Origin of the sequence: Synechococcus sp. CBW1004, from assembly GCF_015840715.1 — a bacterium.
In the GTDB taxonomy this organism is placed as follows: Bacteria; Cyanobacteriota; Cyanobacteriia; order PCC-6307; family Cyanobiaceae; genus Cyanobium.
Window position 1 is genome coordinate 3,037,485 of the sequence record NZ_CP060397.1, and the last position, 111,218, is coordinate 3,148,702.

Sequence of the window (111,218 nt, forward strand, 5' to 3'; positions counted from 1 at the left end):
TGGGCAGGTTGAGGCAGGGCTAATGGACCCATTGCCAATGCAATAAGTGAAGCGGTATGGCTGCAGGATGTTTCAACTGCTGCAACTGAATCGGCTGACGTTTGGAGTTGCCTTGCTGCTGCTCAGCATTGATCAGCTCTGCCTCCATTTTCCGAAGGCAGTTGATCACATCGGAATGGTTGCTTGTTGTTGATTTGGCTTTGACCAGGCAGCCATGGCTTCCCGGATCTTATTTGGATTCCACAGGATCTTGCTTGTCTTGCCAGGAGTTGTGCGCAGCCAGTGAGTGCCAGGCTCTAGTAATTGATGGTCCTTGAGTCGGTGAAGTGTTGCCTGGCCGATCTGCAGGGATTCGCTGGCTGCGCCAATGCTTACCCAGGATTCCTCGCGGAATTGACTGCTCATCTCCACGGATAGCAAAGCAATCTTTGGAATGATTATCAGTCTACTGACCGTGAAGGGCACCTTGCTGGTAGGGCGATCCCTACGGGAGGGGCCCCTGATAAAGCGCAATTGGATCCTCCCCTCCCAGCCAACTGCGGTAGGCCTTGTGGTGGGCCGCCACGGTGTGTCCCATGAACAGCGAGGCATGAGCATCGGTCACCCGGTAGCGCGGTGAATGCAGCCGCCGGGCGTAGGCATGCCGGAACCCGTAGGACGTTTGCCCCTCGCCGCCGATCAGACCATGGCGGCGCAGGTGCTGGTTCACCCGGGCGCCGGCCTGGGACTTGCTGCTTAAGGATGGCAGCGGCTTGGCCCAGAGCTGGGGCAGTCGGAACTCCTCCACCCACTCCGGGTGAAACGGCGGCACCTGCCGCGGCGGAGTGGTGCCATGGCGGTTGGTCTTCCCGGCCGGGATCCAGATGCAGTCCGGGCGATCCTTTGAGGGCTCAGCCACCCAGGCCTCCCAGGGCCGCAGGCCATAGACGGCCAGCAGCACTACGACCCGCTGCCAGGGGCCACTCAGGCCGCCGCTGGTGATCTTCTTGATCTCATCGTCTGAGAAGAACGCCTGGGGCCTGTGCTCCACGGCCATGCCGGCGTTCTGCAGGGGATCCAACAGGGGGCCGTTCCAGGGCTGCCCGCACAGCTCGCAAAGCTGCCGCAGGAAAGCCACAGCGCGTCTCCTGCTGGGGCTCCTAGGACTCGTCTGCTCGATGGCCTGGAGTAGTGAGCTGTCGCTCAGCGGCTGCTCGGGGTCCAGTTGGCGCAGGCGGCTGAAGTAGTGCCGCTCGATCGTGGCGTCCGACACCCCCTGGGCGCGCTTGAACCGTTGCCAGATCGCCGCCACCTCATTCACGTCCAACCGGCGCTTTTCACTCTTGCCCTTGCGGCCCGGCCTTTTACCCGTTCTTACCCCTTCCCCGAAGCAGGCCTCGTGCCAGGCGTCCGAGTCGAACCCGTCCTTGTGCTCGTGGCGGAAGCGCAACAGGGCCAGCGCCCGTTCCTGGACGTCCACCGGATCGGCCTCGAAATCCAGGTACAGCGGCACCCGCCGGCCAGTGAGCTGGACGTACAGCCGCCGCCCCACCGACCGCAGCCGGAACCCCCGCCCGAAGGTTCCCGAGCAGCGGGCAGCCAGTGCGCTGACGGTCAGATCAATGACCTTCTGACCCTCCGCCAAGGGTAAATTTACCCTTTTTTGACCCCGAATGCCGCGAGATGCCTCCACTTGCCTCCATATGACCGGAGGCAAAAGGTAGTTCCTGACAGGATTTCGAGGAAGCCCTTGACGAGACTTGAACTCGTGACCTCTCCCTTACCAAGGGAGTGCTCTACCGCTGAGCTACAAGGGCATGTGGAAGGTGGGCCGGGTTGGATTTGAACCAACGTAGGCAGAGCCAGCGGATTTACAGTCCGCCCCCATTAACCACTCGGGCACCGACCCGAACCACACCCCAAGAACTTACCAGCCGACCGGTCCGCCCCTTCCCCCTGCGGCTCGCTCCGTAGCATGGCCTTTGACAAGGTGTCCGATGTTCCAGGACGGCTTCCACCATGCGCGTTCTGCTGCTCAACGGGCCCAACCTCAACCTCCTGGGCCTCCGGGAGCCCGGCCTCTATGGCGCCGCGACCCTTGAGGCCATCGAGACCGCCCTGCGTTCGGAAGCGAAGATCCTGGGCGTGGAACTGGACTGCTTCCAGAGCAACCACGAAGGTGCCCTGGTGGACCGCATCCATGCGGCCCGGGGGCAGATGGACGGCATCCTGATCAATGCCGGCGCCTACACGCACACCTCGATCGCCCTGCGCGACGCCCTTCTGGCAGTCGCGATCCCCTTCGTCGAGCTGCATCTGAGCAACGTGCACGCCCGTGAGCCGTTCCGGCATCACTCCTGTCTGGCGGACAAGGCGGTGGGCGTGCTCTGCGGCTTCGGGGCCGCCAGCTACAGCCTGGCCCTGCAGGGGCTGCTGGGGCATCTGCGGGCCGGCGCCTCGCCTCAGCCATGAGCGCTGCTCCCCTGCCACATGCTTCTCTGGCCGCCGTGAACCCCTCCGGTGGGCGCGTCGCGGACCCCCTACCGGTGGCACCCGCCAATCCCACCGCCCGGGTGAAGTGGCTGGCCGCTCCCAGCAGTGCCCGCTGGCTGGAGCAGGCGATCGCCAGGCCCGATCTGGTGCTGATCGATCACGCCCACTGCGAGCGCAAGGCGGCCGGGGTGGCATTGCAGCTGATGTTCCGCTACCCCGGCGATGCCGCCCTGGCGGCTGTGCTCAGCCCGATCGCCCGTGAGGAGCTCGAGCATTTTGAGCAGGTGGTGTCGCTGCTGGAGGGTCGTGGCATCGCCCTGCGACCCCTGCCGGCTCCGGCCTATGGCGCCACCCTCAGCGCGGCGGTGCGCAAGGGTGAGCCGGAACGCAGGCTCGATTCGTTTCTGGTGGCAGGGCTGATCGAGGCCCGCAGCCACGAGCGCATGGCACTCCTGGCCGCCCACAGCCCCGACCCGGAGCTACGGGCGCTCTACGGAGCGCTGCTGGCCAGTGAGGCTCGCCACTTCGGTCTGTACTGGCTGCTGGCCGAAGAGCGCTTCGGCCGGGCCGCCACGGTGGAGCGGCTGGAGCTGCTGGCGGCGCAGGAGGTGCAGGCGCTCAGCGGGGAGTTGGCCGATCACGAGGGGGTGCGGATGCACTCGGTGGGGGTGGAGGGCTGACGCCTCAGCGGTTCCGGCTGAAGCCGGTGGGATCGGGCAGCGCTTCCCAGGCCTCGATCTCCACGGCGTAGGCGGCATGGCGCTGGATCGCGTCATCCATGAACAGGGCGGCGCGGATCGGGGTGTCCGGACCTCGCGAGAAGCCGTGCATCGCACCACCGGCCGTGATGCAGCGCAGGGCCGCCAGTTGCAGGTCGCGCCGTGCCTCCTGCAGCGGGTAATCCCGGACGCCGCGTGCCACCAACTCCTGATGCCAGGCGAGCAGCAGCTCCTCATGGCGCCCCAGGCGCTGGGAGGTTGGCGTGCTGCCGCCCACCAGGAAGGCGATGTCGATGGCGGCCAGGCTGCGGCTGGCCCACGACCAATCGATGATCACCGAGGTTGCATCGTCCGCTGTGTCGCTGAACAGCAGATTGTCGGCCCGCAGGTCACCGTGAACGAGGGTCCAGGGGCGTTCGGCCAGTGCCTGATCGATGGCGTCGTTCTGCTCCAGAACCGCGCGGTACAGGCGGCTCACCTCCGGGCCGAAGCGCACCCCATAGGTGGCGAAGAAATCCTCGACGATCTCTCCATTGGGAGTGGCGAACCAGAAGCCATGATCCGGCAGCCAGTCGTGTTGCCGCAGGCCGGGATCCAGCCAGAACTCCGCATGGATGGCGGCCATGCGCCGGATGCTGGCCAGGGTCTCCTGATCGGTGAGGCCGATCACCTGATCGCCGGAGCGCAGGTGGGTGAGATCCTCCAGCAACAGCCAGCTTGGATCACCGGTATTGCTCGCATACACGGTGGGCTGGTGATTCTTCAGCCTGGGCGTGCAGTGGGTGTAGACGCCCACCTCGCGCCCGAAGGCGTTGTTGAGGCGGCTGAAGGCATTGAAGTCCTGGTCGGCCGTTTCGCTCTTGAGGATCACGCTGCCCGGTCCGCCGGCCTCCGGTGCGTAGTCCAGCCGCAGCCGCCAGGTGGTGGATTGAAAGCCTCTGGCCTCGCCAAGAAGCCTGGCTTCCAGGCTGCGCACCGTGGTGCCGAGCGCCTCGCCGATCCAGGCGGGTTCCGGATGCTTGACCGCCCCCACAGGGAGCTCAGAGGTCGGATCGGAGCCAGCCATGCGTCTCAACCGCCTCGTGAAAGCACTATGGCGGGTCGTACGCTCCTGTCACCGTTGACGTCCTGAGGCTTACGCAGGCTCTGCCCCGTCCAGCAGCGGAAATCGCTCGGCGCGCATCCCCCGTGAACTGCGCCACCCAGCCCTCCAGGTTCTGGACAACGCGCAGGGCCGTGAAGCGGGGTGCGCTGCCCACTGGCGACCCGATCCGCAGCGCGTCCCGGAGCGTCCCGGGCGGCGGCTCTGAAGCGATCCGGCAGCGATCGGGGCGGCCATGACGAACCCGGTCCGACCGATTCCCTCCCCTGCGCCTACCGTGACCGCAATGGCTCCCCTCTTCAAGGCTCCATGTACGGCCTGGTCAATCAAGCCATCCGCGACATGATCCTGGTGAACCATGGGGAGGAGATCTGGGCCTGGGTGCGGCAGCGCGCCGAGCTCGAGGTCGACACCTTCGAGGGAATGGAGCCGTATCCCGATGACCTCACCCACCGGCTGGTGATGGCGGCCAGCGTCGAACTCCATGATGATCCCCACGCGCTGCTGCGGGCCTTCGGGGAGTTCTGGGTCAAGTACACCGCCGCCGAGGGCTACGGACCCCTGATGGACATGGCGGGCTCCAGCCTGCCGGAATTTCTCAACAACCTCGATGACCTGCATGCCCGGGTGGGCGTCAACTTCCCCCAGCTGGTCCCTCCCAGCTTCGACACTGAGGAACACGATCAGGGCACGATGCATCTCCACTACCACTCCAGTCGGCAGGGGTTGGCGCCGATGGTGATCGGCCTGGTGGAAGGCCTCGGCGATCGGTTCGATACGCCGGTGGAGGTGGAGCAGCTGGCGAGTCGCGGCGAAGGTGCCGATCACGATGTCTTTTCGGTGCGCTACGAACCGCCGCAGACCTCGCCCGGTGGCGTGATCGAGCAGCCGTGAACCTGGCCCCCTCGGCGCAGCGCTTCCCGGAGCTGTTCCCCTTCCACGTGGTGGTCGATTCCACCCTGGTGATCCGCCAGCTGGGCCCTGCGCTGCAGCGTCTGCTGGGCCCGGATGTGTGTGGGGCCCCGCTGCTGGAGCAGGCGCGCCTGCATCGTCCGCCGTTGCCCGAACCCAGCCTTTCAGGCCTGGCGCGGCTCAGCCACAAGCTCATCGTCCTCGAGTTCCCGAAGCTTCCCCTGCAGCTCAAGGGCCAGTTGCTGGTGGAAGAGCCTTACGCCCTCTTTCTGAGCACCCCCGTGGTGAGCAGTCTCGACCGGCTCAGTTCCCTGGGGATCCGCCTCAGTGACATCGCCCGCCACGATGCGCTCGCCGATGCCCTGGTGATGCTGCAGACCAAGGACATCACCATCGCCGATCGGGTCCAGCGGCGAACCAGTGATCTGGAACTGCTCGCCACCCGCGATGCGCTCACGGGAGTGGGCAACCGGCTGCTGTTCAACCGGGAGATCAGCGCGGCCCTGGCCGAGCAGCGAGACCGAGGTGTCCCCCTGGTGTTGCTCCTGGTGGATGTGGACCACTTCAAGCGCTTCAACGATCGCCACGGCCATCCGGCCGGTGATGCCTGCCTGCGGGGCGTGGCCCAGCGGCTGGTGGAGTTGGTGGGCCGGAGTGGCGATCGGGTGTACCGCTATGGCGGAGAGGAATTCGCCGTGCTGTTGCCGGCCACGGATCTTGCCGGCGGACAGAAGGTGGCGGAGCGCATCATTGCTGGGTTTGCGCGGGCCCCCCTGCAGCTCGATCCTCAGCTGGAGGCGATGCCGTGCAACCCTCGCATCACCGTCAGCGCCGGGGTGGCGTGTGCTGACCCTCGCCTTCAGGGCAGTCAGCCGTCTGGTGCGACCGGGACGATGGATGCCACCCTGCTGATCGCCAAGGCGGATAAAGCTCTCTACCAGGCGAAACATGGTGGCCGAAGCCGCTTCGTCAGCCTGGCCTGAGAGTGCCTGCCGGCGGTCGGCCGCCTTGTCCCGACGGTCTCAGTCCTGACGGTCTCACCACACTCTGCCGCCCCCGGGGGCGGGGACCGAAGTCTGCTGGCCGAGGGCTTCAGTGGCCGCGGCCTGGCAGTGCCCCGTCCAGCAGCGGAAAGCGCTCGGCGATCGGATCGCCGGTGAACTGCGCCACCCAGCCCTCCGGATTGTCGAAGAAGCGGATCGCGGTGAAGCACGGTTCGCTTCCCATGTCGAACCAGTGCCTGGTGCCGGCCGGCACGCGGATCCAGTCTTCGGCCTCGCAGAGCACCTGCAGCACCTCCTCACCGATGTGCAGGCAGAAGAGGCCGCGGCCTTCGACGAAGAAGCGCACCTCGTCCTCGCTGTGGGTGTGTTCCGCGAGAAATTTCTGTCGCAGGGCCTCCCGATCCGGATGGTCCGGTGTCAGGCGGATCGCGTCGACGGTGGGATAGGTGCCGCTCGCCTGCACCCGGGCGATCTCGGGGGCGTAGGCGGCCAGGATCTGCTCGGTCGTGGCCTCCGGGGCCAGCTCCACCCGCGCCGGCCAATGCTCGAAACCGATGCCGCGCTGGGCCAGCTCCGCCGCGATCAGCGCCGGGTCGTTGCTGGCGAGAGTGGGGAGGGGATAGCCGTGGGCCTCCACCGGGAAGATCTGCAGTTGGCTCACCGCTGTGCCAGGGCCTCAGGGATGGGACCAGCCTAAGGAGCCTGTCCGTGACGTTTGATGCCCGCGTCAGCTGCGGCCATGGTGGTCAGGCGCGATCGGGTGGGCTGCCGGGGCCCGATCGAGTTGGCGTGTGATCGGCCTTCGGGGCTGGGGCGTCGGCCGTCACTGGCAGGCTGCCCGGGGCTGTGACGCGGTGGAGGGGCCATGGGGCTGGATCGAGATCTCCTGGTTGGGGCGGCCGTCGCCGCTCCCGGTCTGACGTTGGTGGGGGTGGGGCCCGGTGACCCGGAGCTGCTGACCGTGGCCGCCGTCCGGGCGATCAACGCGGCGACGGTGGTGGCCTATCCCGTCGCCGAGCCTGGGGCCGAGGGCATGGCGGCCCGTATCGCCGCGCCCTGGATCGCGCCGGATCAGCGTCACCTGCCGCTGCTGTTCCCGATGGTGGAGGAGGCCGAGCCGCGCCGTCGTGCCTGGCATGCCGCCGCCGCCGCCCTTGCCGCCGAGGTGTCCGCCGGCGCGGCGGTGGTGCTGCTCTGCGAGGGCGACGCCTCGCTCTACGCCAGCTGCTCTTACGTGTTGCTGGCCCTGGCCGAGCGGCATCCGGCCTGCGCGGTGCGCGTCGTGCCCGGTATCCCGGCCGTGGCGGCGGCGGCGGCGGCGGCCTCCGGCGAGGGGATGGCCTGGCCGCTGGCGCTGCAGCAGGAGGGGCTGCTCATCCGCCCCACGCCGGAGAGCCCGGAGGAGCTGATTGGCCTGCTGGAGCAGGCGGCGGTCACTCGCACGGTGCTGGCTCTGCTCAAGCTGGGGCGCCGCTGGCGCTGGGTGCAGCCGCTCCTGGCGGAGCGGGGCCTGCTCACTGCGGCTCTGTTCGCACGTCGGGTGGGCTGGGGCGATCAGCTGCTGGCGGCGGCGGATCAGGTGCCGGCGGAGGCGCAGCCCTACTTTTCACTCCTGCTGATCCGCCAGAGCTGGCCGGAGGTTCTGCCATGACAGCCCTCGACTGGCTGGCGTTGCTGCACCCGGTGCTGATCGTTCTGTTCGTGTACCCGGTGATCGGTGCCACGATCCGCCTCGGGATCCTGGTGCGGGAGAAGCGCCTGGGCATCACCCGCCAGCCCGATCTGGTGCCGGTGGAGCACGCCGCCCATGGCGCCTGGGTCACGGGCGGCGTGGTGGTGGCGGTGCTGATCGCCCTGCTCTACTCGCTGCTCGCCCATGGGTGGGCCTCGGGCTCCCCCGTCCTGGCCCTGCCCCGCCAGCTTTTGCTGGGGCTCGTGGCCGCCGGCACCCTGGTGGCGTTGCTGGCGCTGCTGCGGGTGCGGCGGGCCGCGCTGCGGGCCAGCTTCGCGCTGCTCTGCTGGGCTGGACTTCTGGGCCTCGGAAGCCAGCCGGAGATCTGGCGCCTGTCGGACAACCCCCTGAGCGCTGGTTTCTGGGGTTCCCACTACTGGAGCGGCGTGCTGCTCACCGGTCTGCTGCTGTTCACCACGGCGGCCCGCCCGGAGATCACTCGGATGCCGCGGCTGCGCCGCCTGCATCTGCTGCTCAATCTCCTGGTGATGGTGCTGCTGGCGGTGCAGGCGATCACCGGCAGCCGCGATCTGCTGCAGATGCCCCTCAGCTGGCAGACCCCGGCGATCCTGAGCTGTGATCCGCTGGCCCGCAGCTGCCCGATGCCGCCTCCGCCGGGGCTGCCCGCGCTCTGACGGGCCCCATGGCTGTCAGGCGCCACCAGGGCCGTTCAGTCGTCGTCGGGGCCCCTCTGTGGCGTGGGGGCCAGCTGCTCGACGGCCCGCATCAGCAGTTCCAGGGCCTCCGATGGTGTCGGTGCGCGCATCAGGGCGTGGCGCATTTTCGGGGCGCCGGCGAAGCCGTTGCAGGTCCAGCCCATGTGCTTGCGGGCGATCAGCAGGCCGTGATCGCCGCGGGATGCCACCAGCGCCTGCAGCTGTTCCGCCGCCAGCTCCAGCCGCGCGCGCGGGCCGGGAGCGGGCGGCACGGGCCGGCCGCTGAGGGCCGCATCGATCTGGCCCACCAGCCAGGGATGACCCATGGTGCCCCGCCCCACCATCACCCCGTCGGCGCCGGTGATCTGCAGGCAGCGCAGGGCGTCATCGGGTCCGTGGATGTCTCCGTTGGCGATCACGGGAATGCGCAGCGCCTGCTTCACCGCCGCGATCGCTGACCAGTCGGCCTGGCCCTTGAAGCCCTGCTCGCGGGTGCGGCCGTGCAGGGTGAGCATCCGGGCGCCGGCCTCCTCCAGCCGCCGGCACCAGCGCACCGCCTCCGCGGTGGTGTCCGCGCCGTCGGGAGCGCCGCACCAGCCGAGGCGCGTCTTCACCGTCACTGGAACGCTGACCGCCGCTGCCACCGTCGCCACAATCCGGGCCGCCAGCTCCGGTTCGCGGATCAGGCCGCTGCCGCCCCCCTTGCGGGCGATCTTCTTCACCGGGCAGCCCATGTTGATGTCGATCAGGAAGGCGCCGCTCGCCTCGGCCCGCCGCGCCGCCTCCGCCATCCCGTCCGGCCGGTGATCGAACAGCTGCACGCCGATGGGGCCCGCTTCACCGGCCAGCTCCTCCACCTTGAGGCGGCCGTGGCCGAGCTCGAGGCTGGTGGCGTTCACCATCTCGGTGAACAGCAGCGCATCCGGCGCCCAGCGGCGCACCAGGCCCCGGAAGATGCGGTCGCTCACCCCCGCCAGCGGGGACTGCAGCACCCGGCAGCGCAGCGATCGGGCCGTGCCGCGCCCGCCCAGCTCGAGGTCCTGCGGGAAGAGGGGGCCTGGTGCCAGGCGTGCTTCGGGGGCGACGGTCAGCATGGCTGTCGTTGCGCAGGCCTCAGTCATCACGCGATCGGCGCATGCGGGCATCCCCGATCCTGGCTGCACGCGGCGAGGCACCAGCTCCGTCCTCGCTGTTCGGGCTCGGGGCAGGCTCCACGGCGACGTCAGGGGGGGACCTGGTGGCCTGGACCGTCGAGTGGGGCAGAGGCACCGCGGGACCGGCGTGAACCGGGACGCTTCGGGGGGTCTGTGGTCACCCGGGGGGGGCGCGGGTGGCTCAGGCCTCCGAGACCCCGCTGGCGAAACCGCTGCGTGGGGCCCACGGGCCAAGCGCTCCCGTGATGACCCATGTCGCTCCGCAGCCAGCCCGGGCAACAACACCTGAGTTCCCCAATGGGATGGCTGCCCTCTTGCACAGGCAAGGGCGGCACCTCCGGAGTGTTGTGGGTCATCCAGAGCGCTCGAGCGGGGCCCTGCGGGCCGTGGCGGCGGCGGGCTCGTCATGCTGGGTGGCGCTCCAGCCCTTCGCCGCCGTGGACGCCGCCCCCGATTCCGCACCTCATCCCCTCAGCCGTGAGCTGCTCGAGGCGGTGCTGGCCGACCGCACCAGCGACCGGTTCGTGTGTGAACTGGTATGGCCGCGGCTGGGCTACGCCCGGGATGCCGCGGGGCGGTGGTGCGCCGGACCTTCCACCGAGGCCCGCTGGCGCGAGGCCTTCCCGGTCGAGCCCCAGTTCATCGCCGAGCGTCCGCCCAGCGTCGCCCTGACCCGGTCGATTGCGAAGGAGCACAAGCAGCTGCTGAAGGAACAGCTCGCGTTCGCCGGCTATCGCATCGGCGAGCTGTACCCGCGCCGCACCCGCCGCGCCACCGCCGTGAACTGGCTGCTGGCCCACCTGGCCGAGCGGGGCGAGCCGCTGCCGGAGGCGGGCCCTCTGCCGCCGCTGCTGGAGATGCCCGCCGATCCGGTGGCCGGCCACCCCGGCGATCTGCCGGTGCGCTGAGATCCCGCGGGCGTGACGCCTGCCCCTCGGCGGCCAGGCCGAGGATGGGTCTGTAGGGTCAAGACAGGACTTCCGTAGTTGGGATAACGCAACGTGGCTCTTCCTGTCGTCGCCATCGTCGGGCGACCCAATGTGGGCAAATCCACCCTGGTCAATCGCCTCTGTCGCAGCCGCGAGGCGATCGTTCACGATCAGCCGGGAGTGACCCGCGATCGCACCTATCAGGATGGGTTCTGGGGGGATCGCACCTTCAAGGTGGTCGACACCGGCGGCCTGGTGTTCGACGACGACAGCGAATTCCTGCCGGAGATCCGTGAGCAGGCCGCCCTGGCGCTGGAGGAAGCCTCGGTGGCCCTGATGATCGTCGATGGCCAGCAGGGTCTCACCGCCGCCGATGAGGCGATCGCCGAATGGCTGCGCTTCCAGGACGTGCCGGTGCTGCTGGCGGTGAACAAGTGCGAGTCGCCGCAGCAGGGCCTGGCGATGGCCGGTGAGTTCTGGGGGCTGGGCCTGGGCGAGCCCTGGCCGATCTCCGCCATCCACGGCGCCGGCACCGGGGATCTGCTCGACAAGGTGATCTCCTTCCTGCCGCCGGTGGGCAGCGAGGACGGGGAGGAGCCGATCCAGCTGGCGATCATCGGCCGGCCGAATGTGGGCAAATCGAGCCTCCTCAATGCCATCAGCGGTGAGAACCGGGCCATCGTCAGCCCGATCCGCGGCACCACCCGCGACACGATCGACACCACGATCGAGCGTGAAGGTGTCAGCTGGAAGCTGCTCGACACTGCCGGCATCCGCCGCCGGCGCAGCGTTGACTACGGCCCGGAATTCTTCGGCATCAACCGCAGCTTCAAGGCGATCGAGCGCAGCGATGTCTGCGTGCTGGTGATCGATGCCCTCGATGGCGTCACCGAGCAGGACCAGCGGCTGGCGGGCCGCATTGAGGAGGACGGCCGCGCCTGCGTGGTGGTCGTCAACAAGTGGGACGCGATCGAGAAGGACAGCCACACGATGCCGGCGATGGAGAAGGAGCTGCGCGCCCGCCTCTACTTTCTGGACTGGGCGCCGATGCTGTTCACCTCGGCCCTCAACGGCCAGCGCGTCAACGCGATCTTCCCCCTGGCCAAACTGGCGGTAGAGCAGCACCGCCGCCGGGTGAGCACTTCGGTGGTCAATGAGGTGCTGCAGGAGGCCCTGCGCTGGCGCTCTCCGCCCACCACGCGCGGCGGTCGCCAGGGCCGGCTCTATTACGGCACCCAGGTGGCCAGCGGGCCGCCGAGCTTCACGCTGTTCGTCAATGATCCGAAGCTGTTCGGCGACACCTACCGCCGCTATGTCGAACGCCAGATTCGCGAGGGGCTCGGGTTTGAGGGCACGCCGATCAAGTTGTTCTGGCGCGGCAAGCAGCAGCGTGACGCCGAGCGTGACCTGGCCCGCGTCGGTTCCCGCGGGCGCTGAGCCGATGGGCAGGGGCTGGCGCTGATGGACTGGCTGCGCCAGCTGCCGATCGGGCAGTACGTCGATCCTGGCGAGGACGGCCGTCGCTCCTGGCTGCGGGATCTCGATCCGCGCCTGAAGCTGCTCTGGACCCTGGCTTTTCTGCTGACGCCGATCCTGGCCGGCCCCCTCTGGCGGCTGTCTCTGGTTGTTCTGTTGCTGCTGATCACCCTGGTCAGCGCTCTGCCGCTGCGCCTGTGGCTGCGGGGCGTGCTGCTCTGGCTGGCCCTGGGGCTCCTGGTGGGCCTGCTCTCCTGCGTGCTGCCCGTGGGCGGGACGCCACCGGCCACCCTGCAGCGGCCCCCCACGGAGCTGCGCCTGCAGCCCGGCCCCGTCGCGGGCGCTCCGGCGCCTGCGCGCAGTGGCCTGGCCTGGGAGCTGCTGCGCTGGGGACCGGCCCGGCTCGGGCCGGTGGAGCTGGGCCCCGTTGTCATCACCCGCAGGTCGGCCCAGCTCGGGCTCAACAGCGCCACGCTGCTGTTCACCCTGATTCACAGCGCCAATCTGCTGCTGCTCACCACGTCGCCCGAGCAGCTGGTGTGGGCGATCGACTGGTGGCTGATGCCCCTGGGCCGCGTCGGCCTGCCGGCGGAGCGGCTGGGCTTCATCCTGCTGCTCTCCCTGCGCTTCCTGCCGCTGGTGCAGGAGGAGCTGCAGAACCTGCTGCGGTCGCTGGCCACACGGGCGGTCCATCTGCGCTCGCTGGGCTGGAAGGGGGGACTGGCCCTGGTGCTGGCGCTGGGTGAGCGGCTGCTGGCCAATGTGCTTCTCCGCTCCGAGCAGGGGGCCGAGGCGCTGCTGGCCCGTGGTGGCCGCTGGCTGCCCCCTCAGGAGCTGCGGGAGGAGGCAGGTGGCCTGGGGGCATCCAGCTGGATCGCCCTGGCAGGCCTGCTGTTGTTTCTGGGTGTGCGCCTGCGCTGGGGCACGCTCTGAGCAGCGGCGCCCGGCACCTGCGGCAGCCCCATCAGCGCCTCCCACCGGCGGAGCAGGCTGCTGTGGATGCCCCTGTGGTGCAGGCGTCGGCGGGATGGCCATGGCCCCGGTCAGGGTGGTGGGCTTGAATGGCGACAAGACCGATCCGGGATGTGAGCCAAGAGCGTTATCTCAACCATCCGACCTTCGGCATGCTCTACCGCGTCGCCCCCGTCGCGGAAGGCAAGGATCTTTATGCGACGCTCTACGCCCAGCGCATCTTCTTCCTGGTCACGCTGCAGAACCGGGGTGCCAGTTTCGAGGTGATTCCGCTGATGGATGCCCGCCATCACGCGGAGCAGAATCTGGCCCGTGCACGTCGCGAGGGACCGGAGGTCCATGCACGCTGGCGCCAGCTGTTCGATCAGACCTTCCTCTGATGGACGGCGGGGCGCACCCCGATCCGCTGGCCGCGCGCCTTGAGGCCCTTCGCCGCCGGCTGCCCGCTGCCACGCGGCTGCTCGCCGTGAGCAAGGGGCAGCCTGCCCATGCCATCCGCGCTGCCGTGGCTGCCGGGCAGCGCAGTTTCGGGGAGAGCCGGCTGCAGGAAGCGGTCGCCAAGCAGGCGCAGCTGCAGGATCTCGGGCCGCTCGACTGGCACTTCATCGGCCGCCTGCAGGCCAACAAGGCGCGCGGAGTGTTGCGCCACTTCGCCACCATCCACTCGGTGGACAGCCCGGAGCTGGCGGAGCGGCTGCAGCGGATCGCCGCGGAGGAGAACCTCTCCCCCGCCATCCTCTTTCAGGTCAAGCTTGCACCCGATCCCGCCAAGACCGGCTTCGATCCGGTGGTGTTGCGTCAGGCCTGGCCGCGGCTGAGCCGGCTGGAGCCCCTGCGGCCCGTGGGGCTGATGACCATCGCGCCGATGGGGCTGGACCGGCAACAGCGTCTGGCGCTGTTCGGACACTGCCGCGATCTGGCTGCGGAACTCGGTCTCGGGGAGCTCTCGATGGGCATGAGCGGCGACTGGCCCGAGGCGGTGGAGGCCGGCAGCACCTGGGTGCGCCTGGGGAGCGGTCTGTTCGGTCCCCGGCCGGCGACGGCGGGGACGGAACCCGGGATGGACACGGCCGCAAAGGCTTGCACCGGCTGACGTGGGACGCTATTCAGGATCCAAGCATCCAACCCGAGGCTTCCTCCGTGTCGTTGTTCTCCCGCCTTCGTTCTGTCGTCTCCGGTGATGACTACCTCGACGGTGACTACGACGATGAGTTGGATTACGACGCCGGGGACGTGAGCCCCGCCAGCTCCAGCACCCCTTCCACCAGCACGATCGCCAGCGGCAGCGCCCTGGCCCTGAGCCAGCCGTTCGGCTCCGAGGATCCCTTCGCCGGGACGAACGTGATCGGCATGCCCGGCATCTCCACCTCCGTGGCGGAGGTCTTTCTCATGGAGCCCCGCAGCTTCGATGAGATGCCCCGTGCCATCCAGGCGCTGCGCGAGCGCAAGACGGTCATCCTCAACCTGACGATGATGGAGCCCGACCAGGCGCAGCGCGCCGTCGACTTCGTGGCCGGCGGCACCTTCGCCATCGACGGCCACCAGGAGCGGGTGGGCGAGAGCATCTTCCTGTTCGCACCCAGCTGCGTCACCGTCACCACCGCCAGTGGCGATGAGGTGGCTTCTCCGACGGTCACGGCCAGCCGCCCGGCTCCCGAGCCTCAGGACGCCGCCCCCAGCCCCGCCTGGGGCCGGACGGATGTCTCGATCTGACGACCGCGTCGCGTCGTCCACCACCGCTGATGCCGGGGCCTCTGTCCAGACGGAAGGCCCCCCGCTCGGCCTGGGCATTCTCGGGCTGGGTCGCATGGCCCAGGCCCTTCTCCTCCCGCTTCTGGAGTCCGGTCAGCTGACCCCTGACGCCGTGTGTGCCGCCGTCGCCACGGAGGCCTCGGCCGTGCGGCTGCGTCAGGAGCTGCCCGTTCGGGTCAGCACCGATCCCCTGCCGGCCTGGCAGGCACCGGTGGTGTTGCTGGCCGTGAAACCCCAGCAGCTGGAGTCTCTGGCGGCCGCACTGGCGGCGTCGGAGGTCGAGCCGGTGTCAGCCAGCGATGAACTCCCTTCGGGCCGTCTGCTGATCTCGGTGCTGGCCGGCGTCTCCCTGACGCGGCTACAGCGGTTGTTCCCCACCTGCGTCTGCGTGCGGGCCGTGCCGAACACGCCGGCCCTCGTGCGCGCCGGCCTCACCGCTCTGGCCTGGGGGGATCGTGTGGAGGCCGGCCAGCAGGAATGGGTCAGGTCCCTGTTCGCCCATGTGGGTGAGGTGCTGGAGCTGCACGAGAGCCAGCTGGATGCCTTTCTGGCGCTCACCTCCTCCGGGCCGGCCTTCGTGGCGCTCGTGGCCGAGGCCATGGCCGACGGGGCCGTGGCTGCGGGGCTTCCCCGGATGCTGGCTCACCATCTGGCTCACCGCACCCTGGCGGGCACGGCAGCGCTGCTGCATGAGCGGGAGCTGCATCCCGGCCAGCTCAAGGACATGGTGACCAGCCCGGCGGGCACCACCATCGCCGGTCTGCGCCAGCTGGAGCGTGCGGGCCTGCGCTCGGCGCTGCTGGAGGCCGTGCTCACCGCCGCCGAGCGCAGCCGCGAACTGGCCTGATCGTCGGCCGCATCCGTGGCTTCGATGGGACTTCACCTGGCTCCAGGGCACAACGCTCGATCGCCCTTCCGCGCCATCAGGCCGCGCTCGGCTGGCTTGCCCCCATCGCGCAGCGGTGAATCCAACTGAGGCCCCTGGGCTCAGCCCGCCTTCTTCTGCCCCAGGCGTGGTTCCGTGCCGGCCAGCAGCCGCTGGATGTTGCTGCGGTGGCGCCAGACCACCAGCACGGTCGTGAGAAGGGCGAGGGCGAGATAGGGCCACCGGACCCCCAGCCCCTGGCCGCTGAACCAGCCCAGCATCAGCAGCGGCAGCGACAGCGCCGCGACCACGCTCGACAGCGAGACGATGCGGCTGAAGGTCAGGACCGTCAGGAAGATCCCGAAGCAGGCAAGGCCCACCGGCCAGGCGAGCCCGAGCAGCATGCCCAGGCCCGTCGCCACCGCCTTGCCGCCCTTCCAGCCCAGCCACACCGGCCAGATATGACCGGCCAGGGAGGCCAGGCCAGCCGCCACCACCCAGGAATCGAGGGGCACCTGGGCGCTTGGATCGAGGGGAACGCCGAGTGGTTCCAGCACCGCCTTCGCCAGCAGCACCGCCACCGCCCCCTTCCCCACATCCACCGCAAACACCACCAGGGCCGGCCCCTTGCCGAGCACGCGCAGCACGTTGGTGGCGCCGGTCGAGCCCGATCCCTGCTGGCGGATGTCAAGGCCGGCGAGCCAGCGGCCTGCCAGATAACCGCTGGGCAGCGAGCCCAGCAGGTAGCCGGCCACAAGCGTCAGGAGGGGCAGCAGATTCATCGGGGGGATCGGCGGGACACGGTGGGGATCTCACGGCCGGGCCTGACGGCGGCCGCCGGGGATCGGGGCGAGCGCGGGCTTCCTCTCCGGCCATTCTCCCGCTGCAGGGTCGGCGTGTCTGCTGGGTGCGGCGGCGCGTGTGCGGCCCCCGGACGGAGTGGGAGCAGGCCCCCTGCCGGAGCAGGGCGGATCAGTAGAGATCCTCCTCGAGCAGCAGTTCATCCGGGCCGGCGGCGAAGGCCAGCCACAGGGGGAACTGCAGCAGCGGGATCTCCACCACGCGCTCGGCCGCATCGATGACGATGAACGGCAGCTCGCCGCGTTCCTCGAGGCGGTCGGCACGCTCGATCAGGGCCTCCGCCCGCTCGAACAGCACGATGCCGCTGGTGGGACCGAAGTCCTCGCGGCTCAGGCCCAGGCAGTCCTGCAGGCCCCGGCGCCATTCGCCGAGGCGTTCGGGCTGGCCGGCCAGCACCAGGGTCTGGAAGCGGTCGCCGTAGAGCTCTCCGAGCACCGAGATCGCCGCCGCGGCGATCAGCACATTGCGATTGCGGCTGCCGCTGCTGGGCTGGGCGCCACGGCCTCCCTGGAACAGGAACCAGTCCTCCAGCAGGCCGGCGCCCTCCACCTCCAGGGTCCGGCGCAGCTTCCAGGGATCGGCGTGGAAATCCGGCTGGCCGCCGTAACGCTCCAGCAGGCTGCGGATCAGGGCCTCGTCCTGGCTGAACTGGCCAGCGGCCGCAGGGGGCGGCGGAGCGTCCTCCGGCTCGGCCGGCCTGTCCAGCGGCGACGGCTGCACGAGCACGGGCTGGGGCACCAGATCGATCTGCTCGGCCGCCACCACCAGATCCTGCAGGGCTCCCACCAGATAGTCCTGAAAGCCACGGATGCGGCGGGCGATCGCATCGGACTGGCCGCTGAAGCTGCGGGCCATCTCCTGCTGCAGCTGCTCGCGCCGCCGTTCCAGGGTGGCGATCTCCCCTTCAAGGGCCGAACGACGCTCCTGGAGATCACTCAGGGCCAGTTCCAGCAACGCCGACGAGGTCGAGGAGGTGGGCTCCCGCTGGCTCAGGGCCTGTCCCACTTCAGGCTGGGGTTGATCCCGCGCCGGTTCCGGCAGCGTGGATCCGGGTGCACCGCCCGCCCCGGCGGCGTCGCCGGGGAGCACCGGTGGACCGTCTGCAGCAGCGGCGGCCTGTGCCGTCGGCACCTCGGCACGCTCCGCGCCGGAGGCATCGGTCGGGGGGAAGGGCTCGGTCATCGCGGCGAGGCGGGCGGGCTGGGGGTGACACGCTGTTCCAGCTGGCTGCGCAGCTCGGTGGCGTCGAACAGCACCGGCAGCAGATGGAGGCTGCGGATCTCCCTGAAATAGAACAGCACCGGCAGCGGTGACCAGAAGACCCGCCAGCCGGTCCACTCGGCGTAGGGGAAGCGGCGGATCTCCTGCTCGAGCCGCAGAACCAGCAGAGCGTCGTCCGTGAAGCGCAGCCGCAGCAGGCCCGCCTGCAACAGCAGAAAGCCGCCGAACACCACCAGGGCCAGACAGAGCCAGCGGGCTCCGTCCCAGAGGGGAGCGCTGAGCAGTGCGGCAGGCCCCAGGAGGGTCACGCCCATCGGCACCCAGTAGCGGGGGGCCAGGGTCACAGTGGATCCGGAGGCCGGATCGGAGGGGGTGGGGGGGGAGTGCATCAGCCGAACAGGACCTGGGTGAGGATCACATCCATCAGGGCAACGGTCACCAGGATCATGACCACCGCGCCTGTGGTGCTGGTGCCCACCTCCTTGGGGCCTCCCTTGGTGGTGAGTCCCCAGCCGCAGGCCAGCACGGCGATCTGCAGGCCGAACACCAGTGCCTTGAGCAGCATCGACGGCAGATCATCGGGCTCCATCCAGGTGCGCACCGAGTTCCAGAAGACGGCCGGCGGCACGCTGTAAAGGGCGGTGCAGCTGACCTGCCCGGACCAGATGGCCACGGCGAAGAACAGCAGGCACTGCACCGGTGACATCAGCACCATCGCCAGCACCCGCGGCACCACCAGGTACTCCACCGGATCGGTGCGCAGCATCGTGATCGCATCGATCTGCTCGGTGACCTTCATCGTTCCAAGCTGGGCGGCGTAGGCCGTCGCCACCTTGCCGGTGAGCAGGGTGGCGGTGAGCAACGGCGCGATCTCCCGCGCCAGGCCGAGTGCCAGCAGGCCGCCGATGGCGGAGCTGGCTCCCTGTTTGGAGAGCTCCGCGGCCACCTGGATGTTGAAGACGGTGCCGGCTGCCAGTCCGGTGATCAGGACGATCAGGAAGCTGCCGGGGCCGGCCTCCAGCAGTTCCTGCAGCAGATCGTTGGGGCCGATCCGGCCGCGGGCGATGGCGGCGGTGGCCTGCCCGCCGATCAGCAGGCTGCTGCCCAGCCGCCGCAGCCAGCGGGGAGGTTTCATCCCTGCACCTGAAGCCCGGGGACCTGGGGCGGCGGGCTGCCTGGGTCGCATCGATGGGATGGCAGGAAGGTCAGGCAAAGCTTCGCCGGGGTGGCTGTCTCAAGGGCCTTGGGGCCGTGCACTGGCAGCGTCATGATTCCAGGCTCTGCCGCTGGGGCGACACGCCCCCTTCGGGCCAGCGTCGCATCACCACCAGGCCCAGCACCACCAGCACGGCCGGGATCAGACCCATGCACAGGCGGATGGCTGTCAGGGCGCTGGCGGGCTGGGCGCTGGCAGCCAGGGATTCCTCGTAGCCACTGGCACTGAGCAGCACCCCCAGCAGGGCGATCACGGCGCTGATGCAGACCTTCTGAGCCAGCACCATCCAGGCGCTGTACTGCCCGGCCGGTTTCTCCGGATCCGCGTCGATCGCATCGGGCAGCAGCGACCAGGGGATCAGATAGGCGGTGGAGGCTCCGACCCCGGCCAGGACGATCGTGAGCACCAGGGCACTCAGCTTCAGCAGATTCTGCGGAGAGGCGAACAGAGGCAGGCCTGGATTCAGAGGCTGCAGCACCATCACCAGCAGGCAGGCTGCGATCCAGAGGGTTCCGCCGAAGCGCAGGGCGGCGAGCCGCCCGCGGTGACGGGCGACCGCGCTCCACAGCCACAGCCCGGCCAGTGAGCTGACCATGAAGGGCAGCAAGATCAGCTTGCTCACACCCTCCGGCACCTGCAGCACCACGGGCAGGAAGAACAGGGAGACGGCCTGCATCAGCTGCAGGGAGCACCACAGCAGCAGATAGAGGCCGAGCACCATGAGGAAGCGGCCGTTGCGGATCACGCGACGCAGCAGTCGCCGGGTGGTGCCGCTCCCGCTCGTGGGTTTCTGGCAGCGCCGTGCCGCCGGCAGAAGCCCGATGCCGCAGGCCAGGGTGGAGGCGCTGATGATCAGGCCGGAGACGAGGCCCACCGGCAGATAGCTGCTCGGATCGCCGAGGTTGCCCACCAGGATGCCGGCGAGCAGCGCGGCCGTGATCGTCGCCAGGATCGATCCGGTGAACCGGGCGGTGTTCAGGCGGGTGCGCAGATGGACATCGCTGCTGAGCTCCGCCGCCAGGGCCGTGTAGGGCAGGTTGACGCAGGTGTAGAGGCTGTTGGCGATCACCGAGATCACCAGAAAGAGGGTGAACTTGATCGCCACCGACGGCCAGGGAGGCAGCCACCACATGGCGGCCATGGCGGCGCCCAGAGGCACGGCGCTCCAGAGCATCCATGGGATGCGAGGGCCCCAGGGGTGATGGCTGGTCTTGTCGCTCAACCACCCGACGATCGGATCGTTGACGGCATCCCAGAGACGTCCGACCCCGTAGGCCACCCCGGCCAGCCAGGGGGGCAGCCCGGCCGCCACGTAGAAGCGCAGCAGGTAGAAGCCGATCAGGGCGGCCCCCATGCCCGTGCCCACATCACCGAGGCCGTAGGCCCACAGCGTCCGCTGGCGCCGACCCGGTGGCAGATCGGCCAGGTCCACGGCATGGACGGCGGAGGGGCCGGCGGTGGAGGTGCTCAAACGGGCTGGGTGGCCGGACAGGCCATAATGCGACAGCCGCCGCATTCTGCGACGGTTCCATCCGGAGCGGCATCATCTGCCATGTTTCCGGACTGTCACCGTTCCGCCAAGGTTCTGCGGTGGGCCCCGGGACCACTCCCGGCTGGATGCCACCCTCGGAGCCTCACCCCCACCGAGGACGCGGCTCCTGCCTCTTCTGCGGTCGGGTGGAGAATTCCATGCCTGGCTGACCGGTCATGGCTGGATGACAACCGGTGACAACGGTGGGCAGATGAGACGGGATCATCCGGACTCTCTGATGGTGATCCGAGTGATTCAACGCCAATCTGCGGGCGTAGTTTAGTGGCAAAACCTCAGCCTTCCAAGCTGATGATGCGGGTTCGATTCCCGCCGCCCGCTTCCTTTTCTCAACAAGGGTTTTCGGCTCAAAGCCCCTGCAGTCACTGGCGTTAGGGCTTGCAGCCTTTGCCAGCGCCTGTTTGGCCGTGCCAGGCTGTGAGACGAAACATCTCACCAAACGTCTCACATGCCCGCGGCCCGTGATTGGGAGGTGACGATCAGGGCCGTCGTGTCTCACGCGCTGTCTCAAAGGGGCTGGACGGTGCTGAATCACCGTGGTCATGCGCGCCTGAACATCGCTGCTGGTGCTGGTGGTGGCAAGCGCCGCCAGGTGCTGCTGCCGATCCCCTGGGAGTGCGACCAGGTCGATCAGATCCGCGACGCCGTGGTTGAGGTCTACGACGAGTTCCAGCAGGGCATCGAGCCTGATGCCTGCGTTGCCCGGATGCCCCGTGCGGAGGAGCAAGGCTCCGATGGGGCGGCAGTGCTCCGATCGGCCTCGAGCCAGGTTGGCCGCGCCAGGCATCGAGGAGGTGCGGCGCTCCACGCTCCTGGTGACTGGGATGCCTTGATTGCAGCCTTCCGGGAGCACAAGCTGATCAGTGGCGAGATCAAGCCGTCGACCTGGCATCGGGTCTACAGGCACCACATGAACCACGTGCTCGGGGCCGTGGCTGTGACGGCCCCGCCGCAGAACGCCAAGCAGCTGCTGGAGACCCTGGCCCGGATCTGGGCGGACAAGCCGGGCGGGCGCACCCGCCAGATCCAGATTCAGTCGACTGCCGCCCTGCTGCGTTGGGCCGTGGCGGAGCGGCGGCTGGGCGAGGACTGGGAGCCGCCTCAGGATCTGGCGGTGTTCGTGGGGCGTCGCGTGCGGCGAAAGCGATCACGACGCCCTTGGAGGTGGAGCACATCCTTGGGTTGGTGCGGGCCATCCCGGATGCCCGCTGGCGCTTCGCCTTTCAACTGATGGCTGCCTACGGACTGCGCCCGGAGGAGCTCCAACATCTGCAGATCCGCCAGGGTCGGCTCTGGTGCATGTATGAGAAGGTCGCCTCCCGCGGCAAGACCCGGCCAAGGGTGTTGCGGCCGCTGCCCTGTGACGACTGGGCAGACGGTTGGCGCCTGGAGGAACGCTTCCCAACCCAGGAGCTGCCTCCCATGCAGCCTGGTCTGGGTGGGGGCTACGTGGGCCACTACCTGATGAATCGCCCGCTCTGGAAGGAGCTTCGGCGTGAGTACGAGGCCAAGGGCGAAAAGCTCGTGCCTTACTCCTGCCGCCACGGCTACGCCCACCGAGCCCACGTGATCTGTGATCTGCCGCCCAAGGTGGTGGCCGCGGCGATGGGGCACAGCGTGCAGACCCACCTGGCGGCCTACAGCCGCTGGTGCGGGGATGACGTGGTGGATGACGCCTTCGCCAAGGCAGAACTACGGCTGGGCCAGGGGCTACGCGCTCAGAGCTCAGCGGCGTAGTGCCGCACGGCCTCCGAGAACTTGCTTAGACCCTGTTCCTCCAGGGTGACCAGGTACTGCTCAACTGACTTGGGTGGGTTCCTGAGGCTGGCTCGGTGCTGCCGCATCGCCATGCACACCCGCTCGGCATCCAGGTTCAGCTGGTCCACCAGAAACAGATCGGGATGGCAGGCACCAAGGCCGTAGCTCGCCAGGACGTGCTCCGGGAAATCATCCAGGTTGAAGGTGAGGATCAGATCGGCTCCACACTTGATGGCGGCTGCCAGAACATGGCGGTCATCCGGGTCCGGTAACTCCAGGGCTGGAATCAGGCTCTGATGGCCATCCACCAAGCGCATCACGCACGTGAGCATTCATCAGCGAGCGGGTGCGCTCCAGCTGTTCTCTGGAGAGATCAGGCCGGTTCCGCAGCACGGCCGTGATCCACTCCTCATGAATCTGATCGCTCCATCGAGCCCGGTAGAGATCCGTGAGCGCCAGGCGCATCAGCAGGTCGCGAAGTGGCGCTGGATAGAGAACGCAGGCGTCGTAGACGACCGTGAAGCGATTCACCTCAGTAGCCCATGCCCAGCTCCTGGGCCTGGGCCGCCAGCTCATCCAGTGCCGCTCCGCGCTGCTGGTCGATGCCGTGCTTGTAGGCCATCAGGTCGGCCAGGCGGATCCGCCGGTGGGTGCCGACCTTGCGGAAGGGGATCTCCCCTTGCTCCAGCCGCTCGATCAGGAAGGGCCGCGACACATTCAGCAGATCGGCGGCCTGCTGGGTCGTGAGCTCGGCATGCACCGGCACCAGGGTGACGGCATTGCCCTGGGCCATCTGCACCAGGATTCCATGGAGCAATTCCAGCACTGCGGCCGGGATTGGGACAGATGCGCGCTGTCCATCGTCCAGGTCCAGGGAGAGGCTGGCTTGGCGCAGACCGTGGCTGGCACGGAAGCTGGCGAGATCGCGCAAGCTCGCCCCTGCAGCCTCAGCCGCCTCAGCCGTGGGGATCACGGGCTCAATGGAGCTTGGGAGAGCGACGGCCATGGGCAACGGGGGAGGGCCACTCGCACAGTAATCGAAATAATCGCAGCATCCGCAGCATCTGCAAGAGGGTGGGCCGAACGGCTGATCGAGCAGCGGATTCCCGCCGGCAGGATCCCGGGCTGCAGTGATCGCACCAGGATCAAGCTCCGCACCGCGGGCTTCCGCCTGGTGGTCGAGGTGCGGGTCACACGAGGTGCCGGTCCTTTTCGTGGCGGTGGGTCAGCAGTGGCGTAATGCTGTCTACCTCCAGGTTGACCAGCGCTGAGGCCCCTCTCCTCATGGCCGACTCCAAGCCATCCGAGCTGGATCAGCTCCGCCTGGAGAACAGCAGGCTGATTGCCCTGCTGGAGGCTCACGGCATTGCCTGGCGCTCCACCGAACAACCCAGATCGGAGCCAACCCCGGACTCAGCACAGCCTGCTGGCAGTGCCCCCGGTTCAGTGCAGCAGAAGGTGGCCCTGTTTCGGCGTCTGTTCCGCGGTCGTGATGACATCTACGCCCTGCGCTGGGAGAGCAGGACCAGCGGGCGATCGGGCTATGCGCCGGCCTGCGCGAATGAATGGAAGCCGGGGATCTGCGAGAAGCCACGGATCTCCTGCCGCGACTGCAACCACCGCGAGCTGCTGCCCCTCAGTGATGCGGCGATCTACGGCCATCTGGCCGGCGAACACACGCTTGGGCTCTACCCCCTGCTGGAGAACGACACCTGTCATCTGTTGGCGGTGGATTTCGACGAGCAGGACTGGCGCGAGGACGCAAGGGCCTTTCTGCGCTCCTGCCTGGAGCTGGCGGTGCCGGCTGCACTGGAGATCTCTCGTTCCGGGGAGGGCGCCCATGTGTGGGTGTTCTTTGAGGAGGCGGTACCGGCCCGAGAGGCTCGCCAGCTCGGGGCAGCCCTGATCAGTCACACCTGCGCCGCGTCACGCCAGTTGCAGCTGAGCTCCTACGACCGGCTGTTCCCCAATCAGGACACCATGCCGAAGGGGGGCTTCGGCAATCTGATCGCCCTGCCGCTGCAGAAGGAAGCCCGGCAGCGGGGTTGCAGCGTGTTTGTGGATGACGACCTGAAGCCCTATCCCGATCAGTGGGCCTATCTGGCAACCCTGCAGAGGCTGTCGGTGGCAGGGCTGCAGACCTTGATCCAGAGCGCCACGGGCGGTGCCCATCCTCTCGATCTGGCGTTCATCGACGAGGAGGACCTGGCGACCCCATGGAAACCGCATCAGGCGGCTCCAGCGATCAGGGGACCGCTGCCCACCTCACTCACGCTCACCCTGGCTGATCGCCTCTATGTGGAGCGCTCGAGCCTGCCGCAGCCACTGCTCAATCGCCTGATCCGCCTCGCCGCCTTCGCAAACCCGGCCTTTTACAAAGCCCAGGCAATGCGCCTGTCGGTATGGGACAAACCGCGGGTGATCGGCTGCGCCGAGAACTTTCCCCAGCACATTGCCCTGCCGCGGGGCTGCCTGGAACCCGTGCAGACCCTGCTGCAGGAGCTGGGCATCGGCTTTGATCTGGTGGATGAACGGCAAAACGGCTCACTCCTGGAGCTGGCGTTCACGGGCCAGCTGCGCGCTGACCAGGAGGCCGCCGTCGAAGCGATGCTGCGCCATGACATCGGAGTGCTGCAGGCACCGACGGCTTTCGGGAAAACGGTGGTGGCAGCAGCGATCCTGGCGCGCCGCAGGGTCAACACCCTGGTGCTGGTGCATCGGGCGGAGTTGCTGCGCCAATGGCAGGAGCGGCTCCAATCCTTTCTGGATGTCACTCCTGAGGCGATCGGTTGCATCGGTGGAGGCAAAGCCAAGCCCACCGGCCAGCTCGACATCGCCGTGATGCAGTCGCTGGTGCGGAAGGGAGAGGTGAACCCTGTGGTGCAGGGCTACGGGCAGGTGATCGTCGACGAGTGCCACCACATCGCCGCCGCCTCCTTTGAAACGATCCTCAGGCAGGTGAAGGCCCGCCACGTGCTGGGCCTGTCGGCCACCCTGGTGCGCCGCGACGGCCTGCAGCCGATCCTGTTCATGCAGTGCGGCCCCATTCGCCACACCGCCCAGCGACCTGCCGGGGCGCCCCAGACCCTGGAACTGGTAAGCCGCACCCATCAGCTCCCAGCACTACCGGCCGATCTGCCGATCCAGGAGCTGATGCGCCGGCTGGCGGAAGACCAACACCGAACCGATCAGATTGTGGCGGCGGCGCTGACTTGCTGGGGCGATGGTCGCAAGCTGCTGCTGCTGAGTGAGCGGACGGACCACATCACAGGGATCGCCCGCGCGCTGGCCGAGCAGGTGCCAAACCTGTTTCTGCTGCATGGTCGCCTGAGCGCACGCCTGCGCAGCGCCACCCTGGCCGCGCTGGAGCAGCTGCCCCCAGAGGCACCTCGCATCGTGCTGGCCACCGGGCGACTGGTGGGGGAAGGGTTCGACCATCCGCCGCTCGACACCCTGCTGCTGGCGATGCCCGTGTCGTGGAAAGGCACGCTGCAGCAATACGCCGGCCGGCTGCACCGGCAGCAGAGCGGCAAGACCAGCGTCCGCATCATCGACTGGCTCGATCTCGGCCATCCGGTGCCGCAACGCATGTGGGAGCGGAGGCTGCGGGGCTATCGGGCGATGGGGTATGAGCTGACCTCGACGCGGCTGCCCATCTCAGACTACGGCCATGTACGGCCATGCCCCGTACAATGATGAAGTCGCTCTCTGTGGTGCCATGTCACCGGTCGAGACCGCGCTCCATGCGGCGATCGAAGCGATCGACGAGCCCCGCTCGGCTCGGATGGACCAGCGCACCAAGCCCTCGGTGAAGGCCAGCATTGAGGCCGCGGCTGACCTGATGGGAATCGAGGCCTCCGCCTTCGTGGTCATGTCGGCGTATGCGCGTGCCCAGGAGCTGCTCAGTGGCAGGCAGCAGACCCTGCTCAGCCAGGGCGATCACCAGGCTCTGCTCGCCGCCCTCGACGAAGAGACCGCGCCAACGCCCGCTCTGCTAGAAGCCTGGCGGCTGCACCAGGACCAGGTCGTGCGCTCCTGAACCGGTGGCTTACCGGATCGAAGCCTTTGACCCTGGCCTGCACGACACCAAAGACTTCCGCTGCGGCAGCGACAGCCAGGACAACTTTCTGCGCCGCACCGCCAAGCGCCAGCAGCGTGATGGCTACACCCGGCTCTACGTCGCCACTGACACCGCCCAGGCAGGCGAACCTCGGGCCTGTCTCGGCTTCTACGCCATCAATGCCCATGCCATCGGCGTGGCTGATGTGCCTGCCGATGCTGTCCCGCGGGCACCACGCTCGAATCTGATTCCAGGCATTTTTCTCAGTCACCTCGCTGTCGACGGGAGACACCAAGGCCAGGGGTTGGGGCGCATCCTGCTGGTGGATGCGATGCAGCAGTGCCAGCGGGCGGGGCAGATCCTCGGGGTGCGGCTGATGTTGCTCGATGTGGCGGGCGCCGCTGGAGACGCGGAACGCGCACGCCTGCACAGCTTCTACGCGTCGATGGGGTTCCGGCCCCTCCCAGGACGACCGGAGCGGTTGTTCATCACCCTCAGTGCTCTTCCGCCTCCGCAATCGGGCGGATCAAGCATCAGAGGCGCAGATGTTTCCTGCTCCAGCCGGTGATGGTCGCCTCCACGTTCTCGAGGTGCCACTGCAGGGGCCCCCGGCCCTGGGTGCAGCCCCAGCGGCGGTAGTGCTTGCCCGGGGTGAGCACCCCCCGCAGCCGCAGCTGGCGGAGGGTTTCGCGGCTCATCCCCAGAGCTGCGCAGGCTTCTGCCGTTGTGACCCAGACCCGCTGACGCGATGAGGTTGTCGGCGTGTCCATCAGCCCCCTGCCAGCTGGGCGCGAAAGCGCTTGAGGGTGTCGATCAGCCAGGACCGCCGGTAGCTCTTGACCTGACGCGGGGCCCCATCAACGAACTGCTGCCGCAGCGGCGGCTCCTGGCCAAAGTCTGTCCGGTAGGCCTCGGCCACCAACATCCCGGCCGAGCGGTACTTGGCACGCGGCAGCACTTCCTGGAACACCTCCAGCCAGGCATCGCTGAGGGTCAGTTCGTCGTCGGCGGGGGTGCCGGGCAGCAGTCCTGAACTGGCAGTGAGGACGTTGCTGCGGACGATGTCCTTGAACAGGAGCTGGTCGCGCTGATCCAGTCCGCCCAGCCGCTCGAACAAGCCAATGCTGCGCTCCACCAGGGAAATCACCTCGGCCTCCCTGAGCCGAGGTGCGGGTGTGTGTTGGCAGGAGCCGGCTGAGCCGGCTGGATGCTCTCCAGAAACCAGCCGTCCATCCACACCGCGAACGGTGCGCTGATCTGGCGGCCATCGCTGAACGCCAGGGCGCCAGCAGGGAGATCGGAGCCCAGATGCTGGCTCTGCAGCAGCATCTGTTCGCTCACTGGCACCAGTGGAAGAGCGGAGCGATCGACCGGCCCCAGCTCCTGCATCGATGCCACCCCCTCCGCTTGGCGTTCGAGGCCACGCTGCAGCGGGTGGTGGATCTGGGCTGTGAGCGGGGCGAGCAGACGCCCTGGGCCCAGACGGTGCGAACCTGTCGCCAGTTGCTGCAGCGCAAGCAGGCGCTCTGGACTTTTCTGGAAACGCCAGGGATCGAGCCCACCAACAACGCTGCCGAGCGGGCACTGCGGCAATCGGTGATTCACCGCAAGATCAGCCATGGCGTCCAGTCCTCCGGCGGCGCCATCTGCCGCAGCCGGTTGCTCACCGTCACCGCCACCCTGCGGCAGCAGGGCCGCGATGTCTGGCAATTCCTGGAGCAGGCCTGGATTGCCCATCGCCTCGGCGGCGTGATGCCATCGCTGGTGCCGGATCGCTGAGGCAGCGATCACACGTGGAAGGAACAGATGGCCCCTCTCAGAGGAGAGATCGGAGATTGACTGACGCACTGGGGTGTCCCGACCCCTGAACGCTTACTCCCACTGCTTGCCACCCACCGCATCCAGAGAGGCTTTGAGCTTGCGAGGCAGAGCTTCGATCGGGATGCCGCTCTGCACCCAGCGATCGATCGTGAAGGCGATCAGCTGGCGGCTCAGAATGGCCGCGGCATCGAGGTAGCAGCCGGGTGGTGTGACCCTGCCCTGCAACATCTCGCTGGGCTCGGCATAGAAGTAGAGGTCATGGGGGGTGCCGTTGACTACGGTGCCGACAACGGCATTGCCATCGCGGCGACCGGCTCGTCCGATGCGCTGCAGGTAGTTGGCAGGTTCTGGTGGCACCGAACAGAGCAGTACCGAGGAAAGGTCTCCGATGTTGATGCCCATCTCCAGGGTGGAGGTGGCCGAGAGCAGGTTGGGATGACTGCGGGGGCCGTCATGGACGAACTGGTGCTCCAGCCGCTCACGGTCGGTGCGGGAGAGCAGGCCGGTGTGCTCGCGGGCAATGATGCGATTCACCTGCCCTGAGGTGTAAAGGCGGCGGTAGAGCGGTAGTCCTCCCCTGGGATCGCTCCGGTAGTGGCCGGGGCAGCGTTGCACCAGGCAGGGCATGCCCTCCCAAGCGCTCACTTCAGCCGGCCGGATGCTCTGGCCATCACCGCAGCAGCTGCAGCACAGGCTGTTCGTCTGAGCCGTCACCACAGGGTCTCGTTCTCGATGGCGACGGATGTGGAGCGGGTGCTGCGCAGCTCGTGATTGGGGAACGAGAACCGGGTGGCTGCGGGCTGCAGCCGGGTGAGCACCAGCACCAGTGATTCCTCCAGGGCATCGGCCCGGCCGGCATCGGAGCGGGACAGCTCCGTGAGCCGCTTGGCCTGCTGCTGGCGGTAGGCGGCCTGGCCGCGCAGGTGCTCGATCACCCAGCAGGTGGCATCGGCCTTGGCGGCGAGGGCCTGCTTGTTGCCCTCCTCGGCCAGCAGGGCGGCCTCCAGCTCGGCGAGCGCCTGGGACCGGGCGTCTTCGTCGTCGGCTTCCAGCTGCTGGGCCAGCTGGCCGATGGCAGTGGTGAGCTCCTGGGCCTCGATGCCCAGCTGCCAGAGGGAACCGGTGCGCTGCAGCGAGCAGGCAGGGCCTGCTGCTTGGGGGAGGGCCGGGGGGAGAGGAGCGGTGGTGGTGAGAACAGACATGGGGAGATGGAGAGGGATGGAACAAGAACTGCGGGGCGGCGGATGCCGCTCAGGCGGCGAAGGGCTCCGGCGAGAAGGGCGGCGGCACTTCCAGCACCACCACCGGCACCGGCGAACGGACTGAGCAGCGCCGGGCCTGCTGCACCAGCGAGGCCGTGCCCGCACCACCGGGGAAGGCGATCACCAGCACTGAGGCGCTGAACGCTGGGGAGGTGTGGGCCTGGGCCTCGACCAAGGCCTGCTCGAGAAGGCGCCGATTGCGGATGGGGCCGGCGCAGCGGCCATACCGGCGCCACTCGGCATCGAGGGACTGAACGCGCCAGCCGAGCTGGTGGGCAGCGCGGCCGATGGCTTGATCGGCGCCACGGGCACCGCCATGGAGCAGCAGATGCACAGCACGGCCACCGCTGCGCTGGAGCAGGGCGGAGGCGATGCGCTCCTGAGGCCATGAGAGATCACGACCACCGCCGGCGACGATGACGACCGAGCGATGGGCCAACGCCGGCGGCGGCAGGAGGCCAGGAAGAGGCAATGCAGCGGCCTGGGCCACTGCAGCAGAGGACAAGCTCATGGGCTACAGAGCAAACGAACGGGGCAAGTTTTCCGAGGATTTCGTTGCCGCAGGCGATGGGCTCGGGGCCTTTGGCGCAGTCTTTATTCTACCAGTACAAACGCACTGAGCGGTGAGCAGAAGAGCTGCAGGGCAGTGGATCTGGGCAGAGCAAGGCCATGCACTGACGGATCGGAAAGCTGATAAGCAGACCCGCCAGATTCAGCGCTGAACAACCAGCTGGCCGCGCAGCCGCGCGGGAAACTTGCTGCCTCCCGCTATGACGCGAGCGAAGGCCCGGCCAACGCAGCCGCGGGAGAGCAGCCATGCCCACCAACCCATACCGGCCCTGGTGCGGAGGGCGGCGGCGGCTGGCCGATGCACGCCACGGCGCAGCCGTGGCACGCTGAAGGACGGCCGCTGACGACCGGAGCCTTGGGGAGCTTGCTCAGCCCCGCGGCGAGGACCGTTCAAGTGGTTTCGCGCCCTCTCGACGCCCGTGTCTGTGGGCCGCTTCGGGCGAACCTTGAATCCGCCTCGCCTTATTCAAGGAAGCGGCCGTTCCTCTGAATAAGGCGAGGCCTTGCACTTGTGTCTCGCATATCCCGCCACCGTCTCGCGCGCCTGCGGCGCGACGGATGTGTTCCCGGGGAGCCCCCGGCCCTGGCCGGCTGCAGGCGGCAAAACATCTCACCAAACATCTCACATGCGGCTTTTTTCTTGTTGAGAAGTTAGGTGCAGCAATGAGATTGGGCGATTTATGGCTCAGCCTTCCAAGCTGATGATGCGGGTTCGATTCCCGCCGCCCGCTTCCTTCCATCTTCGGCATTGCAGGGCTGGCCCGGTGTGGTCGCTGCATCCCACAGGTCAGCCACTGCTTTCATGGCAATGGGTGTGTCTCCGCCCGGGCGGATGACATTCACGACATCACTTGCGGCCGTCTTGGAATCTCAATGATCACCTCGGCACCTCTGAGTTCGTCGTGGCGGCCGATGCGCAGGCAGCCGCCGTGGTTGATGGCAGCGGTCTGAGCCAGGAACAGGCCGATCCCCATGCCGCTGGCCTTGGTGCTCCTGAGCAGTTCCCAGCTGGTGGTGCCCCTGTAGTCGTGGGGAAAGCCTGGGCCGCTGTCGGCAACCTGGATGACCACGTGATCGCTCCGGTCGTCCAGTCTGAGAAGCAGCTTCCTGCTGCAAGGGGGTTGTTGCTCCATGGCCTGGATGGCATTGCGTATCAGATTGACCACGGCACTCTGCAGCTGGGCTCCATCTCCCATCAGCGGACAGGGCTGGTGCAGGCCGTGGCAGATCAGTTGAATCTGATTCTCCTGGAGAGCCTGTTGGAGATAGATCAGGCTGCTCTCGATGTTGATGGTCAGATCCAGCGGGGCTGGTTGTGTTTCCACATTGCGAAGCAGCATGCGCACCCGCTCCATCGTGGCTGTGACCTGATCGCCATTGGCGGTGAGCTGGCTGAGCTGGTTGCGCAGGGCAGCCGGGATGGTCGCTTCCGGCAGCTGTCTGACACTCGCCTCCGCCAGTCGACAGTTCAGCAAAATGCAGGCCAGAGGCTGCTGGATTTCATGCACAACGGCGGAGGCCGTGAGACTGGTCTTCAGTTTCTGCTCCAGTTGGCTGCGTTGTTGTTGGGCGATCGCTGTCTCGCGCTGCTGGGCTTTGTTCAGTTTGGCCTCGACCAGTTTGCGATCGCTGATGTCAATGATGTTCATGTGAAACCAGTCGGGCGTTGACCCGTTTCGGAGACCCTTGCCACCGGCCATCAGGGTGTGAACGATGCTGCCATCCTTTCGGATGAAGCGCTTTTCGATCTGATATCCGTGGATTTCGTTGCGCTGCATCCGAGTGAACAATGCCATCTCCTGCGCCAGGTCGTCTGGATGGGTCAGTTCCATCCAGGTGCGACTGAAGAGCTCCTCGCGCCCATAGCCAAGCAAGGAGATTGTCTTGTCATTGACGGCAACCCAGCGTTGCTCGATGTCGGTGATGGCGGTGCCGACCAGCGGGAGATTGAAGAAGCTGCGGTAACGGGCTTCGCTCGCTTCCAGGTCGGCTTTGGTCTGGCTCAGAATCAGCATCTGCTGCTGCAACTGGTTGGCACGTTCGCGTTCGGCGGCCGCAAAGATTTCGATCAGACTGCGACTGATCGCCAGGAACAGCAGCAGGTAAACCGGCAGAAAGAACCAGGCCTGGCTCAGGTCAGGGCGCGCGCGGCGGAGCGCGCTGCTCGCTTCGATGAGCTGGGGATCAAAGTCCTGCCAGTGACGTGCGGCCAGCACCCCGATTTGTATGGCGAGGATCCATTGGAGACCCTTCAGGCCCTGGATGCTGTGATGACGACTGATGGTGGCCACCTCAAGGAAGGCCCACATCGCCAGAGAGCCCAGCAGAAGGGCAAGCAGAAAATACTGGGTGGGATAGAGGTGGTTGGCGGCCAGCACCTCATAGACCGCGCTGATCAGAATGATCAGGGTTGAGAGCAGCCCTGCGGTCTGCAGGGGGATCGCCACCGCCCGACGCTCTTTGCTCCCCATGGGACTGGGACGGGCGCGTTTCACGGGTGGCCCGGCTCCTGGCCTGAGAAATCGGTGATCGGCGCCACCTTCTGGTCCCATTCACGCCGGCAGCCTGGATGCTGCTGTTCGCAGCGCTCGGACCACTGGGGCAGCACGACCTGTCTGGAGAGCTGCTGGAGCAGCTGCACATCCTGATGGCTCGGCTGAACAAGCGTCAGCCGCTGAGGCGGCAGGATCCGGCAGTCTTCTCCGGTGATGCAGGCCTCCGACTCCCGCTGCAGAGTCTGGGAATAGGTCCAGAGCTTCTCGCTGAAGGCCTGGAAGGCAGGGCTGATTCAAAGTCTCAGCCAGTACCGGGCTGGGGTCGCCGCTGCACCATTGCCAGCAGCGCCGTCATGTCGTGCATCACCGCCTGGATGCCAGCCCGGATCGACCGGAAGCCAGTCAGACGCAGCAGGTTCAAGGCGGCGGTGCGCAGCGTGGCCATTACCCCAGCACCATTGCCCCGGTAGCGGTGGGCGTCCTCATCGAGCTGGGTGTCACGGATCCAGTGCCAGCCCTCAATGCTCCAGCGGTCGCGCACCAGTTGCAGCAGGGCTTCTGGCGTGGTGCGGAGGCTCGTCAGAAACAGATGGGTGGCTTGAAATGGCTTGCCGTCACGGGTGCCGCTGGCCGCGACTTCCACGATCCAGCTGGTGCCGATCCAGGCCTCGCTGATGTGCTCTGGAGCCGCTTTGGCGCGCAGCCTCCAGGTGATGTCGCGGCCGTGGCCAACCTCGTGAACGTCCGCCACGAAAGGGATGTGCCGCTTTCCCTGGAACTGAGATCGGATCTGACGATGCAACGTCTTCTGATTCGCTTTCACTGTCAGGAGGAAGTCGGCCCCCTGCTCCTGGAGTTGCCGAAAAACGGACGCTGGGTATGGAGCGCGTCAGCCTGGATCAGCACGCCCTCGAGATCCAGCTCGCCGAGCAGTTGGCGCAGCACCGCCCGCTCGTGGTTTTCGCCGGTGGCGTAGCAAGCCTGGCTGATCGCCACGCCCAGGGCGGCTGAATACAGCGTGACCTGAGCAATGAACGCGGAGCCCCCGCCGGCCGTGGGCTCTATCGAACCCCTCAGGGTTTTGCCGTCACACACCAGCTGATCGAGATCTGCTGCGCCACCTGGGATTTGAGCGATCGTCCAGTCACGGATCGCGCCGCACAGGGCTGGCACGTCGACTTGCTGGAAGAAGTAGCGGAACGAGGAATCAGATGGCGGCCGCCGCAGCTCCACGCCCAGCGCCTCGGTGAGCACGGCGTGGTGCCGGATGGCAAACCGCTCCAGATCCCGCAAGCTCTGGCAGCCACTCAGGATCCCGAGCACGGCCACCAGCAGCAGGTACCAGGCTGGAAACCGAATCCCGCGCCGCCTCCGCGCTTCGGGGATCGACCTCAGATAGCTGATCAGGTCGAGATCGGTTGCGGCGGAAGCGCTTTCCTGCACAAAGAGAAGGCGATTCCGCCGACCTCAACCCATGCTGACAGCCCCGGCAAGAGAGACTGGGACAGACTTTGAATCAGCCCTGGCCTGGAAGGCGTCGCCCAGTCGTTGTTGCTCATCGGCGGAAAGGGAGTGCCATCGCTTCAGGGACATCGCATAGCCATTGAATCCGAACTGAAAAGCCAGCGGGTAGTAGTACTGACTGAATCGAGTCCAGCCCGCATAGCTTGCCGAGGCAGCGCTGGTCACGGCACAGTCCACGATGCCCTGCGCCAGGGCGGCCTGCGTGTCCTCGAAGGAAAGAATGGCCGGAATGCCCCCCACGGCATTGATCAGCTGCGCCAGCCCTGGGCTGGCCACCCGCACCTTGCGTCCCTGGATGTCGGTGAGCCTGCGGATCGATTCACGGCAGACCATCACCTGTGGACCGAAGCTCCAGATACCCAGCAGCTTGGCTCCGAAGGCCTGCTGCAGGTGGCGATCCACCGTGGGGCTGTAGGCACGGACCACCTGCCTGGCTTTGTTGAAATCGGGGATCCTTCCGGGAAGGTCGATTCTCTCGAGGCTGGCTTCCTTGGCGATGTTCTGCATGAATCGCAAGGAGGCGATGTCGATGCGTCCATCCCGCAGGGCATCCAGTTGATGGGTGTCCTTGAGCCCGAACGTATCGGTTGTCACATAGGTGATCTTCAGCGGTAATCCCGTGGTCGCCGCGAGATTCCGGAAGAAGGGTTCTTCCTGATCGCGTTGCAGCAGTCCGACGGTGCGGGGCTGTCCGATCACCAGCAGCGGAATCGCGGCGAACTGACGCCAGGCCACGGCAAAGGCCGTGATCAGGCCCGCGATCAGCACCAGGCGTGCGAGAACCTGGTGTCGTGGGGACAGCGCGGAGCGGTCGCCAGCGGCGACGGACGGCTCTTTCCGCGGGTTCGGGTCACTGCTGGACACCGGTTGCTCCCCCGGCTGGCTGACGCCAGTCTGTCCTGATCCGCGACAGGCTTCCGCGCCTCCCCCTGGCAAGGCCCCGGATCTGCCGGCACAGTGGCGTAGAAAGTCCGTCTCAGGAGATGGCCGGGATCAACCACTGGAGCATCACCCTCGCTGGCGGACGAACCCGGCGTCCGCGCTGGTTGACGGTGAACGGGCATTTCAGCTCCAACCCGGCCCTTGCCCTTCGCCTGGTCAGCCCGGAGGTGGCGGCGCGGCGTGTGCAGACCTACATGAAGCTGCGCGGCTGGCCGACGGAGGCCATGGAACGCTTCGTGCTGGTTCCCTCCCCACCCCTCGAGGGTGCGCCAGAGGTCGCGGCCTGAGATCCCGCTGCGGAATACATGACCTGATGGCACGTCGCGCATGGCACATCGCAGTGCCCTGAGGCTGAGGACTGCATCGCGCACACTCCTCAGGGCTCGCCGTTTTTTGATGTGTGGCCATCACGGATCCGCATCTCCCTCCGGCTGGCCGTGACGTCGTCTCCGGGCTGGGGTGGGGGCCGGCATCCGCGGTTGAGAGCCAGTGACTGGGAAGCGCTTCGCTGGCACTGACTTCATGAAAAAGCCCCCTCCGAGGAGGGGGCCCGAGCTCAACAGAGCGTTGAGGGTTGGAAAAATCCCGAGGATCAGCCGATGACCGGAGCGGTCAGCGCCACAGGCGTGGCCTCAGCAGCAGCCAGGTCGAGCGGGAAGTTGTGAGCGTTGCGCTCGTGCATCACTTCCATGCCCAGACCAGCGCGGTTCAGGATGTCCGCCCAGGTGTTCAGCACACGACCCTGCGAATCAAGGATCGACTGGTTGAAGTTGAAGCCGTTCAGGTTGAAGGCCATCGTGCTCACGCCCAGGGCAGTGAACCAGATGCCGATCACAGGCCAGGCAGCCAGGAAGAAGTGCAGGCTGCGGCTGTTGTTGAACGAGGCGTATTGGAAGATCAGGCGACCGAAGTAACCGTGGGCAGCCACGATGTTGTAGGTCTCTTCCTCCTGGCCGAACTTGTAACCGTAGTTCTGGGACTCAGACTCGGTGGTTTCACGCACCAGGCTGGAGGTCACCAGCGAACCGTGCATGGCGGAGAACAGGCTGCCGCCGAACACACCGGCCACACCCAGCATGTGGAAGGGGTGCATCAGGATGTTGTGCTCAGCCTGGAACACCAGCATGTAGTTGAAGGTGCCGCTGATGCCGAGGGGCATGCCGTCGGAGAAGGAGCCCTGACCGAAGGGATACACCAGGAACACAGCCGAAGCAGCGGCCACAGGGGCGCTGTAGGCAACGCAGATCCAGGGGCGCATGCCCAGGCGGTAGGAGAGTTCCCACTCACGACCCATGTAGGCGTAGACGCCGATCAGGAAGTGGAACACCACCAGCTGGTAAGGACCGCCGTTGTACAGCCACTCGTCGAGGCTGGCGGCTTCCCAGATGGGATAGAAGTGCAGGCCGATGGCGTTGCTCGAAGGAACAACGGCGCCGGAGATGATGTTGTTGCCGTACATCAGCGAGCCGGCAACGGGCTCACGGATGCCATCGATGTCCACAGGGGGAGCAGCGATGAAGGCGATCACGAAGCAGATGGTGGCGGCCAGCAGGCAGGGGATCATCAGCACGCCGAACCAGCCCACGTAAAGGCGGTTGTTGGTGGAGGTGACCCACTCGCAGAACTGCTGCCAACCGGAAGCGCCGGAGCGCTGCTGGAGAGTGGCGGTCATGAGAACGGTTGAGGTGGTGCCCCGGTGCCGGCGACAGGACAGACCTGAACGCAGACAGAGAGACGGGAATGAAGGGGCGGGTTCCCGCCCGACGGCAATGTAACGGATCTTTGCGGCGTTTGTGAAGGAGCCGTCATGAAGATTTCCTGAGCGGGGCGGGAGGCCCCGGATCCGCCTCTGGGCATGGGTGGCGGTGGACGCTTCCGGAGGCGTTCCGGCACGCCCTGGGGCATGGGCTCAGCGGCCTGACCCGGGGGGCCGTGGCCCGTGGCCCAGAACAGGTGGACCTGCGCCGTTGCCGACGCGCGGGTCGCCGCTCCCCTCGCTGGGGCCGCCGGGTCGGTCTGTGTCGCTGCGTTCGCCTGCCGAACCCGGGCGCGAAGCTGGTGGTGACCGCTGCATCGCCATGGTCACGTCGGGATCCCTGTCCGTGCCCGATCGCGGGCGCTGCGGCGGCCTGGGGGCGGCGCGACGCTGCCGCACGGTCACCTGGAGTCCGAGCGTCACGCTGGTGCCCAGCCGCGGCTGCTTCAACGCCTGCGGCTACTGCTCGTTCCGGCGGCCGCCCGACCCGGGCGATCCCCTGGCGGATGCCCTCAGCGATCACGAGGCGAGGCAGGTGCTGAGGCAACGCCCCCAGGCCGCCGAGGTGCTGCTGCTCAGCGGTGAAGTGGCCCCGGGATCTCCCTGGCGCTCCGCCTGGTTCGCCCGCCTCCTGGCTCTCTCGCGCCTGGCGCTGGCTGTGGGACGCCTGCCCCACACCAACGCCGGACCGCTGTCGCTGCGCGAGATGGCGGCGCTCGGCCGCCTCAACCCTTCGATGGGTCTGATGCTCGAAGGGCTGGGCCCCGCCTACGACGCCCTGCACCGGCAGGCTCCCAGCAAGCGCCTCGCCACGCGGCTGGGCCAGCTCGAGCAGGCCGGGCGGCTCGGGATTCCGTTCACCACCGGCCTGCTGCTGGGGGTGGGCGAAACACACGCCGATCGGCGGCGGGCTCTGAAGCTGCTGGCGGAGTTGCAGCGCCGCTGGGGGCACCTCCAGGAGGTGATCCTGCAGCCCTGGCGGCCGCATGGCGAGAGGGCCCTGCTCCTCGATGATCGTCGCTGCGGCGAGCTGCTGGAGACGATCGTGGCCGCCCGTCGCATCCTGCCGGCTGAGGTGCATCTGCAGCTGCCCCCCAACCTCTGGCCCCTGGAGCGGCTGCCCCAGGCCCTGGAGGCCGGCATCGACGACCTCGGCGGCATCGATGTCCACGATGTGATCAACCCCGCCTACCCCCAGCCCGGCATCGAGCCACTGCAGTCGTTGCTGGAGCGCGCCGGCTGGCAGCTGCGGCCGCGCCTGTGTGTGCACCCGGGGTGGCAGGTGCGACTCCCCCCTGTGCTGCGGCGCCGCTGCGAGATCCTGGCCGAGCGTCTTCCGGCGTTGGGTCAGGCCTGAGACCTGGCGCCGCGATCCGTTCCGTGGGGCCGGAAGCCCGCCCCCTCAGGCGCCGGAGCATGGTTGTTAGCGTCCAGCCCGAATGCAAGCCACCGGCCATGAGTGACCACCGGGTGCTGCTGGTACGCCTGCCCTGCAATCCGATCTTCCCGATCGGCCCGATCTATCTGGCGGATCATCTGCACAAGCAGTTCCCGGGCCTGCCGCAGCGGATCCTCGATCTGGCCGCCGTGCCCTTGCTCGATGTGCAGCGGGTGCTCAGGGGGGAGGTGGAGCGTTTCCGGCCGACCCTGCTGGTGTTCTCCTGGCGCGACATCCAGATCTATGCGCCGGTGGATGGCCGTGGCGGCAATCCGCTGCAGAACTCCTTCGAGGTGTTCTACGCCCGCAATCCGCTGCGGCGACTGCGCGGTGCCCTGGGTGGCCTGCGCCTGATGGGCTCCTATTACGGCGAGCTGTACCGCAACCTGGCCCTGGTGCGACGCGGTCTGCGGTGGGCCCGCCGCCACCACCCGGACGCCCGCGCCGTCATCGGCGGCGGTGCCGTGAGCGTGTTCTATGAACAGCTCGGCCGCAGGCTGCCTGCCGGCACGGTGGTGTCGGTGGGCGAGGGAGAGCCGCTGCTCGAGAAGCTGATCCGCGGTGAGTCGCTGGAGCGGGAGCGCTGCTTCCTCGCCGGTGAGGCTCCCCGGCCGGGGCTGATCCACGAGCAGCCGGCCGGCATGGAGAAGACCGCCTGCGATTACACCTATATCGCCTCGATCTGGCCCCAGCTCGACTGGTATCTCGACGGCGGCGACTTCTATGTGGGCGTGCAGACCAAGCGGGGCTGCCCCCACAACTGCTGTTACTGCGTCTACACCGTGGTGGAGGGCAAGGCGGTGCGCGTCAACCCGGTGGAGGAGGTGATCGCGGAGATGCGGCAGCTCTATGCGCGGGGCGTGCGCGGCTTCTGGTTCACCGATGCCCAGTTCATTCCCGCGCGCCGCTACATCGAGGACGCCAAGGCGCTGCTGCGGGCGATCCAGGCCGAGGGTTGGAATGACATCCGCTGGGCGGCCTACATCCGCGCCGACAACCTCGATGCCGAGCTCGCCGAGCTGATGGTGGCCACGGGTATGGAGTATTTCGAGATCGGCATCACCTCCGGCTCCCAGGAGCTGGTGCGCAAGATGCGCATGGGCTACAACCTGCGCACCGTGCTCGAAAGCTGCCGGATGCTGGCGCGAGCGGGCTTCCGCCACCACGTGTCGGTGAACTACTCCTTCAACGTCATCGACGAGCGGCCCGAGACGATCCGCCAGACGGTGGCCTATCACCGTGAGCTCGAGCGCATCTTCGGGGCCGACAAGGTGGAGCCGGCGATCTTCTTCATCGGCCTGCAGCCCCACACCCATCTGGAGCAGTACGGCTTCGATCAGGGCCTGATCAAGCCGGGCTACAACCCGATGAGCATGATGCCCTGGACCGCCCGCCAGCTGCTCTGGAACCCCGAACCGATGGGCAGCACCTTCGGTCGCCTCTGTCTGGAGGCCTTCGAGCGCAACCCCGCCGATTTCGGCCGTACGGTGATGGATCTCCTGCAGCGCGACTACGGCCTGGCACCGCTGGAGGAGGCCCTGCATGCCCCGGTCGAGGGCCGCCGCGCCCTGGCCACGGCTGTTCGCTAAGCAAACGGCTGTTCGCTAGGCCTCCGGCTGTTCGCTAGGCAAGCGGCTGTTCGCTGAGCCACTGGCTGTTCGCTGAGCATCACCCTGTTCGCTGAGCCTGACCCCCATGGAGAGCAACACCCTCGAAGACGCCGCCGCCAGGAGCGCAGCCGGCCCAGCCGCCACCCGCAACCTCTCGCCGGAGAGTCTCGCCTTGTTCGAGCGAAGCTGGCAGAGCTACCACCGCGTCGTTGAAGCCGATCTGATGGAGCACGCCGGCCTGCTCGGGGCCCTGGCGAGCCATCTCGAGGCCTTCGTGACCTGCTGGGGCCCGGCGCCGCTCAGCCTGGCGGATCTGGCCTGCGGTGATCTCACCACCCTCGAGCCTCTGCTGCGTTCGCTCCCCCTCGCCGCCTTCACCGGTGTCGATGCGGCCGCCACGGCCCTGTCCCTGGCCCGCACCCGCATGGCCGGCTGGACGGTGACCTGCCATTGGGTGCAGGACGACCTGCTGCGCTGGGCGGAGCAGCGGGGAGAGCGCCATGCCGTGATCAGTTGTCTGTTCGGCCTGCATCACCTCGCCGATGGAGACAAGCAGCGTTTTCTCGAGCAGGTCGAAGGCCGGTTGGCCGAGGGGGGGCTGCTGCTGATCGGTGATGTGTTCCGGGAGCCGGGAGAGGAGCGTCCGGCCTACTTGGAGCGTTATGTGCGCCGCATCCGCACCCAGTGGACAGGGCTGGAGACGGCCCTGCAGGACCATGTGATCGACCACCTGACGAGCAGTGACTTCCCCGCTGCGCGTGACGCGTTCACGGCCATGGCGCAGGCGGCAGGTTGGCGGATTGCTTGGATCTGGGCAGGGCGCCATTGCGCTGAGCGGTTGGCGGTGCTGCAGCGCGCCGTTTGATCCGCTGGCTCGGCAGCGGGAGCTGCACGCGAGGTGCAGCTTCTGGAGGTTCTGCAGTTGTCTGGCTGTGATCTTCAACTGTGGCTCGATGCCGACGTCATCAGGCCCGATCGCGGTGCAAGCTCAAGAACGGCAGCAATGACAATCGGCGCAGCGCGGATAGGATAGGTTTCAGCTCATTCATTCCATCCATCCAGAGCCCATGCCGCGCTTCGTGTGCATTGAACAATATTCGGAGGAGGATTGTGGTGCTGCCTGTGTGGCAACCATTGCTCTGCATTACGGCAAGCGGTTTCCCTTGTCGCGTGTGCGGGAGCTTGTGGGTACTGGCGTGAACGGGACCACCCTGCTTGGCCTTCGCCGAGGTGCTGATTCGCTCGGATTTAATTGTCGGGCGGTACGAGCTGAGGTCAAGCAAGATATTTTTTCTGATCTTCATAAAATTGAGCTCCCTGCAATCTGCCATTGGAAAGGAGACCATTGGGTGGTTTTATATGGTGTTTTCCGCAATAAAGTGGTCATCGCTGATCCGGCGGTTGGTGTGCGGTGGATCTCGCGACAAGAGTTTCTTGCCTCCTGGACCAATGGTGTGCTGCTGCTGCTCGACCCCGATTATCTGAGGCTCAACTCGCAGCCCGATGATCCTCGCATTCGTAGTAGCTATCGCAAGATCATCAAATATGTGAAGCCTCTAAGTGGATTGCTCCTCAATGCCCTACTGATCAACATTGTCATCGGCATCGTGGCCCTGGGCATGCCGATCCTCATGCAGCTGCTAACCGACGATGTGTTGGTCAGGAGAGATGCCGGCTTCCTCAGTAGCCTGGCGATCGGCATGATGATCCTACTTGGCTTTCGAGCCATACTTGACTATATTCAGAGCAAGATGTTTGGCTACTTCACCGAACGAATCGAGCTCAATGTGATCTTGCTGTACGGACGCAAGCTATTTCAAATGCCGCTTGCCTACTTTGAAACGCACCGTAGCGGCGAGATTCTTAGTCGCATCAGTGACATCGGGCGCATGAATGAGATTCTTAGCTTTGCGTTCGTTGGACTGCCCAGTCAATTCTTTATTGCCGCGATCTCACTCGTTGTGATGATTTTTTATTCGCCATCAATGACGTTGATGGCAGTCTGCCTTTTTGCTGTAATCATTCTAATCGATATATCGTTTTTGCCTGCAATCCGCGATAAGGCTCGTCGAGTTATTGTTAAGAACGCTCAGAATCAGGGCTTTCTAGTCGAGATGTTTCGAGGAGCTCAAGTGCTTAAGACAACTGACGCTACTCCGCAAGCATGGCAAGAATATCAGGGCAATTTCGGAGCCATATCGCGGTTGAGTTGGCAAAGCCTAAATCTATCTGTGGCCAGCAGTACAATCAGTGAAACATTAAACGCCATCGTTCATCTTGGTCTGCTGATTTATGGCAGCAGCTTTGTTCTGAGCGGCAAGCTGAGCATTGGTCAATTGCTTGCCTTTAATGGGATGAGCTCTAATGTACTTGCTTTCTTGACGGATCTCTCAAACTTTGCGGCAAAGTATATCAATGGAAATCTAATCTTTGGACGCCTTTCCGAGGTGCTGGATGGCAAGCCTGAAGAAGTAAACCCTGACAAAAAGGTTTGGATTGATCTGCCTCCAAATGCTCCAATTACTTGTAAAAGAGTCAGCTTTTCACATCCCGGACGGGTTGAGTTGATCCGTGGACTAAATCTAGAAATCCCGGGTGGAATGACGACGGCGTTGGTCGGTGAATCAGGTTGTGGCAAAAGCACCATGGCTAAGTTGCTGGCAGGTCTATGTGAGCCGCAAAAGGGCATTGTCCAATTTGGTCCTTATGGCCAGAAGGATATCGCCCTCGATTGTTTGCGTCAGCAGATCTGCTTGGTGCCACAAGATACTCAGTTCTTTAATCGATCAATTCTCGATAACTTTAAATTCAGTTATCCAAAAGTCAGCTATGATCAGATCGTCAGAGCCTGCGAGATTTGCTTGGCCCACGATTTTGTTTGCGAGCTCCCCGACGGCTATCATACGATTCTGGGTGAGTTTGGTGCCAACCTTTCGGGGGGGCAAAAGCAGAGATTAGCCGTTGCTAGAGCCCTAATTGCTGATCCATCAATTCTGATCCTGGATGAGTCGACTTCGGCAATGGATCCTGTGCTGGAAGGTAAATTCCTAGCCAATCTATTCTCCCATCGTGAGGGGTGTACCAATGTTTTGATCAGCCATCGTCCTAACCTAATTCTGCAATGTGATTGGGTCATTTATCTTGAGAAAGGAGGTATTAAATATCAAGGCAGACCAAGTGATATGAAACAACGATCTTCCCTGGCTCAATTTCTGCTCAAATCATGAATCAGAACATTGATTCCGTTGAACTTCAGGACATCACGCCTGCGACCATCCCAGGACGGTTAACGCTTCGCGACGAAGAAGGCTTGGCAGAACTGAAATTCGACGAATATATCCCCTCAATTCAGCCCTGGATGAAAATTTCAAGCCTGATGATGGTATCGGGCTTTTTGGCGGCCATTGCATTTATGGCTGTATGCCCTTACAGGGTCGTTGTCAGAGCAGTCGGTAATATCCGACCAGCTGGTGAGCTCAGTGTCATTAACTCACCTTTTGAGGGGAGGCTGCACAGTATCAATGTTTCCACAAATCAGGCCATTGATGCTGGTCAAGTTGTGGTTACATTGGATCAATCAGATATGCAAGCTAGGCTCCAAGAAATCGACAATAATATTAAGCAGATTTCGATCCAAGCCGCGTCCCTAGCTGGCCAATCCGAAGCTGAGTACGGCGCTGCTCTTGTAGAGGTTGAAAAGAACCGTGCACAGCTTAAGTTGGCAGAATCAGAGTATCGGCGCTTTCGTGGTCTGATGGCGACTGGTGCTGCTTCCATTCAACAGCTCGAAGAGCGAGAAGCCGCTTATAATATTGCCAAGGCGGGTTTTGACAAGTCGAGAAAGTTATTAGGAGAAATACAGTCTCGCAGTAATAATCTTGAAGCTCAACTCAAGCGAGACTTGGTTACGCAAGAAGCCAGCGCTGCCAAGATCCGGAGAGATCTCGGCTATACTCAAGTGCGCTCACCCATACGTGGAACTGTTTTTAAACTGGATGTAAGAAGCCCAGGCCAGACGATTTCAATAGGTCAACCGATAGCGAGTATCGCTCCTAAAGACGTTAATCTGGTCATCAAGGCCATTGTCCAAAGCGAGGAAATATCCAATGTAAAAGTAGGTCAACCTGCAATTCTTAAAATCACGGGCTGCCCACACCCCGACTTCGGTGTCCTCAAAGCAAAAGTGACATCAATTGCTCCTGATGCTCTCGGGACAGAGATGAATAAACAGTCAGTCAATCAACAACTACCTGCTAATTCAGGATATGAAGTGAGACTGCAGCCAGATAAAACATACTTGGTGGCCAATACAGGACTGCGATGCCAGCTGAAAATTGGCATGGATCTAAGCGCTGATATCACCATCCGCAATGAGGCAATGCTGATGTTTTTGCTGAGAAAAGCGCGAATAGTAACGGGGAGCTAGGATAAAACATCCCAACTCCCCCCGCATTCAGAAGAGGTCAATTTAATGGCTGGCGGAAAAAGTCTCGCTGGCCGCTGAGTCACTTCTTGGATTTGTTGCCACTGCTGTCCTTGCCTTTTTTAGGACGCTTAGAACCGCCACCGCTGAGCAGCTCGGCTTCGTTATCATTCAATTGAGCAAAATCGCCCATGGTGACTCCTTGTTGTGTTGTGTGCGGTTTGTAACGCTCAAGTTGGTCCCTTGAACGCTCTCACTCCTAGTTTATCTTAGCACCAGCGCGCGTTGGGCATCGCAGCTGTTGTCGGAGCCAAGATGGAATTCCCATGCCCCCAAGGTGCTTGTGGGAGGCTTGGTATCGATTCTAACCATTTTGGCGCTGGTTGTTTCGAATTCCGAAAAGATGTTCTTCAGAATCGTGCCATCGGTCTTGTAGAAGTTTGCAGAGGGTGAGCACCTTCTGGTGGGATGTGTTCCGCGATGGCGAAAATTCATCTTCTGATTTGGCGATCTCCGCCAGTGACAGATCTGGCTCCGTCAGTTCTGGATCTTCATCCAAAGCGGTTGCCTCAAGGAGTTGAAGCAGAGGTGCAAAGGAAGATCTCACGTGATGAGAGTCAGCATCTGAAAGCTGTAATTCTGTAGCTTGGCCCCCCTTGGCGACTTCCATCTTGGCGTCAAGGTCACCCCACCATTCTGCGTAGCTTCCCTGAACCGAGAAGCGCTCGTCAAGATGAATATCCTGTTCAACTTGTTGTTTAATCGTCTCCAACTCATTCATATAAACAGTATTCACGGCGCCCAATGTGTCGATTCGTCGCTTTAATCCCTTCGGCCATTCAGGTGTCTTCAAGCCAAGCCAATCTGCCACATGACGAAGCGAACCTGTAGGGTCTTGATTGAAAGCTTCTTGTCTGACGATCAGAAGTTGCCCGATCGGAGCTGCTTGTAGCGGTTGTATCAAGGCTTCCAGGTATTGATCACAAAGCTCTTCGATCGTCAGGCATGGTATGCCGCTCATCAACGCCTGCGCTTTGGCGACTGAGTTGAGCCGGGTGATCTGATCAATTGGATCGCCAATCACCAACAGAGCGCGATGCATTGGTAACAGTTCAAACAAGAGCTGGGCAGCATAGGCTGCTGAACTGCTTCTCTCAATCAGATTGGAGACTCCGTTGATGCGACTGAAGCTCCGGCATCGTGCAGGCATGGTGGCCTGAACCAGTCTGAAATAGGCTTCCAGAGCGGTGAAAGTGCGATTCGGGCTTAGAGCTAAACCCGCATCAATTAAAGGATCAAGCCGCCAATCTCTGCTCGCTTTGTCTCGCTTTTCAAGTTGCCGCAGCCGATTGAGGATCGTGGTCGATGAATGACGATCCAGGCAATCACCACCAAAAGCTTGGTACCAGCGATACAAAAAGTTGTTGGGAGGCAGGCCAAAAAAAGTGATGTGATGGCAGAGGTCACGCTGTAGTCGGTGAGCGCCACAACCAACAGGCCCCAGAATAGAAATCAAATTCAGTCTCGTTTTCTTGGGACTCTCGGGCAACGAGCTTGGCAGAAATGGAGTGTGTGATCTGTGGCGGAAGCGATCACTCACTTTCTGCCATTCCTCTAGGGACCTGGCATGTAGAAACTTCGCATTGGCTGGTGGTAAATGCCCGGCAGCTGTGAAGTGACCCCAATACCAAGTCTCAAACACCACGCTTGAGTGATCACTCCAGGCGCATCTGAAGTGTGATGTGAGATAGTTAAATGCGACGCGATCACAAAAGGGGCCAAGTTCGCGTGGCATTTGCGCCCATAGACTCAAGGAGCGAAACGCGGGTTCAAAAACCACCACAGAACTCGTATCTGCATGGCTACGACTCAGATCTTCTTCATCAAGCTGGGGCAACAACTCGCCATCAGGGAAAGCCACTTCGCGGCCAGTAAAAACGATCTCACAACCGGTTTCACGTTGAACTCTGATCGCTGACTCCAGGTGATCGGGGAGAAACCAGTTATCGGCATCAAGGTAGGCAATGCAGGTGAAGCCTTCATTCATCGCACAAAGGGCACCAATGCTGCGAGGCGTGTTGCCGTTGTCGTTGTGGCCCATGCCACCCAAGCGGATGTGGCGGCAGTTCAGTGCTTCGAGCTCCTCGCGTCCTTGCCCATCCGCCACAAGAAAATGGCAACAAGGGATGGTTTGTGCCAGCACGCTGTGATGGCATCGCTTCAGGATCGCAAGATCCTCGTTGTAATAGGGTGTTATGACAGCCACGCGAGGACTGTCCTTGAGATCATCTGAGTATGTCGCAGATGTCTGCTCGTTGTTTGCGACTAAACTTTTTGTGAGAATGCCATGTTGATGGCGATCCTCGATTTCAGCGAGTGCTTGGGTGTAGTCAAGCAGAAACTTCTCGGGGACGAAGTGACCTTTCCGAGTGTGAACGCGAGAAATCCCTTCGCCATGAGTTGATGTTAGGAAACGCCGCTTGTCCACCGTGTTCCGACTATGGCCAATGCAGGTAATTGTCCTGAGAGGCTCCAGCTGCACCATTGGGACACTAAAATTGTCTAAAAAATATGCCTCCTCGGCATGTGTTGCCCCGGCTTCATAGGCATGGTTGGTGAGATAGCTGCGATGAAAGGCCAGCGTGTTGCCCGTGGCATGCCCGGAGCCAAACGCATGAATCATCCATGTCGAGCATTCTGGGAGCAGTAGCAGAGGCAGTTCGCTGGAGCCAGCAATCAGGCATTCGCTGTTCTGCAATGCGGTCACCGCATGCGAGACCCGGGTGGGAGGATAGTAATCATCATCATCCATGTAGACGATGAACTCTCCTCTACAGTATTCATGAGACAGATTGCGCTTGGCTCCAAGCTCTAAGCGTTGCTCTAAATAGTAATAGCGGACCTTGACTCCTGATTTTATGGCGTCTGTAAAGCCAAACGTGGTGGGCCCGTTAGGGCTGTCATCAATAATGATCCACTCAAGATTTGCCTGTGGATAGTCCTGCAGGATTAAAGACTGTTCCAGCAGCGGCAGCAGCGCTTGCCGTTCATAGGTGACGGTGCAGATGCTGACGAGCGGAGTTAAATATGATGGCATAACGACGTCGGCAAGCCTGTCTGTTTCTTGCATGCGGTCTTTGGACTTTGGATTGTCATCACCGCCTCACTGTAGCCATCTTCTGCTTGTGTGAAACGGTTGCGAGGCGACTTATGCCTGCGCTGGTCGCTGAGATCAGCGTTGAGGAGCTTTACGCATGACCACGTATGCCTAGTGGTTTCACTCCATAATTTACGAGTTCATGACCTTGTGACGCTGCAGTTGAAGATCGTGGCGATTTCCGTGTGCACGGCATCGCTGCTTGCGTAGCGCTTCCACTTTGTACCTGTTATCGCTTTTTCGTAGGAGTACTGTCCCGCTTCTACATCCTCAATCGTTTTAATCTTTTGCCGTTCGTTCTCGCGGCCGGATGTGCTTAGGAGGCGTTTCTTGATATTCGCAAAAACCACGTCATGCGAGGGTTGCAGGTAGAGGAGGTGAATATCGGTTTCCTTGAAGCTCTTGCCATTGGCGGCAAGCGCTGTCGTCAATGCCTCGCGAAACCAATCGTTTGCAAATACTGCTCCTTCGGCCAGAATATGGCCATGATGTTCTCTGACATTCGGGCAGATGGAGTTCAGGCTCGTGAACATTAGTAGTTCAAGGTGCATCGTTGCTGGGTCTTTCGGCCATGATCTCCAGCTATATAGATATGGCTTCCGAATGAATGGAAAGGCGCGCCGAGCGGCATCTGCTTGTAATGAATCTCCTTTGATGCACAAGGCTTGATCGGTATACTGCTTAAGGATAGTTGTCTTGCCACTGCCTGTGTAGCCTGCCAGGAAAATCAAGCTTGCCATTGATATGCTGAAAATCAGTTGCCTCTGTCTCTCTCCAAGTTTACTTGTGGCGGACCTTATTGTCGCCCTTGGTGCGACCAAGGCTATCAAGAGGCCTCAGCCGGATGCTGCCAGTGTGGGCGCCGGATCATGATCAGAACGAGCAGCCCAAGCCATCCAATCAGCCCTCCAACGGGATTGGGATTGGGATTCCCTGGACCGACAAGCCAGACAGGAGCCTGGTTGTTAAGCTGCAAAAGCCCATTTTGCAGCAGAAAAAGCCCGCCTACCAGCCCTCCATGCAGGCCCACGGCTCCCCACAGCAACCCTTGGTCAGCTCTGCGCTGTAGGGCAAGGGCCAATCCAAGCAGGATCAGTCCCCCCAGCAGCGTGACGGACGGCAGACCCTCGTGTTGGTACCAAGGATGCAGCAGCGCGAAGATCGTCGCTTGCAGTCCCAAGGCCCGATTGCTGCTGGTCATGAGCGATAGCTCACCCCACAACCAGCCCCGGAACAAAAGTTCTTCTGCGAATCCAACACCCGCAGCGAGAGCGATGGCATTGGCCAGAATGCCGATATCCCAAGCGCCTGCCCATCGGCCGAGATGCGTGAGCAGGAGGATGGCGACGAACCCAAAAAGCAGCGCGGCGGCTTTCAGACCGCCTCGTAGCAGCGCTCTGACGCAGACCGATGGTGCACCCACAAGTCCGAGCCGTCGCCAGGGTTCTCTTTCGCCCCAGACCAGATACAGCCGTCTGGGTAAGGTCAGGAGAAACAGAACCAGCGCCAGAACAGCGCCAGCAAGATCAACCTGATCAGGCTTGAGCTGCGGGGCGAACCAGAGGAGTGGTCGCGACAGCAGCCAGCCGAGGCCATACAGCAGTGGCACATAGATCGCCGAACTCCACCAGCGAACCCCAATCGCTTTCGGCGAATGCATGGTACGGTCATCCCGTTTTGTCATCAACTCAGGCTTCCGGTTCGATCGTGCTGGTGAGTCCCTTGGCCTTGAGTGATTCGCAGTAAAATTCTGCGGGTTCAATGTCACAGATGATTACCAGACCAATGCCGGTGTTGTGCGCTTCAAGCATCACTGCAATCGCATCTTGTTCGCTGAGTGAGGGAACAACCTGCCTGAGAGTGGCTACCACATATTCCATCGAGTTGATGGGGTCATTGTGGAGCAATACCTTGTAACGCGGAGACGGTTTGCGAGTGCGTTGCTGCTCCTTCTCGATGACAGCGATGCCACCGGATTCTTCTTTGGCTGCTCGGAGCGGCATGGATGCCTGGTCAGTTGCGTTCATCAGGCTCACGGTACGGGAGTCTCGGATCTGCAATCCAGACCGCCATCTTAAAGGGTCACTCGCATGACGCAGCGCAGCCCCAGTTGCTGGGCCCTGGTTTTGCGCCGTCGCCGTGATGGTCTGCCCAAAGGCTGTTGATGGTTTGACTCGGCGCGGAGTCAGTGCAGGTGGTTGTTCCTGATGTAAAGCCTGATCCAGTGCACGAAGGAGCGATAACGGTATTTCGCCAGTGCCACGGCTGGCGCTGGTACGGGTGCTGAGAGATTGAGAAGCTCTTCCACCTGTCTGATCAGCTGATTGACATTTTCTGTTCCTGCGATGGTGCCACCGCCTGCACGAACGGCGGCATGGGAGGCTTCGATTGACTTGTCGCGCAGCATCCTTGCCTCTCGAACGATGTTGACTGCGTCCTGCATGGAGGTGATCCCCGCCTCTACCGATTTCAACAGCTCACATTGGTACGACCTGCATTTTCTGGGTCTTTTCTGATAGCACTCGCATCGACCATCTGATCCGAGATACTGGCAGCCGAGGCGCATGCGAATCTCGCCATTTGACCTGGTGTAAAATTTTCCTTTGTCCTGCAGTCGTTCCTTTTCCTTGGAACTGACTTCTACCCGATCGAAGAGGGTTCCATCGCAGCAGAAGCCGCAGGCCTCGCAAACATGCAAGGGCTCCGAGAACGTACTCTCATGGGTGTGATGTTGTTGTTCGTGGATCGATTCTGCATGACCCCTGTCTTGAGGGCTGTGCTGGTCGTCCTCCCCCAGCTGTTGTTGCGTTGTCATCGCTGGTTTTAAGGGAGGTTGATTGTCAGCCTGCATGTGGTCATTGTCTCTGTCGGGTCCTTCTGCGTTTCTGGGCTGGCGGCTTGGGTCAATCACCTGTCTCCTAGTCATGTGAGCAGATTGGGGCGTTGCGACGTTTAGAGCCTCCATTCATTCTACTTCTTTCGCATGTCTCGCTTGCTATCAGGTGGACAAGCTTTTGAATCCTGAGTTATCTCTGCCGTCCGTCGCGTTGCTCGGCCAGCTCGAATGGCCTACATTGATGCATGCTTTCATGTCCTCCAATGCCTGTTTTCCTCAAGCAGGACCAACGGCCGGTTCTGTTTGTCCACGTTCCCAAGGCAGGTGGGAGTAGCTTTTCATCTGTGATGGTGTCTTGTGGATGGCGGGAGTTGTATAGCATTCGGGGACTGCATGCCGATGCATTGGCATTTGCGCGTTGTTCTCCTCAGCATTGGCATGCCGAAATTCTTGATTGGATGTTCAAACGTGACTGTTTCGCTCATATTGTTGCCGTCTTCAGGGATCCCTTTGAGCGGTTTATGTCTGAATACCGCTGGCAATCTCACCAGGGAATGACTTCAATGCGCCCTGCGGAGTGGACTGCTTTTGTGATTGACTCTTGCCTCCGGGACCCCTACATCTTCGATAATCACATTCGTCCTCAGTCCGACTTTGTGCTTGAGGGTGCAAGCCTTTATCGATTGGAGTCTGAGGGGTTGGCGAAGGCTCTTCGCCAATGCCTCGGCCATGCTTTTCCGATTCCAGGAGCTCATGATCCTGATGGTGTTCCTGTTGTGTTGCCTCGTCTGAAGCAGACTGAGCACCAATCTCCGTTGCGTGATCAGTTTGAGGCGCTGCGTCCTTACATTGAGGATTTCTACCGTAGGGACTACGATCTTCTTGCCTCTTGTTGTGATTGACCTGTCCACCTTTTCCCTGCTTCCTTTCAATGCCTTCTGATTCTTCTGCTTCTATACCTGCCGGTGTCAACCTTTGTTTATTCGGCCTCAATCGCTCTCTCAGTCTGACGATCGAATCGTTACGTCGACGGGTGCTGGTGCCCCTTCGTGACCTGGGTGTCTCTGTTCGCCTGTATGCTTGTTTTGTCAGGCCCTCTGCTCCTGTGGTCAATGTGCGTACAGGAGAAATGCAAGTTTTGCCTGAACGCACTGAGGCAGAGCTTCTCTCCGACGCATCGATTCGTTACGTTGATCAGCAAACCATCGACGCCATTGTTGATTGGCAGGCTATTCTGGCTCCCGGCGATCTTTTCGGTGATGCTTGTCTGGAGGGGGCAGGGGCTCCTTCCGGCTCTGTTTGTAATGCTGTCAGGGCTCTGACGAGCCTGCGTATTGCATACGAAATGATCCCCGAGGCCGACTTGGATCGCCCAGTCATATTCCTGAGGCCGGATTTAGACATTCTTTCGTCTCTGCCTTGGGAAGCTATCTTTTCTGGGTTGTCAACTCGCCCAGGTGTCAATTCTTATGGGCTGGATCGTGGCGTCGCAGTCGTTCCATCCTGGCATCGTTGGGATGGGGTCAATGATCGTTTTGCTGTTTGTTCTTCGGGTGATGCGGCCTATTCCTACGCTCAGAGGGTGAATCTTATCCGTGATTACCTCCGCGTTTCTGCGAGGCCTTTCCATCCGGAGTCTTTTTTGCTCCACGTCTTGACACTGCGCCACATCCGCCCGCTACCGATTGTTGATACTCCGATGGTGCGGATTCGCTGTGAAGGCAGAATCCAGTTGGAGCCCTTTGGTGATGGTCATCAACAGTGGATTTACCCTGCCGCCTCTTGGGAGCGGCTGGTCAGGCTGCATCAGGAGTCCGCTTCCAAGCTGCTTGCCGCAGAACAACTACTTTCCAGGCAAGCTGAGTTAGCAAAACTGGAACCCGCGCTGGCTGCTGCTCGTCAGGAGCTGGAGGCCTTGCGCGGTGAGGTGGAACGTTTGAGGGGTCTGGAGTCAGAGCTTGAGGAGGCGCGTTTGAGCTGCCAGCAGCTGGCGGACCGTGAGCGGGAGCTGGAGGCCTTGCGCGGTGAGGTGGAACGTTTGAGGGGTCTGGAGTCAGAGCTTGAGGAGGCGCGTTTGAGCTGCCAGCAGCTGGCGGACCGTGAGCGGGAGCTGGAGGCCTTGCGTGGTGAGGTGGAACGTTTGAGGGGTCTGGAGCCAGAGCTTGAGGAGGCGCGTTTGAGCTGCCAGCTGCTGGCGGACCGTGAGCGGGAGCTGGAGGCCGTCCGTGGCGAGGTGGAACGCCTGAGGGGTCTGGAGCCAGAGCTTGAGGAGGCGCGTTTGAGCTGCCAGCAGCTGGCGGACCGTGAGCGGGAGCTGGAGGCCGTCCGTGGCGAGGTGGAACGTTTGAGGGGTCTGGAGCCAGAGCTTGAGGAGGCGCGTTTGAGCTGCCAGCAGCTGGCGGACCGTGAGCGGGAGCTGGAGGCCGTCCGTGGCGAGGTGGAACGTTTGAGGGGTCTGGAGTCAGAGCTTGAGGAGTCGCGTTTGAGCTGCCAGCAGCTGGCGGACCGTGAGCGGGAGCTGGAGGCCTTGCGTGGTGAGGTGGAACGTTTGAGGGGTCTGGAGCCAGAGCTTGAGGAGGCGCGTTTGAGCTGCCAGCTGCTGGCGGACCGTGAGCGGGAGCTGGAGGCCGTCCGTGGCGAGGTGGAACGTTTGAGGGGTCTGGAGCCAGAGCTTGAGGAGTCGCGTTTGAGCTGCCAGCAGCTGGCGGACCGTGAGCGGGAGCTGGAGGCCGTCCGTGGCGAGGTGGAACGTTTGAGGGGTCTGGAGCCAGAGCTTGAGGAGGCGCGTTTGAGCTGCCAGCAGCTGGCGGACCGTGAGCGGGAGCTGGAGGCCTTGCGTGGCGAGGTGGAACGCCTGAGGGGACTTGACGGTGAATTTCAGGGCCTTCAGGCCCGCCTAGTCACACTCGACGCAGCTTGGCAGGAGTTGGACATCCTGCGATCTGAACTTCAGAGTTCCAGGCAGGCCATGGGTGAGCTTGATGACCTCCGCCGTGACAACGCCATCTTGATGGAGGAGCTCTCCTGTGCCCAGGAAATGTTGGAACACTGCCTGCAACAACTGGACAGCCGCCCGGACGCATCCGACGTCACGTCCTCACGGGCGCCGCTTCCTGAGCAGCCGTCATCTCCCATGGTTACGGATACTGTCACCATCAATCTCAACCGTTCACGCCTGCTGGCCCCCGTCTGAGTCTGCACACTCTCGCAGTTCCCCCGATGCCCGACCGTCGTTTTCGTTCCACCTTGCGTCGGTTCTTCTCGCCCCACTCTTCACCTGCGATCGCTGATGGCCAGCGCCAGGCAGAACAAAATCCTGTCGCTGTTCTGTTCCGTATCCTTGGGGCTGCCCATGACGGAGCCGATCCGGATGAAGGCCTCCTGGATCAGCTGGCATTCATCCTCGAGCATGAGCCTGCTCATCGCGGCCTGCAGAAGCGTTGGCTGCTGCATCGTCTCCCCGATTCAGAGCTGAGGGAACAGATCGTTGCGCTGCTCGATCGGCATCAGCAGCCCTGGGATGAGATCCCATTTGAGCCTCAGGCTTACGCAGCCTGCTGGACGGACATTGGCAGTGTGCCGGAAGATTGTCATCCTTGGAGTGAGTCTTTCCGTGAGCTCGACTCCGAATTCCAGGGGCAGATTCTTGCTTATGTGGCCCGGCGCAAAACTCGCTATCTCTTTAACCTCAATGAGGCTCGCAATCATGCTCTTCGCCTCGCTGCCCCGCTTGCGCGCTGGGTTTTCCCTTGGGATGGTTGCTGCTTCCTGACTTCAGATGCCTGGCATGTGATTCGTCCTTTGCTGGATCTGCCTGAGCTCGCCTATCTGGCGGTGCCCTCCAGCCTTCTGGATGATAGGCAATCCCTGTTGTGTGGCACAAGCCAGCCGCCCCTTGCGGATGGATTGCCGTTGCTCGGATTCCTCGGTCCCTCGGAGGTGCCCTACAACGCCGGTCTGGACGAGATCGGCGAGGTCGACACGGATCTTCTGCGGCGCCTGGGGCTCCCCGGTCCCTGGTTGCATGAGGAGCCCGATGTCGTTAACTGGTCGGGCTTCGATATCACACCTGTGCCGGATCGCGGCCGGCTTGTGCAGGCCGGTTGGGTGTATCGGCTGCCTCCCCATCCGCCTGGGGATTCCGAAGAGCGCCGCGAGAATGCCCGCCTGAGCGCACGCAGGATTGACATGAAGCTGGTTCGAGAGGCCCTAGATTCCCAGCCACTCCATTGCTGGCACGGACTGGCGGCCGCGAAGGAGTTGATTCCCGGCCTGCAGGCATTCGCCGCGAACGCCAGGGCCGTTCCTCCCCTCAGCGTCACTGACAAGCCTGCAAACTTGGCTGGGCTGCCAGAGCGCCAGTATGTGAATGCCGTGCCTCATTGGCAGAGTCTGGCCGGCAGTGAAAGCACCATTCAGCGCGGTGTTCTGAGCGGTGTTTTATTTCCTGTTGCCGGTGATGTCAGCCAGAACTACGATCGAACGCGTCTGCAGTTGATGGTCGACTGTGTCTGTACCTTGGCGCTTGATTCGCATCTTAATGATGATCAAGAGTCGCGTCGGCATGCTGTGCGTTTGGTTCGAGCATGGTTTCTTGAGCCGGCTACGGCGATGATTCCTGATGGTGCTTATGCACGCCTATCTGGGTCTGAACCAGCGCGCAGCGTTCTTGATGCGGCTCTGGACTTCCGGGATTTCTTCCCTTTGATCGACGCTCTTTCGCTCCTCCTGGAAGCGGGTTGTTTTACGCTCGCTGAGCGTCAGCAGCTTGATGCTTGGTTTGATGCTTTTCTTGCCTGGCTTGCCAGTGAAAGCGCTGTGTTCCTCCAGGCTAATTCTGGCCGGTCAGCCTCAACGTGGTATCACTTGCTGATGTTGGCAATCGCCTCCTATCGCGGGCGACTGAATGTGGCCTGCCAGGTTTTTGACAATCTTCCAGGGCTTCTGGACCGTCAGTTCCGGCCTGATGGTTCGCCCCGATCCGCTCCATCCGGAGTGCCTCTCAGCCATGAGCATCTGTTCAATCTGCAGGCCTGGTCAAATCTGGTGGTGATCACCACCGCACTGGGCCGCGACCTGATGGCGTTCCGTGACAGCAATGGTGTCGCCCTCGTCATGGCCTTTGCTTATGCCCACCGGCATCTGCCTGAGGAGCAATCGTCCCATGCGGGGGTGAGTGCGCGCTCGTGGCTGGCCGCCATGCAGGTGCAGATTCAGCCGGCGGTCAGCTCCGTCGTGGCTCCGGACCTGCCTCCGCTGGCTGATGCCAGCACCGGTCTGCCCCCCTTCTGGACATTATGCAGCCGGGCGGGCATACCTCAGTGACTCTGGATGGAGTTGCCGCTTCAGCCCAGCGCCGCCTGCACGCGCCGCATCGCCTCCAGAACGTTGTCGCGGCTGTTGAACGCCGAGAGACGGAAATACCCCTCACCGGCGGCACCGAAGCCGCTTCCGGGGGTGCCCACCACGTGGGCCTTGCTCAGCAGCAGATCGAAGAAGCCCCAGGAATCCACGCCCTCGGGCGTCCTGATCCAGACGTAGGGGGCCTGCTCACCGCCGTACACCTGCAGCCCGGCGGCACTCAGTTCGCGGCGGATGATTGCTGCGTTCTCCATGTAGAAGCCGATCAGTGCCTTCACCTGGGCCTGGCCCTCGGCTGAATACACCGCTTCGGCGCCGCGCTGCACGATGTAGCTGACGCCGTTGAACTTGGTGCACTGGCGGCGGTTCCACAGGCCCCACAGCTCCACCTTCTCGCCGTTGCTTGCTGTGCCCATCAGGCCGCGGGGCACCACGGTGAGTGCGCAGCGGGTGCCGGTGAAGCCGGCGTTCTTCGAGAAGGAGCGGAACTCGATCGCGCACTCCCGCGCTCCCTCGATCTCATAAATGGAGTGGGGCAGCGATGGATCCTGGATGAACGCCTCGTAGGCGGCGTCGAACAGGATCAGGGCATCGTTGGCGCGGGCATAGTCCACCCAGGCTTTGAGCTGCTCCCGGGTGGCGACGGCGCCGGTGGGGTTGTTGGGGAAGCAGAGGTAGATCAGATCCACCTTCTGCGTGGGGATCTGGGCGGTGAAGTTGTTGGCGGCGTTGATGGGCAGGTAGGTGAGGCCGCCGTACTGGCCGGCGTCATCGGCGTCGCCGGTGCGCCCTGCCATCACGTTGCTGTCCACGTACACCGGATACACCGGGTCGGTGACGGCGATGCGGTTGCCTTCGCCCAGGATGTCGAGGATGTTGGCGCTGTCGCACTTGCTGCCGTCGGAGACGAAGATCTCCTCTGCGCTGATCTGGCAGCCGCGCGCCTGGAAGTCGTGCTGTGCGATGGCCTCGCGCAGCCACAGGTAGCCCTGCTCCGGCCCGTAGCCGTGGAACCCCTCGCGGGTGCCCATCTCATCGACGGCCGCCTTCATGGCGTCCCGGCAGGCCTGCGGCAGTGGCTCGGTGACATCGCCGATGCCCAGGCGGATGATCGCGGCGTCCGGGTTGGCCTCACTGAAGGCCTTGACGCGCCGGGCGATCTCGGGGAACAGGTAGCCCGCCTTGAGCTTGAGGTAGTTGCCGTTGACCTGGACCATGGAGGGGCGGGCGCCGTGCGCGCAGTCGGATCGCCGGATTGTCCTATGGCGGCGGTGCCGCTGGCGGCTGAATCGCGGCACCGGCCTCCACGGGAGGCCGCACCCAGATACCGGACCAGGCTCTGCGGGCCAGATCCAACGGGCCGATCGGCTGGGCCTGCTCTGGCTGCATACGATCGAGCCAGTGCCGCCGCGGCTGCCGTGACCTTGACCCCGCTCAGCGCCGACGCAGGCCGCTCCGATATGAGATCTGTCCCGGCCGGCCATGCCCCGATCGACTTCAACGTCGTGGTGGACCGCCACATGTCGAAGCCGGCCCGCTATCTCGGCAATGAGCGCGGTGTGCTCGCCCGCGACTGGAGAGAGGCCTGGCCTGCCGCCGGCGTGCGCTGGTGCCTCACCTATCCAGAGATCTACGAGGTGGGCGCGAGCAACAGCGGCCACATCATTCTCTATTCGATCCTCAACAGCGTTCCCGGCCAGCTGTGCGACCGCAGCTACCTGCCGGCGCCGGATCTTGCCGAGCGCCTGCGCCTCACCCACACGCCCCTGTTCGCGGTCGAAAGCCGCATGCCGCTGCCGGCCTTTGACATCCTCGGCTTCTCTCTGAGCTATGAGCTGGGCGCCACCAACATCCTGGCGATGCTGGATCTGGCCGGGATTCCGCTCCGCGCCGCCGATCGGGGTGACCTGCCGCTGAATCATTCCGAGGCGCCGCCGCTGATCTTTGCCGGCGGCCCCACCGCCACCAGCAACCCGGAGCCCTACGCCGCCTTCTTTGACTTCTTCGCTCTCGGCGACGGCGAAGAGCTCCTGCCGGAGATCGGCCTCGTGGTGGCGGAGGCACGCTCATCCGGGCTGAGCCGCCGCGAGCTGCTGCGCGACCTGGCCCAGGTGCCGGGCGTCTATGTGCCTTCGCTCTACGCGCCCGGCGCCGACGGGGTGACGATCGAGCCGCTTGAGCCTGGCCTGCCAGGGCGGATCCTGCGGCGCACGGCCACGCCGATGCCGCACTACGCCATGGGCCTGGTGCCGCACATCGAAACCGTGCATGACCGGCTGACGGTGGAGATCCGCCGCGGCTGCACCCGCGGTTGCCGCTTCTGCCAGCCCGGCATGCTCACCCGCCCCGCCCGCGACGTGGAGCCCGAGGCGGTGATCGAGGCGGTGGAGGAAGGGATGCGCCGCACCGGCTACAGCGACTTCTCGCTGCTGTCGCTGAGCTGCAGCGACTACCTGGCCCTGCCGGCGGTGGGGGTGGAGCTGCGCAACCGCCTGGCGGAGAGCAACGTCAGCCTCACCCTGCCCAGTCAGCGGGTGGACCGCTTCGACAGCGACATCGCCCACATCCTCGGCGGAACCCGCCGCGCCGGCCTCACCTTCGCCCCCGAGGCCGGCACCCAGCGGCTGCGCGACATCGTCAACAAGGGCCTCACCGACGCGGAGCTGCTGCGGGGCATCCGCACCGCCATGGAGAGCGGCTACCGCAAGGTCAAGCTCTATTTCATGATCGGCCTGCCCGGCGAATGCGACGCCGACGTGCTGGGCATCGCCGACACCTGCCGCTCGCTGCAGCAGCAGTGCCGTGACATCGGCCGGCTGGAGCTGAATCTGACGATCAGCAACTTCACCCCCAAGCCTCACACGCCGTTCCAGTGGCACAGCGTCAGCACCGCCGAGTTCCGGCGTCGCCAGGAGCTGCTGCGCCAGGCCCTGCGCCAGCTGCGGGGGATCAAGGTGAACTTCACCGATGTGCGCCTCTCGGCGGTGGAGGACTTCATCGGTCGCAGCGATCGTCGCCTGGCGCCGGTGATCGAGGCCGCCTGGCGGGCGGGAGCCGGTCTGGATGCCTGGTTCGAATCGGCGGAGCGCACCCACACCGCCTGGACCACCGCGATGGAGGAGGCCGGCCTGGGCGGTCGCTACCGCGAACTGGAGATGGGCGGCTGGGGCTCCACCGAGACCATGGACCCGGAGCAGCGCGCCGCCTTCTGCCGTCAGCCCCTGCCCTGGGACCACATCGACAGCGGCGTCGACAAGGCCTGGCTGGCCGAGGATCTGGAGCGGGCCCTGGCGGCGGTCGTGGTGCCCGACTGCTCCTTCGACGGCTGCAGCCACTGCGGCGTCTGCGGTCCGGAGCTGGGCCACAACGTCGTGATCCCGCCGCCGCCGGTGCCACCGGCGCTGCCGGCGCGCGCTCCGGCCAGCGAGCGGGTCAGCCGGTTGCGCTTCGGCTTCTCGCGTACGGGCTCGCTGGCGCGTATCAGCCATCTCGACAGCGTGCGGCTGATGGAGCGGGCTCTGCGTCGCAGCGCTCTGCCGGTGAGCTTCTCAGGCGGTTTCCATCCCCTGCCGCGGCTGCAGTTCGCCCTCTCGCTGCCCCTGGGTGTGGAGGGCCTGGGGGAATGGTTCGACCTGGAGTTCACCGAGCTCCCGGAGCGGCTCGATCCGCAGGCGACGCGCCGTGCCCTGCAGGCCGAGCTGCCCGAGGAGTTCCAGCTGCTGTCGGTGTCAGCGGTGCCGGTGTCGGCGCCCAGCCTGTCCCAGGAGGTGATCCGGGCACAGTGGCGTTTCCTGCTGCAGGCTCCGGCAGCCGCGGTAGGCCCCTGGCCGGCGCAGGATGGCTGGGACGGGGCGATTGCGGACCTGCTCCAGTCCGATGCGCTGATCTGGAACGACACCGACAAGAAGGGGCGTCCCCGCAGCCGTGACTGTCGCCCGGCGTTGCTGCAACTCAGCCGCAGCGGAGAAGGCCCGACCGGTTCGAGCTCGCCCTCTCTCCGGCTGGATCTGGAGGCTGCTGTCGATCCGGCCGGGCGCAGCCTGCGCCCCGAGCAGATCGCCCAGTGGCTCGGTGAGCGCCTGGCGATCCCGCTGGAGCCCACGCAGGTGCAGCGCCGGAGCCTGGTGCTGCGCTCGTGCTAACTTGCCACCAAGACGGATGATCGGTCCTGGGACTATCCCTCAACAGGGATTCCTGAGTGACCATTCCGCTCAGGTCTGATCGGATCAGTTTCTTCCGATTCGTGTTCATGCCTGACGGGATCCGGCTCCAGAGACCGGCCTCAGGGCTGTGCTCTCAGCCAGGGTCTGCCAGACCCGGCTCACCGTCAGACGCTTCCCTCCGATCGCTCGCTTCTCTAGCGAACCCCACATCGGGTAGCGCTTTTCTTTCATTTCCGGCCGTTGTCCGGTGCGCCCCGCAGAGCGCAGGATCCGCTGATCCCCTTCCGGCCAACCCCGACCATCCGGTCGGCAGCTCCTGCCCCCGATGGTGAACCCGATCCAGGGCGGGCCGGCACGCTTTCTTATCCACGCTGTCCGCGTCAGGAATCCTTCCCCGAACGCCGTCCCTTCAGGACAGGCATCCGGCCACGCCGACAGATCACCTGCCCAGCGGCGGCAGGGCTCCCCGAGTCGAGCCAGCTTTTTCCATGCCCCAGCAGATCGTCATCGCCGAGCAGCTGCGGATCGCCGCCGTGCTCAGCGACGAACGCGTCGATGAATTGGTGGTGGCCCAGGGCCGCTATCAGATCGGCGATGTCTACCTCGGAACCGTTGAGAATGTTCTCCCCGGGATCGATGCCGCTTTCGTCAACATCGGCGAGAGCGAAAAGAACGGTTTCATCCACATCACCGACCTCGGCCCCCTGCGGCTGAAGAAGGGTGGTGCCGGCATCACCGAACTTCTGGAGCCACGCCAGAAGGTGCTGGTTCAGGTGATGAAGGAGCCCACCGGCAGCAAGGGCCCCCGGCTCACCGGCAACCTCACCCTTCCAGGCCGCTTTCTGGTGCTCCAGCCCTATGGCCAGGGGGTGAACATCTCGCGCCGGATCAACGGCGAGAACGAGCGCAACCGCCTGCGGGCGCTCGGGGTGTTGATCAAGCCCCCCGGAGCCGGACTGCTGATCCGCACCGAGGCGGAAGGGGTGGCCGAAGAGCAGCTGATCGACGATCTCGAGGCGCTGCTGCGTCAGTGGGAGGCGATCCAGCAGGCGGCCGAGACCGCCACGCCGCCGGTGCTGCTCAACCGCGACGAGGACTTCATCCACCGCGTCCTGCGCGACCTGTTCAGCCCTGAGCTGGTGCGTGTGGTGGTGGATTCGGCCGATGCCGTCGCCCGCGTCAAGGCCTTCCTGGGGCCGGATCAGGCCAACGTCAGCGTTGAGGCCCACAGTGAGTCCGGCGAGATTCTTGAGCACTTCAAGGTCAACGCGGCCATCCGCGATGCGCTCAAGCCGCGGGTGGAGCTCCCATCCGGCGGCTACATCATCATCGAGCCCACCGAGGCGCTCACGGTGATCGATGTCAACTCAGGCTCGTTCACCCGCTCCGCCAACGCCCGCGAGACGGTCCTGTGGACCAATTGCGAGGCGGCTGTCGAGATCGCCCGCCAGCTGAAGCTGCGCAACATCGGCGGGGTGGTGATCGTCGATTTCATCGACATGGATTCACGCCGTGATCAGCTGCAGCTGCTCGAGCATTTCACCCAGGCCGTCCGCGACGATGCCGCCCGTCCCCAGATCGCCCAGCTCACCGAACTGGGCCTGGTGGAGCTGACGCGCAAGCGCCAGGGCCAGAACATCTATGAGCTGTTCGGCCGTCCCTGCCCCAGCTGCGGTGGCCTCGGCCATGTGGCGGTGCTTCCCGGCCGCGACACCCTTCAGCCCCTGGCCACCGTTTCCGGCCTGGTGCGTTCGGTCACCGCCACCCGCTCGGATCTGCCGGCGGCGGCGGCGGCGGCGGTGGTTCCCAGCGAAAACGGCAGCGGTCGCCGTCGCCGCGGTGGCCGTGGTGGTCGCGGTGGCGATGCCGGCGAGGCCGTTGCCGTGGTGGAGGCCCCTGCCTATCCCAGCGCCGAACCCAGTCCCGAGCGCGGCGAAGCCCCCACCCGCCGGGTCGAGCATGAGTTCGTGGCGGTGCCGATGCAGCCCGAACAGGAGCGCGTCTACGGCTGGTTCGGGCTCAATCCGGCCCTGCTGCTCGATCCGATGCCCAGCGGCGACAACCTGGTGGTGCGGGTGGTACGTCCGGGATCCGATCCCGAGGAGGTGCTCGAACAGGCCCGGCAGCAGCTGGCCGTCTCCGGTTCCCGCCGCCGCCGCCGCGGCCGCGGCGGCGAGGGTCGCGGCACTGTCCTGGCGGAGGGAGGCAGCGAGGCTGCGTCTGAAGCCAATGGCAGCGGTGCGCCCGCGGCGCTGGCAGAGCCCATGCTCACGATCACGCCCCTTCCCGAGAGCCAGGAGCCTGTCGCCCCCGAGACGCCTGCGGCCCCCGAGATCAAGGAGGAGCCACTCAGCGACGCCCCGCCCACCCGTCGTCGCCGGCGTTCCAGCACCGCCGCTGTTGAGGAGTCCTCTGCGGTGGACACCGTCACCTCGCCCTCCGCTGCCGAGGCCAGCGCCCCTGCCGGCAACGAGGAGGAGGCCGCTTCCGAACCGCGCCGCCGCCGCCGCCGCTCCTCCGCCAGCGGCTGAGCGGTTGGCCTCCCGTGTCGACCGCAGCGGCGATCCCTGGGATGGTCGCGACCCGGCGATCTGTGCCGGGGTGGACGAAGTGGGCCGCGGTTGCCTGTTCGGCCCGGTGTTCGCGGCCGCCGCGGTGGTGGATGCTGAGGCCATCACGCTCCTGCAGGCTGCAGGCCTCACCGACAGCAAGCAACTCTCGGCGCGGCGCCGGGCGGCTCTGGTGCCGCTGATTCAGACCCATGCCCGCGCCTGGGCCCTGGGTCAGGCGAGTGCGGGTGAGATCGATCGCCATGGCATTCGAACTGCCACAGAGCGGGCGATGCGCCGTGCCCTGCACCGCCTGCCGGCGTCTCCGGAGCTGCTGCTGGTGGACGGCGTCCTGCCGCTGCGGGGCTGGAACGGCGAACAGCGCACGCTCGTGGCCGGTGATCAACGCTGTGCGGCGATCGCCGCCGCCAGCGTGCTTGCCAAGGAGGCCCGTGACGCCTTGCTGCGGCGCCTGGCAGTCCGCTACCCCGGGTATGGCCTGGAGCGCCATGTGGGCTATGGCACGGCCGTGCATCGCCAGGCGATTCTGAAGTTGGGCCCGACGCCGCTGCACAGGCGCAGTTTTCTGCGCAACCTGCTGGCGGCCGAGGGATCTCTCCAGGGCTGAGGCTCAGGCGGCGCTGCTTCCAGGCTGCCGCTCCTGGCACCAATGGCGAAAATCCGCCAGCAGCTGCTGGCCGACGCGGTTGCGGATGCCCAGCAGGATGCCCGCCAGGATCGAGTGCCCGGTGGCCTCGAGGATGCGCGGGGGGATCAGTTTCAGGAGCGGCGGCTGGCTGACCGTGACCGAAAGGCTGGCCTCGCCTTCCAGGCCCTCGCCGGAGGCCTCCAGCCAGGAGTCCAGGGTCAGCTGGAAATCATCGACCAGTCCCAGCCCTTCGAGCTGGCAGTCGAGAGCCTGCAGTTCGAGGCGGCCCTCATGGCAGTGGGCCTGCAGTTCCACGATCGGCTGGATGTGGAGTTGGAACACCTGCACGCGGGTCACCGTGTAGCGGTAATGCCCGGGACCGAGGGGCTGCAGCTGGCGTCGATCGAGCAGCGCCCCGACCACCCGCTCCTCGTCACGCAGGTAGTCGGCCAGCTCCTCGAGGTTCTCGCGGACGGGCAGAGCCAGTTGCTGTCGGGCGCTGAACGCCAGGGTCATGGCATGGAGCCCGGCAGGGCATGATCCTATCCGTCTCGTTTTCCCGCCTCCGCGCCATGCGTCTCGCCTTTCTTGGCCCCGTCGGCACCTATGGCGAGCGGGCGGCCCAGCAGCTGGTGCAGCTCGAGGGTCTTGCGGAGGTCACCTACGTTCCCCAGGCGGGTATCCGGGCCGTGATCCAGAGCCTGGCCAGCGGCGACTGTGAGGCCGCCGTCGTGCCCGTGGAGAACTCGGTGGAGGGAGGGGTCACCACCTGCCTCGATGCCCTCTGGGAGCATCCCGACCTGGCGATCGCCAGGGCGCTGGTGCTGCCGATCCGCCATGCCCTTCTCGGCAGCGGCCCCCTCGAGGGGATCAGCGAGGTGCTCTCCCATCCACAGGCCCTGGCCCAGTGCGCCCAGTGGCTGGAGCAACAGCTGCCCACGGCGCTGCAGTTGCCAACCAGCTCGACAGCGGAGGCAGCCCGCATGGTGCGCGGCAGCCGTTTCCGCGGCGCCATCGCCTCTCTCGAGGCTGCCGGCGAACATGGCCTCAGCGTGATCGCCTATCCGATCAACGATGTGCCCGGCAATTGCACCCGCTTCCTGCTGCTTCGCCGCGGAGAGCGTGCCACGGAAGGGCCGCTGGTGAGCCTGGCCTTCTCGCTGCTCTCCAACCGTCCCGGGGCGCTGCTGGAGGCTCTGGGCTGCTTCGCGGGCGAGGGCCTCAACATGACGCGGATTGAATCCCGTCCCTCCAAGCGGGAGCTGGGCGAATACATCTTCTTCGTGGATCTCGAGTGCGGCGAAGCCGGCGAGGCTCTGGAGAGTGCCCTGGAGCGGCTGCGACCCCTGTGTGAGCACCTGGTGCTGTTCGGTGCCTACCCACTCACCACCGCCACCACCGGCGATGGGGAGTGAGGCACGCACTGATGGCCGTCAGATCCGGTTCTGATCGTCCGGTTTGCGGCCGCGGAACACCCCGAACTGCATGAGGCCGTTGCGGAAGGCCCAGTCCATCAGAAGCAGCGTCGGGGTCTCCCGAAGTCCCTGCAGCACGGCACCGGGGCCCAGGCTCAGCACGGCGACGGGCCGGCGGACACCCTCGACGATCGAGTCGATCCAGGAGGGAAGCGTGGCGGGGGTCCAGTCATCGGTGTCGACCCTGATGCCGTTGCCCCAGCGACTCGCCTGCAGGTTGGCCTGCAGTGAACGGATGCTGGCGAACTCGGGGTGGGCCCACTGGTCGAGGAGCTGGCGCATCACCCAGCGTTCAACGCGGCTCATGGCGCCATCGCTGGGATCGCGCCGGTTCCAGTCGGCTACCGCCAGCAGGCCGCCGGGGCGAAGCACCCTCAGGAGCTCATCGGCATAGCGCTGCTTGTCTGGCATGTGCGGGCCGGCCTCGACGCTCCACACGGCGTCGAAACCCTTTCCGGGGGCACCATCCGGTAGCTCCAGGTCGAGCGCATCCATCACCGCGAAGCGGCAGGTTCTCAGGCTGGCCGGGGTGAGCTGGCGGGCGCGCTCGATCTGGGCGGGGCTGATGCTGATGCCCAGCACCTCCAGCCCGTAGTCGCGAGCCAGGATGCGGGCGCTGCCTCCGATTCCGCAGCCGACGTCCAGCACGGTGGAGCCAGGCGGCAGCTGATCGAGCCCGCTCCAGCGCACCAGTTCATGCACGAACTCCTCCTTGGCGGCGCGGAAGTCGCGGCGGTGAGGAGGATCGCCGTAGTGGCCCAGGTGCACGTGCTCTCCCCAGAGGCGTTCGAGGAGGCGGTCCTGGGTCCAGCGGTCGTAGGCGTCGGCGACGCTGGCACTGTCCTGGTACCGGCGGTTGCGTCGCAGCCAGAGGGCGGAGGAGCCAAGGAGGATCAGCGAGATCAGCAGCAGCAGCTGCCAGGGGAGCATCATTCGCCGTCCAGCTCCTCAAGGCTGGAGCGTCGGGGATCGCTGCCGGTGAGCGTGTCCTTCAGCACCGTCCGGGCCGCCAGCTGACGGCGGGTCTGGTCGAGCAGTTCATATTCCTGACGCAGGCGCTCGCCGGTGTCGGTGATCTCCAGCAGTGCCTGCTGGTGGTCCGCCACCGGTCCACCGAGATGGGAGCCGATCCAGAAGGAGAGCTCCCGCGGCAGGTCGGGCAGATCCGCCGGCAGGCTTGAGGGTTTGCCGATCAGCTTGCCGGTGAGCTCCACCACATCACGCAGCGCCTGCGACACCTGGTCGGTCAGGGCGGTCAGCGCATCATGGTCATCGCTGACCTCATCCTCGATCCAGCTCACCAGGCCCACCCGGAAGGGGGCTTCGCGCACGATGTTCAGCACCCGGAAGCGTTGCTGACCGAGGGTGACGATGTTGCTGCGGTCGTCCTCCTGGTTCTGGCAGTGGAGAATCTCGGCGCAGCAGCCCACATCGGCCATCTTCTGCTGTTGCGGATCCCAGCGCACCACGCCGAAGCGGCGGTCTTCGGCCATCACCGTGCGCAGCATCATGCGGTAACGCGGCTCAAAGATATGGAGCGGCAGCACTTCCTGGGGGAAGAGCACCACGTCGGGCAGGGGAAACAGCGGCAGTTCCCGCACGGCGAGTTCGCTCACGCCACCAGGCTGCCGCGGGAGTCGCGGCAGGCAGGGGTGGACAGGGGCTGAGGGGGGCAGTGCGGGCAGCGCAACGCGGATGAATCATGGAAGAGCGAGATCCTAGAAACGGGCCGTGCCGCGTCGCTGGAAGCGGGGGGCGCCGTCGGGTCCACGTGCTGCCGGAGCAGGACGCCACGGTCAGCCGGCGGCTTCGGGATGTGTTCCCTGTCTCCGGTCCGGAGACAGCAGCGGTGAGCAGGTCACACCAGGCCGCGGGAGGTCTGAAGCGAAGGGGCAGCTGCCACAGCCTCTGCACGCAAACAAAATGCGGGAGGCAGGCGTACGAGCCTGTCTCCCGCGTGGTGAGGGTTCAATCCGCGTGAAGGGTTGAATGCCTCAGAGCTTCACTTCGATGTCGACACCACTCGGCAGATCGAGCTTCATCAGAGCGTCGATGGTCTTGGAGCTGGGGCTGTAGATATCGATGATGCGACGGTGGGTGCGGGTCTCGAAGTGCTCACGCGAATCCTTGTCGACGTGAGGAGAACGCAGCACGCAATAGATCTTGCGCTTGGTGGGAAGCGGGATGGGGCCGACGGCGGTGGCAGCGGTATGGTCGGCGGTTTCGATGATTTTTTCGCAGGACAGATCGAGCATGCGGCGATCAAACGCCTTCAGGCGGATGCGGATCTTCTGCTGGGCGATGGTGGCGGACATGGGAAACGCGGACAGTGAGAAGAGACCAGTGAGGACAGACAACCGGCCGGATCACGGCAGGGCCGGGCTGGAACGGGTTGTCGAGGTGCGGGATGGGGCAGGAGGGGGGCCATGCCCCCCTCCGCTCAGGATCACTCGATGATCTTGGAGACGACGCCGGCACCGATGGTGCGGCCGCCTTCGCGAATGGCGAAGCGCATACCCTGCTCGATGGCCACCGGGCAGATCAGCTCGCCGGTCATCTTGATGCGGTCACCGGGCATCACCATCTCCACGTTGCTGCCGTCGTCAGCGGTGAAGGCGGTGATCTGGCCGGTCACGTCCGTGGTGCGGATGTAGAACTGCGGGCGGTAGCCGGCGAAGAAGGGGGTGTGGCGGCCACCCTCCTCCTTCTTCAGCACATACACCTCACCCTCGAACTTGGTGTGGGGCTTGATCGAGTTGGGCTTCACCAGTACCATGCCACGCTCGATGTCATCCTTCTGGATGCCGCGCAGCAGCAGACCGACGTTGTCACCGGCCATGCCCTCGTCGAGCAGCTTGCGGAACATCTCCACACCGGTGACGGTGGACTCGCGGGTGTCCTTGATGCCCACGATCTGGACGGTTTCGCCGACCTTCACCTTGCCGCGCTCGATCCGGCCGGTGGCCACGGTGCCACGACCGGTGATCGAGAAGACGTCTTCCACAGCCATCAGGAAGGGCTTGTCGATTTCCCGCTCGGGCTCAGGGATCGACTCATCGACGGCATTCATCAGCTCTTCGATCCGGGCTTCCCACTCGGCGTCGCCTTCGAGAGCCTTCAGACCGGAGACCTTGACCACGGGGATGTCGTCGCCGGGGAAGTCGTAGCTGCTCAGCAGCTCACGCACTTCAAGCTCGACCAGCTCAAGGATCTCCTCGTCGTCGACCATGTCGCACTTGTTGAGAGCCACCACCAGGGCGGGCACACCCACCTGCTTGGCCAGCAGGATGTGCTCCTTGGTCTGGGCCATGGGGCCGTCGGTGGCGGCCACCACGAGGATGGCGCCGTCCATCTGGGCGGCACCGGTGATCATGTTCTTCACGTAGTCCGCGTGACCGGGGCAGTCCACGTGGGCGTAGTGACGCTTATCGGTTTCGTACTCGACGTGGGCGGTGTTGATGGTGATGCCGCGCTCGCGCTCTTCGGGAGCACCGTCGATCTGGTCATAGGCCTGGGCCTTGGCCATGCCTTTCTTGGCCAGCACGTTGGTGATGGCGGCAGTGAGGGTGGTTTTGCCGTGGTCAACGTGGCCGATGGTGCCGATGTTGACGTGGGGCTTGTTCCTTTCGAACTTCTCGCGAGCCATGACTTGGAAGAATCGGGGTGTTGGGTTGCGTTTGGGTAGAGATCAGGAGTTGCCCTGATTCTTGGAAATGATGGCTTCCGCCACATTGCGAGGAACTTCCTCGTAATGGCTGAACTCCATCGAGAAAATACCCCGACCCTGAGTCATGGATCGGAGCTGGGTGGCGTAGCCGAACATCTCGGCCAGAGGCACCTTGGCCTGGACCTTGGACTGACCGTCATCGACGGACTGCCCTTCGACCTGGCCGCGGCGGGAGGAGAGATCGCCGATGACGGAACCGAGGAAATCCTCCGGAACCTCCACCTCGACCTTCATCATCGGCTCAAGCAGCACAGGGTTGCACTTCTTGACGCCGTCCTTGAAGGCCATGGAGCCGGCGATCTTGAACGCCATTTCCGAAGAGTCGACGTCGTGATACGAACCGTCGACCATGGTGACCTTCACATCGATCATCGGGAAACCTGCAATCACGCCGGACTGGCAGGTTTCCTTCATGCCGGCTTCGGCCGGACCGATGTATTCCTTGGGAACGATGCCGCCAACAATCTTGTTGACGAACTCGAACCCTGAACCCGGCTCGCCGGGCTCCATTTCGATCACCACATGGCCGTACTGGCCCTTGCCACCGGTCTGACGGGCGAATTTGCCTTCACCCTTGGCCTTGGCGCGGATGGTTTCACGATAGGAAACCTGCGGAGCGCCGATGTTGGCCTCAACCTTGAACTCCCGCAGCATGCGGTCCACCAGGATTTCCAGGTGAAGCTCGCCCATGCCGGCGATCACGGTCTGGCTTGTTTCCGGGTCCGTGGAAACCCGGAAGGTCGGATCTTCCTCGGAGAGGGCGGTGAGGGCCTTGGAGAGCTTCTCCATATCGCCCTTCGTCTTGGGCTCAACGGCAACTGAAATGACCGGCTCGGGGATGAACAGCGACTCGAGAATGATCGGGTCGTTGTCGACGCAGAGGGTATCCCCAGTGGTGGTGTCCTTGAGGCCGAGCACGGCTCCGAGATCGCCGGCTCGCAGCTCGTCGACCTCTTCGCGATCATCGGCTTTGAGGATGATCAGGCGGGAGATGCGCTCCTTCTTGTCCTTGGTGGAGTTCAACACATAGCTGCCCTTCTGCAGCACGCCCGAATAGACGCGTACGAAGGTGAGCTTGCCGAACGGATCGGACATCACCTTGAAGGCCAGGGCACTGAATGGAGCGCTGTCGTCGGCAGGGCGCACGGCTTCGCTGCCATCGGGCAGCACACCCTGGATCGGGGGCACATCCACCGGCGCCGGCAGGAAGTCCACCACTGCGTCAAGAAGCAGCTGGACGCCCTTGTTCTTGAAGGCGGAGCCGCACAGCATCGGCACCAGGCCATGCTTCAACACACCCTCGCGAATGCCGTCGCGCAGTTGCTCTTCGCTCAACTCACCCTTGTCGAAGAATTCTTCGATCAAGGCTTCGTCCGTCTCGGCAACCGCTTCCATCAGCACGTTGCGCCATTCAGCCGCTTCATCAGCCATGGCGGCAGGGATGTCGGTCTCTTCGATGTCCTTGCCGAGGTCATCCTTGTAGATGAAGGCACGGTTCTTGACGAGGTCGACGATGCCGCTCAGTTCACCTTCGGCGCCGATCGGCAGCTGGATGGGCACAGCCTTGGCCTTGAGGCGGTCCTTGATCTGACCGTGCACCTTCAGGAAGTCGGCGCCGGTCCGGTCCATCTTATTGACGAACACCATCCGGGGCACGTTGTAGCGATCCGCCTGCCGCCACACCGTTTCGGATTGGGGCTGAACGCCGCCGACGGCGCAGAACACCGCAATCACACCGTCAAGGACACGCATCGAGCGCTCCACTTCGATCGTGAAATCGACGTGGCCAGGGGTGTCAATGATATTGATGCGGTGATCCTTCCAGCTGGTGGAAATTGCCGCCGCGGTGATCGTGATGCCACGCTCCCGTTCCTGCACCATCCAGTCGGTCACGGCAGCACCGTCGTGGACTTCGCCCATCTTGTGGACGACACCGGAATAGAAGAGGATCCGCTCGGTTGTGGTGGTCTTGCCCGCGTCGATGTGAGCGGCGATGCCGATATTTCTGACGCGTTCGAGGGGGTAGGCGCGGGCCACTGCGGTAGGTCTCCGGGTTGGGGTCGACAAAAAACGGGCATCACTTTACAGATCGGCCGCGGAGGCGGCCGGAGGGAGACGGTGCGGCCCAGGCGACCGCTCCCTGGGAGAGATCAGTAGCGGTAGTGGGCGAAAGCCTTGTTCGCTTCCGCCATCTTGTGGGTCTCCTCGCGCTTGCGAACGGCACTGCCGGTTTCGTTGGCCGCGTCCATCAGCTCACCCGCCAGCTTCTGGGCCATCGAGCGGCCGTTGCGGGCGCGGGAGTAGTTGACCAGCCAGCGCAGGGCCATGGCGGTGCCCCGGTCCTGACGCACCTCCATCGGGACCTGGTAGGTGGCGCCGCCGACGCGCCGGGCGCGCACTTCCACCAGCGGGGTGGCGTTGCGGACGGCAGTCTCGAACAGTTCCAGAGGGTCGCCGCCGGTGCGCTCGCCGATCAGGCTGAAGGCGTCGGAGAGGATCCGCTGAGCAGTGGATTTCTTGCCGTGCTTCATCAGCCGGGCCACGATCATCGAGGCCAGACGGCTGTTGAACTGCGGATCGGGCAGGACGGGGCGCTTCTCGGCAGCGTTGCGGCGGGACATGGAACGGGGGAGGAAATGGCGGGGGAGACGAAGGAGGGAAGCCGGTCCCGTCGCGGGACGCGTTGGCTTCAGGACTTGGGCGTCTTGGCGCCGTACTTGGAGCGGGACTGGCGCCGGTCCTTCACCCCGGCGGTGTCGAGCGTGCCGCGGATGATGTGATAGCGGACGCCGGGCAGGTCCTTGACACGGCCGCCCCGGATCAGCACCACCGAGTGCTCCTGGAGGTTGTGGCCGATGCCGGGGATGTAGGCGGTGACCTCAAACCCGGAGGTGAGCCGCACGCGAGCCACCTTGCGCAGGGCCGAGTTCGGCTTCTTCGGGGTGGAGGTGTACACGCGGGTGCACACACCGCGACGCTCCGGGCAGGAGCGCAGGGCGGGGGACTTGGTCTTGCGGGTGAGGCGCTGTCGCTCGGTGCGGATCAGCTGCTGAATGGTGGGCATCGAGGGCCGTCAGGGCTGGGCTTCGTGACTAGTCGTGGCGAACAGGTCGGGCATCCGACCGATTTCGACAATCCGTCACCTTACTTCCCCGCCGTCCCCCCGACTGAAGGAGGCGCCGCAGGCGCAGCAGCGCACCCCCTCCGCCGCGCGGATCAGGAAGCCACCACCGCTGAGATCGCCCTTGTAGTCGAGCAGCAGGCCCGCCAGCAGCGGCACCTGTTCAGGTGGCGCATGCAGGGTGACGCCATCGGCGCGGGCCAGCGGCGCGCCCGCCAGATGGCCCGGCCGCAGGCGGATCGCCCAGCGCTCGCAGCTGCCTTCGAGGAGATCCAGGTGCATCAGTCCCGGCGTTCCGGCGACCGCCGCCTGACGGCTCAGTTCCGCGGCGGCGGCGGCGGTGATGCGCAGGTTGTGGCCCCGGATCACGGTGGCGGCAGAGCAGGTGAAGGGCAGTCTGTCAGCTGCCGGTGTCGCCGCCGCCCACCATCGCGTCGTTGCCCCAGCCCGCCTGTCGCGGCTGGGATCCCTGGCGGAGCACCAGCCCCAGGCCGTTGTGGATCGAGGCCGACACCCCGCGCCCCTTGACCGCGTGGCTGCCTCCCATCACCAGGCCCGTGGAGCTGCCGCCGTCGAGGTTGAGGGCATCCCGCACCCCCAGGCGCTGCAGCAGGACCGCTGTTTCAGACAGGGTCGGGCCGGCATCGCCGACGCCCTCCAGGGTCAGCAGCAGCAGTCGCCGGCCGTCACTGGCCACCACGGTGCGTGGTGCCGCCTGGCTCAGAAAGGCGGAGCTGAAGCCCTCGCTTGCCCCCTGCAGTGCGATGCGGCCGTCCTGCAGCAGCAGTGGTCCGCCGCCGATCACATTCGGCGCGCTTCCGAGTGGATCGCTGGGGCGGCTGTCCAGCTGCAGGGGCTCGCCCTCACTCCAGGGGGGCACGCTGCCGCCCCTTCCCACCACCAGCATGTCGCCGCCGGCCAGGGGCACCCCAGCGGCCAGGCGGGAGCCGTCCAGGCGCTGCACCACCACGCCGCCGCGCACCAGCACGGCGCTCTCGCCATTGCTGAGGGCGCGGTACCAGGGCCCCCAGTCGGCGGTGTAACGGCTCAGGCCCTTCTGCACGTACCCGCTGTTGAGCACCATCAACGGCCAGCGGTTGCCGTTGCGATCGATCAGCGTTTCCTGCAGCTGCAGCCGGCCGAAGCGGGGCAGCTGGCCCGGCTGCCAGCCGAGGGCGCCGCGGTTGAGGATCGGCCCTGACAGCCAGCGGCCGTCCTCGCGCAGAGCCCCGAGAGGCAGGCGGCGCACCCGGTTGAAGTAACCGCCGTTGACAGCCACCAGCGCATCCCAGCGGCGGGCGAGGTTGGGCAGGAGGCTGAGGCCCTCCATGCCGTCATCACGGCGCAGGGTGCGCAGCTCCAGCGGGGCCGAGTTCGGATCGATGCTGACGACGTTGAGGCGGACGCTGCCATCGCCGATCGGCAGCACCCGGCGGTCCCAGGTGACGCTGCTGCCCAGCAGGGACTGCAGCCGTGGATCGAAGGCGACGGCAGGGCTGGGGCCGCTGGCCGCCCCTCCGCCGCTGTCGGGAAGATCGATCACCACCCGGGGTGGGGCTCCCAGGGTGAACACCCGGGCCGCCGTGCCGCGGCCAGCCAGGGCCAGGCTCAGCCGATCCTCCTGCTGACGACCCGCCAGTCCGAGACCCTGCAGGGCCTGCCGCTGGGAGGGATCGCTCTGAAGGTCAAGGGCCACCGCTTCGCCTTCACGGCTCACCAGGGCCGGGCCGTCGAGGTCGAGCACGATCCGGCGAGGCCCGGGGGTGCGTGAGCTGCGCACCTGCACCAGACGCGGGGGCGGCAGCGACAGGCTCAGGGCGTCCCCCATGACGCTGAGTCCGACGCCGCTGGCCCGCAGCAGGTCCCCCACCTCCACGGCCACTTCGTCCTGCAGGGGCTGCTGCTCGCCGGGGGGCACCAGCTGGGAGCGGCCGAACCACTCCAGCTCGAGGGTGCCGTCGGGGCGGCTGCGGCTGCTGAATCCCAGTTGACCCTGCAGCACCTCCAGGGGCAGCCAGAGCTCTCCCGGCTGGCCAGGGCCGGCGCCGTTGATCAGCCAGGCCGCCCGTTGCTCCAGGCCGTTCAGGCGCAGGCGGGTGCCCTGCTGCGGGCGGGCGGCCGCTGCCCTGCCGGGCGAGGTCCGCCCGTTCTGGGGGCTGGGGCCCGGTGCCGGTGGTGTTCCAGTCGTCCGCCGTTGCCCGGGTCTGAATGTCTGGCTCAGGGTCGCGGGGCCTGCGAGGGCGGCCGGCGGTGGCAGCGCCGCGTTGCCGCGTGGAGCGGCCGTTGCCGCGGGCAGAACCGGGCTCAGCAGCAGGGGGACCGCCAGGGCGGACCAGGGGGCCTTCGCCATCGGCGCGGAAGCAGCGTCACCGACGCTAGCCAGCTCGGTCTGCTCCGAACAGAGGGGCGCGATGCTGCTGCCTAGGATCAGCTCTCGCTTCGGTGGTTCATCGCCATCCAGCAGCGTTGTTCCTCTGCGCCATGGCACTCACGCCACGGCCTCCCGATTTCGAGTCCATGCCCCACTCCTGCGTTCCCGTCTGGCCCCATCGCGACAGCCCCGCGCCGGCGGCGGTGGCCGGCGAGAAGGATGCCTGTGGGGTCGGTTTTCTGGCGTCCCTGAAGGGTGAGGCCAGCCATTGGGTGCTGCAGCAGGCCCTGCGAGGTCTCGGCTGCATGGAGCACCGGGGCGGCTGCGGCGGCGATGGCGATTCCGGCGACGGCGCCGGCGTCCTTTGTGGGATCCCGTGGGCTTACCTGGAGGCCGTCTGGCCGGAGGCGGCCGCCTCGACAGGCGCCTCCCGTGGCCTTGGCATGGTGTTCATGCCGGCCGATGCGGCCCGGCGTGAGCAGGCCCGCCTGTTCTGCGCCGAGGAGGCCGCCAAGCTGGGCCTGCGCAGCCTGGGCTGGCGGGGTGTTCCGGTGGATCCGGCCGTGCTCGGTCCGATGGCACGCTCCACCGCGCCGGTGATCGAACAGTGGCTGATCGGCAGCGACCAGGATGGTGATGCCCTGGAGGCTCTGCTGTTCCGCCTGCGTCGCCGCTGTGGCGACCGGGCCCGCGACGCCTGGGGCGCCGGCGCCACCGATCTCTATTTCACGTCACTCAGCGGTCGCACCCTCGTCTACAAGGGCATGGTGCGCTCGGAAGTGCTCGCGGCCTTCTACGCCGACCTGCGCGATGAGCGCTTCGCGGTCACCTTCGCGGTCTACCACCGCCGCTTCAGCACCAACACCCTGCCTCGCTGGCCCCTCGCCCAGCCGATGCGGCTGCTGGGCCACAACGGCGAGATCAACACGCTGCTGGGCAACCTGAACTGGGCCCGTGCCTCGGAGGCCAGCCTGGATGCCGTCTGGGGTGAAGCGGCCGCCGACCTCAGGCCGGTGGTGAATGCGGCCTTCAGCGATTCCGCCAACCTTGACGCCACCCTCGAGCTGCTGGTGCGCAGCGGCCGGCCGATCACCGAAAGCCTGCTGACGCTGGTGCCAGAGGCCTTCCGCGACCAGCCGGAGCTGGCTGACAAGCCCGGCATCACCGCCTTCTACGAGTATTCGGCCTGCACCCAGGAGCCCTGGGATGGCCCGGCCCTGTTGGTGTTCGCCGACGGCCGCAGCGTCGGCGCCACGCTCGATCGCAACGGCCTGCGGCCGGCCCGCTACTGCATCACCAGCGACGGCTACGTCGTGATGGGCTCCGAAACCGGGGTGGTGGAGCTCGAGGAGAGCCGCATCGTCGAGAAGGGGCGCCTCGGCCCCGGTCAGATGCTGGCCGTGGATCTCGAGCAGGGACGCCTGCTGCACAACTGGGAGGTGAAGGAGGAGGTGGCCGCCCGGCACCCCTACGCCGCCTGGTTGGAGGAGCATCGCCGCTCGCTCACGGGCCAGCCCTGGCAGCAGGAGCGTCAGCTGGGCGACCTGGAGCTGCTGCAGAAGCAGACCGCGTTCGGCTTCACCGCCGAGGACCTCGAACTGGTGATCGAGGACATGGCTGGCGCCGCCAAGGAGCCCACCTACTGCATGGGCGACGACATCCCCCTGGCGGTGCTCTCCGGCAAGCCCCACCTGCTGTTCGACTACTTCAAGCAGCGCTTCGCCCAGGTCACCAATCCGCCGATCGACCCCCTGCGCGAAAAGCTGGTGATGAGCCTGGAGATGCATCTGGGCAAGCGCGGCTCACCCCTGCGTCCCGAACCGTCTTCCGCGGCGGTGCTGCATCTGGCCACACCGATCCTCAACGAGGCGGAGCTGGCGGCGGTGGGTGCCCAGGGAATCCCTGCCACCACCCTGTCCACGCTGATGCCCATCACAAGCGGTCCCTCGGCTCTCGAGGCCGCGCTGCAGCGCCTGAAGGCGGAGGCCGAAGCGGCGGTGCGCGCCGGCCGGCAGATCCTGGTGCTTTCCGATCGCCATGGCCTTGACGGTCAGCCGGGCGGCATCAACGCCACCACCTCCTATGTGCCGCCGTTGCTGGCGGTGGGGGCGGTCCACCATCACCTGCTCGACCTGGGCCTGAGGCTGCAGGCCTCGCTGGTGGTCGACACCGCTCAGTGCTGGAGCACCCATCATCTGGCCTGCCTGATCGGGTTCGGCGCCAGCGCCGTCTGCCCCTGGCTCACCTGGGAGACCACCCGTCACTGGCTGGCCCATCCGCGCACCCAGAAGCTGATCGAGACCGGCAAGCTTCCGACCATCAGCGTCGATCAGGCTCAGGCCAATGTGCGCAAGGCCCTTGAGGATGGTCTGCGCAAGATCCTCTCCAAGATCGGCATCTCACTGCTGGCCAGCTATCACGGCGCCCAGATCTTCGAGGCGATCGGTATCGGCGCCGATCTGATCGCGCTGGCCTTCAAAGGCACCACCAGCCGTGTCGCCGGTCTCAGCCTCCCGGAGCTCGCCAACGAGACCTTCACCTTCCACAGCAAGGCCTTCCCCGAGCTCGACCGCAGCAAGCTCGAGTTCATGGGCTTCGTGCAGTACCGCACCGGCGGTGAGTACCACATGAACAGCCCCGAGATGGCCAAGGCCCTGCATGCCGCCGTCAAGGCGGGTCCGGGCTACGACCACTTCACCACCTATCAGACCCTGCTCGAGAACCGGCCGGTGACCGCCCTGCGGGACCTCCTGGAGCTGAAGACCGCGGCGACGCCGCTCCCGATCGAACAGGTGGAGAGCATCGAGAGCATCTGCGCCCGTTTCTGCACCGGCGGCATGAGCCTGGGTGCCCTGTCACGGGAGGCCCATGAAGTGCTCGCCGTGGCGATGAACCGCATCGGCGGCAAGAGCAACAGCGGCGAGGGTGGCGAGGATCCAGCCCGCTATCACCCCCTCGATGACGTGGACGTCGAGGGCCGCTCGGCCACCCTGCCCACCATCAAAGGGCTGCGCAACGGCGACAGCGCCTGCTCAGCGATCAAGCAGATCGCCTCGGGTCGCTTTGGGGTCACTCCCGAATACCTCCGCAGCGGCAGGCAGCTGGAGATCAAGGTGGCCCAGGGAGCCAAGCCCGGCGAAGGCGGCCAGCTGCCCGGTCCGAAGGTGGATCCCTACATCGCGTGGCTGCGCAACAGCAAGCCGGGGGTCGGCCTGATCTCGCCGCCGCCCCACCACGACATCTATTCGATCGAGGATCTTGCCCAGCTGATCCACGACCTGCACCAGGTGCACCCCGCTGCCAAGGTGAGCGTCAAGCTGGTGGCTGAGATCGGCATCGGCACGATCGCGGCCGGGGTGGCCAAGGCCAACGCCGACGTGATCCAGATCTCCGGCCACGACGGCGGCACCGGTGCCTCGCCGCTGAGCTCCATCAAGCATGCCGGCGGCCCCTGGGAGCTGGGCCTCACCGAGGTGCACCGCGCCCTGTTGGAGAACGGCCTGCGCGACCGGGTGCTGCTGCGCGCCGACGGCGGCCTCAAGACCGGCTGGGACGTGATCATCGCCGCCCTGCTCGGCGCCGAGGAATACGGCTTCGGTTCGATCGCGATGATCGCTGAGGGCTGCATCATGGCCCGCGTGTGCCACACCAACAACTGCCCGGTGGGCGTCGCCACCCAGAAGGAGGCGCTGCGTAAGCGCTTCACCGGTCTCCCCGAGCACGTCGTCAACTTCTTCCTGTTTGTGGCCGAGGAGGTGCGCCAGCTGATGAGCGTGCTCGGCGTGGCGCGCATGGAGGATCTGATCGGCCGCAGCGATCTGCTGCGGCCGCGGTCCGTGCAGCTGGCCAAGACCCGGTCCCTGGACCTCTCCTGTCTGCTGGATCCGATTCCGGCGGCCGTCGATCGCGGCTGGCTGCACCACGACGCCGAGGCCCATGGCAATGGCCCGGTGCTTGAGGACCAGTTGCTGGCCGATCCCGAGCTGGTGGCCGCGATCGAAGGCCATGGCCGGGTGGACCGCATCATCCCGATCGTCAACACCGATCGCTCGGTGTGCGCCCGCCTCGGGGGCGAGATCGCCGCCCGCCACGGCAACAAGGGCTTCCAGGGGCAGCTCGATCTCACCTTCGAAGGGGCGGCAGGTCAGAGCTTCGGTGCCTTCAGCGTCCAGGGCATGAATGTGCGGCTGGTCGGCGAGGCGAATGACTACGTCGGCAAGGGCATCAATGGCGGCCGCATCACCGTGGTGCCGCCTGCCGGTGTCAACGATCCGGGAAGCCAGGTGATCCTGGGCAACACCTGCCTGTACGGAGCCACGGGCGGCGAGCTGTTCGCACTGGGCCGCGTCGGTGAGCGCTTCGCCGTGCGCAACAGCGGCTGCCGCACGGTTGTCGAGGGTGCCGGCGACCACTGCTGCGAATACATGACCGGCGGTGTGGTGGTGGTGCTGGGCAGCACCGGCCGCAACGTGGGTGCCGGCATGACCGGGGGCGTCACCTTCCTGCTCGATGAGAACGGTGGTGTCAGCGAGCGGGTGAATCCCGAGATCGTGGGGATCCATCCGCTCGAGACCCCTGAGCAGGAGGCCCTGCTGAGGCCGCTTCTCGAGGCTCATCTGGAGGCCACCGGCAGTGCCAGGGCAGCTGCGATCCTGGCCGACTGGGCCAGCTCGAAGGGCCGTTTCAAGGTGCTGGTTCCGCCGAGTGAGAAGGCCACCGTCGGCCTGGCCGAGCGACAGGCGGTGACGGTCTGAACGGGCCCTCCCTCTCGCCGTGTCAGGACCGACTGGTGTGGCGAGAGGGGAGGTTGGTGGCATCAGCAGATTGCCGCCGACGGCGGCTGATCCGGCCGTGCAGGCCCTTGAGCCGTCCGGTGGCGGCCGGCAGGCTGAAGGTTCAGAAATCGTCGTAGACCCGCTCGAACATCGCGAAGGTCTCGTCGTTGTTCATGCCGGAGACGGCGATCGAAGCCCCGCCCAGTTTGTTGATGCAGCTCACCGCGAGGGCCAGGGGCTTGTCGCGATGGTCGGCATAGAAGAACTGGCTGCCTTCTTCACCCAGAACTTCCTGATTTTCCGTGAAGCCGCTCTTGCCGGCGACCCGTTTTGCATTCTGGATGCAGGCTTCGCTACTGGCGATGCCAAGCACCAGATTGGTGTAGACATGTGGAATCGCTTCGGCTGATTGCGGCAGCGACAGCGACCCCAGCGCGGCCAGCAGCAGTCCTGTCTTGAGCATGGAGAACAAGCGCCTCACTCGGGCTCGCTTCAGAGTAGCCAAGTCAGTGCATCTTTTCTCCCCACGCCAACCGCGCGTCAGGTTCACGGATCTCCGCGATGAGGGAAGAGCTACAGATGGTCAACATCAGGGTGCGGTCGTGCTCTGAGGCCTGTGGGCCTGGCTCAGCGTGGATGCTCCCGCATCAGCCGCTGCACTTCACCGGCGTGGTAGCTGCTGCGGGTCAGCGGGCTGCTCACCACCTGCAGGAAGCCCAGCTCCTGCTCGCCATGCCGACGGAAGGTCTCGAACTGCTGCGGGGTCACGAAGCGATCCACCGGCAGATGTTTGGGGCCCGGTGAGAGGTACTGGCCGATCGTGACGATGTCCACGGCGTGGTCTCTGAGGTCTCTCATCACTTCAAGCACGTCAGCGTCGCTTTCGCCCAGCCCCACCATCAGGCCGGATTTGCTGTAGCAGCGCGGCCAGCCCTGCCTCACCCGCTGCAGCAGCTCCAGCGAGCGTTCGTAGATCGCCTGGGGCCGGGCACGCTTGTACAGCCGCGGCACGGTTTCGATGTTGTGGTTCAGCACATCCGGGGCGCCCTCCATCACAGCCGCGAGGGCGTTCCAGTTGCCGCAGAAATCGGGGATCAGCAGCTCGATCGTGGTCAGGGGGGAGCGCTGCCGCACCGCCGCGATGCAGGCCACGAACTGGCTGGCGCCGCCATCGTCCAGATCGTCGCGGTTCACCGAGGTGATCACCACGTGGCTCAGCCCCAGCCGGCTGACCGCTTCCCCCAGTCGCTCCGGCTCCGTCGGGTCGAGCGTGCGCACACTCTTGTCGAAGTCGATGTCGCAGTAAGGGCAGGCCCGGGTGCAGCCCGGTCCCATGATCAGGAAGGTGGCCGTGCCGCCGGCGAAGCATTCGCCGATGTTGGGGCAACTGGCCTCCTGGCAGACGGTGTTCAGCCTGAGGTCGAGCAGCAGATCCGCCACGGCGCCGATGCGCTCGCGCTGGGGCGCCTTGACGCGCAGCCAGGGGGGCTTGCCGCTCGGATCGCCTTCGCCGTCAGCGCCGGCGGTGGAGGGTCCCGCTCCCAGGTCGGGTTCTGTCACCGCCCAGGCGGCCCCTGTCGTTGGCTGCACGGGCAGGACGGGGGCAGGTGACAGGGGATCGGTCATCGGGGGGCGGATCCTGGGTGATGCGGGTGGGGCCTGGACGGGGGCAGGCTGTGGAGCTGTCCTGGCCTGGTTCAGGACCGGAACGGCGGGCCTGCGTGCTGGCTGTTCACGGTCCGGGCGGCCCTGCTCCCCTACAGGGACGTTAGACAGCCGGTTCCCGTGCCCTGGCGGGAGGGCGATCCCTTAAAGTCGGCCCATCGGGATGTAGCGCAGCTTGGTAGCGCACTTCGTTCGGGACGAAGGGGCCGCAGGTTCGAATCCTGTCATCCCGATTGCCGATCGCGTGGCCTGAAAGCCGCTCCAGACAAGGTCCAGCGTCTCACTTCTGAGGCGTTGGACTTTTTTGATGGGCGGATTGTTGGGTGCCTTCAACCTGGCTGCTGTTCCCCCTGTCGCTCCCCGCGCAGCCGTCAACCGGCCACCTTCTCGGGTCGCCCGCAGGCCGCGGCGCCGGAGCCGAAGCTCCCAGGAGCCGATCCCAGGTGTTCGGCGGGCTCCGCTGGCTGCGGTGTCTTCAGGCATGCCGCGCCGTTGGGCCGGTGTCGGTGAAGCTGACTCGCCTGCAGATACCCCGTCGTTCAGGCCAGCTCGGCTCCTGGGTAGCCGCGCGGGGTGACCATGCGGCCATCGCGGCTGTAGCTGCTGCTGTTGCCGATCAGCACCAGGGTGAGCATGTCCACCTGCTCCACCGGCAGGTCGCCGAGGCAGTGGAGGCTCACCTGTTCCTCGGGGCGCCCCAGCTGACGCGCCAGCACCACCGGAGTGGATCCGGGGCGGCCCTGCAGCAGCAACTCCACGGCACGCTGCAGCTGCCAGTCCCGCCCCAGGGAGCGTGGGTTGTACAGCGCCACCACGAAGTCGCCGGCGGCGGCGGCCTGCAGGCGCCGCTCGATCACCGCCCAGGGTGTGAGCCGGTCGCTGAGGCTGATCGTGCAGAAGTCATGCATCAGCGGAGCTCCGGCGCGGGCGGCGGCCAGCTGCAGGGCCGAGAGACCCGGGTGCACCTCGAAGCGCGGCCGATCGTCGTGAGGCTGCTGCAGCCAAAGCTCCAGCGCCAGCCCGGCCATGCCGTAAATGCCGCTGTCCCCGGAGGAGATCAGCCCCACCCGGAGCCCCGCCTGAGCCAGGGCCAGGGCCTCGGCGCAGCGGGCCCGCTCCTCCGTGAGACGGCCGTCGCGTCGCAGTTGATCTGCGCGACGCAGCGGCTCGAGCAGATCCAGATACAGGCCATAGCCCACCCAGACTGTGGCGCGGGCCAGGGCCTGGCGGGCGTCCCCACTGAGCAGATCCAGACGGCCGGGGCCGCTGCCGATCAGGTGCAGCTCGCCCCTGTGGGGGGCCCACTGATGCGTCGAGCGGGCAATGGCCAGGGTAGCGGCCCCCCGTTCGCCGGCCTCAGCCCGCCCGATCGTCTTGGTCACAGCCAGCTCGTGAGCTCCCACCGGATCGGAGGGCGCCGCCCGCAGCGCCGCGGCTTCCGCGACGCTGGCGGTGCCCATCTCCCGTGCCACCACCGCAGAGGGATGGGGGACCTCCACGGCGGCCAGGTCAGATGCGGTGAACAACCGCAGCGGCCAGCTGCGCCGTTCGGCCAGCTGCAGCAGGGCCGGCTCATCCCCCTTGCGGTCGATGCTGGCGAGTCCCGCCACGGCTTCTTTCGCGAGACCGTGGGCGGCCAGGGTCTGATCCACCAGCCGCTCCAGCAGGCTGAGGCTGGTGTCGCGTTCACAGCCGATGCCCAGCCACAGGCAGGGGGGATGCCAGCGGCAGCCGGGGCCCAGCTGTGGGCTGATCACCAGCCCGTTGTCCCCGGTGTCGAGTCGCTCCAGGGCTTCCGTCGCCGCCAGCTGTCGCCAGAGATCGAGTCCGGCCTCCTGCTCCAGGACGGGCCTGCGTCCGCGGGCCAGCTCCTGCATCAGCTGGCTCCAGTCGCCACTGCCGCGACGCCAACCCCAGGCTTTGCCGAAGGCATCGAGGCCCAGCTGACCCTGCACACTGCTGCTGCTGAGCACCGCCTGGGCCCCGAGCAGGGCAGCCACCTCCTGGCTCAGCTGCTCACCGCCGGCGGCATGGCCGCCGAGAAGAGGGATCACTGTGCGGCCCAGGGGATCGATCACCAGCACCGCCGGATCGCTGAGCTTGTCCTGAAGCAGCGGAGCGATCAGCCGTGTGACCAGCCCGCACGCCCCCACCGCCAGCACGGCGGAGCAGTGAGGCCAGTGGTGTGCCAGCCAGGACCCTGCGGATTCCGATCCTGAATCGTCACCGAGCGCATCCCGAACCGTTGAGGCCGTCTCCGCAGGCCAGCGGATCGCCTCCGTCAGGCCGGCCTGCTGCAGGCGCTGCAGCACCGGAATCGCGACGATGGAGAACCCCAGGGCGACAACGCCGTTGCCCATCCCGACGGCGTCGGATCGCGCCCCTGGCGCCGGATGCTTCGCGACGCTCATCGCTGCAGCCGCTCACGCAGGCCGGCCAGGGGGCCATGCCGTTCCGGGCGCCGCAGCGTGCCGTTGTCGTTGACCAGATCCCGGGCCCGGCCGGTCAGTGCGGTGCTCGGACGGACGCGGTTCCGGTCATCGCCGTCTTCGGAGATGGGCGCCGGTGGAGCGGCGGCCTGCACATCGGGTTCGGTTGCGGGAGGCATGGTCTGCTGGGGAGGTTCACGGCTGGGTTCGCTCGTGCCCTCTGCCGTTGCCGGAGCGGGCAGGCCTGTTTCTGGCACTGGCGTTTCCGGGGCAGGGGCAGGCTGCGGCGGCACTGACGAGTCAGCCGCTCCGCCCGGCGAGGTGGTGGCCGGGAGGCCATCCGTTGTCGGGGTTTCGGAGGGCATCCCACCCTCTCGGGTGGGTTCGCCTCGGTCGGTGGCCTGACGGTTCACCTCGGGGGAGACCCGCGATCGGGCCTCCGTCGGCACCGATGGGCTTTCCTCATCAAGGGACTGTGTTGCCGCTTCATCCTGCAGGCTGTCGGCCATCAACGCCGGCCCCTGGGTCGGCGAGCTTGTCATGGAGTGGCCGCCGTCCGCTGCCGCTGGAGCCGACTCCGGTACCTGGGCAGCCCTCAATGGCTGCCGAGCCGCTGTCTCCGGGGTCGTGGCAGAGCGATCATCCGGCGTCTGGGTTGTCAGGCTTCCCAGTGAGGAGTGGACCTGGAGGCGTTCACCAGGCGGGGATGCCGGAGGCAGCGGGATCTGAGCGGCGGCGGTCTCTGGACTGGGCTCTGCGTCGCGGTTGACCTCGGCGGGGGATGGGGGCGCCTCACCCAGAAGGATCGCCAGCTCCGTCGGGGACAAGGTGTCGCCGCGCCAGCGCGGCGACACGGCCTTGGGGCCGAGATCCACCTCCTGCACGAGGCTGTTGAACGGGGGATTGAGGGGCTCGCCCCTGCCGTCGAGCAGTTCCATGAGCAGCGCGTTCAGCCCCGGCCGCCAGCCGCGCAGCCACAGCGGTGTCTGCTGGTCGAGCAGCACAGTGTTTCCGTTGATGGACAGACGCAGGCGCCACTGGGTGCCGCTGCCGCCCACCTCCTGAAGCGGAGCATCGAGGAGAAGCCAGTCCAGCAACAGCGGCTCCCCAACGGCAGGGCCCGACGGACTCACGGCCAGCAGCTGGGGGCTGCCGAGGGCGGGCAGGCTGAGCGGATTCGGGGCCGTGCGATGCAGCCGGATCTGCTGGGCGGATCCAGGATTCTTGCGGGCTTCGCCCCAGGGCATTGCGGCATACACGGTGAGGCGGTGACTGCCCGGGCTCAGTTCCGGCATCACCCCTTCCTCGTCGGTCCAGATCCGGGGTGGTTCCTGATCGAGCTGCACCACCACATGGGGGCCCACCCCGAGGGCGCCACCATCGACCAGGGGCCAGTCATGGATCCGCAGCTTCAGGTTCCAGGGGCCCGCGGGCAGCACGCTGTCATCCCGCGGCGAGAGGATCTCCACCACCGGCTGCCGGCCGGCGAGGGCCGTCTGAAGTTGCTGGACCGCTTCCGGCGGAGACACCTCCTGCAAGGGCGCCATGCCGTGGTTCGTCAGGGCGGACTGGCTGATGGCATCACGCTGTTGTGGCTTCCAGGGCAGAGAAAGGGCAGCCACCGGAGCTGTCGGCAGGCTCACCGCCACGAGGGTCAGAACAAGGATCAGGGTGAGCAGCCGCCTCAGCGGGTCGGGGCGGCAGGAGGCAGCTGGCGGCAGACCGGGCCGGCGCCCTGGGGGGAACTGCTCGCTCCTGCCGTTCACGCCCTTGCAGCCCTGGAAAGGATTCATTCTGCCCAGGAGCCGGGCTGGGGCTGCTTGTTGAATGAAATGTGCCGATCAAGCGTGGTCAGGCAATAAACAAAGCGCGCTCGATCGAATGGTCTCGGTGATGACAACCACCTGCCAGACCCCAGTCAGGAACTGGCCTGGCCAGGGATTGAACCTTTGTAACTGCCTCCCTATTTCGCTTGATTTCGGCCCTTATACTTCCGCCAGCGGTCCCCTTTCGGGGCCCCATGCCCCAGCCGGGGGTCAGCCCTCTCCCCAGTCGGGGCAAGGGTTTTCCCGTCCCGCGGCTGGGGCCCATGGCCTGGATGGGTCCCAGCGACTCCTCCTGGTCATAGGTCCCACGGCGATCCCGGCTCCGCCCTGGCGGTGCCTTCAGGGGTCGTCGAAGGGGTGGACCTCCACCTCGATTCCGTCCCTCGAGGAACCTCTCGATGACCATCAGCCCACCAGAGCGTGGGAAAACGGCAAAGGACATGGTCGACCGGAACCGCGTTCCGGCCACGTTCGAGCTTTTCGAAAAGCCCGGCCACTTCGACCGCTCCCTTGCCAAAGGTCCCAAAACCACCACCTGGATTTGGAACCTCCACGCCAACGCTCACGACTTCGACAGCCACACGAGCGATCTTGAAGAGGTCTCTCGCAAGATCTTCTCGGCTCACTTCGGCCATCTGGCCGTCATCTTCATCTGGCTGAGCGGCGCCTTCTATCACGGGGCCCGTTTCTCCAATTACTCCGGCTGGCTCGCCGACCCCCTGCACGTCAAGCCCAGTGCTCAGGTGGTCTGGCCGATCTTCGGCCAGGAGATCCTCAATGGCGATGTGGGTGCCGGCTTCCACGGCATTCAGATCACCTCCGGCCTTTTCCATATGTGGCGGGCCTGGGGCTACACCAACGAGTTCCAGCTCCTCTGCACCGCCATCGGTGCTCTGGTGATGGCTGGCCTGATGCTCAATGCAGGCGTTTTCCATTACCACAAGGCGGCTCCCAAGCTGGAGTGGTTCCAGAACGTTGAGTCGATGCTCAACCACCACCTGGCTGGACTCCTTGGTCTGGGTTCCCTGTCATGGACAGGTCACCTGCTCCACGTGTCCCTGCCCACCACCCAGTTGATGGATGCCATTGATGCCGGCAAGCCGCTGGCCATCAACGGCAAGACCATCGCGTCGGTGGCTGACATCCCCCTGCCCCATGAGTTCCTCAACCAGGATGTGCTGGCTCAGCTCTTCCCCGGTTTTGGCGCAGGCATCTCCGCCTTCTTCACCGGCAACTGGGCGGCCTACAGCGACTTCCTCACCTTCAAGGGAGGCCTGAATCCGGTCACCGGCAGCCTCTGGATGACGGACATCGCCCATCACCACCTGGCGATTGCGGTGCTGTTCATCGTCGCCGGTCACATGTACCGGACCAACTGGGGCATCGGCCACAGCATCAAGGAGATCCTTGAGGGTCAGAAGGGCGATCCCCTTCTCTTCCCAGCACCCAAGGGCCATGACGGACTCTTCGAGTTCATGGTCAACTCCTGGCACGCCAATCTGGCCGTGAACCTGGCTCTGCTCGGTTCACTGTCGATCATCGTTGCCCACCACATGTACGCGATGCCTCCGTATCCGTACATCGGTGTGAGCTATGCCACCCAGCTCTCCCTGTTCACCCACCACGTCTGGATCGGTGGCTTCCTGATCGTCGGCGCCGGCGCCCATGCGGCCATCGCCATTATCCGGGACTACGACCCCGCCAAGCACATCGACAACGTGCTGGACCGGGTGCTCAAGGCCCGCGACGCCCTGATCAGCCACCTGAACTGGGTCTGCATCTGGCTGGGTTTCCACAGCTTCGGCCTCTACATCCACAACGACACCATGCGTGCCCTGGGCCGTCCCCAGGACATGTTCAGCGACACGGCGATCCAGCTGAAGCCGATTTTCGCTCAGTGGATCCAGGGTCTCCATGCCGCTGCCGCCGGCACCACCGCTCCCAACGCCCTCGCCGGTGTGAGCGAAGTGTTCAACGGTTCGGTTGTCGCCATCGGTGGCAAGGTCGCCGCTGCTCCGATTCCCCTGGGAACGGCTGACTTTATGGTGCACCACATCCATGCCTTCACGATCCACGTCACCGTGCTGATCCTGCTGAAGGGTGTGCTGTATGCCCGTAGCTCCCGTCTGATTCCCGACAAGGCGAATCTCGGCTTCCGCTTCCCCTGCGACGGCCCCGGCCGTGGCGGTACCTGCCAGGTGTCTGCCTGGGACCACGTGTTCCTGGGTCTGTTCTGGATGTACAACTCCCTGTCGATCGTCATCTTCCACTTCAGCTGGAAGATGCAGAGCGACGTGTGGGGCACCGTCAATGCCGACGGTTCCGTTTCTCACATCACCAACGGCAACTTCGCTCAGAGCGCCATTACCATCAATGGCTGGCTGCGTGACTTCCTGTGGGCCCAGGCCGCTCAGGTGATCAACAGCTATGGCTCCAGCTCCAGTGCCTATGGCCTGATGTTCCTGGGAGCCCACTTCGTCTGGGCCTTCAGCCTCATGTTCCTGTTCAGCGGCCGCGGCTACTGGCAAGAGCTGATCGAGTCCATCGTCTGGGCTCACAACAAGCTGAAGGTGGCCCCCGCCATCCAACCGCGGGCCCTTTCCATCACCCAGGGCCGTGCCGTCGGTGTCGCTCACTATCTGCTGGGCGGTATCGCGACGACCTGGTCCTTCTTTCTGGCTCGCATGATTGCGGTCGGCTGACCTCCACCTGACCTTTCCCAATGGCAACGAAATTCCCTTCGTTCAGCCAGGGTCTGGCACAGGACCCGACAACCCGCCGTATCTGGTACGGCATCGCCACGGCTCACGACTTCGAGAGCCATGACGGAATGACGGAGGAGCGGCTTTATCAGAAGCTGTTCTCCACCCACTTCGGTCACCTGGCGATCATCGGCCTCTGGGTTTCGGGCAACCTGTTCCATATCGCCTGGCAGGGCAACTTCGAGCAGTGGGTCGCCGATCCCCTGCACGTTCGTCCCATCGCACACGCGATCTGGGATCCCCATTTCGGCCAGGGCGCCATCACCGCCTTCACCCAGGCAGGCGCCTCCTCTCCGGTGAACATCGCCTATTCCGGTCTGTACCACTGGTGGTACACGATCGGCATGCGCACCAACGCCGAGCTCTATCAGGGTTCCATCTTCATGATGATCCTGTCGGCCTGGGCCCTGTTCGCTGGCTGGCTGCATCTCCAGCCCAAGTTCCTGCCTTCTCTGGCCTGGTTCAAGAACGCCGAGTCGCGTCTGAACCATCACCTCGCCGTTCTGTTCGGCTTCAGCTCGATCGCCTGGACCGGTCACCTGGTCCACGTCGCCATCCCTGAATCCCGTGGTGTTCACGTGGGTTGGGACAACTTCCTCTCGGTGTCTCCGCATCCGGCAGGTCTGGCTCCCTTCTTCACCGGCAACTGGGGCGTTTACGCCCAGAACCCCGACACTGCCAATCAGATCTTCGGCACCTCCACCGGTGCCGGTACCGCGATCCTCACCTTCCTGGGTGGTTTCCACCCCCAGACCGAGGCTCTCTGGCTCACGGACATCGCCCATCACCACCTGGCGATTGGCTGCCTGTTCGTGATTGCCGGTCACATGTACCGGACCAACTTCGGCATCGGCCACTCGATCCGAGAGATCCTCGAAGCCCACAATCCGCCCAAGGGCACCCCTGGTGATCTGGGCGCCGGCCACAAAGGTCTCTATGACACGATCAACAATTCCCTGCACTTCCAGCTGGGTCTTGCTCTGGCCAGTCTCGGTGTGGTGACCAGCCTGGTGGCACAGCACATGTATGCGCTGCCGTCCTACGCGTTCATCGCGAAGGACTACACCACCCAGGCCGCCCTCTACACCCACCACCAGTACATCGCCATCTTCCTGATGTGCGGTGCCTTTGCTCACGGTGCGATCTTCTTCATCCGTGACTACGACCCCGAAGCCAACAAGAACAATGTGTTGGCCCGGATGCTCGAGCACAAGGAAGCGATCATCAGCCACCTGAGCTGGGTGTCCCTGTTCCTCGGTTTCCACACCCTGGGTCTTTACGTCCACAACGACGTGGTCGTGGCCTTCGGCACCCCCGAGAAGCAGATCCTGGTTGAACCCGTGTTCGCCCAGTTTGTGCAGGCCTCCAGCGGCAAGGCGCTCTATGGCATGGATGTCCTGCTCGCCAACGCCAACAGCCTGGTGAGCAATCCTCCTGGCCCCGGTGGCGCCTGGATCCCTGGCTGGATCGATGCTGTCAACGCCGGCAACAACTCGCTGTTCCTGCCGATCGGCCCTGGTGACTTCCTGGTCCATCACGCCATCGCTCTGGGTCTGCACACCACCACCCTGATCCTGGTCAAGGGTGCTCTGGATGCCCGGGGTTCGAAGCTGATGCCTGACAAGAAGGACTTCGGCTACTCCTTCCCCTGCGACGGCCCCGGCCGTGGCGGCACCTGCGACATCTCGGCCTGGGATGCCTTTTATCTGGCTCTCTTCTGGGCTCTGAACACCGTCGCCTGGGTGACCTTCTACTGGCACTGGAAGCACCTCGCCATCTGGCAGGGCAACGTGGCTCAGTTCAACGAGTCGAGCACCTACCTGATGGGTTGGTTCCGCGATTACCTGTGGCTCAACAGCTCGCAGCTGATCAACGGCTACAACCCCTTCGGTTCGAACAACCTGGCTGTCTGGGCCTGGATGTTCCTGTTCGGCCACCTGGTGTGGGCCACCGGCTTCATGTTCCTGATCTCCTGGCGGGGTTACTGGCAGGAACTGATCGAGACCATCGTCTGGGCTCACCAGCGCACGCCGCTGGCCAACCTGGTCGGCTGGCGCGACAAGCCTGTCGCTCTCTCGATCGTTCAGGCCCGTGTCGTGGGTCTCGCTCACTTCACGATCGGCTTCATCCTCACGTATGCCGCCTTCCTGATCGCCTCAACCTCCGGCAAGTTCGGCTGATTCCTTCAGCCCACTTGCTTCCCCTTGAGGGACGACACTGCCCCCGGCCTCCAGCCGGGGGCTTTTTTGTGGCGATGCTCCCACACCATCGCGATCTGATCCACTGCCGCCTCCTTCGGTCGATCTCCTGCGTCAGGATGCGGGCGCAACTCGCTGCGCCACAGAGACTCAGCTGCGTGACAGTGCAGGCGCGGGAGAACGGGACTCTGTCTCTCCTGTCTGCCATTGTCCGTGCTGTGTTGAGTTTCCGTGAGGCCTGCCATTCATGCATGCGGAGGCCATCGCCTCTGAGTCCGGAACAAGGCTCCTCCTGGACCTGGGGCGGGTGTCCTTGATCGGATCGGGATGCCAGGCATCACCAGATGGGGATCGTTAAACTCACCGCCATTGCAACTTCATTCCGCTGCGCGTTCAGGTTCACATGGAGTTGTCCATGACTGCGGAACCTCTGGCGGGCCTGCTGGAGAGAGTGGAACGTGAACTTCTGGCGACTGATTGCGTCAGGAGTGTGGATCCCCATGATCCGGTAAGGGTTGAGAATCCCCCTCAACCTTGGACGGTGGTTGGCTGCGGTAATTATGCGGCTGTCTTTTTACACCCAGGTCATCCGGATCTGGTGGTGAAAGTCTATGCGCCCGGGCGTGAGCAGGGGATCGCGTTGGAGGCCGAGGTGTATCGGCGTATCGGGCGCCATCCTGCCTTGTCTGAGTGTTTCCACGTCGGCGGCAACTATCTCGTCCTGCGGCGTCTGCATGGCAGGACCTTGTATGACTGCGTCCGCCATGGAATCAGGATTCCTCCGCAGGCCATCGCTGACATCGATGCGGCCCTCAAATATGCCGTGCTGCGTGGCCTGCATCCCCATGATGTGCATGGCCGCAACCTGATGCTGCACCAGGGGCGGGGCTTCATCGTTGACCTGTCCGACTTTCTCAATCCAGAACCCTGTCGCGCCTGGCAGGATCTGCGCCAGGCCTATCGCTGGCTTTATCGACCCCTGATCGCTCCTCTGCGCCTGCGCCTGCCGGGGTCTCTGCTCGATGCCACCCGCCGTTGTTATCGCCTGTACCGCCACCTTTTGCATCGCAACCGCAGGTGCTGAACCCCTCCCTCGTTCGCTGGCAGGTGCCTATAAAAAAAGACCCGGCGTCAGCCGGGTCAGATGTTGATTCCATCAAGGAATTGGTATGCCAGTGGATGGCGGTGTGGAGCTCAACCGGTTCGGCAGATCGTCAGCCGACGCTCCAGACACCACCGGCGATCTTCACCAGGGGAGCCACCAGAGCGGTGCTGCAGAGGAACCAGGCGAAGGCGGCACCGCCGCACCCACCCAGCCAGAAACCACTGGCGAATTCGGCCCAACCGGCCTTGGTGAACAGGTCGGCAGGCGGATTGTCGATCGTCGCGTCGGCAGGCTGCACGTTCGGACCGTTGCCGGCGGTGCCGTAGATCGACAGGCACACCGTCAGGATCGACACCAGGCCGATCGTCGCCAGGAGACCGGCGGTGCTGGAGAACTCGGTGTTGCGCAGCGGGCCGGTGAGGGCGAAGGGGCCGTAGAGGAAGAAGCCATGGGCCATCCCGACCTCCAGGCCGCGCCGGTTCGGCGACAGGGAGGGGCGGTAGGCGGGCAGGGCGTTGAGGAAGGCCCGGGTGAAGTAGCTGCTGTTGACGGGAGTGGCCAGGTTGCCGACGCAGGGATCGGCCACGGGGGTCACGGTCATCGGAGGGGAGGTGAGCGGGAGGGCGCTGGATGGATGGGGCATGCACGCATGCACGACCCGGAAGTTGGCTGGCTCAGGGTGCCTGGTGGCAGGCGGTCGGAGTCGACGCCCCCGGATCAGTCGCGGGCTTCGATCACGTTGAACAGCAGGGCCATCGCCACGGCGGGGCCCAGGATTCCCACCAGGGGGACGAACACAGACGGCATCCAGGCGGCCGCGAAATCTCCAATCATGGCGAGGGCATGGTCAACCGCCGGTACTGTAAGGAGAGCTCCCGATCGGGCTCCAGCCGCTCGACGGTGGCGACATAAAAGTTCAGCCCTTCTGCGTAAGCCCGTGATGAATGCCTCCATCCCCGCGGCGCTGCTCATGCTGCTGCTCGCAGGCGGCTGGTGGCTGGGCCGGCGTCGCCCTCGACCCTTTCTGCGCAGCACCGACACCACCGCAGTGGCGGATCTCAACCGCGCCCAGATCGAGCGAATGCTTCTCCGCACGGCAACGCCGTCAGAGGAGGAGGAGCGGGACCCTGCCGCGACCGGGATCATGCCGCTCCGGCCCGCTGCGACCGGAGCGGTGGCGGGTGTGTCCGCCCTGCCTCTGCAGCGCGGCGAGCGCCGCCGACGGTTGCGCGAGCTGCATGGCTGGATGCGGGGCAGTCGCGAGCAGCGCCTGCGGGCGCTGGCCATCGCCCGGGGCTCCAGTGGTCGTGAGGTGCTGCCGTTGCTACGGCTTGGGCTGCGCGATCCGGATCCGGCGGTGATGGCGTCTGCTGCAGCGGCCATGGAGCGTTTCCGCGGCCGCACCGCTGCGGATCGGCAGCTCCCTGGGGTGGGCCTCAAGAGCCGGCGAGCCCTGATTCAGCCCACCGGGGCGGCGACGCCGCCGCCGCGCAGTGTGTTGCGCACCCGGTAGATGGGCCGCCCCTGGCTTTCGTGGTAGGTGCGCATCTGCAGTTCCGCCAGCAGCCCGAACCCGAACAGCTGCACACCGCTCAGGATCGCGAGCACAGCCAGCAGCAGCAGTGGGCGGTTGCCGATGTCCACACCCAGGAACAGCTTCTCGCCGACCAGCCACAGGGCCATCAGCAGTCCGGCGCTGAGGCTGACCAGGCCGGCGAAGCCGAACACATGCATGGGGCGTGTGAGGAAGCGCTTCATGAACCACACCGTGAGCAGATCCATCAGCACCCGGAAGGTTCGATCAATGCCGTACTTGCTCTGGCCGTAGCGGCGGGGGTGATGGTTCACCTGAACTTCCCCGATGCGGGCCCCTTCGATGTAGGCCAGAGCCGGGAGAAAACGATGCAGTTCTCCGTAGAGATTCATGTCGGCCACCACTTCGCGGCGGTAGGCCTTCAGCGAGCAGCCGTAATCATGCAGCCTTACCCCGGTCACCCTGGCGATCAGCCGATTCGCCAGCAGGGAGGGCAGCAGACGACTGACGCGGTTGTCCTGGCGCTGGTGGCGCCAGCCGCTGACCAGATCGAGGTGGCCACGCTCGAGCTGCTCAAGCAGCAGGGGAATGTCGGCTGGATCGTTCTGCAGGTCACCATCGAGCGTCACGATCACCTCGCCTCGGCTGGCATCGAATCCGGCGGCCATGGCGGCGGTCTGGCCGTAGTTGCGACGCAGCAGAACCGCCACCAGCTCCGGGATGCGGTCCACGTGGTCTCGCAGCACCGCGGCGGTGCCATCGCGGGAACCGTCGTCCACAAGGACGATCTCGAAGCTGCGACCCAGAGGCCGCAGGGCGGCCAGCAGCTGTTCGATGAGATGAGGAAGGCTTCCCTCCTCGTTGTAGAGGGGCACCACGACCGAGAGGCTGGGGGTGAACTCGGCCGTCATGGACGGGGGCAGCAGGGTTCTGCTGACCTTAGGGGCAAGCGGAGACGCCCTTCAGGCGGGGAGGGGGGTGCCGTCGTGGCTGTGCATGACCCGTCCGGCCCCACGGAGTTCGTTGCGGTAGTGGCAGGCCACGGGGTCCCGGTTGCGGGGATGGAGCGTGTCGATCCCGATGCCGTTCCGTCCATGTTCGCGGCCGGAGCTGTGCAGGTAGTGCCCATCGCCCAGATGCAGCCCCACATGGGTGCAGCGGCGCGGGCTGCCGAAGAAGATCAGATCGCCCGGTTGCAGCAGGCTGGTCTGGCCCGGCTGCACCGCCACCGGGCGGCAGAAGCGTTCCTGCAGATAGGCATCGCGGGGAAGCCAGATCCCCACGCTGGCGAAGGCGCTCTGCACCAGGCCGGAGCAGTCGAAGTCGGGACCGAGCGTGCCGCCCCAGAGATAGATGTTGGGCTCGGCCATGGCCGCCCGCCCGAAGGCGAGAACCTGATCCAGTCGTGCAGCGATGGCGGCTCGATCCCACGGCCGCGCCGGGGGCGGCTGTGCCGGCTCCCCATGCCGGATCAGCGCGTCGGGCTCCAGCCAGCAGGGGTAGCCGTCCTCCACCAGCCGCACCTGCAGACGTGAGGTGGGCAGGCCGGTGCGGGCCTCACTGGCCGCCAGCACGCGCAGGAAGCGACCCCGTCGCACCTGGGTGGCCAGGCCGGGACCAGAGGAACGGCTGTAGGCGTCGAGATCTCCATGGAGCCGCCAGGTGCTGCCGACGGGGACAGCGCCCCCCATCGGCCTGGGGCTGTTCAGGGCGTGGGAGGTCGCCGGGTCCACGCTGCTGCCAGGTGCCATCTCGCTGCCTAATGTCGCCATCCAGCCTGTCTGCGTTGATGGCGTTCTACAGCCCGGATGGCGCGATGGACCAGAGGCTCGAGGCCCTGGTGCAGCGTCTTGCCGGCGAGAGGGGAGAGGCGCTGGCCCGTGGGTTGTCGATCACCTGGCTGCGCTACCCCGCTTCGTTGCTGCCGCAGGGACCGGAGGGGCAGGCGGCCAATGCCTGGCGTGCTGTCGCAGGCGTCGGGTCGGCCAGTCCGGCCCGCGGTGCCTGCTGGCTGGGTGCGCGGCTGCGGGATCCGGGTCATCTGGTGCAGCTGCCCTATCTGATCGCCAGCGAGCGATGGCTGCAGCGGGGTCTGCTGGAGGACGAGCCGGAGCTGCGTCGTGCCCAGCGGGCGATGATCCGCCGTGGCAGCCATGACGCCACCTCCTATGTGGTGGACCGGCTCAGCGGCACCACCAGCGGCCCGGCTCTCGCCCCGACCGGCCGGGACGTCTGGGAAAACCAACGGCTGCTGGTCAACCGCTGGTTGATTTCGTTGGGCTGGGCCGAACTGGAGGGCTGTCATGCCGCGCAGAAGACCTGGCAGGACGGTCCCTATGGCCGGGAGCGGCAGTTCATCGGACGTGATCTTGAACACGCCAACCGCTTCAGCACGGACGGCCTCGCGCGCCTGTTCGAGGGGGTGTTGGCCGGCACCCTGATTTCACCGCCCGCCTGCCAGCGCATGTGCAATCTGCTCGCGGTCCAGGAGCCTGAGGGCATGGCGGACGCCGATCCGCCCGCAGGTGTGTCGTCACTGTTGCCGCCAGCGCAGTCGGGATGGCAGCGGTTCTGGGGGCGGGGTGGTCACGGGCCTGGGACCCATCAGCTGGCCCTTTACGGTGAAGGCGAGGGGCCGGCCCCGGCGCTGCTGGTGGTGCTTGTGGAGCGCAGGGCGGCTGACGGCACGGATGGCCTGATGGCCGAGATCGTGGCCGAGCTCCTCGGCGCTGAGGAGGCGGTCGGCTGAGCCCAGCGGTGGATCGATCCGGCACGGAGCCGATCGAGTGGGCTGGCCTGCGGAGTCTGCTGCGCGTGGGTGGCGGGCAACCTGGGGTGAGGGTCCTTCGCAGCAGGGCCGGGTCTTCCCCGGCCCATGGCTGAGTTGCCCACAGAAGCCCCGGGTCATTCCAGAGTTCCGAAGCGCAAGGTCACTCCGCGAGTGGCAGGAGTGCACAGCGGGAGCCTGGACTTCGACAAGGGAATGTCAAGACTGAATACAGGCGATCGTCGCCTGAGGGTCCTGGTCTCAGTTCAACGGAGAGGGAGGGATTCGAACCCTCGACAGAAGTTGCCTCCTGTAACTCCTTAGCAGGGAGCCGCTTTCAACCACTCAGCCACCTCTCCAGCGGCCCTGAGAGCTTACCTGACAGGTCGCCGGCCGTTCAGCCGCCCCGGAAGATGCGCGGCACCCGCCGGTTGTCCACCCGAACCAGCAGGTCGTAGGGGATGGTGCCGGCCTGTCGGGCGGCCTGTTCAGGGCGCAGCACCTGGCCTTCATGGGCGCCGAAGATCAGCACCTCATCCCCAACCGCGGCGCCTGGCAGTGGATCGAGGTCGATCGCCATGGAGTCCATCGAGACGCGGCCCAGCACCCGCAGCCGCTGGCCCTGCATCATCACCTCGCCTCCCTGGCCGAAGCTCCAGGGCACTCCGTCGTTGTAGCCAGCGGCGACGATCCCGATGCGCTGCTGCTTGGCGCTGACCTGGTAGGTGCCGTTGTAGCCGATCCGCTGGCCCCGCTTGAAGCGGCGCACCTGCACCAGACGGCTGACGAAGGCCAGCGCCGGCTCCAGTTCAATGGCTGCCTCGATCGCCGGCGAGGGGTGGATGCCGTACAGCCCCAGGCCGATCCGCACCATGTCATGGCGCGCCTGGGGGAAGCGCACCGCCCCTGAGGTGGCGGCGGCATGCACCAGCAGAGGGCCCTCCGCTTCGGCGCGGATGGCCGCCACGGCGGCCTCGAAGCAGCGCAGCTGGGCGTCGGTATCCGCATCGGCAGCCGGGTCGTCGGCGCTCGCCAGGTGCGTCATCAGTCCGCTCAGCCGCGCCACACCCGACTCCCTCAGCAACCGGGCCGTGGCCAGGGCCTCGTCGGGGCTGACGCCGACCCGGCCCATGCCCGTGTCGATCTCCAGGTGCACCTCCAGGCTGGCGCCCATCGACCGCAGGGATGTCACCAGAGCGTGGGCGAAGGCCGGGGAATACACCACCGGCGTCAGCCGCCAGCGCACTGCCTTGTCCACCTCATCGATGTCCATCAGCATCACCAGGACGGGCCGCTGCACGCCGGCGCGGCGCACCGCCGCACCTTCATCGGCGGCCGAGACGCCGATCCAGTCGATGCCGCTGTCCTGCAGCGCGGTGGCCAGGCGGGCCAGCTCGGTGCCGTAGGCCCACGCCTTGAGCACCGCCAGGATCCCCACCCCAGGACCGCAGAGGCTGCGGAAACGGGAGACGTTGTCCCGGATGGCATCCAGATCCACCAGCAGGCGCCGAGGCGCCATCGACTCCCAGATCGACTGCGCGGCGCGGCTCAGCTCCTGACGGGCCGCTCCCTTGAACAGCACCGTGTCACCGGGCCGGGTCAGCTCGTGGATGCCGCTGCGCAGGGCAGTCGCGTCCTCCACGCACAGAGCAGGCGTCTCCGGGTGCAGGCGAGCCCAGCCAGCGGCGGTGTGGCGTTGGGCCGGGTGAGGAAGCAGCAGCAGGCGGCTGAATCCGCGCTCGGCGGCCAGTTGTCCGATGAAGGCGTGTTCGCGGGCCTCGCTGGCGCCCAGTTCACCCATCCCCCCGAAGACGAACAACCGCCGCCCCGTCTCCGGTGAGGCGCCGACGGTGTCGAGGGCCGCCTGCACCGAGATCGGATCGTCACTGGCGGTGTCATTGATGATCGTGATGCCCTCCGGCGTGCGCCAGGTTTCCATGCGGGTCGGCCCGAAGCTGTAGTCGCGCAGCACCGCCAGCAGCTCATCGGCGGGGACACCCAGCTCGATCGCCGCCGTGAGGGCGATCAGCAGGTCTTCCACCAGGGGGGCGGAGCGTGTGCGCACGGGCACCTGCATGGGGCCGGCGCCGAGGTCGAGATCAAGCAGCAGGCCGTTCCCGTCGGGGCGCTGGCCCAGCAGCCGGGGGGGCTGGACGCCGGGATGGAGGCGGCGGCAGGGCAGCGGCAGGGCCTCCACCAGCGGATCGGGAGGCGCGATCAGCCAGCCTTGCGGGCCGATCCCGGCGAACAGCTTCATCTTTTCGCGGGCGGTCACCGCGCGGCTGCCGAAGCCCGCCAGATGAGCGAGGCCGATGTTGACCAGCACACCGAAGTCGGGAGCCAGGATCGCTTCAAGGCGCTCCATCTCGCCCGGGGCGGAAATCCCGGCCTCAAAGACCCCCAGCTCGGTGCCGGGCGGCGCAGTGAGCACGGCCAGCGGCACTCCCACCTGGCTGTTCCAGCTGCCGGGGCTGGCGGCCACGCGATAGCGACCGGCCAGCAGGGCCGTCAGGGCGCTCTTGACCACGGTCTTCCCATTGCTGCCGGTGATCGCCACCACCCGCTGGATGTGGCTGCGTCGGTACCAGGCCGCCAGCTGCTGCAGCGCCGTCAGAGGGTCGTCCACCAGAAGGTGGGCGCAGCCGGGAGAGGCTGGTGGAGTTTCCCTCTGCCGGGCCCAGCTGCGACGCACCACGACCACCGAGGCCCCGGCGGTTTCGGCGGCCTCCACATAGGCATGGCCGTCGCGGCGGCGGCCGCTCAGGGCAAAGAACAGATCTCCCGGCAGCACCCGGCGTGAATCGATCGCCACCGACCGGGGCGGTGCCACGGTGGGATGGCCCCGCAGCTGACCCTGCAGCAGGTCGGCGAGGGCAGCAGGGGAGGGCAGGGACATCGGTGGTGGTGACCCGGACGGCGGCCGGTGGTGGTCGACACCGACTCTGCTGGTCGGGCTGGTTAGCATTTTGTCGATCAAGGCAGTGGCGATGGGCCACGTTCTCGTCCTCAACGCCTCCTACGAACCTTTGAACATCACCACCTGGAAACGGGCGATGGTGATGCTTCTCAAGGGCAAGGCCGAGGGGCTGGAACACCATGCTTCGCGCCTGATCCGTCCGGATCATCGGCTGCCCACGGTGATCCGTCTGCGCCAGTTCGTGCGCGTTCCCTACCGGCAGATGCCGCTGACTCGGCGTAACGTCTTTCAACGTGATGGCCATATCTGTCAGTACTGCGGATTCCATGGGGAGCCGCTCTCGATCGATCACGTGATCCCTCGCAGCCGCGGCGGTGCCGACGTGTGGGAGAACGTCACGACGGCCTGTCTACCTTGCAATGTGCGCAAGGGAAGTCGCACCCCACGTGAGGCCGGCATGCCCCTGAGACGGGAACCACGGCGACCACCGACGAGCCTCACCCTGGAGACGATGCGTCGCATCCGCGATGGTCAGCACCAGGAATGGGCCAAGTATGTGATCGGGATGGAGCTGCAATCCGGCTGAGGGTGTCAGCGGACGTGCTGTTCAGCCCTGGGAGCCCGATGCCTGCAGCACCAACTCCTCCAGGCGTCGGCTCTGTTCGGCAGCGATCGAGGCGTCCACCAAGGTGTCAAGGTCACCATTGAGAACAGGTTCAAGCGAAAAGTTTCGGCCCAACCGGTGATCGGTGACGCGATTGTCCTTGTAGTTGTAGGTGCGGATCTTTTCACTGCGATCCCCCGTTCCCACCTGCGCCAGACGGGCGGACCGCTCCTCGGCGCTGGCGGCGGCCAGCTCACGTTCGTAGAGCTTGGCCCGCAGGATCTCCATCGCCCGTTCGCGGTTCTGCAGCTGAGAGCGCTCCTGGGTGCAGAACACCCGGATGCCGGTGGGTTTGTGCAGGAGATCCACCGCCGTTTCCACCTTGTTGACGTTCTGGCCTCCAGCACCGCCGGAGCGGGCCGTGCTGATCTCCAGATCGCCGGGATCGATCTGCACCTCGACAGGATCGGCCTCCGGCATCACCGCCACCGTGGCCGTGGAGGTGTGCACCCGTCCCTGGGATTCGGTGGCGGGCACCCGCTGCACCCGGTGCACCCCGGCTTCGAACTTGAGCCGGCTGAACACCGACTCGCCGCGGATGGAGAGGATCAGTTCGCGGTAGCCGCCCAGATCGGCCTCCGTGGCGCTGATCGCCTGCACCTGCCAGCCATGGCTCAGGGCGTAGCGCTCGTACAGGCGTGCCAGGTCGCCGGCCCAGAGACAGGCCTCATCGCCTCCGGCCCCGGCGCGGATCTCCAGCATCACGCTGCGTTCATCGCGGGGATCGCTGGGGAGAAGCCCCAGGGTGAGCTGCCTCTGTACGGCATCGATCCGGCTCTCCAGCTCCTGCACTTCGGCATTGGCCAGTTCCACCAGCTCCGCCATGGCAGGGTCGTCGCGATGCTCGCGCAGCAGTTGACGGGCCTCCTGCTGTTCGCGCCGCAGCTTCTGCCAGAGAGCGTGGTCGCGCACCAGCGGCTCCAGCCGGGACCGTTCCCGCGCAATCGTCTGCAGGCGGTCCGGGTTCGAGGCGATCGCCGGGTCGGCCAGCTGACGTTCGAGGCTCTCGAAGCTGCGGCAGGCTGATTCCAGACGTTCTTGGAGCAGGACGGGATCCATGGGCGGGGGAGATCCCCGGTCAGGGGTCGGTGAATGGTGCGAAAGTCCAGCTTCCAGGGTGGGCGCAACGCCGACCGGCGAGGCATCTCAGGCCTGGGTGTTCGGTCGCTGCTGGGTTCTGGGGATGGATTTGGGGACTTCGATGGGAGGAGACCGGCCACATGGACCGTCTCTTCGGGGATTGACCTGCGACCCGCGGTGGCAGGGGGGGCTGGTTGCATGAGAGCAGTTTTCAGCTGCTGCGACGCTGCGGCTCCACATCCGGTTCCCGATCGAGACGGGCCCACCTGAGTGGCCGCCGATCCGCACCCCTGTGAGACCCCAGGCGACTGGGCTCGACTCGACCGGGAACCATCCAGATGCCCGATGCCGGCTGTCGCCCACCTGGTGGCGGTGTCCGAGCCAGACGAACATCCGGGGCAAGAACCCCAGGTCCGGGGAGGGCGTCACGAGGGGCGTGCCTGCTCGGTCCGCTCAGACATCAAAAGCCGGGTGCCCGCTTGGAGCACCCGGCTGTGATGGACAGGGAAAGAGCCCCATTCGCGGAGGCTGGAGGACAACCTGAGCGAGCTGAATCTCGATCCCGGTGAGTGGGCTCGGACTGAGGGGTCTCAGCGATCGAGCAGCGCCCTGGCAACCCGGGTGTGGCCTCGGGGCCTGTGACGGGAATCAGCCGGCCTTGGCTTCCTTGTCCTTGGTGGCTGTCGCACTGCCCATGCCGTACTTGCGCATGAAGCGGTCCACGCGGCCTTCGGTATCCAGAATCTTCTGGGTGCCGGTATAGAAGGGGTGATTGCCGCTCCACACATCGACGTGCAGCTCAGGCTGGGTGGAGCCGGTGGTCATCACCACCTCTCCATTGCAGATCACCTTGGCGTCGGGATACCAGGTGGGGTGAATGTCGGCCTTCGGCATGGCGGAGGAGAACAGGTGGAGAACAGAAAGCGCAGTGCCGGGATCGGTCAGCGCTTGGAGAACTGAGGTGCCTTGCGAGCTTTCTTCAGGCCGTACTTGCGGCGCTCCTTGGCGCGGGGATCGCGGCTCAGATGGCCTTCCACCTTGAGCGGCTTGCGGTTATCGGGGGAGAGATCGCAAAGAGCGCGGGCGGCACCCTGCTTGATCGCGTCGGCCTGGCCGGTGAGGCCGCCACCGCGCACGTTGACTAGCAGGTCGTACTGGCCCTCGAGACCCAGGGTCTGCAGGGGAGCCTTGACGGCCGCCAGATAGACGGGGTTGTAATTGAGGTAATTGTCGCCGGGGCGACCATTGATCGTGACGCTGCCCGACCCGGGCACAACACGCACACGGGCAACGGCCGTCTTGCGGCGGCCGGTTCCCCAGTAGACGACGCGATTGGAGGAGCTGGTCATCAGAGGGCGGAGGAGGCGGGATCGAGGGCGAGGGGCTGGGGCTGCTGAGCGGTGTGGGGATGCTCGCTGCCGCGGTACACCTTCAGCTTGCGAAACATCTGGCGGCCGAGGGCGTTGTGGGGAAGCATGCCCTTGATCGCCACCTCCACAATGCGCTCAGGCAGGCGGGCCTGCAGATGCGCGAAGGTCTCGGTCTTCATGCCGCCCGGACGACCGGAGTGGCGGCGGTAGAGCTTGTCGGTGGCCTTGTTGCCGCTCACCCGCACCTTCTCGGCATTGATCACCACGACGAAGTCGCCGGTGTCGAGGTGAGGGGTGTAGGTGGGCTTGTTCTTGCCGCGGAGAATCTGGGCCACTTCACTGGCCAGGCGTCCGAGGGTCTGATCCGCAGCGTCCACCACGTACCACTGACGGTCGAGGGAGGCGAGGGAGGGCAGGGTTGTCTTGTTCATTGCGCGATGTGCGCCTTCAATGCGCCTGTGGGCACCGGTGGGACCGGCTGGTGAAAACCATCCGTAAGTGCGCCTCCTGAATTGGGAGGGAACTCGGGGGTGGTCGGAGCCCCAGTGCCGCGGGATCGGGAAAGACGGCTCAGAGGCCATGTTTCACCGGCCGCGCCTGGCGACTGGGAGCGTGGAACAGAAGAAGCCGGAACCAAGTGCCGGTGCTCCGGAGGCACCATCGAACCGAGAAAGCTCCAAAGAGCCGTCTGGACCGTTGATCTCACGGAACCGTCTTCTGGATCCCGCGGTGCACAGGCACCGGAGGGGAATCAAGCGATTCCAGCTGAAACCGCGGTTGGCAATCATACCAGGCGGCTCTGGGGAAGATCTCCTGGGGGTAGCCGACCCGCAGCAGGCAGAGCCCCTGGGGCGGTGCGGCCTCCTTCACCTCCCCGCGGGCACGTCCCTGCCAGCGCAGCCGGAAGGAGTCGGGGCTGAGGCGACCCTCACCGACGGCCACGAGCTGGCCCATCAGCAGGCGCACCATGCCGTAGAGGAATCCACTGGCCTGGATCTCGCAGACCAGCAGGTCGCCCTGGCGCTGGAGCTGCACCTCCTGAACCGTGGTGCGCGCATGGCGGCGGCGGCTGCCGGCGCGCTGGAAGGCGCTGAAATCGTGCTCTCCCAGAAGATCTTCGAGGGCTGCGGCCATGGAGGCCTCATCGAGGCGTACCTGGTAGCGATGCCAGCTCCAGGGGGCGAGGAACAGATTGGGCGTGCGACCGTTGTAGAGGGTGTAGCGGTAGCGGCGATAGCAGGCCGTGAAGCAGGCGTGCCAGTCGGCTGCCACCTCGGCGGCGGCCCTCACCCGGATGCTGGACGGCAGACGCCCGTTGAGAGCCTTGGGCCAGCGATGGGCCGGGATCGGACCAAGACTGTCGAAGTGCACCACCTGAGCGGCGGCGTGGACGCCCGTATCGGTTCGGCCGGCGGCCACGCAGGAGCGCAGCGGTTCAGGTTCCAGGGACGCGATGGCCTCATCGAGCACCTCTTGCACGCTGAGCCCGTTCGTCTGCCGCTGCCAGCCGTGGTACGCGGAGCCGTCGTACTGCAGGCAAAGGGCGATGCGGCGCCGCGGCATTGATGCCGCCGGAGTCGTAGCGACCGTCAACTCCGGGGAGCCTCCGTCGGGCTGTCCCGGAGGGGGCGCTGGGTTGCTCTGCGCCCCCGCTGTCGTCGGCAGTCGCGGCTGGGGAGTGTCCTGCATGCGCCTGTTCGATTCGGCCGCTTCCGGCCCATCCCAAGGGTCGGGCATCTGGTCGGGCCGTCCGATGGGAGTCGGGTTCGGGTCCATCGATTCAAAAAGACAGCCGCGGGACATCCCTGGAGGAGTCCCGCGGCTGGCCATGCATGGCTTGCTGAATCGGGCCCATGTGGGCACCCGCCGGCTGCGTTGGCTGGCTGTAGTTCAGACCAGCTCGATGATCGCCATCTCGGCGTTGTCACCACGACGGCGGACTGTGCGGATGATGCGGGTGTAGCCACCGTTGCGCTCGCCATAGCGCTCCTGCGCCTTGTCGAAGAGGGCATGCACCAGCTGTTTGTCGTAGATGTAACCCATGGCACGGCGTCGGGCCGCGAGGCTGCCCTCCTTGGCCAGGCTGATCATGCGCTCGGTTTCATCGCGCAGGGCTTTGGCGCGGGCCTTGGTCGTGGTGACGCGACCCTCACGGATCAGCTGGGTGGTGAGACCACGCAGCATGGCCTTGCGTTGGTCGGCGGGGCGTCCCAGGAGCGGGACTCGGCACTGGTGTCGCATGGTTCAGGTGGGAATCAAGGTCGCGTCTTGTGAAGGGTTGAGCCTCTCGATGCTCAGGCTGTCGTCCGGCTCTGGGGCAGCGAGATTCCGATGCGCTCGAGCGCTTCGATCACCTCATCGGCCGACTTGGAGCCGAAGTTCTTGATCTCCAGCAGATCTTCGTAGCTGAAGCCCATCAGGTCGGAGACGGAGTTGACCTGGGCACGCTTGAGGCAGTTGTAGGCGCGCACCGACAGGTTGAGCTCCTCCAGGGGGATCTGGGCCTCGGCGGAAGGCTCGGGCTCCAGCCCAGGCTCCTCGGCCATGGTGAGGCTGGCGAGGGGCTGGATCAGGCTGATCAGATAATTGGCCGCCTGAGCCATCGCATCATCGGGGGTGATGCTGCCGTTGGTCTCGATCTCCAGGCGCAGCCGCTCGCGTGCGGAGCCGCCCTCACCGACGGCCGTTTCGTCAACGCTGTAATTGACGCGGCGCACCGGCATGAACACGGCATCGATCTGGAGAAGATCAATGGCGCTGGTGTCCTCCTGATGGCGGTCGACCGGGCGATAGCCGACGCCCCTCTCGACGTGAACCTCCATCTCCAGGCTGTGGCCTTCGGCCACCACGGCGATCGGGCGGGCGCCATCAATCACCTGGACCTGCGATGAGAACTGCAGATCGGAGGCGGTGACGGTGGTGGGGCCGTTGACGATCAGACGGCCGATCTCCAGTTCGCGGCTGCGGCTGTTGACCGGGATTGATTTGCAGTTCAGCAGGATGTCGAGAACGTCCTCACGCACACCGGGCACAGTGGCGTATTCATGGTTGACGCCGGCGATGCGCACGGCGGTGATCGCGCTGCCTTCGAGGCCGCCGATCAGCACACGACGGAGGGCGGTGCCCAGAGTTGTCGCCTGGCCACGCTCCAGCGGGCCGATCAGGAAGACGCCCGTCTGGGAACGGTCGTCGGCAACCCGGTGCTCGACACGGTCGATCTGGTACTGCAACACGGTCAGGGGAGACGGAAAGGGAACGGTGCCACGGAGTGGGTGTGGCGGAGCCGCGGAACGCAGGCGCGGAGTTGAATCCGGAATCAGACGCGGCGGCGCTTCGAACGGCGGCAGCCGTTGTGGGGCAGCGGGGTGACGTCACGGATCAGGGTGATCTCCAGGCCAGCCACCTGCAGGGCCCGGATCGCCGTTTCCCGGCCGGAACCGGGACCGCGCACCAAAACCTCGATCTGGCGCATGCCCTGCTCGAGAGCCCGTCGTGCGGCTGCTTCGGCGGCGGTCTGGGCGGCGAACGGGGTCCCCTTGCGGGCGCCCTTGAAGCCGCTTGCGCCGGCGGAGGACCAGCTGATCACTTCACCGGCGGTGTCAGTGATCGAGACGATCGTGTTGTTGAAGGTGCTCTGGATGTGGGCGACGCCGTTGGGGACGTTGCGCTTGGCCTTCTTGGGGCCGGTTTTCTTGGCGGGCTTGGCCATGGAGAAGCCCTGCAGCAGCAGGGAGGTGATCGTGGGACGAAAGCAGGTGGTTCCGGTGACGCCCGTTGTGCCGCTGGCGGCAGGGCGGCGGAACCGGGGGGATGCGGCGGCTTACTTCTTCTTGCCGGCCACAGTTTTGCGGGCACCTCGGCGGGTACGCGCATTGGTGCGGGTGCGCTGGCCGCGAACCGGCAGGCCCATGCGATGGCGGCGGCCACGCAGGCAGCCGATGTCCTGAAGACGCTTGAGGGCCATGCCCTCTTCGCGCCGCAGGTCGCCCTCAAGGGTGAAGGCCTCGGCGGCATTACGCAGCTTCTGCACATCGGCGTCGCTGAGGTCCTTGACGCGGGTGTCAGGGTTGACGCCGGTCTTGGCCAGAATCTTTTTGGCTCGGGTCAGACCGATGCCGTACACGTAGGTGAGAGAAATCTCAATCCTCTTGTCGCGAGGGATGTCGATACCGGCGATCCGGGCCACGTGGAAAAACGAACAGGGGGCAGGGGGGTCCGCCGAGGCGGAGCTTGAAGCGTTCTGGAAGCGGGCGGTTCACCGGAGCGTGAACCGCGCAGCGAGGGAAGGGTCAGCCCTGGCGCTGCTTGTGCTTCGGGTTGGTGCAGATCACCATCACCCGGCCGTGGCGACGGATCACCCGGCACTTGTCGCACATCTTCTTGACTGAGGCACGCACCTTCATGGGATCTGTGCTCTGCGAATTTGCAAACAAACAGCCTACCATGTGGTGGAGCAGCCTCAGGCCTTCGTGAGCGTCGTGATCCGGGCTGCGATCTCCTCGACGGTGCCTGCGGCCTCAACGGCCTGCAGCAGGCCCAGGTCGCGGTAGTGGCTGATCAGGGGGGTGGTCTGCTCGCGGTAGACCGTGAGACGGTGGCGGATCACCCCCTCGTTGTCGTCGCTCCGGCCGCGGCTGAGCAGGCGCTGGATCAGCAACGCGTCGTCAAGCTCCATCAGCACCACCAGTTCGATGGGCTGGCCGAGCTCCAGAAGCAGGGCATCAAGGGCCTCCGCCTGGGAAAGATTGCGGGGGAAGCCGTCCAGCAGCCAGCCGCCGCTGCACTGCTGCAGGCGTGAGCGCACGATGGCGAGCACCAGTTCGTCGCTGACCAGTTCGCCGCGTGCCATCACGGCCTCGGCCTGGCGACCCAGTTCACTGCCGACCTGAACTTCGGCCCGCAGCAGATCGCCGGTCGAAAGGTGCAGCAGGCCCTGGGACTCGGCCAGCAGCTGGGCCTGAGTGCCCTTGCCGGCTCCGGGGGGACCGAGAAAGAGGAGGCGTTGCTTCATGGCGGAGGGGAGGAGAGGGGAGAGGGGCTCGTCGGGAAGGCGGTCATTGCCGCACCATGCCCTCGTAGCGCTGGGAGATCACGTAGGTCTGAACCTGCTTGGCGGTGTCAATGGCGACGCCCACCAGGATCAGCAGGGAGGTCGCCCCGAGACCCTGGAATGTCCGCACCTGGGTGGCCCCTTCAACGGCCGAAGGGATGATCGCCACCGCACCGAGGAACAGGCCGCCCAGCAGAGTGAGGCGGTTCTGGACACCCATCAGATAGTCGGCCGTGGCCGAGCCTGGCCTGACGCCGGGGATCGCGACGCCCCCTCGCTTGAGATTGGTGGCGATGTCGACCGGATTGACCGTGAGCGAGGCGTAGAAGAAGCCGAAGCCCAGGATCAGGCCGAAGAAGACCAGGGCGTACAGCCAGGGGGTGCTGCTGTTGGGGCTCAGGTAGCCCGCCACCTTGATCAACCAGCTGCTGCGGGTGAGGTTGGCGATCGTCAGGGGCAGGAACACCACCGCCGAGGCGAAGATGATCGGCATCACACCGCCGGCGTTGAGCTTCAGAGGGAGATAGCTCTGGCGGGAGCTCAGCATGCCGGAGCCTCCCACCTGGCGTTTGGCGCTGACGATCGGGATGCGTCGGCTGCCTTCCTGCACGAAGATGATGCCGATGATCGTCACCAGAAAGACGAGCACGAGCACCACGATGCCGCCGACGGTGCTGCGGTCACCCGTCTGAGCCAGCTGAATGGTGGAGCCCAGCGCCTTCGGCAGCGTGGCGACGATGTTGATGAAGATCACCAGGGAGGCGCCCTGGCCGATGCCGCGTTCGGTGATCACCTCGCTGATCCACATCACCACCATCGAGCCCGTCACCAGTGCCAGGGAGGTCTGCAGCACGAACAGCCAGTCGGGCAGACCCGGCAGGGCGTACTGGCGCAGGATCAGGGCGAAGACGACGCTCTGCAGGATGCCCCAGCCGAGCGCGACGTAGCGCGTGATCTGGGCGATCTTGCGCCGACCGGCCTCACCCTCATTCTTCTGCAGATCCTCCAGCTGAGGCAGAGCTGCGGTGAGCAGCTGCAGGATGATCGAGGCGTTGATGAACGGCAGGATTCCGAGGGCGAAGACCCCCAGCGTCGAGAGGCCGCCGCCGGTGAAGATGTCGAGGAAGCCGATCAGCTGGCCGCCGCGGGACAGAAAGTCCTGGAAGGCAACGCGATCGATCCCGGGCACGGGGATGTAGATCCCCAGCCGAACCAGCATCAGCAGGCCCAGGGTGGTGAGCACCCGATCCCGGAGGGTCTTGGCCTGGAACAGCTGGCTGAGGATTTCAGCGGCGCTTGGATTGCGCCCCCTGCTGACGACCATGGGGGAGAAGGGAGGGAAGGAAGAGGCCCGCGGATCGGGGCCGGAACGCAGAAAGAGCCGCCTGCCGACCGGGGGGGGGGCAGACGGCTCCGAACCTTAGGGGTTCAAGGCTGGCAAGGACCTCAGACCGGAGTCTCGCAGGTGCCGCCAGCTGCTTCAATCTTCTGGCGGGCCGCCTCGCTGAAGGCATCGGCCTGGACCGTCAGCTTCACCTTGAGATCGCCACTGCCCAGGATCTTCAGCGGCTGATCGGCGGCGGGCTTGGTCAGCAGGCCGGCTTCCACCAGGGAGGTGAGGTTGACGGTGCTGCCTGCCTTGAGTTCGGCCAGCTTGCCCACGTTGATCACCGTGTAGGTGGTGGGATTGACCAGCGGGAAGTGCTTGAGCTTCGGCACCCGGCGGTACAGGGGCATCTGACCGCCCTCAAAGCCTGGGCGGGTGGGACGGCCGGAGCGGGACTTCTGGCCCCGCATGCCGAAGCCGCAGCTGGCGCCCTGACCGGCGGCAATGCCGCGACCCTTGCGGGTCTTGCGGCGCCGGGCTCCGGGTTGGGGCTGGAGACTGTTGAGAGAGAAGGATGTCATCGGGGACCTCAGGAGTAGATCTGCTCGAGGGAGATGCCCCGCTCCTTGGCGGTCTCCTTGTGGGTGCGCAGGGCGGCCAGGGCTTCCATGGCGGCACGGGCGTTGTTGAGCGGCGTCTTGGAGCCAAGCCGCTTGGCCAGCACGTTCTTGATGCCTGCGAGCTCAAGCACCGTGCGGATCGAACCGCCGGCGATCACCCCTGTACCGGGAGCGGCCGGACGAATCAGAACGCTGGCGGCGCCGTCGCGGCCGTTGCTGATCGTGGGGATGGAGCTGGTGCGGGTGAGGGGCACCTTAACGAGATGCTTCTTGCCATCGGCCACGCCCTTGCGGACAGCGCCGATGACATCGCCGGCCTTGCCGACGCCCACGCCCACCTGACCGCGCTCATTGCCGACAACGACGATGGCTCGGAAGCTCATCTTCTTGCCGCCCTTGACGGTCTTGGAGACGCGGCGGATCTGAACCACGCGTTCCTGCCATTCGCTGTCGCGTTCCTGGCCTCGGCGGTTGTCGCGGCCCCGGCCACCGCCGCGGCGGTCGCGGTCGCCCTTGCCGCCACCGCGGCGATCCTGCTGCTGGCCCTCGGCCGCTGCGGGGACATCGCTGGCGGCCGGGATGTCGCCGGTCTGGATCTGGTCGTTGGTTTCCATGGTGAGCGCAGGATCAGAACTGAAGGCCCGCTTCCCGGGCGGCATCGGCCAGGGCCTTGACCCTTCCGTGGTACAGATTGCCGCCGCGATCGAAGACCACCTTCTCGATGCCCTTGGCGAGGGCACGCTTGGCGACCAGCTGGCCGACAGCGGCGGATGCGGAGCAGGTGGAACCGGCGTCGAGGTCGGAGCGAAGGTCCTTGTCGAGGGTCGACGCCGAGCACAGAGTGCTCTGGGCGTCGTCGTCGATCACCTGGGCGTAGATGTGATTGTTGGAACGGAACACCGCCAGCCTGGGCCGGTCGGCTGTGCCGGAGAGCAGACGGCGCAGGCGGCGATGGCGCTTCTGGGTCTGCTGTTTGCGGGAGAGGGTGGACATGGGTGAGTCAGGCTAACGGTGCTCGGGCAGACCTCTATTTCTTGCCGGTCTTACCGGCCTTGCGCAGGATCTTCTCGCCCTCGTACTTGATGCCCTTGCCCTTGTAGGGCTCAGGCGGGCGGATGGCGCGGATCTTGGCGGCTTCATTGCCCACCAGTTCCTTGTCGGGGCCGGAGACGAGCACGGTGGTGTTGTTCTCGACCGCAAAACTGACTCCCTCAGGGGGAATCATCTCGACAGGGTGGCTGTAGCCGGCGTTCACCACCAGCTTTTTGCCCTGCACCGAGGCGCGATAGCCCACACCGATGATCTCGAGCTTGCGGGTGAAGCCCTGGCTGACGCCCTCGACCATGTTGGCCACGAGGGTGCGGCTGAGGCCGTGACGCTCACGGGAGCGGCGCGATTCGCTGCTGGGGCTGACCACCAGCGTGTTGCCGTCCTGGCTGATGGCCACTCCCTCGGGGAGGGTGCGGCTGAGTTCGCCCTTGGGTCCCTTCACCGTCACAGCGAGGCCGTCAAGGTTGACGCTCACCTTGTCGGGGATGGGGATGGGTGCTTTACCGATACGTGACATGACGTGTTCCTCCCTGGATCAGTAGACGTAGCAGAGCACTTCGCCACCGACACCCTGCTTGCGGGCGTCGCGGTCGCTCATCACACCCCTGGAGGTGGAGATGATCGCCACTCCGAGGCCGCCGAGCACCTTGGGAAGTTGACGGGTGTTCTTGTAGATGCGCAGGCCCGGGCGGCTGACGCGCTGGACGCGGCGGATGGTTGGCTGGCGCTGCTTGCCGCTGTACTTCAGCTCGAGCACCAGTTGCTTGTTGACACCGTCGCCCTCTTCATTGATGGCGGCGATGAAGCCTTCTTGTTGCAGCACATTGGCGATGCTGCGGGACATGCGCGACGCGGGAATGCGGGTGCTTTCGTGGCGCTTCTCACTCGCATTGCGAATGCGGGTGAGCATGTCGGAAATCGGGTCGTGATTGGCCATGGTCGGATCCGAAAGAGCCTCAGTTACTGCGGAACGGCATTCCCAGCTCACGCAGGAGGGCGCGGCCCTCTTCGTCGTTGCGGGCGCTGGTCACGATGGTCACGTCCATCCCCCGGATGGCGTCGATTTTGTCAAAGGAGATCTCCGGGAAGATGATCTGTTCGCGGATTCCCAGGGTGTAGTTCCCCCGTCCGTCGAAGCTCTTCGGGCTCACACCGCGGAAGTCGCGGATGCGAGGAAGCGCCAGGTTGATCAGGCGCTCAAGGAAGGCATACATGCGCTCACCGCGAAGGGTGACAGCAACGCCGATCGGCATTCCCTGGCGGATCTTGAAGCCGGCGATGGCCTTCTTGGCACGCGTCACGACCACCTTCTGACCGGTGATCGTGGCGAGTTCGGCAATTGAGGCTTCAAGGGCCTTGGCGTTCTGGGCCGCCTCTCCGAGTCCTCGGTTGACGGTGACCTTGACCACCTTGGGAACTTCGTGGACGTTGGAGAGACCGAGATCTTTCAGCAACTTCGGCTGAATCGTCTCCCGGTAGCGCTGTTTGAGTGACATGACGGGGGGAGGGAGTGCGCTTCTGGACGTGGTCAGAAGGCGGACAGGGAGGAATGAGGGCAGATGCCCGGCTGGGGCCTCAGTCGAGGAATTCGCCGGTTTTCTTGAGTCTGCGCTTCTTGGTGCCGTCCTTGTCGACCACGATTTCGACGCGGCTGGCCACCTTCTGGGCGGTGGAGTAGAGCATCACGTTCGAGGCGTGCAGGGAGGCCTCTTCCGTGACGATGCGGCCGCTTTCGCCTTCCTGGGTGGGCTTGACGTGGCGGGTGCGCAGATTGACGCCCTGGACAATGACGCGGTTTTCGTAGGGAAGGGTGCGGAGCACCTCGCCCGTCTTGCCCTTGTCCTTGCCGGCGATCACCTGAACGGTGTCGCCTTTTTTGATGCGCATCTTGATGCGCACCGGGGTCTTGGCTTTCGGTGTGGCAGTGGCCATCTCAGATCACCTCCGGAGCGAGGGACACGATCTTGGTGAAGTTGCGCTCCCGCAGCTCACGGGCGACCGGGCCGAACACGCGTGTGCCCTTGGGGTTGTTGTCAGTCCCCAGGATCACGGCGGCGTTGTCGTCGAATCGGATCGAGTTGCCGGTGTCGCGACGCAGGGTGGCCTTGGTGCGAACCACCACAGCCTTGACCACATCGGACTTCTTGACACCCATGTTGGGCATGGCGTCCTTGACGGCGGCAACGATCACATCGCCCACGTGGGCATAGCGACGGTTCGTGCCCAGCACGCGGATGCACTGGATGCGCTTGGCGCCGCTGTTGTCAGCGACGGTGAGGAAGGTTTCCTGCTGAATCATGGATGGTTCCTCCTCAGGTGGCGGATGCTGAGCTGCCGGCTGTCCGGTCGAGCACCTCAATCACCTTCCAGCGCTTGGTGCGGCTGAGGGGACGGGTCTCGATGATGCGGACGCGGTCAC

108 protein-coding genes and 5 tRNA genes (2 of these 113 cut by a window edge) are annotated in these 111,218 nt (G+C 65.5%); 42 read left to right on the forward strand and 71 right to left on the reverse strand.

Annotated features, from left to right (window positions below; genetic code table 11):
- On the forward strand, window positions 1-23 hold the 3' portion of the coding sequence (locus H8F25_RS14365) for a hypothetical protein (RefSeq protein ID WP_197210990.1). 733 nt of this gene lie to the left of the window's left edge; the window shows 23 of its 756 coding nt (coding positions 734-756); the start codon falls outside the window, past its left edge; it ends in the stop codon at window positions 21-23.
- A gap of 142 nt (window positions 24-165) precedes the next feature.
- On the opposite strand, the gene H8F25_RS14370 is transcribed toward H8F25_RS14365, so the two are convergent.
- From H8F25_RS14370 to H8F25_RS14385, 4 genes are all read right to left on the reverse strand, one after another.
- Window positions 166-465, reverse strand: a complete 300-nt coding sequence (locus tag H8F25_RS14370) for a hypothetical protein (RefSeq protein ID WP_231596872.1) — start codon at window positions 463-465, stop codon at window positions 166-168.
- Between the two features lie 19 nt (window positions 466-484).
- Complete coding sequence (locus tag H8F25_RS14375; protein WP_197210992.1) at window positions 485-1,624, reverse strand: hypothetical protein; 1,140 nt, start codon at window positions 1,622-1,624, stop codon at window positions 485-487.
- Between the two features lie 100 nt (window positions 1,625-1,724).
- A tRNA-Thr gene (locus H8F25_RS14380) sits at window positions 1,725-1,796 on the reverse strand.
- A gap of 10 nt (window positions 1,797-1,806) precedes the next feature.
- Window positions 1,807-1,888 (reverse strand) — tRNA-Tyr (locus H8F25_RS14385).
- Between the two features lie 110 nt (window positions 1,889-1,998).
- Between H8F25_RS14385 and aroQ the strand changes: the two genes are divergently transcribed.
- Both aroQ and H8F25_RS14395 read left to right on the forward strand, forming a co-directional pair.
- Complete coding sequence (gene aroQ / locus H8F25_RS14390) at window positions 1,999-2,451, forward strand: type II 3-dehydroquinate dehydratase (RefSeq protein WP_197210993.1); 453 nt, start codon at window positions 1,999-2,001, stop codon at window positions 2,449-2,451.
- Window positions 2,448-3,152 carry a tRNA-(ms[2]io[6]A)-hydroxylase gene (locus H8F25_RS14395; RefSeq protein WP_197210994.1) on the forward strand — a complete coding sequence of 235 codons (705 nt, stop codon included), beginning with the start codon at window positions 2,448-2,450 and terminating at the stop codon, window positions 3,150-3,152. The genes aroQ and H8F25_RS14395 overlap by 4 nt, the downstream gene beginning before the upstream one ends.
- Window positions 3,153-3,156: 4 nt before the next feature.
- On the opposite strand, the gene H8F25_RS14400 is transcribed toward H8F25_RS14395, so the two are convergent.
- Window positions 3,157-4,224: an ecdysteroid 22-kinase family protein gene (locus H8F25_RS14400; protein WP_231596873.1), complete on the reverse strand. Its 1,068-nt coding sequence runs from the start codon at window positions 4,222-4,224 to the stop codon at window positions 3,157-3,159.
- A 378-nt stretch (window positions 4,225-4,602) separates the two neighbouring features.
- On the opposite strand from H8F25_RS14400, the gene H8F25_RS14405 reads away from it, so the two are divergent.
- Both H8F25_RS14405 and H8F25_RS14410 read left to right on the forward strand, forming a co-directional pair.
- Complete coding sequence (locus tag H8F25_RS14405) at window positions 4,603-5,187, forward strand: heme NO-binding domain-containing protein (RefSeq protein WP_197210996.1); 585 nt, start codon at window positions 4,603-4,605, stop codon at window positions 5,185-5,187.
- Complete coding sequence (locus H8F25_RS14410; protein WP_197210997.1) at window positions 5,184-6,188, forward strand: GGDEF domain-containing protein; 1,005 nt, start codon at window positions 5,184-5,186, stop codon at window positions 6,186-6,188. The genes H8F25_RS14405 and H8F25_RS14410 overlap by 4 nt, the downstream gene beginning before the upstream one ends.
- A gap of 109 nt (window positions 6,189-6,297) precedes the next feature.
- On the opposite strand, the gene H8F25_RS14415 is transcribed toward H8F25_RS14410, so the two are convergent.
- Window positions 6,298-6,870: an acireductone dioxygenase gene (locus H8F25_RS14415; RefSeq protein WP_197210998.1), complete on the reverse strand. Its 573-nt coding sequence runs from the start codon at window positions 6,868-6,870 to the stop codon at window positions 6,298-6,300.
- Between the two features lie 204 nt (window positions 6,871-7,074).
- On the opposite strand from H8F25_RS14415, the gene cobI reads away from it, so the two are divergent.
- Both cobI and H8F25_RS14425 read left to right on the forward strand, forming a co-directional pair.
- Entirely contained in the window at window positions 7,075-7,860 is a 786-nt protein-coding gene (cobI, locus tag H8F25_RS14420; protein ID WP_197210999.1) for a precorrin-2 C(20)-methyltransferase, read from the forward strand.
- Window positions 7,857-8,576: a DUF4079 family protein gene (locus tag H8F25_RS14425; RefSeq protein WP_197211000.1), complete on the forward strand. Its 720-nt coding sequence runs from the start codon at window positions 7,857-7,859 to the stop codon at window positions 8,574-8,576. The genes cobI and H8F25_RS14425 overlap by 4 nt, the downstream gene beginning before the upstream one ends.
- 35 nt (window positions 8,577-8,611) lie before the next feature.
- Here H8F25_RS14425 and dusB read toward each other — a convergent pair whose 3' ends face one another.
- On the reverse strand, window positions 8,612-9,691 hold the full coding sequence (gene dusB, locus H8F25_RS14430; RefSeq protein ID WP_231596874.1) for a tRNA dihydrouridine synthase DusB: 1,080 nt from the start codon (window positions 9,689-9,691) through the stop codon (window positions 8,612-8,614).
- Window positions 9,692-10,188: 497 nt separating this feature from the next.
- On the opposite strand from dusB, the gene H8F25_RS14435 reads away from it, so the two are divergent.
- From H8F25_RS14435 to proC, 7 genes are all read left to right on the forward strand, one after another.
- On the forward strand, window positions 10,189-10,659 hold the full coding sequence (locus H8F25_RS14435) for a DUF1823 family protein (protein ID WP_231597386.1): 471 nt from the start codon (window positions 10,189-10,191) through the stop codon (window positions 10,657-10,659).
- A 93-nt stretch (window positions 10,660-10,752) separates the two neighbouring features.
- Window positions 10,753-12,117, forward strand: a complete 1,365-nt coding sequence (gene der, locus H8F25_RS14440) for a ribosome biogenesis GTPase Der (protein ID WP_197211003.1) — start codon at window positions 10,753-10,755, stop codon at window positions 12,115-12,117.
- Window positions 12,118-12,141: 24 nt separating this feature from the next.
- Window positions 12,142-13,089: an energy-coupling factor transporter transmembrane component T gene (locus H8F25_RS14445; RefSeq protein WP_197211004.1), complete on the forward strand. Its 948-nt coding sequence runs from the start codon at window positions 12,142-12,144 to the stop codon at window positions 13,087-13,089.
- Window positions 13,090-13,241: 152 nt separating this feature from the next.
- On the forward strand, window positions 13,242-13,508 hold the full coding sequence (locus H8F25_RS14450; protein WP_197211005.1) for a PipX family protein: 267 nt from the start codon (window positions 13,242-13,244) through the stop codon (window positions 13,506-13,508).
- Window positions 13,508-14,221: a YggS family pyridoxal phosphate-dependent enzyme gene (locus H8F25_RS14455; protein WP_197211006.1), complete on the forward strand. Its 714-nt coding sequence runs from the start codon at window positions 13,508-13,510 to the stop codon at window positions 14,219-14,221. Before H8F25_RS14450 ends, H8F25_RS14455 begins: the two co-directional genes overlap by 1 nt.
- A 47-nt stretch (window positions 14,222-14,268) precedes the next feature.
- The gene (locus H8F25_RS14460) at window positions 14,269-14,841 is read left to right on the forward strand and encodes a cell division protein SepF (RefSeq protein ID WP_197211007.1); all 573 of its coding nucleotides are present in this window, start codon (window positions 14,269-14,271) and stop codon (window positions 14,839-14,841) included.
- The gene (proC, locus tag H8F25_RS14465) at window positions 14,828-15,727 is read left to right on the forward strand and encodes a pyrroline-5-carboxylate reductase (protein ID WP_197211008.1); all 900 of its coding nucleotides are present in this window, start codon (window positions 14,828-14,830) and stop codon (window positions 15,725-15,727) included. Before H8F25_RS14460 ends, proC begins: the two co-directional genes overlap by 14 nt.
- Window positions 15,728-15,867: 140 nt before the next feature.
- Here the strand turns inward: proC and plsY are convergent, their stop codons facing one another.
- The 5 genes from plsY to H8F25_RS14490 all read right to left on the reverse strand — a co-directional run bounded on the left by plsY (window position 15,868) and on the right by H8F25_RS14490 (window position 20,514).
- Complete coding sequence (gene plsY, locus H8F25_RS14470; RefSeq protein ID WP_197211009.1) at window positions 15,868-16,527, reverse strand: glycerol-3-phosphate 1-O-acyltransferase PlsY; 660 nt, start codon at window positions 16,525-16,527, stop codon at window positions 15,868-15,870.
- Between the two features lie 190 nt (window positions 16,528-16,717).
- Window positions 16,718-17,788, reverse strand: coding sequence for a DUF3086 domain-containing protein (locus tag H8F25_RS14475; protein WP_197211010.1), 1,071 nt, complete (start codon window positions 17,786-17,788; stop codon window positions 16,718-16,720).
- Window positions 17,785-18,216, reverse strand: a complete 432-nt coding sequence (locus H8F25_RS14480; RefSeq protein WP_197211011.1) for a DUF3119 family protein — start codon at window positions 18,214-18,216, stop codon at window positions 17,785-17,787. The genes H8F25_RS14475 and H8F25_RS14480 overlap by 4 nt, the downstream gene beginning before the upstream one ends.
- On the reverse strand, window positions 18,216-18,962 hold the full coding sequence (locus tag H8F25_RS14485; protein WP_197211012.1) for an ABC transporter permease: 747 nt from the start codon (window positions 18,960-18,962) through the stop codon (window positions 18,216-18,218). The genes H8F25_RS14480 and H8F25_RS14485 overlap by 1 nt, the downstream gene beginning before the upstream one ends.
- A gap of 130 nt (window positions 18,963-19,092) precedes the next feature.
- On the reverse strand, window positions 19,093-20,514 hold the full coding sequence (locus H8F25_RS14490; RefSeq protein WP_231596875.1) for an MFS transporter: 1,422 nt from the start codon (window positions 20,512-20,514) through the stop codon (window positions 19,093-19,095).
- Between the two features lie 328 nt (window positions 20,515-20,842).
- On the opposite strand from H8F25_RS14490, the gene H8F25_RS14495 reads away from it, so the two are divergent.
- From H8F25_RS14495 to H8F25_RS14505, 3 genes are all read left to right on the forward strand, one after another.
- Window positions 20,843-20,913 (forward strand) — tRNA-Gly (locus H8F25_RS14495).
- A 202-nt stretch (window positions 20,914-21,115) separates the two neighbouring features.
- Window positions 21,116-21,823, forward strand: coding sequence for a hypothetical protein (locus tag H8F25_RS14500; RefSeq protein WP_231596876.1), 708 nt, complete (start codon window positions 21,116-21,118; stop codon window positions 21,821-21,823).
- Window positions 21,823-22,329, forward strand: coding sequence for a hypothetical protein (locus H8F25_RS14505; RefSeq protein WP_197211015.1), 507 nt, complete (start codon window positions 21,823-21,825; stop codon window positions 22,327-22,329). Before H8F25_RS14500 ends, H8F25_RS14505 begins: the two co-directional genes overlap by 1 nt.
- On the opposite strand, the gene H8F25_RS14510 is transcribed toward H8F25_RS14505, so the two are convergent.
- On the reverse strand, window positions 22,311-22,682 hold the full coding sequence (locus tag H8F25_RS14510; protein WP_231596877.1) for a PIN domain-containing protein: 372 nt from the start codon (window positions 22,680-22,682) through the stop codon (window positions 22,311-22,313). The two genes, H8F25_RS14505 and H8F25_RS14510, sit on opposite strands and share 19 nt — an antisense overlap.
- Before the next feature lie 200 nt (window positions 22,683-22,882).
- On the reverse strand, window positions 22,883-23,356 hold the full coding sequence (locus H8F25_RS14515; RefSeq protein ID WP_197211016.1) for a helix-turn-helix domain-containing protein: 474 nt from the start codon (window positions 23,354-23,356) through the stop codon (window positions 22,883-22,885).
- Between the two features lie 278 nt (window positions 23,357-23,634).
- On the opposite strand from H8F25_RS14515, the gene H8F25_RS14520 reads away from it, so the two are divergent.
- From H8F25_RS14520 to H8F25_RS14530, 3 genes are read left to right on the forward strand one after another with little or no spacing between them, the layout of a single operon-like run.
- Window positions 23,635-26,046, forward strand: coding sequence for a DEAD/DEAH box helicase family protein (locus H8F25_RS14520; protein WP_231596878.1), 2,412 nt, complete (start codon window positions 23,635-23,637; stop codon window positions 26,044-26,046).
- 22 nt (window positions 26,047-26,068) lie between these two features.
- The gene (locus tag H8F25_RS14525) at window positions 26,069-26,389 is read left to right on the forward strand and encodes a DUF1778 domain-containing protein (RefSeq protein ID WP_197148123.1); all 321 of its coding nucleotides are present in this window, start codon (window positions 26,069-26,071) and stop codon (window positions 26,387-26,389) included.
- Window positions 26,390-26,393: 4 nt separating this feature from the next.
- Complete coding sequence (locus tag H8F25_RS14530; protein ID WP_197211017.1) at window positions 26,394-26,978, forward strand: N-acetyltransferase; 585 nt, start codon at window positions 26,394-26,396, stop codon at window positions 26,976-26,978.
- Here the strand turns inward: H8F25_RS14530 and H8F25_RS14535 are convergent.
- Both H8F25_RS14535 and H8F25_RS14540 read right to left on the reverse strand, forming a co-directional pair.
- Window positions 26,944-27,108: a hypothetical protein gene (locus H8F25_RS14535; protein ID WP_197148125.1), complete on the reverse strand. Its 165-nt coding sequence runs from the start codon at window positions 27,106-27,108 to the stop codon at window positions 26,944-26,946. The genes H8F25_RS14530 and H8F25_RS14535 overlap by 35 nt on opposite strands.
- Window positions 27,109-27,179: 71 nt before the next feature.
- Window positions 27,180-27,557, reverse strand: coding sequence for a hypothetical protein (locus H8F25_RS14540; protein ID WP_197211018.1), 378 nt, complete (start codon window positions 27,555-27,557; stop codon window positions 27,180-27,182).
- Between the two features lie 26 nt (window positions 27,558-27,583).
- Here H8F25_RS14540 and H8F25_RS14545 point away from each other — a divergent pair, with 26 nt between their 5' ends.
- Window positions 27,584-28,189: a transposase gene (locus tag H8F25_RS14545; protein WP_255518283.1), complete on the forward strand. Its 606-nt coding sequence runs from the start codon at window positions 27,584-27,586 to the stop codon at window positions 28,187-28,189.
- 93 nt (window positions 28,190-28,282) lie between these two features.
- Here H8F25_RS14545 and H8F25_RS14550 read toward each other — a convergent pair whose 3' ends face one another.
- The 7 genes from H8F25_RS14550 to dctP all read right to left on the reverse strand — a co-directional run bounded on the left by H8F25_RS14550 (window position 28,283) and on the right by dctP (window position 34,850).
- Window positions 28,283-28,858, reverse strand: coding sequence for a helicase-related protein (locus H8F25_RS14550; protein WP_197211020.1), 576 nt, complete (start codon window positions 28,856-28,858; stop codon window positions 28,283-28,285).
- A gap of 83 nt (window positions 28,859-28,941) precedes the next feature.
- The gene (locus tag H8F25_RS14555) at window positions 28,942-29,433 is read right to left on the reverse strand and encodes a siphovirus Gp157 family protein (RefSeq protein ID WP_197211021.1); all 492 of its coding nucleotides are present in this window, start codon (window positions 29,431-29,433) and stop codon (window positions 28,942-28,944) included.
- Window positions 29,434-29,482: 49 nt separating this feature from the next.
- Window positions 29,483-30,004 (reverse strand): hypothetical protein, encoded by a 522-nt coding sequence (locus H8F25_RS14560; protein ID WP_197211022.1) that lies wholly within the window; start codon window positions 30,002-30,004, stop codon window positions 29,483-29,485.
- Window positions 30,005-30,902: 898 nt separating this feature from the next.
- Entirely contained in the window at window positions 30,903-32,534 is a 1,632-nt protein-coding gene (locus tag H8F25_RS14565) for a sensor histidine kinase (RefSeq protein ID WP_231596879.1), read from the reverse strand.
- Window positions 32,535-32,859: 325 nt separating this feature from the next.
- Complete coding sequence (locus H8F25_RS18000; RefSeq protein WP_255518284.1) at window positions 32,860-33,381, reverse strand: ISAs1 family transposase; 522 nt, start codon at window positions 33,379-33,381, stop codon at window positions 32,860-32,862.
- Between the two features lie 2 nt (window positions 33,382-33,383).
- Window positions 33,384-34,001 (reverse strand): ISAs1 family transposase, encoded by a 618-nt coding sequence (locus H8F25_RS18005; RefSeq protein WP_197211024.1) that lies wholly within the window; start codon window positions 33,999-34,001, stop codon window positions 33,384-33,386.
- 24 nt (window positions 34,002-34,025) lie between these two features.
- Window positions 34,026-34,850, reverse strand: coding sequence for a TRAP transporter substrate-binding protein DctP (dctP, locus tag H8F25_RS14580; protein ID WP_231596880.1), 825 nt, complete (start codon window positions 34,848-34,850; stop codon window positions 34,026-34,028).
- Between the two features lie 215 nt (window positions 34,851-35,065).
- Between dctP and H8F25_RS14585 the strand changes: the two genes are divergently transcribed.
- Entirely contained in the window at window positions 35,066-35,311 is a 246-nt protein-coding gene (locus H8F25_RS14585) for a hypothetical protein (RefSeq protein ID WP_197211026.1), read from the forward strand.
- A 305-nt stretch (window positions 35,312-35,616) separates the two neighbouring features.
- On the opposite strand, the gene psbA is transcribed toward H8F25_RS14585, so the two are convergent.
- The gene (psbA, locus tag H8F25_RS14590; RefSeq protein ID WP_197210420.1) at window positions 35,617-36,696 is read right to left on the reverse strand and encodes a photosystem II q(b) protein; all 1,080 of its coding nucleotides are present in this window, start codon (window positions 36,694-36,696) and stop codon (window positions 35,617-35,619) included.
- A gap of 406 nt (window positions 36,697-37,102) precedes the next feature.
- Between psbA and cofG the strand changes: the two genes are divergently transcribed.
- The 5 genes from cofG to H8F25_RS14615 all read left to right on the forward strand — a co-directional run bounded on the left by cofG (window position 37,103) and on the right by H8F25_RS14615 (window position 44,254).
- Complete coding sequence (gene cofG, locus H8F25_RS14595) at window positions 37,103-38,137, forward strand: 7,8-didemethyl-8-hydroxy-5-deazariboflavin synthase subunit CofG (RefSeq protein ID WP_197211027.1); 1,035 nt, start codon at window positions 37,103-37,105, stop codon at window positions 38,135-38,137.
- 98 nt (window positions 38,138-38,235) lie between these two features.
- Window positions 38,236-39,807 carry a photosystem II high light acclimation radical SAM protein gene (locus H8F25_RS14600; protein ID WP_197211028.1) on the forward strand — a complete coding sequence of 524 codons (1,572 nt, stop codon included), beginning with the start codon at window positions 38,236-38,238 and terminating at the stop codon, window positions 39,805-39,807.
- 106 nt (window positions 39,808-39,913) lie between these two features.
- Window positions 39,914-40,693 carry a class I SAM-dependent methyltransferase gene (locus H8F25_RS14605; RefSeq protein ID WP_197211029.1) on the forward strand — a complete coding sequence of 260 codons (780 nt, stop codon included), beginning with the start codon at window positions 39,914-39,916 and terminating at the stop codon, window positions 40,691-40,693.
- Between the two features lie 202 nt (window positions 40,694-40,895).
- A complete protein-coding gene (locus H8F25_RS14610) occupies window positions 40,896-43,055 on the forward strand; it encodes a peptidase domain-containing ABC transporter (RefSeq protein ID WP_197211030.1) in 2,160 nt (719 codons plus the stop codon).
- Window positions 43,052-44,254, forward strand: coding sequence for an HlyD family secretion protein (locus tag H8F25_RS14615; RefSeq protein WP_197211031.1), 1,203 nt, complete (start codon window positions 43,052-43,054; stop codon window positions 44,252-44,254). Before H8F25_RS14610 ends, H8F25_RS14615 begins: the two co-directional genes overlap by 4 nt.
- A gap of 361 nt (window positions 44,255-44,615) precedes the next feature.
- On the opposite strand, the gene H8F25_RS14620 is transcribed toward H8F25_RS14615, so the two are convergent.
- The 5 genes from H8F25_RS14620 to H8F25_RS14640 form a co-directional block, all read right to left on the reverse strand.
- Entirely contained in the window at window positions 44,616-47,381 is a 2,766-nt protein-coding gene (locus H8F25_RS14620) for a glycosyltransferase family 2 protein (RefSeq protein ID WP_197211032.1), read from the reverse strand.
- A 167-nt stretch (window positions 47,382-47,548) separates the two neighbouring features.
- On the reverse strand, window positions 47,549-48,148 hold the full coding sequence (locus H8F25_RS14625) for a zeta toxin family protein (RefSeq protein ID WP_197211033.1): 600 nt from the start codon (window positions 48,146-48,148) through the stop codon (window positions 47,549-47,551).
- 86 nt (window positions 48,149-48,234) lie between these two features.
- Window positions 48,235-49,092: a CPBP family intramembrane glutamic endopeptidase gene (locus H8F25_RS14630; RefSeq protein ID WP_231596881.1), complete on the reverse strand. Its 858-nt coding sequence runs from the start codon at window positions 49,090-49,092 to the stop codon at window positions 48,235-48,237.
- Window positions 49,093-49,096: 4 nt separating this feature from the next.
- A complete protein-coding gene (gene clpS / locus H8F25_RS14635; protein WP_231596882.1) occupies window positions 49,097-49,435 on the reverse strand; it encodes an ATP-dependent Clp protease adapter ClpS in 339 nt (112 codons plus the stop codon).
- A 158-nt stretch (window positions 49,436-49,593) separates the two neighbouring features.
- On the reverse strand, window positions 49,594-50,259 hold the full coding sequence (locus H8F25_RS14640) for a YkgJ family cysteine cluster protein (protein ID WP_197211034.1): 666 nt from the start codon (window positions 50,257-50,259) through the stop codon (window positions 49,594-49,596).
- 248 nt (window positions 50,260-50,507) lie between these two features.
- Between H8F25_RS14640 and H8F25_RS14645 the strand changes: the two genes are divergently transcribed.
- The 3 genes from H8F25_RS14645 (at window position 50,508) to H8F25_RS14655 (ending at window position 55,569) form a co-directional block, all read left to right on the forward strand.
- Window positions 50,508-51,146 (forward strand): sulfotransferase family 2 domain-containing protein, encoded by a 639-nt coding sequence (locus H8F25_RS14645; RefSeq protein ID WP_197211035.1) that lies wholly within the window; start codon window positions 50,508-50,510, stop codon window positions 51,144-51,146.
- 1,013 nt (window positions 51,147-52,159) lie between these two features.
- Complete coding sequence (locus H8F25_RS14650; RefSeq protein WP_197211036.1) at window positions 52,160-53,437, forward strand: hypothetical protein; 1,278 nt, start codon at window positions 52,160-52,162, stop codon at window positions 53,435-53,437.
- A gap of 26 nt (window positions 53,438-53,463) precedes the next feature.
- Complete coding sequence (locus tag H8F25_RS14655) at window positions 53,464-55,569, forward strand: alginate lyase family protein (RefSeq protein WP_197211037.1); 2,106 nt, start codon at window positions 53,464-53,466, stop codon at window positions 55,567-55,569.
- A 20-nt stretch (window positions 55,570-55,589) separates the two neighbouring features.
- Here H8F25_RS14655 and H8F25_RS14660 read toward each other — a convergent pair whose 3' ends face one another.
- Window positions 55,590-56,822: an LL-diaminopimelate aminotransferase gene (locus tag H8F25_RS14660; RefSeq protein WP_197211038.1), complete on the reverse strand. Its 1,233-nt coding sequence runs from the start codon at window positions 56,820-56,822 to the stop codon at window positions 55,590-55,592.
- Between the two features lie 243 nt (window positions 56,823-57,065).
- On the opposite strand from H8F25_RS14660, the gene H8F25_RS14665 reads away from it, so the two are divergent.
- The 3 genes from H8F25_RS14665 (at window position 57,066) to H8F25_RS14675 (ending at window position 62,945) form a co-directional block, all read left to right on the forward strand.
- A complete protein-coding gene (locus H8F25_RS14665; protein WP_197213930.1) occupies window positions 57,066-59,747 on the forward strand; it encodes a TIGR03960 family B12-binding radical SAM protein in 2,682 nt (893 codons plus the stop codon).
- A 509-nt stretch (window positions 59,748-60,256) separates the two neighbouring features.
- Complete coding sequence (locus tag H8F25_RS14670; protein ID WP_231596883.1) at window positions 60,257-62,299, forward strand: Rne/Rng family ribonuclease; 2,043 nt, start codon at window positions 60,257-60,259, stop codon at window positions 62,297-62,299.
- A 4-nt stretch (window positions 62,300-62,303) separates the two neighbouring features.
- Window positions 62,304-62,945, forward strand: a complete 642-nt coding sequence (locus H8F25_RS14675; protein WP_231596884.1) for a ribonuclease HII — start codon at window positions 62,304-62,306, stop codon at window positions 62,943-62,945.
- A 3-nt stretch (window positions 62,946-62,948) separates the two neighbouring features.
- Here H8F25_RS14675 and H8F25_RS14680 read toward each other — a convergent pair whose 3' ends face one another.
- Window positions 62,949-63,482: a DUF1997 domain-containing protein gene (locus H8F25_RS14680; RefSeq protein ID WP_197211040.1), complete on the reverse strand. Its 534-nt coding sequence runs from the start codon at window positions 63,480-63,482 to the stop codon at window positions 62,949-62,951.
- Between the two features lie 56 nt (window positions 63,483-63,538).
- On the opposite strand from H8F25_RS14680, the gene pheA reads away from it, so the two are divergent.
- Window positions 63,539-64,381 (forward strand): prephenate dehydratase, encoded by an 843-nt coding sequence (pheA, locus tag H8F25_RS14685; RefSeq protein ID WP_197211041.1) that lies wholly within the window; start codon window positions 63,539-63,541, stop codon window positions 64,379-64,381.
- A gap of 18 nt (window positions 64,382-64,399) precedes the next feature.
- On the opposite strand, the gene H8F25_RS14690 is transcribed toward pheA, so the two are convergent.
- The 9 genes from H8F25_RS14690 to H8F25_RS14730 all read right to left on the reverse strand — a co-directional run bounded on the left by H8F25_RS14690 (window position 64,400) and on the right by H8F25_RS14730 (window position 73,639).
- Window positions 64,400-65,374 (reverse strand): methyltransferase domain-containing protein, encoded by a 975-nt coding sequence (locus H8F25_RS14690; protein ID WP_304623259.1) that lies wholly within the window; start codon window positions 65,372-65,374, stop codon window positions 64,400-64,402.
- Entirely contained in the window at window positions 65,371-66,057 is a 687-nt protein-coding gene (locus H8F25_RS14695) for an LON peptidase substrate-binding domain-containing protein (protein WP_197211042.1), read from the reverse strand. Before H8F25_RS14695 ends, H8F25_RS14690 begins: the two co-directional genes overlap by 4 nt.
- 378 nt (window positions 66,058-66,435) lie before the next feature.
- Entirely contained in the window at window positions 66,436-66,756 is a 321-nt protein-coding gene (rpsJ, locus tag H8F25_RS14700) for a 30S ribosomal protein S10 (RefSeq protein ID WP_197211043.1), read from the reverse strand.
- Window positions 66,757-66,887: 131 nt separating this feature from the next.
- On the reverse strand, window positions 66,888-68,087 hold the full coding sequence (tuf, locus tag H8F25_RS14705; protein ID WP_197211044.1) for an elongation factor Tu: 1,200 nt from the start codon (window positions 68,085-68,087) through the stop codon (window positions 66,888-66,890).
- Window positions 68,088-68,129: 42 nt separating this feature from the next.
- The gene (gene fusA, locus H8F25_RS14710; protein WP_197211045.1) at window positions 68,130-70,205 is read right to left on the reverse strand and encodes an elongation factor G; all 2,076 of its coding nucleotides are present in this window, start codon (window positions 70,203-70,205) and stop codon (window positions 68,130-68,132) included.
- Between the two features lie 113 nt (window positions 70,206-70,318).
- Window positions 70,319-70,789 (reverse strand): 30S ribosomal protein S7, encoded by a 471-nt coding sequence (gene rpsG / locus H8F25_RS14715; RefSeq protein WP_197211046.1) that lies wholly within the window; start codon window positions 70,787-70,789, stop codon window positions 70,319-70,321.
- A 68-nt stretch (window positions 70,790-70,857) separates the two neighbouring features.
- The gene (rpsL, locus tag H8F25_RS14720) at window positions 70,858-71,232 is read right to left on the reverse strand and encodes a 30S ribosomal protein S12 (RefSeq protein ID WP_186697323.1); all 375 of its coding nucleotides are present in this window, start codon (window positions 71,230-71,232) and stop codon (window positions 70,858-70,860) included.
- A gap of 75 nt (window positions 71,233-71,307) precedes the next feature.
- Window positions 71,308-71,658 (reverse strand): AIR synthase, encoded by a 351-nt coding sequence (locus H8F25_RS14725; protein WP_197211047.1) that lies wholly within the window; start codon window positions 71,656-71,658, stop codon window positions 71,308-71,310.
- A gap of 31 nt (window positions 71,659-71,689) precedes the next feature.
- Complete coding sequence (locus tag H8F25_RS14730) at window positions 71,690-73,639, reverse strand: phosphodiester glycosidase family protein (protein ID WP_197211048.1); 1,950 nt, start codon at window positions 73,637-73,639, stop codon at window positions 71,690-71,692.
- A gap of 167 nt (window positions 73,640-73,806) precedes the next feature.
- Between H8F25_RS14730 and gltB the strand changes: the two genes are divergently transcribed.
- Window positions 73,807-78,414: a glutamate synthase large subunit gene (gltB, locus tag H8F25_RS14735; RefSeq protein ID WP_197211049.1), complete on the forward strand. Its 4,608-nt coding sequence runs from the start codon at window positions 73,807-73,809 to the stop codon at window positions 78,412-78,414.
- 142 nt (window positions 78,415-78,556) lie between these two features.
- Here gltB and H8F25_RS14740 read toward each other — a convergent pair whose 3' ends face one another.
- Both H8F25_RS14740 and lipA read right to left on the reverse strand, forming a co-directional pair.
- On the reverse strand, window positions 78,557-78,907 hold the full coding sequence (locus tag H8F25_RS14740) for a hypothetical protein (RefSeq protein ID WP_197211050.1): 351 nt from the start codon (window positions 78,905-78,907) through the stop codon (window positions 78,557-78,559).
- Window positions 78,908-79,062: 155 nt separating this feature from the next.
- The gene (gene lipA, locus H8F25_RS14745) at window positions 79,063-80,061 is read right to left on the reverse strand and encodes a lipoyl synthase (protein WP_197211051.1); all 999 of its coding nucleotides are present in this window, start codon (window positions 80,059-80,061) and stop codon (window positions 79,063-79,065) included.
- 198 nt (window positions 80,062-80,259) lie between these two features.
- Here lipA and H8F25_RS14750 point away from each other — a divergent pair.
- Window positions 80,260-80,333: transfer RNA gene (locus tag H8F25_RS14750), tRNA-Pro, on the forward strand.
- Between the two features lie 306 nt (window positions 80,334-80,639).
- Here the strand turns inward: H8F25_RS14750 and cobJ are convergent.
- Both cobJ and H8F25_RS14760 read right to left on the reverse strand, forming a co-directional pair.
- A complete protein-coding gene (gene cobJ / locus H8F25_RS14755) occupies window positions 80,640-82,460 on the reverse strand; it encodes a precorrin-3B C(17)-methyltransferase (protein ID WP_197213937.1) in 1,821 nt (606 codons plus the stop codon).
- 47 nt (window positions 82,461-82,507) lie between these two features.
- A complete protein-coding gene (locus H8F25_RS14760) occupies window positions 82,508-84,322 on the reverse strand; it encodes a hypothetical protein (protein ID WP_231596885.1) in 1,815 nt (604 codons plus the stop codon).
- A gap of 431 nt (window positions 84,323-84,753) precedes the next feature.
- Between H8F25_RS14760 and psaA the strand changes: the two genes are divergently transcribed.
- From psaA to H8F25_RS14775, 3 genes are all read left to right on the forward strand, one after another.
- Window positions 84,754-87,057 carry a photosystem I core protein PsaA gene (gene psaA / locus H8F25_RS14765; protein WP_197211053.1) on the forward strand — a complete coding sequence of 768 codons (2,304 nt, stop codon included), beginning with the start codon at window positions 84,754-84,756 and terminating at the stop codon, window positions 87,055-87,057.
- Window positions 87,058-87,077: 20 nt separating this feature from the next.
- A complete protein-coding gene (gene psaB, locus H8F25_RS14770) occupies window positions 87,078-89,297 on the forward strand; it encodes a photosystem I core protein PsaB (protein WP_197211054.1) in 2,220 nt (739 codons plus the stop codon).
- Between the two features lie 421 nt (window positions 89,298-89,718).
- Window positions 89,719-90,399: a serine/threonine protein kinase gene (locus tag H8F25_RS14775; RefSeq protein ID WP_231596886.1), complete on the forward strand. Its 681-nt coding sequence runs from the start codon at window positions 89,719-89,721 to the stop codon at window positions 90,397-90,399.
- A 130-nt stretch (window positions 90,400-90,529) separates the two neighbouring features.
- On the opposite strand, the gene H8F25_RS14780 is transcribed toward H8F25_RS14775, so the two are convergent.
- Together H8F25_RS14780 and H8F25_RS14785 are read right to left on the reverse strand one after the other, a co-directional pair.
- Window positions 90,530-91,021: a photosystem I reaction center subunit XI gene (locus H8F25_RS14780; RefSeq protein WP_197211055.1), complete on the reverse strand. Its 492-nt coding sequence runs from the start codon at window positions 91,019-91,021 to the stop codon at window positions 90,530-90,532.
- A 116-nt stretch (window positions 91,022-91,137) separates the two neighbouring features.
- Window positions 91,138-91,254 (reverse strand): photosystem I reaction center subunit VIII, encoded by a 117-nt coding sequence (locus H8F25_RS14785; RefSeq protein ID WP_197211056.1) that lies wholly within the window; start codon window positions 91,252-91,254, stop codon window positions 91,138-91,140.
- Window positions 91,255-91,360: 106 nt separating this feature from the next.
- On the opposite strand from H8F25_RS14785, the gene H8F25_RS14790 reads away from it, so the two are divergent.
- Window positions 91,361-91,933 carry a hypothetical protein gene (locus tag H8F25_RS14790; protein ID WP_197211057.1) on the forward strand — a complete coding sequence of 191 codons (573 nt, stop codon included), beginning with the start codon at window positions 91,361-91,363 and terminating at the stop codon, window positions 91,931-91,933.
- Here the strand turns inward: H8F25_RS14790 and H8F25_RS14795 are convergent.
- Both H8F25_RS14795 and H8F25_RS14800 read right to left on the reverse strand, forming a co-directional pair.
- On the reverse strand, window positions 91,879-92,865 hold the full coding sequence (locus H8F25_RS14795; RefSeq protein WP_197211058.1) for a glycosyltransferase family 2 protein: 987 nt from the start codon (window positions 92,863-92,865) through the stop codon (window positions 91,879-91,881). The two genes, H8F25_RS14790 and H8F25_RS14795, sit on opposite strands and share 55 nt — an antisense overlap.
- Window positions 92,866-92,916: 51 nt before the next feature.
- Complete coding sequence (locus tag H8F25_RS14800) at window positions 92,917-93,645, reverse strand: C40 family peptidase (RefSeq protein ID WP_231596887.1); 729 nt, start codon at window positions 93,643-93,645, stop codon at window positions 92,917-92,919.
- A 98-nt stretch (window positions 93,646-93,743) separates the two neighbouring features.
- On the opposite strand from H8F25_RS14800, the gene H8F25_RS14805 reads away from it, so the two are divergent.
- On the forward strand, window positions 93,744-94,703 hold the full coding sequence (locus H8F25_RS14805; RefSeq protein WP_197211060.1) for a hypothetical protein: 960 nt from the start codon (window positions 93,744-93,746) through the stop codon (window positions 94,701-94,703).
- 288 nt (window positions 94,704-94,991) lie between these two features.
- On the opposite strand, the gene H8F25_RS14810 is transcribed toward H8F25_RS14805, so the two are convergent.
- Together H8F25_RS14810 and alr are read right to left on the reverse strand one after the other, a co-directional pair.
- Window positions 94,992-95,080: transfer RNA gene (locus H8F25_RS14810), tRNA-Ser, on the reverse strand.
- Window positions 95,081-95,118: 38 nt separating this feature from the next.
- A complete protein-coding gene (alr, locus tag H8F25_RS14815; RefSeq protein ID WP_197211061.1) occupies window positions 95,119-97,617 on the reverse strand; it encodes an alanine racemase in 2,499 nt (832 codons plus the stop codon).
- Between the two features lie 91 nt (window positions 97,618-97,708).
- On the opposite strand from alr, the gene H8F25_RS14820 reads away from it, so the two are divergent.
- Window positions 97,709-98,224 (forward strand): HNH endonuclease, encoded by a 516-nt coding sequence (locus tag H8F25_RS14820; RefSeq protein ID WP_197211062.1) that lies wholly within the window; start codon window positions 97,709-97,711, stop codon window positions 98,222-98,224.
- 21 nt (window positions 98,225-98,245) lie between these two features.
- Here H8F25_RS14820 and prfA read toward each other — a convergent pair whose 3' ends face one another.
- From prfA to rpsQ, 21 genes are all read right to left on the reverse strand, one after another.
- Window positions 98,246-99,361, reverse strand: a complete 1,116-nt coding sequence (prfA, locus tag H8F25_RS14825) for a peptide chain release factor 1 (protein ID WP_197211063.1) — start codon at window positions 99,359-99,361, stop codon at window positions 98,246-98,248.
- Between the two features lie 669 nt (window positions 99,362-100,030).
- Window positions 100,031-100,276, reverse strand: coding sequence for a 50S ribosomal protein L31 (gene rpmE / locus H8F25_RS14830; RefSeq protein ID WP_197211064.1), 246 nt, complete (start codon window positions 100,274-100,276; stop codon window positions 100,031-100,033).
- Between the two features lie 47 nt (window positions 100,277-100,323).
- Entirely contained in the window at window positions 100,324-100,731 is a 408-nt protein-coding gene (gene rpsI, locus H8F25_RS14835; RefSeq protein WP_197211065.1) for a 30S ribosomal protein S9, read from the reverse strand.
- The gene (gene rplM / locus H8F25_RS14840; protein ID WP_197211066.1) at window positions 100,731-101,183 is read right to left on the reverse strand and encodes a 50S ribosomal protein L13; all 453 of its coding nucleotides are present in this window, start codon (window positions 101,181-101,183) and stop codon (window positions 100,731-100,733) included. Before rplM ends, rpsI begins: the two co-directional genes overlap by 1 nt.
- Before the next feature lie 271 nt (window positions 101,184-101,454).
- On the reverse strand, window positions 101,455-102,315 hold the full coding sequence (truA, locus tag H8F25_RS14845; protein WP_197211067.1) for a tRNA pseudouridine(38-40) synthase TruA: 861 nt from the start codon (window positions 102,313-102,315) through the stop codon (window positions 101,455-101,457).
- A gap of 327 nt (window positions 102,316-102,642) precedes the next feature.
- Window positions 102,643-102,993, reverse strand: coding sequence for a 50S ribosomal protein L17 (gene rplQ, locus H8F25_RS14850; protein WP_197211068.1), 351 nt, complete (start codon window positions 102,991-102,993; stop codon window positions 102,643-102,645).
- Window positions 102,994-103,046: 53 nt separating this feature from the next.
- Window positions 103,047-103,985, reverse strand: a complete 939-nt coding sequence (locus H8F25_RS14855; protein WP_197211069.1) for a DNA-directed RNA polymerase subunit alpha — start codon at window positions 103,983-103,985, stop codon at window positions 103,047-103,049.
- Between the two features lie 83 nt (window positions 103,986-104,068).
- Window positions 104,069-104,461, reverse strand: a complete 393-nt coding sequence (rpsK, locus tag H8F25_RS14860; RefSeq protein WP_006910768.1) for a 30S ribosomal protein S11 — start codon at window positions 104,459-104,461, stop codon at window positions 104,069-104,071.
- A 111-nt stretch (window positions 104,462-104,572) separates the two neighbouring features.
- Window positions 104,573-104,938 carry a 30S ribosomal protein S13 gene (rpsM, locus tag H8F25_RS14865; RefSeq protein WP_197211070.1) on the reverse strand — a complete coding sequence of 122 codons (366 nt, stop codon included), beginning with the start codon at window positions 104,936-104,938 and terminating at the stop codon, window positions 104,573-104,575.
- Between the two features lie 103 nt (window positions 104,939-105,041).
- Window positions 105,042-105,155, reverse strand: a complete 114-nt coding sequence (gene rpmJ, locus H8F25_RS14870; RefSeq protein ID WP_006173336.1) for a 50S ribosomal protein L36 — start codon at window positions 105,153-105,155, stop codon at window positions 105,042-105,044.
- A 56-nt stretch (window positions 105,156-105,211) separates the two neighbouring features.
- Window positions 105,212-105,763, reverse strand: coding sequence for an adenylate kinase (locus H8F25_RS14875; protein ID WP_197211071.1), 552 nt, complete (start codon window positions 105,761-105,763; stop codon window positions 105,212-105,214).
- A gap of 43 nt (window positions 105,764-105,806) precedes the next feature.
- Window positions 105,807-107,126, reverse strand: a complete 1,320-nt coding sequence (gene secY / locus H8F25_RS14880; protein ID WP_197211072.1) for a preprotein translocase subunit SecY — start codon at window positions 107,124-107,126, stop codon at window positions 105,807-105,809.
- A 122-nt stretch (window positions 107,127-107,248) separates the two neighbouring features.
- Window positions 107,249-107,710 carry a 50S ribosomal protein L15 gene (rplO, locus tag H8F25_RS14885; RefSeq protein WP_197211073.1) on the reverse strand — a complete coding sequence of 154 codons (462 nt, stop codon included), beginning with the start codon at window positions 107,708-107,710 and terminating at the stop codon, window positions 107,249-107,251.
- A gap of 8 nt (window positions 107,711-107,718) precedes the next feature.
- Window positions 107,719-108,363, reverse strand: a complete 645-nt coding sequence (rpsE, locus tag H8F25_RS14890) for a 30S ribosomal protein S5 (protein WP_197211074.1) — start codon at window positions 108,361-108,363, stop codon at window positions 107,719-107,721.
- 13 nt (window positions 108,364-108,376) lie between these two features.
- Entirely contained in the window at window positions 108,377-108,742 is a 366-nt protein-coding gene (gene rplR / locus H8F25_RS14895) for a 50S ribosomal protein L18 (protein ID WP_197211075.1), read from the reverse strand.
- A gap of 34 nt (window positions 108,743-108,776) precedes the next feature.
- Complete coding sequence (gene rplF, locus H8F25_RS14900) at window positions 108,777-109,316, reverse strand: 50S ribosomal protein L6 (protein ID WP_197211076.1); 540 nt, start codon at window positions 109,314-109,316, stop codon at window positions 108,777-108,779.
- 18 nt (window positions 109,317-109,334) lie between these two features.
- Window positions 109,335-109,736: a 30S ribosomal protein S8 gene (gene rpsH / locus H8F25_RS14905; RefSeq protein ID WP_197211077.1), complete on the reverse strand. Its 402-nt coding sequence runs from the start codon at window positions 109,734-109,736 to the stop codon at window positions 109,335-109,337.
- Between the two features lie 19 nt (window positions 109,737-109,755).
- Entirely contained in the window at window positions 109,756-110,295 is a 540-nt protein-coding gene (rplE, locus tag H8F25_RS14910) for a 50S ribosomal protein L5 (protein ID WP_197211078.1), read from the reverse strand.
- Window positions 110,296-110,374: 79 nt separating this feature from the next.
- Window positions 110,375-110,731 carry a 50S ribosomal protein L24 gene (gene rplX, locus H8F25_RS14915; protein ID WP_197211079.1) on the reverse strand — a complete coding sequence of 119 codons (357 nt, stop codon included), beginning with the start codon at window positions 110,729-110,731 and terminating at the stop codon, window positions 110,375-110,377.
- Between the two features lies 1 nt (window position 110,732).
- Window positions 110,733-111,098 carry a 50S ribosomal protein L14 gene (rplN, locus tag H8F25_RS14920; protein WP_197211080.1) on the reverse strand — a complete coding sequence of 122 codons (366 nt, stop codon included), beginning with the start codon at window positions 111,096-111,098 and terminating at the stop codon, window positions 110,733-110,735.
- 13 nt (window positions 111,099-111,111) lie between these two features.
- Window positions 111,112-111,218, reverse strand: partial view of a 30S ribosomal protein S17 gene (rpsQ, locus tag H8F25_RS14925; protein WP_197211081.1) — the 3' end only. The gene runs 160 nt beyond the window's last position; the window shows 107 of its 267 coding nt (coding positions 161-267); its start codon lies beyond the right edge, outside the window; the stop codon is at window positions 111,112-111,114.

Excerpts from the sequence above, each read along its gene's own strand:
- aroQ (WP_197210993.1), top strand. The coding sequence starts at position 1,999 with ATGCGCGTTCTGCTGCTCAACGGGCCCAACCTCAACCTCCTGGGCCTC.
- H8F25_RS14395 (WP_197210994.1), top strand. The coding sequence starts at position 2,448 with ATGAGCGCTGCTCCCCTGCCACATGCTTCTCTGGCCGCCGTGAACCCC.
- H8F25_RS14405 (WP_197210996.1), top strand. The coding sequence starts at position 4,603 with ATGTACGGCCTGGTCAATCAAGCCATCCGCGACATGATCCTGGTGAAC.
- cobI (WP_197210999.1), top strand. The coding sequence starts at position 7,075 with ATGGGGCTGGATCGAGATCTCCTGGTTGGGGCGGCCGTCGCCGCTCCC.
- H8F25_RS14425 (WP_197211000.1), top strand. The coding sequence starts at position 7,857 with ATGACAGCCCTCGACTGGCTGGCGTTGCTGCACCCGGTGCTGATCGTT.
- dusB (WP_231596874.1), bottom strand. The coding sequence starts at position 9,691 with ATGCTGACCGTCGCCCCCGAAGCACGCCTGGCACCAGGCCCCCTCTTC.
- H8F25_RS14445 (WP_197211004.1), top strand. The coding sequence starts at position 12,142 with ATGGACTGGCTGCGCCAGCTGCCGATCGGGCAGTACGTCGATCCTGGC.
- H8F25_RS14455 (WP_197211006.1), top strand. The coding sequence starts at position 13,508 with ATGGACGGCGGGGCGCACCCCGATCCGCTGGCCGCGCGCCTTGAGGCC.
- proC (WP_197211008.1), top strand. The coding sequence starts at position 14,828 with ATGTCTCGATCTGACGACCGCGTCGCGTCGTCCACCACCGCTGATGCC.
- plsY (WP_197211009.1), bottom strand. The coding sequence starts at position 16,527 with ATGAATCTGCTGCCCCTCCTGACGCTTGTGGCCGGCTACCTGCTGGGC.
- H8F25_RS14475 (WP_197211010.1), bottom strand. The coding sequence starts at position 17,788 with ATGACCGAGCCCTTCCCCCCGACCGATGCCTCCGGCGCGGAGCGTGCC.
- H8F25_RS14480 (WP_197211011.1), bottom strand. The coding sequence starts at position 18,216 with ATGCACTCCCCCCCCACCCCCTCCGATCCGGCCTCCGGATCCACTGTG.
- H8F25_RS14485 (WP_197211012.1), bottom strand. The coding sequence starts at position 18,962 with ATGAAACCTCCCCGCTGGCTGCGGCGGCTGGGCAGCAGCCTGCTGATC.
- H8F25_RS14505 (WP_197211015.1), top strand. The coding sequence starts at position 21,823 with ATGGCTGCCTACGGACTGCGCCCGGAGGAGCTCCAACATCTGCAGATC.
- H8F25_RS14510 (WP_231596877.1), bottom strand. The coding sequence starts at position 22,682 with ATGCTCACGTGCGTGATGCGCTTGGTGGATGGCCATCAGAGCCTGATT.
- H8F25_RS14515 (WP_197211016.1), bottom strand. The coding sequence starts at position 23,356 with ATGGCCGTCGCTCTCCCAAGCTCCATTGAGCCCGTGATCCCCACGGCT.
- H8F25_RS14520 (WP_231596878.1), top strand. The coding sequence starts at position 23,635 with ATGGCCGACTCCAAGCCATCCGAGCTGGATCAGCTCCGCCTGGAGAAC.
- H8F25_RS14525 (WP_197148123.1), top strand. The coding sequence starts at position 26,069 with ATGTCACCGGTCGAGACCGCGCTCCATGCGGCGATCGAAGCGATCGAC.
- H8F25_RS14535 (WP_197148125.1), bottom strand. The coding sequence starts at position 27,108 with ATGAGCCGCGAAACCCTCCGCCAGCTGCGGCTGCGGGGGGTGCTCACC.
- H8F25_RS14550 (WP_197211020.1), bottom strand. The coding sequence starts at position 28,858 with ATGCCCTGCCTGGTGCAACGCTGCCCCGGCCACTACCGGAGCGATCCC.
- H8F25_RS14555 (WP_197211021.1), bottom strand. The coding sequence starts at position 29,433 with ATGTCTGTTCTCACCACCACCGCTCCTCTCCCCCCGGCCCTCCCCCAA.
- H8F25_RS14560 (WP_197211022.1), bottom strand. The coding sequence starts at position 30,004 with ATGAGCTTGTCCTCTGCTGCAGTGGCCCAGGCCGCTGCATTGCCTCTT.
- H8F25_RS14565 (WP_231596879.1), bottom strand. The coding sequence starts at position 32,534 with ATGGGGAGCAAAGAGCGTCGGGCGGTGGCGATCCCCCTGCAGACCGCA.
- H8F25_RS14585 (WP_197211026.1), top strand. The coding sequence starts at position 35,066 with ATGGCCGGGATCAACCACTGGAGCATCACCCTCGCTGGCGGACGAACC.
- psbA (WP_197210420.1), bottom strand. The coding sequence starts at position 36,696 with ATGACCGCCACTCTCCAGCAGCGCTCCGGCGCTTCCGGTTGGCAGCAG.
- cofG (WP_197211027.1), top strand. The coding sequence starts at position 37,103 with ATGGTCACGTCGGGATCCCTGTCCGTGCCCGATCGCGGGCGCTGCGGC.
- H8F25_RS14600 (WP_197211028.1), top strand. The coding sequence starts at position 38,236 with ATGAGTGACCACCGGGTGCTGCTGGTACGCCTGCCCTGCAATCCGATC.
- H8F25_RS14605 (WP_197211029.1), top strand. The coding sequence starts at position 39,914 with ATGGAGAGCAACACCCTCGAAGACGCCGCCGCCAGGAGCGCAGCCGGC.
- H8F25_RS14610 (WP_197211030.1), top strand. The coding sequence starts at position 40,896 with ATGCCGCGCTTCGTGTGCATTGAACAATATTCGGAGGAGGATTGTGGT.
- H8F25_RS14615 (WP_197211031.1), top strand. The coding sequence starts at position 43,052 with ATGAATCAGAACATTGATTCCGTTGAACTTCAGGACATCACGCCTGCG.
- H8F25_RS14620 (WP_197211032.1), bottom strand. The coding sequence starts at position 47,381 with ATGCAAGAAACAGACAGGCTTGCCGACGTCGTTATGCCATCATATTTA.
- H8F25_RS14625 (WP_197211033.1), bottom strand. The coding sequence starts at position 48,148 with ATGGCAAGCTTGATTTTCCTGGCAGGCTACACAGGCAGTGGCAAGACA.
- H8F25_RS14630 (WP_231596881.1), bottom strand. The coding sequence starts at position 49,092 with ATGACAAAACGGGATGACCGTACCATGCATTCGCCGAAAGCGATTGGG.
- clpS (WP_231596882.1), bottom strand. The coding sequence starts at position 49,435 with ATGAACGCAACTGACCAGGCATCCATGCCGCTCCGAGCAGCCAAAGAA.
- H8F25_RS14640 (WP_197211034.1), bottom strand. The coding sequence starts at position 50,259 with ATGCAGGCTGACAATCAACCTCCCTTAAAACCAGCGATGACAACGCAA.
- H8F25_RS14645 (WP_197211035.1), top strand. The coding sequence starts at position 50,508 with ATGCCTGTTTTCCTCAAGCAGGACCAACGGCCGGTTCTGTTTGTCCAC.
- H8F25_RS14655 (WP_197211037.1), top strand. The coding sequence starts at position 53,464 with ATGCCCGACCGTCGTTTTCGTTCCACCTTGCGTCGGTTCTTCTCGCCC.
- H8F25_RS14660 (WP_197211038.1), bottom strand. The coding sequence starts at position 56,822 with ATGGTCCAGGTCAACGGCAACTACCTCAAGCTCAAGGCGGGCTACCTG.
- H8F25_RS14665 (WP_197213930.1), top strand. The coding sequence starts at position 57,066 with ATGAGATCTGTCCCGGCCGGCCATGCCCCGATCGACTTCAACGTCGTG.
- H8F25_RS14670 (WP_231596883.1), top strand. The coding sequence starts at position 60,257 with ATGCCCCAGCAGATCGTCATCGCCGAGCAGCTGCGGATCGCCGCCGTG.
- H8F25_RS14680 (WP_197211040.1), bottom strand. The coding sequence starts at position 63,482 with ATGACCCTGGCGTTCAGCGCCCGACAGCAACTGGCTCTGCCCGTCCGC.
- pheA (WP_197211041.1), top strand. The coding sequence starts at position 63,539 with ATGCGTCTCGCCTTTCTTGGCCCCGTCGGCACCTATGGCGAGCGGGCG.
- H8F25_RS14690 (WP_304623259.1), bottom strand. The coding sequence starts at position 65,374 with ATGATGCTCCCCTGGCAGCTGCTGCTGCTGATCTCGCTGATCCTCCTT.
- rpsJ (WP_197211043.1), bottom strand. The coding sequence starts at position 66,756 with ATGTCCGCCACCATCGCCCAGCAGAAGATCCGCATCCGCCTGAAGGCG.
- tuf (WP_197211044.1), bottom strand. The coding sequence starts at position 68,087 with ATGGCTCGCGAGAAGTTCGAAAGGAACAAGCCCCACGTCAACATCGGC.
- rpsG (WP_197211046.1), bottom strand. The coding sequence starts at position 70,789 with ATGTCCCGCCGCAACGCTGCCGAGAAGCGCCCCGTCCTGCCCGATCCG.
- rpsL (WP_186697323.1), bottom strand. The coding sequence starts at position 71,232 with ATGCCCACCATTCAGCAGCTGATCCGCACCGAGCGACAGCGCCTCACC.
- H8F25_RS14730 (WP_197211048.1), bottom strand. The coding sequence starts at position 73,639 with ATGGCGAAGGCCCCCTGGTCCGCCCTGGCGGTCCCCCTGCTGCTGAGC.
- gltB (WP_197211049.1), top strand. The coding sequence starts at position 73,807 with ATGCCCCACTCCTGCGTTCCCGTCTGGCCCCATCGCGACAGCCCCGCG.
- lipA (WP_197211051.1), bottom strand. The coding sequence starts at position 80,061 with ATGACCGATCCCCTGTCACCTGCCCCCGTCCTGCCCGTGCAGCCAACG.
- cobJ (WP_197213937.1), bottom strand. The coding sequence starts at position 82,460 with ATGGGCAACGGCGTTGTCGCCCTGGGGTTCTCCATCGTCGCGATTCCG.
- H8F25_RS14760 (WP_231596885.1), bottom strand. The coding sequence starts at position 84,322 with ATGAATCCTTTCCAGGGCTGCAAGGGCGTGAACGGCAGGAGCGAGCAG.
- psaA (WP_197211053.1), top strand. The coding sequence starts at position 84,754 with ATGACCATCAGCCCACCAGAGCGTGGGAAAACGGCAAAGGACATGGTC.
- psaB (WP_197211054.1), top strand. The coding sequence starts at position 87,078 with ATGGCAACGAAATTCCCTTCGTTCAGCCAGGGTCTGGCACAGGACCCG.
- H8F25_RS14775 (WP_231596886.1), top strand. The coding sequence starts at position 89,719 with ATGGAGTTGTCCATGACTGCGGAACCTCTGGCGGGCCTGCTGGAGAGA.
- H8F25_RS14780 (WP_197211055.1), bottom strand. The coding sequence starts at position 91,021 with ATGACCGTGACCCCCGTGGCCGATCCCTGCGTCGGCAACCTGGCCACT.
- H8F25_RS14785 (WP_197211056.1), bottom strand. The coding sequence starts at position 91,254 with ATGATTGGAGATTTCGCGGCCGCCTGGATGCCGTCTGTGTTCGTCCCC.
- H8F25_RS14790 (WP_197211057.1), top strand. The coding sequence starts at position 91,361 with ATGAATGCCTCCATCCCCGCGGCGCTGCTCATGCTGCTGCTCGCAGGC.
- H8F25_RS14795 (WP_197211058.1), bottom strand. The coding sequence starts at position 92,865 with ATGACGGCCGAGTTCACCCCCAGCCTCTCGGTCGTGGTGCCCCTCTAC.
- H8F25_RS14800 (WP_231596887.1), bottom strand. The coding sequence starts at position 93,645 with ATGGGGGGCGCTGTCCCCGTCGGCAGCACCTGGCGGCTCCATGGAGAT.
- H8F25_RS14805 (WP_197211060.1), top strand. The coding sequence starts at position 93,744 with ATGGCGTTCTACAGCCCGGATGGCGCGATGGACCAGAGGCTCGAGGCC.
- alr (WP_197211061.1), bottom strand. The coding sequence starts at position 97,617 with ATGTCCCTGCCCTCCCCTGCTGCCCTCGCCGACCTGCTGCAGGGTCAG.
- H8F25_RS14820 (WP_197211062.1), top strand. The coding sequence starts at position 97,709 with ATGGGCCACGTTCTCGTCCTCAACGCCTCCTACGAACCTTTGAACATC.
- prfA (WP_197211063.1), bottom strand. The coding sequence starts at position 99,361 with ATGGATCCCGTCCTGCTCCAAGAACGTCTGGAATCAGCCTGCCGCAGC.
- rpmE (WP_197211064.1), bottom strand. The coding sequence starts at position 100,276 with ATGCCGAAGGCCGACATTCACCCCACCTGGTATCCCGACGCCAAGGTG.
- rpsI (WP_197211065.1), bottom strand. The coding sequence starts at position 100,731 with ATGACCAGCTCCTCCAATCGCGTCGTCTACTGGGGAACCGGCCGCCGC.
- rplM (WP_197211066.1), bottom strand. The coding sequence starts at position 101,183 with ATGAACAAGACAACCCTGCCCTCCCTCGCCTCCCTCGACCGTCAGTGG.
- truA (WP_197211067.1), bottom strand. The coding sequence starts at position 102,315 with ATGCCGCGGCGCCGCATCGCCCTTTGCCTGCAGTACGACGGCTCCGCG.
- rplQ (WP_197211068.1), bottom strand. The coding sequence starts at position 102,993 with ATGCGACACCAGTGCCGAGTCCCGCTCCTGGGACGCCCCGCCGACCAA.
- rpsK (WP_006910768.1), bottom strand. The coding sequence starts at position 104,461 with ATGGCCAAGCCCGCCAAGAAAACCGGCCCCAAGAAGGCCAAGCGCAAC.
- rpmJ (WP_006173336.1), bottom strand. The coding sequence starts at position 105,155 with ATGAAGGTGCGTGCCTCAGTCAAGAAGATGTGCGACAAGTGCCGGGTG.
- H8F25_RS14875 (WP_197211071.1), bottom strand. The coding sequence starts at position 105,763 with ATGAAGCAACGCCTCCTCTTTCTCGGTCCCCCCGGAGCCGGCAAGGGC.
- secY (WP_197211072.1), bottom strand. The coding sequence starts at position 107,126 with ATGGTCGTCAGCAGGGGGCGCAATCCAAGCGCCGCTGAAATCCTCAGC.
- rplO (WP_197211073.1), bottom strand. The coding sequence starts at position 107,710 with ATGACATCCTTCTCTCTCAACAGTCTCCAGCCCCAACCCGGAGCCCGG.
- rpsE (WP_197211074.1), bottom strand. The coding sequence starts at position 108,363 with ATGGAAACCAACGACCAGATCCAGACCGGCGACATCCCGGCCGCCAGC.
- rplR (WP_197211075.1), bottom strand. The coding sequence starts at position 108,742 with ATGTCCACCCTCTCCCGCAAACAGCAGACCCAGAAGCGCCATCGCCGC.
- rplF (WP_197211076.1), bottom strand. The coding sequence starts at position 109,316 with ATGTCACGTATCGGTAAAGCACCCATCCCCATCCCCGACAAGGTGAGC.
- rpsH (WP_197211077.1), bottom strand. The coding sequence starts at position 109,736 with ATGGCCAATCACGACCCGATTTCCGACATGCTCACCCGCATTCGCAAT.
- rplE (WP_197211078.1), bottom strand. The coding sequence starts at position 110,295 with ATGTCACTCAAACAGCGCTACCGGGAGACGATTCAGCCGAAGTTGCTG.
- rplX (WP_197211079.1), bottom strand. The coding sequence starts at position 110,731 with ATGGCCACTGCCACACCGAAAGCCAAGACCCCGGTGCGCATCAAGATG.
- rplN (WP_197211080.1), bottom strand. The coding sequence starts at position 111,098 with ATGATTCAGCAGGAAACCTTCCTCACCGTCGCTGACAACAGCGGCGCC.